Source organism: Tenacibaculum aiptasiae (assembly GCF_008806755.1).
GTDB lineage: Bacteria > Bacteroidota > Bacteroidia > Flavobacteriales > Flavobacteriaceae > Polaribacter > Polaribacter aiptasiae.
On the sequence record NZ_WAAU01000003.1, the window covers coordinates 380,339 to 495,681 of the forward strand.

Consider the following 115,343-nt stretch of genomic DNA (forward strand, 5'->3'; position numbering starts at 1 on the left):
TTTTAAAGGATAAGAATAGAAAGAAAAATTTTTCTATTTGTTATAATGATTTTGAAGTAGATTTTTCAAAAAACCATATAACAGAAGAAACAATTACTTTATTGGTTTCTCTAGCAAAAGAAGTAGGCTTAGAAGAAGCAATAGAAAAATGTTTTTCAGGAGAAAAAATAAATGAAACAGAAAATAGAGCAGTATTACATACAGCTTTAAGAAGTAATTCTGAAGAACCTGTCCTTGTAGACGGTAAGGATATAAAACCTAAAGTACAAACAGCTTTAAGAAAAATAAAAAGCTTTAGTAATAAAGTTATCTCAGGAAAGTGGAAAGGATATACAGGAAAGTCTATTACCGATGTAGTTAATATAGGTATTGGAGGTTCAGATCTTGGTCCAGATATGGTAGTGGAAGCATTACAATATTATAAGAACAAACTAAATACACATTTTGTTTCTAATATAGATGGAGATCATGTTTCAGAAGTATTAAAAGATCTTGATCCTGAAACTACATTATTTGTAATAGTATCAAAAACATTTACAACTCAAGAAACATTAACCAATGCAAATACTATTAGAGATTGGTTTTTGAAATCAGCTACAGTTTTTGATATCACAAAACATTTCGTTGCGGTATCTACCAATTTAGAAGCAGTAAATAGCTTTGGTATAGATAAGAAAAATGTTTTTCCAATGTGGGATTGGGTTGGTGGAAGGTTTTCATTATGGTCAGCCGTTGGTTTATCAATAAGTTTATCGGTAGGTTATGATAACTTTAAAGAGCTGTTGAATGGAGCTGAAGAAATGGATATCCATTTCAAAACAGCTGATTTCGATAAAAACATTCCTGTAATTTTAGCATTGTTAAGTATTTGGTATAATAATTTTTATGGAAGTGAAACAGAAGCAGTACTTCCGTATAGTCAATACTTATCTAAACTTCCAGCATATTTACAACAAGCTATTATGGAAAGTAATGGTAAAGGAGTAGATAGAAATGGAGAAGAAGTAAATTACCAGACAGGAACAATCGTTTGGGGAAGTACAGGAACGAATATGCAACATGCATTTATGCAATTAGTTCATCAAGGAACAAAATTAATTCCTACTGACTTTATTGGGTATGAAGAATCATTATATGGTTTAACAGATCACCATAAAAAGTTAATGGCTAATTATTATGCACAAATGGATGCTTTAGCTTATGGAAAGACAAAAGAAGAAGTTCATCTAGAATTAAAGACTGAAAATAAACTAGACCAAATAAACAAATTACTTCCTTATAAAGTATTTAAAGGTAATAGACCAAGTAACTCACTTTTGTTTAAAAAATTGACTCCAAAGACATTAGGGATGTTAATTTCAACTTATGAACATAAAATATTTACACAAGGAATTGTATGGAATATTTACTCTTTTGATCAGTTTGGTGTTGAATTAGGGAAAGAACTTGCTAAAAAAATGCTAAAAAGTTAAAAAAAACATTAAAATTTAACTTCTTGTTTATCAGGTACTGTTAAGCCAATGTTAAAAAACTTAACATTAAGTTAATATTAACAAGGTATAAAAGCAAGACCTTTGCCTCCGCATTTAATAACAATTAGATTAAACAATGAGAAAATTTAAAAATGTTTTACTTGTAGCTTTATTTTTTGCAACGGCTACAATTTTAGGACAAACTAAACTTACTGGTACGGTGGTTGACGAAATGGGTGAGCCATTACCAGGAGCTAGCGTTGTAGTTAAAGGGACTACAAATGGAGCAGCGACAGATTTTGATGGAAAGTTTATATTAAACGTAAAATCAAATTCTGGAGCAGTAGTTGTATCTTTCGTAGGATACAATAATAAAGAAGTAGCTTATTCTTCAGCAAGCACTAATTTAGGAACAATCGAGTTAGAGCCTTCTAATATTTTAGGAGAAGTAATCGTAACAGGAGTAATTGATGTTGCTAAAGATAGAGAAACTCCAGTGGCTGTATCTACTATTAAAGCAGAAGAAATTCAAGAAAAATTAGGTTCGAAAGAATTTCCTGAAATATTAAACGCTACACCATCAGTTTATGCAACTAAACAAGGAGGTGGTTTTGGAGATTCTAGAATTAACATCCGTGGATTTGATCAATCTAATACTGCCGTTATGATTAATGGTATGCCAGTGAATGATATGGAAAATGGATGGGTATACTGGTCTAACTGGGCAGGTTTATCAGATGTTACTTCTGCAATTCAAGTTCAAAGAGGTTTAGGATCTTCTAAATTAGCTATTTCATCAGTAGGAGGAACTATTAATGTATTAACAAGATCTTCTGATAAGAAAGAAGGTGGTAGAGTTTATGTAGGAGTAGGAAATGATAATCGTTTAAAAACTACAGTTTCATACAATACAGGAGTGTTAGAAAATGGAATGTCTGTTTCTGCTTTATTTGGAAGAACAAATGGAGATGGTTATGTAGATGGAACTAGCTTTGAAGGGTATAGTTACTATGTAGCTTTAGGATATAAAAATGATAATCATGATTTCCAGTTTACTATTACTGGAGCACCACAGAGACATAATGGTCGTGGTTTTGCACCATCTTTAGCTGATTATATTAGATATGGAAATGGAACTGATCCTAATAGAAAATATAATTCAGACTGGGGATATAGAAACGGTAAAGAAGAAACTTTTGGAGGTAATTTTTACCATAAGCCAGTTGCTTCTTTAAACTGGGATTGGAGTATAAATGACAATTCTAAATTATCATCTGTATTATATGCTTCTTTAGGTAGAGGTGGTTCTGTAGGAGCTATAGGTAGAATTGATGGGAAGCAATTTTTCCAATTAAGAGATCAAAATGGTTTATATCGTTTCGATGATATAATAGCATATAATTCAGGACAAAATGTTCCTGATTTAGGAACTAGAGATGTGTATTCTGGAGGAGCTGGAGGACCAGCATCTATAAATGGTCAATACATCAACGGTAACAATAATAGAGGGCAATATTTTCCAGCAGATAATGCTTGGACAAGAGGATCTGAAAATGGTATTTCTCAAAGATCATCTGTAAATTCACATAACTGGTTTGGATTAATTTCTAATTTTAACACTCAGTTGTCAGATGAATTAACTTTTGATGTAGGTGTTGATTTAAGAACTTATAAAGGAATTCACTATAGAAGATTAGTAGACTTATTAGGAGCTGATGCATATATTGATAATGATAACATTAATGCGCCTGGTACAGTTATTACTCAAACAAATGAGGCGTCTATTGGAAATATTTGGAATGTTTTTAAGAGCGTTGATGATGAGCAAAAAATTGATTATTATAACGAAGGTAAAGTTAATTGGGTAGGAGTATTTACTCAATTAGAATATAAGAAAGATGATATTTCTGCTTTTATTCAAGGAGCTATTTCAAATCAAGGATTCCAAAGAGTTGATTACTTTAACTATTTAGATTCTGATCCAAACCAAACTTCTGATTGGGAGAATTTATTAGGAGGAAATATTAAAGGAGGTTTAAACTGGAATATTAATGAAAAACATAATGTTTTTGTTAATGGAGGTTATTATTTAAAACAACCTACTTTCGATGCTGTTTTCCCTAACTTCACTAATAATGATGTTAATACAGGTTTAACTAACGAAAAAATCTTAGGATTAGAATTAGGTTATGGTTTCAGACATGAAAACTATAATGTAAATGTTAACTTATATAGAACTTCTTGGAAAGATAGATTCTTAAGATCTTCTACAACATTTAACTTTGGAACACCACAAGAAGTTAGAGGTACAGCGAATTTACAAGGAATTGAACAAATTCACACAGGAATTGAAATTGATGCGACAGCTAAATTTGGAGCTTTAAAAGTTAATTTAATGGGATCTATTGGTAACTACGAATATGGATCTGATGTAACAGCTACTTTCTTTGATCAAAATAACGATCCAATTATAGTTGGTGGAGTACAAGAAACAAAAACATTATATTTAAAAGATAAAAAAGTAGGAGATGCACCTCAAACTACTTTCAGAATAGGATTTGATTATAATGTAACTGAAGACCTTAAATTTGATATAAGCCAATTTTATGTAGGTAATTTATATGCTAATGTTGATGCTGCAGGTTTTTCTACACCAGATACAAAAACATTAGAGTTACCAGGGTATTCTTTAATTGATGCTGGAGTATCTTATAAGTATATGTTTAAAAACAATAGTTCAGTAGGTTTACGTTTTAATGTTAGTAACTTAACTGATGAGCTTTATATTTCTGAATCTGAAACAAACAGAGCTGCTAATCCTGGTGATACTACTTGGAGAGGTATCAACACAAGAAATAGAGTATACTTTGGTTTAGGTAGAACTTGGAATTTAGGAATCAACTATAAATTCTAATTCTTAACAAAGAATAAAATTTAAAACCACCTCAATTGAGGTGGTTTTTTTATGCATAAAAAACAGTAACTTTGCAAGCAACAAAAACTAACAAATTTTGATGTAATTATTAGTTGCATCACTCTATAAATTAAGTGAAGACATGATGAAAACAATACATTCTTATTGGGCATATATAGTATTAGCTGTATTAATTTACACAGTTATAAATGCAATAATCGGTTTAGTGCAAAAAAAAGAATTTACTCATAAAGAATTCCGTTTAGGTTTATTTACTTTAATAACGGCTCACATTCAATTATTAATAGGTTTAGGGTGGTATTTTATGTCTCCTTGGTATAAGGCCTTAAAAAGTAACGGAGGAGAGGTTATGAAAGATTCTGGAGCACGTTTGTTGGCTTTAGAGCATCCAATAATGATGCTTATTGCAATTGTATTGATAACAATTGGTTGGTCAAAACATAAAAAGCAAGTTAAGAGTGAAGCAAAATTTAAAACTTTTGCAATTTTTTATGGATTAGCATTAGTAATAGTGCTATCGAGAATTCCATGGAATAATTGGTTTTAACACAGATATATAGTCCCGCTTTCGCGGGATTTTTTATTTTTGCAGATTATTAAAAATAAAATAATGAAATTCTTAAGCTATATATTATCATCAATATTTGCATTGGTGTTTTTTTCTTTACTATTAATATTCCACCCTTTACAGTGGATTGGGTTAAAATTGTTTGGTCAAAAGGGACATCAAAATGTAGTAGATATAATGAATTGGTTTTTAATTAAATCACTTCTAATCTTAGGAATTAGAGTAAAAGTTGAAAACAAACATGATTTGCCAGAGAACACAACACTAATTTTTGTTGCAAATCATCAAAGTACATTTGATATTCCGCCAATTATTTGGTATTTTAGAAAACACTATCCAAAATTCGTATCCAAAAAAGAACTAGGAAAAGGAATTCCAAGTATCTCTTTCAATTTAAAACATGGAGGAGCAGCTTTAATTGATCGAAAAGATTCTAGACAAGCTTTAACAGAATTAGCAGGGTTTTCAAAAAGAATTAATAAAAATAAATGGTCTGCAGCTATATTTCCAGAAGGAACAAGAAGTAGAACAGGAAAGCCTAAATCATTTTCAGTTAATGGACTTAAAATGATTACAAAATATAATCCTGAAGCGTATATTGTACCACTAACAATTAACAATTCATGGAAAGTGTTTAAGTATGGTAAATTTCCATTAGGATTAGGAAGTCCCATAAAAATTAAAACACACCAACCAATAAAAATTGATAGTTTACCGTTTGATGAGTTGATAACAAATGTAGAAACCACCATCAAAGAGTCAATTGAATAATCCCCTTATAAAAATTAAAATTAAATATAATTATGTCATTACAAAACATTCGAAAGGAAGTAATGCAAACGCTGGAAAAAAATATTGACAGTTTTGTAGACAAATTCTTAATCCCAATTGAAAAAATCTGGCAACCAACAGATTTTTTACCAAATTCTCAAAAAGATTCTTTTATTGAAGAAGTAAAAGAAATTCAAGAGCTTTCAAAAGAGCTTGATGATGATTTTTGGGTAGTTTTGGTTGGAGACACAATCACAGAAGAAGCTTTACCAACATATGAATCTTGGTTATTAGATTTAGATGGAGTAACACAGCAACCAGATAATGGTTGGGCAAAATGGGTTCGTGCTTGGACAGCAGAAGAAAATCGTCATGGAGATGTATTAAACAAGTATTTATATCTTTCTGGGAGAGTAAATATGCGTGAAGTAGAGATTTCTACACAGCATTTAATTGCTGATGGTTTTGATATTGGAACTGCTACTGATCCATATAAAAACTTTGTGTATACAAGTTTCCAAGAATTAGCAACATATATTTCGCATAATAATGTGGCTAAGATAGCTAAGAAAAAAGGACATAAAGCTTTAGCGAAAATGTCTAAAATTATAGCAGGAGATGAAATGCGTCATCACATTGCTTATACAGATTTTGTGAAGGAAATATTTAAAATAGATCCGAGTGAAATGATGTTAGCTTTTCAACACATGATGAAACACAAAATAGTAATGCCTGCAATGCATTTAAGAGAGTCTTTTGGAGAAAAAGGAAGTTTATTTGATGATTTCTCTACAGTAGCTCAAAGAATAGGTGTATACACAGGTTTTGATTATGTTGACATTTTAAGGAAGTTAAACAAAGCTTGGGAGATTGATAAAATCACTGGTTTAACTCCAGAGGCTGAAAAAGCAAGAGATTACTTAATGAAGTTGCCAGATAGAATGTATCGAATTACAGAACGTATAGTAGTTCCAGATACCAAATTTAATTTTAAGTGGATGATACCAGCTTAAAACAAAAAAGCAACCTTTTAAAGGTTGCTTTTTTTATTGAAATATAAAATTGTCTTGATCTTCTAAAAAGCGAAATCTATTTCTAACTTTAAGTTGAGATTCTTTATCTAGTTCAATTATTATAGAAACTTCTTCGTTATTATTCTTTTTATCCATACAGTTTCCTAGCATATCATAAGCAACAGAGTTACCATTATATTCATAGTTGTTAGCATCAACCCCTACTCTATTTACACCAATAGTATAACTCATATTTTCAATAGCACGAGCTTTTAGTAAAGAATCCCATGCCTCAATACGAGGTTTAGGCCAGCTGGCTACATATAATAATAAATCATAGTTTTCAGTATTCCTAGCCCATACAGGAAAGCGTAAATCATAACAAATTAAAGGACATATTTTCCATCCTTTATAATCAATAATATTTTTAGTTTTTCCAGCAGTATATACTTCATGTTCACCAGCTAATGTAAACGTATGCTTTTTATCGTAAGACTCTATTTTTCCCGAAGGATGAACAAAAAGTAATCTATTATAATAATTATTGTTTTCAGTAATAATAATACTTCCAGTAATAGCACAGTTTTTCTCTTTAGCTAATTTAAGCATCCAATTCACTGTATTTCCTTCCATAGTTTCAGCAATATTTTCTGGCGTCATAGAAAAACCAGTAGTAAACATTTCAGGAAGAATAATTAAATCGATAGCATCAGAAATAGCTATAATTTTCTTTTGAAAGTGATTTCTGTTTTCAGTTGGATTTTCCCATACAAGATCAGCTTGTATAAGAGCAATTTTAAGTTTATTGGATGAATTCATTGCTAAAAATTGAAAGTATTATCATCTCAAAAATAAGATAAAAATTGTACTTTGCTTATACTAAAATTAGCTTATGCAATCGTTTATTTCAGAAACTTTAGATGCTATTTCGCAAACAACAAAAACATTTGAAAATGTTGTGTTTATATTACCATCTCAAAGGGCAGGTGTATTTGTTAAACAAGATTTTAAGAATAAAATTTTAGCGGGTTTTTTACCTCGTATAGTTAATATTGGTGATTTTGTTGAAGAAATTTCTGAAATAAAAAAAGCAGATAGTGTTCAGTTATTATTTCACTTTTATACAATTTATAAAGAAATAGTAAAAGATTCAGATCCATTTGACAAATTCTCTTCTTGGGCATTTACAGTATTACAAGATTTTAATGAGATAGATCAACATCTAATTAATCCTCGTGACATTTTTGTGTACTTGAGAGATATACACCGTTTAAAAAAATGGTCAGTGAGGGGAGAGTTTAAGGAAACCGAACTAATGAAAGATCACTTTTCTTTTATGGAAGAGTTGGAAAAACTATACGAATCTTTATATCAGTTTTTAATAAGCAATAAGATAGGTTATCAAGGGGTGCTGTACAGAGAAGCAACTAAAAAAGTAGCGGATTATGTTCAAAGAAATAAAGATAAGAAGTATGTTTTTATAGGGTTCAATGCATTGAATAGTGCTGAAGAATATTTATTTCAAGAGTTTTTAACTAGTGAAACTACAGAAGTATACTGGGATATTGAAAAAACGTTTTATGAAGGAACTCATCAAGCAGGAAGCTTTCTAAGAAAATATAAAACTACTTGGAAACATTATCAAAATAATCCAATTCAAACGATTAAAGATTATTTTTCTGAACCAAAAAACATCCAAGTAATTGGAGCGTCAAAAAACATTACTCAAATAAAATATACAGGTGAGATTTTATCAAAATTACCGAGTTATAATAATACAGCATTAGTGTTGGCTGATGAAACTTTATTACCAATTACTCTAAATTCCTTACCAAAAAATGTAGATGCAATAAATATAACAATGGGATATCCGTTAAAAGATATTCCAACAACAAGTTTAATTTTTGCTGTTTTTCAATTGTTTATCAATCAAGAAAAACTACAAAAACAAGAAGAAGGGTTATTCTATCATAAAGATGTTGTTCGGTTGGTAAAAGACGCAACCATATATAGACTTTTACAAATAGAAGAGAAAAAAAATATTGCAGATGTAATTTCAGAAGCTATCGTAAAAGAGAACAACACGTTTGTAGATAAAGAAAAAATTAATGAATTTCTTCTTCCTTTAGAAGATAAAATAAAGGAGGTAATCAATAATGTTTTTAAACCATTTACATCAATAAGCGATTTTTTATCAAGAATATTAGAGCTCATCAATGTTTTAAAAGATACAGCAAACGATTTAGAGAAAGAATACTTGTTTAGGTTTTATACAGCATTTACGCAATTACAAAACTTACATAACGAGTTTAATTATGTACAAGATTTAAAAACATTACATCAGTTTTTTAAACAGTTAATTCAATCAGAAAGTTTGTCTTTTCAGGGAGAACCTTTACAAGGTTTGCAACTTATGGGAGTGCTAGAAACACGTATGTTAGATTTTGAAAACGTAATAATCACTTCAGTAAATGAGGGAGTGTTGCCAGCTAGTAGTCAACAAAATACATTCATTCCTTTTGATGTGAAAATAGCATTTGGACTTCCAACATATAAAGAAAAAGATGCTCTTTTTTCGTATCACTTTTTTAGATTATTACAAAGAGCAAAGAACATTTATATACTGTATAATACAGAACATGATGTATTTGGAAGTGGAGAAAAAAGTCGTTTTGTAACACAGTTAGAAATGATAAGAGATGATATTACTGAGGAAACAATAAGTCCAAAAGTAGTAACATCACCAGTAAAATTGAAAGAAATACAAAAAGATGAAAAAGCTTTAGAACGATTGCAAGAACTGGCAAGGAAAGGAATTTCACCGTCGGCATTAACAAATTACTTATACAATCCGATAGCTTTTTATAAACAAAAAGTTTTAAAAATAAATGAGTTTGAAAATGTAGAAGAAACTGTGGCAGCGAATACAATGGGAACAGTAGTTCATGATACTCTGGAAGAATTATATAAGCCGTATTTAAATAAGTTTTTACAGTTAGAAGACCTACAACAAATGCATAAGAAAAGAGAAGAACTTGTTGTCTTTTTCTTTTCAAAACATTTTAGAAACGGAGATATAAAAACGGGTAAAAATAGATTGGTTTTTGAAGTTGCAAATCGTTTTGTGAAAAATTTTTTAGCAAAAGAGGAACAATTACTAAAAGATAAAAACAACCAATTAAAAATTATAGCAACAGAGCAAAACTTAGCTGCTGAAATAGCTGTTGAAGGAATAGAGTTTCCAATAAAAATACATGGACAGGTTGATAGAATTGATGAACTAAACGGAGTAATCCGAATTATTGATTATAAAACAGGTATGGTTAGTTCAACCAATTTAAAAGTTATAGATTTTGATAGCATTCGAGAGTTAAAATATCATAAAGCAATACAAGTTATGTTATATGCTTTTTTATATACTCAAAATACTAAGTTTGATTTTTCTAAAGAAATAGAAGCAGGAATAATTTCTTTCAAGAATTTAAAAAGTGGTTTTTTGAAAATGAATTTTTCATCAAATTATAGAAAGCCTGATAATTTAGTAACAGAAGAGAAATTGAGCGAGTTTATGGGAGAGATAAAAGAGGTTTTAAAAGAAATGTACAATCCAGAAGTTAGTTTTATGGAGCCAGCAGATTTACCGTATTAAATATCCATATATACAATAATCCAATTTTGGTTGTTAGATTTATAAATAGATAATTCTTTAAAACCAATTGCTTTATGTGCATTTAAAGACCGAGTATTGTTAGCGTCAATTTCAGTAATAATAGCATCATAAGTGTTAGAAAATGAATTTTTCATTTCTTCATATAAGCTTCTAAAAATTCCTTTGCCTCTGTAATTTTTATCAATACAAACTTGTCCCATCAAAATATAGTTGTCCTCTTTTTTAGAAGATTTATCAATTTCATTAAACATAGGAACTAAAACAGGAATTTCATTCCTAAATATTTTAGACATGGATAAAGCATAGCCAATAACTTGTTCTCCATGTTTAGCAATAATATGAGGATGTATATGGTGCATTTTTGTTAAAACCTCAATAGAATGTTGTACAGTTACAAAGCCTTGCTCCTTTTTCTCAATGTCAGTTAAGTTTTGAGGTAAGTTACTAATCTGTAAAGCTATAATTTGCTTTAGTTCTTCAATACTTGATGTTGTTTTGTACTGTATCATAAAAAAGAATTATGGATGAGCATTTACCCAAACTTCACCATCTTCAAAGTATTCTTTTTTCCATATAGGTACAGTTTCTTTTAAAGTATCGATAGCATACTGGCAAGCATCAAAAGCAGCTTTTCTATGAGGAGAAGAAACGGTAATAATAACAGGAATATCTTCTATTTGTAATAAACCTTCGGCATGATGAATGGCAATTTTCTTAATAGGAAATTTATCCAAAGCTATGTTAGCAATTTTTTGCATTTCTTTAATAGCCATGGGTTTATATGTTGAAAAATCTAGCTGAGTAACACTTTTGTTTTGAGTGGCATTTCTTACGGTTCCAACAAAAACAGCAATACCACCACAAGAAGGATCGGAAACAAAATTGTAACATTCTTGTAGATTTAATTTTTCTGATTTTATTAGTACAGAAGTGTTTTCCATATTGATTAAAATAAGGTTAAATGTATTGCTAAAATATAGTATTTTCGACAACTAAATTTATCAAAACATAATTGCAATGAAAAAAACACTTTTTTTAGTATTATTTATTCTTATTGCCTTAAAAATAAAGGCACAAGAAAGCCCAATAGATGTTACTTTGTTTAAAAGTGACGTTCAAAAAGAAAAACAATCAAATGTTTTAAGAACTATTTTTAAAGACGAGTCTAATAAGTTATATGTACTTAAAACTTCAGAAAATGAAAAGTACTTTTATATAGATGTTTTTGATAATGATTTTAAAAAGATAAAATCATTTGAACATAAAATAGAAAAAAGACGAGGAGTATCAGCAAGTTTTTTAAATGGAGATATTCTAGGCTTTATTGAGTATTATAGAAATAAGAAAGAAAAAAAGATAGAAGCTTTTTTATATACCTCAGTAAAAGAAGAACTTAATTTTACCAAAAGAAAAATTTTCGAAGTTACTACAGATAGGTATCCATCATTTTTTGCATCTATTTTTTCAGGATCTAAAATAGATAGGGATTTTGAAGGTAATTTATCTTTTTCAAAATCAGGGAAATATAATGTGTTTAATATAGATTCTTCAGATAAAAAAAATGAACATCATAGTATCTTAGTTTTTGATGAAGATTTTAATCAACTTTGGGAGAAGGAGTTTGAGTTACCATACAAAGACAAGCAATTTAAACTTCAAGATGTAAAAGTATCGGATGAAGGAGAAGTATCTGTTTTAGGGAAAGTGTATCCTAAAAAGAAGAAAAAGAAAAAAGGGGGGAATTATCATTATGAGTTATTTAAAATCACAGAAAACAATGTAATTTCAACAAAATTGTCTGTAGAAGATCATTTTGTGGCAACTTTGGAATTAGATTTTACACCAGAAAATAAACTAAGTTGTATAGGTTTTTATTCAGATAGAAATGAGTTTAGGTTTAAGGGAGTATGTTCTTTTATTATCAATCCAGAAAACCTGAATATAGAAAACTCTAAATTTTCTCCATTTACTGAGCAGTTTTTAATGGATAAATATGGGAAATCGAAAGATAAAGAGTTGAGTAATATTAGATTTAAAAGTGTTTCATATCCAGATGAAGGAGGAATGATTATTACAGCAGAAGAATTTTTTATAACAACAACGTATGTTTACAACCGGTTTGGTGGATATACAAGAATATCATACAATTTTGACGATATAATTACATTGAAATTAAGTGATGAGGGAGATCTTTTATGGGCTAGAAATATCAATAAAGCACAAACGTCAGGATATTTTTCAAATCCATTAATGTCTTTTGGTACAGCGCAATGTAATAATAATGAGTATCTTATTTTAAACGCTCATAAGAAAATGGGAGAGTTGTCAGGAGGTAGAATAAAATTTAGAGAAAGCTTTTTATGGAAGGCAACAAGAAATAATACCAATTTATATATTGTTAAATTTGACGCCGATGGAAACTTTATTTATAAAACTTTATTAGCTAATAAAGAAGAAGTAGCTCCTTTTAATTGCCGATATATAGAACAAGTTTCAAATAATGAGTTAATTTTATACGGTGAAAGAAGAAAGAAAAGACAATTTTTAAAAATAACAATCAACTAAATTTAAGTAATGAAAACACTTAACGATTTTAATTTCGAAAATAAAAAAGCATTAATACGAGTAGATTTTAATGTTCCTTTAAATGATAGTTTTAAAGTAACTGATGATACCAGAATACAAGCAGCTAAGAAAACGATTATAAAGATTTTAGAAGATGGAGGAAGCTGTGTGTTAATGTCACATTTAGGAAGACCAAAAGGAAAGGAAGATAAATTTTCATTACGTCATATTGTAGATAAAGTAACCGAAGTAATAGGAGTACAAGTTAAGTTTGTTGATGATTGTGTTGGTGATAAAGTATCAGCTGCTGTTGCTAATTTAAAAAACGGGGAGATTTTATTATTAGAAAATTTACGTTTTTATTCAGAAGAAAAAGCAGGAGATATTGCTTTTGCTGAGCAATTATCTAAATTAGGAGATGTATATGTAAACGATGCTTTTGGAACTGCACACAGAGCACATGCATCTACAGCAGTAATAGCACAGTTTTTTCCAGAGAATAAATGTTTTGGAAATTTATTAGCTACCGAAATTGAAAGTATTGATAAGGTTTTAAACAATTCAGAAAAACCAGTAACAGCAATTTTAGGGGGAGCTAAAGTATCGTCTAAAATAGGTGTGATTGAAAATATTATTGAAAAAGTAGATCACATTATTGTAGGTGGAGGAATGACATTCACTTTTATTAAAGCTTTAGGAGGAACTATTGGAAATTCGTTAGTAGAAGATGATAAGTTAGATTTAGCTTTAGAAATATTAGAAAAAGCGAAAGCCAATAATACAGAAATACATTTACCAGTAGATGCAGTAATTGCAGATGCATTCTCAAATGATGCCAATACTCAAGAAGTAGATACAACTAAAATTCCTGAAGGATGGATGGGATTAGATTGTGGACCTAAAACATCAGAAAAATTTGCAGAAGTAATAGCAAAATCAAAAACTATTTTATGGAATGGACCATTAGGAGTTTTTGAAATGGAAAAATTTGCTACAGGTACAGTAGCACTTGGAAATGCAATTGCTGAGGCAACAGCAAATGGAGCATTCTCTTTAGTGGGAGGAGGAGACTCAGTAGCAGCAGTTAAGCAATTCGGTTTTGGAGATAAGGTAAGTTATGTGTCTACAGGAGGAGGAGCTATGTTAGAAATGTTAGAAGGACAAACTTTACCAGGAATCGAAGCTGTTTTGAAATAATAAATAGCTAAAGAAAAAGAAAATTAGATGAAATATTGGTTTGGTAATGATAACAATTTTATAGTTGTTACAAATGAATCTATTTATATAGGTAAAACAAATAAATATATAAAATCTGAGTTAGTTACAGGTTTTGAAAAATCGATAATACCAGAAGATATTTTTAATATCCCTTTTTCATATATAAAAAGTATTGAAAACCCAGAAGAAGACAATAAAATGAAAGTTTTTTATGGAGGTAGTTCTGAAGAAGAAATAATTATAAATGATGAAAAAATAAAAAGAGAAGTTTTTCTTTATTTGAAAGAGAGTTTGTTTAGGTTTAATTATTTCAAAGAAAAACCTTCTTTTATGAAGTATATAAAACCACAAGCTTTTGCTATATTGTTTTCAACAGCGATATTTTTATGGATATTTTTTTTAGCAGGAGAAATAGAAAAAGGCTACGAATATGAAGTAAGAGGAAGACAAGGTTTGGGAGGTCTTATTTTAGGATTAGCTCAATTTGGTACTGTTAAAGTAATTTTAGGATATTTAATAATTCTTTCAATAGCAGTGTTTGCATTGATTAAAAAACTTAAAAAAAGAACATTAACTGAATATTTAGTTAGATAATTAAATATGAATCCCGCAATTAGCGGGATTTTTTTGTGTTAATTTTAAGAAGAAAAGATTATAAAAAACCTTGTATTTTTACAAGGATAATATTTGAGAATTAACTTATGAAGTACACTACATTACCAAATACAGATATAAAAGTTTCTAAAATATGTTTAGGAACAATGACTTGGGGAAATCAAAATACAGAGGCTGATGGACACGAACAAATGGATTATGCCTTAGAACAAGGAGTAAACTTTTTTGATACTGCTGAATTATATTCAGTTCCAGCAACTCCTGAAACTTATGGAGCTACTGAAAAAATTATTGGGTCTTGGTTTAAAAAAACAGGAAACAGAGACAAAGTAGTATTGGCTTCAAAAATAGCAGGAAGTGGTGCTTATACGGCTCATATTCGTGAAGGAAGATTTGGAAGGGAAAATATAAAAGAAGCTGTAGAAGGGAGCTTAAAAAGGCTACAAACGGATTATATAGACTTATATCAATTACACTGGCCAGATAGAGGTGTAAATTGTTTTGGTGTTCGCGATTATCCTTATGAAACTTCAACCAAAGAAGCAGAAAACCATTTAGAGATTTTAGAAACCTTAAATGACCTAGTAAAAGAAGGTAAAATTAAGCAAGTTGGATTGTCAAATGAGACACCTTGGGGAACTATGAAGTATTTGCAAACTGCAGAAGAAAAAGGGTTGCCAAGAATGGTTACAATTCAAAATTCATATTCATTAATCCACAGAGGTTATGAGTATGGAATGTCTGAAGTATCTATGAGAGAGAATATAGGATTGTTAGCGTATTCACCATTAGCACAAGGAGTGTTGTCTGGTAAATATTTAAACGGACAAACACCAGAAGGAGCAAGAGGAACTTTGTTTCCAAGATTTATAGCAAGATATATGTCTGAAGGTTCTTTAAAAGCAGTGGAAGAATATCAGAAAATAGCTGTAAAACATGGATTAACACTTTCTGAATTATCATTGGCATATATCAATCAGTTACCATTTGTAACAAGTAATATTATTGGTGCAACAAAAATGAGCCAATTAAAAGAAAACATTAATTCTATTAATATTGATTTAAGCAAAGAGATTTTAGGAGAAATTGAAGCAGTACACGCGGTTATTCCGAATCCAGCACCTTAATGAATATTAAGAATAAAATACTAGCCTCTTACACTGTAGTATTTCTTGCTATAATTTTAATGGTATTGCTTTCTTTTGATTTTTTTGAAAGTAATTCAGAAGAAAAAAGAAACCAGTTTTTTTGCGGTACTGTGGATTTTGATGAGGAGTATAAAGAAGGAAAGAAACTTTTTAAAATGTTATGTGCTAGTTGCCATAAGTTAGATAAACTTGTTTTTGGACCTTCACTTAAGAAAGTTGAAATTGATTCAATTAGTTTATTTAAATATTTGAAATCAAATCAACATAGACCTAGTTTTCCTCAATTGTCTCAGGAAAATGTTAATGAAGTCTTGAAATATATAGAAAGTAAAAAACCGAAGTAATTAACTTCGGTTTTTTGTTTTTATGATATTATATAAAGTTATTCTACTATTTTAAAATTACTAACTTTAAATTTTTCGTTTTCTAATTTACCTGTAACTTCTACTTTTCTAATTGCATTACAAAAACCAATATTTTCATCGTGTGCATCGCCATAATCGTCAATATGAGCCCCTTCAACAAAATAAGCTTTGCCATCAATTTTTATGGCTAAATCACATCCACGTTGGGTTTTTAGCTCAAACTGACATTGTCCGCAAGAAGCTTCTGTAACAAAAGTTTTTTCCTTTGGTTGCGCACATGAAAGTAATAAAAGTATACTACTAAAAGTAAAAAGAGATTTCATAAATAATTTTTTAGTAACCTACTTTATCACGTACTCTCTTTAAAACATCTTTTGCAATTGCACGAGCTTTTTCAGCGCCAATAGCTAAAGCTTCATCAATTTCGTTACGATTTTCCATGTAGTGGTAATATTTCGCACGAACATCTGAGAACTTTTCAAGAATTAACTCATACAAAGCCTGTTTTGCATGACCATATCCGTAGTTTCCTCCTTCGTAGTTAGCACGCATTTCAGCAATTTGCTCATCAGAAGCTAATAATTTATATAAAGCAAAAACATTATCAGTATCAGGATCTTTAGGATCTTCAAGAGCTAAACTATCTGTTTTAATACCCATAATTTGTTTACGTAACTTCTTTTCAGGTAAAAAGATATCGATAAAGTTATCTCTAGATTTACTCATTTTTTCACCATCGGTACCAGGGACTAGTTTAGTGTTTTCATTAATTTTAGCTTGAGGTAAAACCAAAGTGTCACCAATAATATTATTTAGTCTACTAGCTACATCACGTGTCATTTCTAAATGCTGTAATTGGTCTTTACCAACAGGAACAACTTCAGCATCGTATAATAAAATGTCGGCAGCCATTAACATTGGGTAAGTAAATAATCCAGCGTTTACATCCGATAATCTGTCAGCTTTATCTTTAAAACTGTGTGCTAAGGTTAAACGTTGGTATGGAAAATAACAACTTAAATACCAAGTTAATTCGGTAACCTCAGGAATATCACTTTGACGATAAAAAACAGTTTTAGAAATATCAATTCCACAAGCAAGCCAAGTAGCAGCAGTACTATAGGTGTTTTCACGTAATTGCTCACCATCTTTAATTTGTGTTAAAGAATGCATATCGGCAATAAATAAAAACGATTCATTTTTAGGATCGTTAGCCATTTCAATGGCAGGTAAAATAGCTCCTAATAAATTCCCTAAATGTGGGGTTCCTGTACTTTGTACTCCAGTTAAAACTCTTGACATATTTCTTCTTGAAATGTTTTGTGTAATTATTAAATAATGCTAGCAAAAATAAGGTTAAAAATCATCAAACAAAAGAAATTACTACATTCGCAGTTATGATTAAATATTTACTATTTCCTTTTCGATTGATTTGGCGCTTATGGTTTTATGTGTTGATTTTAGTTTCAGTAGTAGTAATGTCGCCTTTTTTACTCATATTAACTTCTAGTGAAAAATATTACCCAGTATTTTGGAAACTAATTAGAGCGTGGTCTTTTCTTCTGATTTATGGAATGGGTTTCCGATTAAAAATTGATAGAAAAGAAGAAATAAAAAGAGACCAAAGCTATATGTTTTGTGCAAATCATGCGTCGTTATTAGATGGATGGGTAATGTGTGCAATGAGTAAAAATCCAATTGTATTTGTAGGAAAGAAAGAATTGGTGAAAATTCCAATCTTTGGGTTTTTCTACAAAAAAGTGGTAATTATGGTTGATAGAAGTGATGCAGAGAGTAGAAAGCGAGTATATGAACAAGCAAAAAGAAGACTTAAAAACGGAACAAGTATTGCAATTTTTCCAGAAGGAATGGTGCCTACTGAGAATATAATTTTAGCACCATTTAAAAATGGAGCATTTAGTTTAGCTATCGAACATCAAATACCTATAGTACCTCAATTATATTTAGATTGTAAGCGATTGTTTTCGTGGGACTTTTTCAAAGGAGCTCCCGGAACTTTTAGAATTAAACAATGTGAGTTTATAAATACAAAAGGACTTACAATGGATGATAAGGATACTCTTAAAAAAAGTACTTTTGATATTATGTACAATGAATTGACTAATGATGAGTTGTATATGAAAGACACAAATAGACCAAATAATGAGCGAGAATTTAAATCACCGTTATAGCGAAAAAGAAGAGAGACTAAATGTATTAACTCATGGATTTGGGTTACTATTAAGTTTTCTAGTTTTTCCGTTTTTAATTTCAAAGTCTATTACATACACCAATTTTTGGGAAGTGTCAAGCTTTATTATTTATGGTGTAAGTTTAGTAATTTTATATGGGGCTTCTACTTTTTATCATGCTACAAAAGAACCTAGGTTAAGGAGAAGGTTGAATATTTTTGACCATGCTGCTATTTATGTTTTAATAGCAGGTAGTTACACCCCTTTTTGTTTAGTTGTTTTGCCAGAAGAAACAGGATGGTATTTATTTGTTTTTGTTTGGTTATTTGCATTAACAGGAGTTATTTTAAAATTGTTTTTTACAGGTAAGTTTGATAAGCTATCTACAGCGTTATATTTAATAATGGGTTGGCAAGTTGTTTTCTTAATTAAACCTTTAATGGAAAATTTATCCTCAGAAGGATTATTTTATTTAATGGCAGGAGGTGTCTTTTACACAGTAGGAGCACTATTTTATTCGATAGGGAAAATAAAATATAACCACGCAATTTTTCATGTATTTGTGCTTTTAGGAAGCTTTAGTCATTTTTTGACCATATTTTTTTACGTGTAAAAATTAAAGGCTAGAATAATTGATTTATTTCCAGTTGCAAAATGGATTCTTGCTGAGATTAGAATTATAGTATTCAACTATTCCAGTAACTTCCTTGCCTAACCATTCAGGTTTGGTAAAGTTTTCGTTTTCATTATTAAGTTCAACTTCAGCAACTAATAAGCCTTCATTAGTTCCTAAAAACTCATCAACTTCAAAAGTATGTTGGTTTACCTTTACTAAGTATCGGTATTTTTCAATGATACCTTCTTCACATAATTCTAATAAATTTTCAGCTTCAGTTCTGGTAATTTCTTTTTCCCATTCAAATCGAGTAGTTCCATTTTTATTAGAAGGCCCTTTAATAGTTAAAAAACCAGAGTCGTTTTTAATTCGAACTCTTACAACACGCTCTTTTTTCGAATTTAAGAATCCTTGTTTTATATAGCTCTTTTTGTATGCTAATTGTTTATAAATGTTAGAGTTTACAAGAAACTTTCTTTCTATTTCAAAAGTCATAAGAAATTGAATCAAATTTATACGAAAGTATCATTTTTATAATTAATATTAAATACCTTTGATGACGGTTTTAAAAATCAATTATAAAAATTGTTAATTAATGGCAATGATTACTACAAAAGCCATTGTTTTGAGTACTCTTAAATATGGTGATACAAGCTTAATTGTAAAATGCTTTACTTTAGAAGAAGGAGTAAGTTCTTACATTATTAGAGGAGTTTTAAGTTCTAAAAGAGGGAAGTTAAAACCAGCTTATTTTCAACCATTAACACAGTTAGAGCTAACAGCAAACCATAGCAATAAAAATTCATTAAACTCTATAAGAGAAGCTCGAGTTATTTATTCTTATGAAAATATTTATACATCGGTTGTTAAACAAACTATTGTAATGTTTTTATCAGAAGTATTATCTAGTATTATTCAAGAAGAAGAAAAAAATGAAGTTTTGTATAAGTATATAGAAACTGGACTTGTTTGGTTAGATACTCATGATAATATTGCGAATTTTCATTTACTTTTTATACTGAATTTATCAAGATTTCTTGGGTTTTATCCAGACCTAGCTGATATCGAAAAATTAGGTTTTAGTTTACTAGAAGGAAGGTTTACAGATACGACTTATGAAAAGCTAGTAATAACAGGGAAAGAATTAATTCTTTTTAAAAGCCTTTTAGGCATAAATTTTGATGCAATAGATTCAATTTCGTACAATAAAAACGAAAGACAAATAATACTGAGAATAATAATTCAATATTTTGAATTACATTTGGAAGGGTTTAAAAAACCTAAATCTTTAGACGTTTTAGAAACGGTGTTTAGTTGATATATGAAGCAAATTATAACTGTATATTTTTTATTGATAATAGGGTCAGTTTTTTCGCAAAACCTTACTGTAATTGATGCCGAAACAGGTAAGCCAATTGAAGGAGTGGCTGTGTTTAATAAAAGTAAAACTAAGTCGGGAGTAAGTGATGAAAAAGGAAAAGTAAATATTTCAGAATTTCAGAAAAATGAAATATTAATTTTATCGCATGTGGTTTACGCTAAATTTCAGGAAAAGAAGTCTAATTTAGAAAAGAACAGATATCAAGTTTTCTTATCAAAACAATCAGAACAATTAGATGAAGTAGTTGTTTCTGTATTTAAGAAACAAGAAAAAGCTAATAGAATAGCAGAACAAATAGCTTTAATATCTTCCAAAGAAATTAAAAAAGTATCTCCTCAAACTTCAGCAGATTTATTAGCTAATGTGCCGGGAATTAAAGTTCAAAAATCACAATTTGGAGGAGGAAGTCCCGTTTTGAGGGGAATGGAAAGTAATCGTGTATTACTTGTAGTGGATGGGGTTCGAATGAATAATGCTATTTATCGTAAAGGTCACCTGCAAAACTCTATTACAGTAAGTCCTAATTTGTTAGATAAAACAGAAGTAGTGTTTGGACCATCATCTGTAATATACGGATCTGATGCACTAGGAGGAGTAATTCATTATTATACCAAAACACCAAGAATTTCTGATAAAAGCCAAATTAAAGGAGATGCTTTTTTAAGATATAGTTCAGTAAATAATGAGGTAACTAATGCCGTTTCTGTAGAATTACAATTTAAAAAGTGGGCTTCTTTAACAAGTGTAACGCATAGTACATTTGGCGACTTGAGAATGGGAAAAAATCGTTCTCATGGATTTGATGACTGGGGAAAAGTATTTTTTTATTCAGATAATATGAATGGGAATTATAATGAGAATCCAACTGCTAACTCAAATCCAAATATTCAAAGAAATACAGGGTTTAGTCAAACAGATATATTACAAAAGTTTTACGTACCGTTATCTAGAAATACCGATTTAAAATTCAATATTCAATATTCAACATCTACAAATGTTCCTCGTTTTGATAGATTAACAGAATTAAAAAATGGAACACTTAAGTTTGCAGAGTGGAATTATGGACCACAAAACAGATTTTTAGCGTCTTCACAATTAGAAATTAATCCAAAGAAAAAGTGGATTGAGAATGGTGTTATTACTCTAGCTTACCAAAATATTCAAGAAAGTCGTATTCAAAGAAAGTTTGGAACATTAGAAAGAACATACAGAAAAGAAGATGTAGATGTTTTTAGTTTAAATGGAGACTTTTCTGTTTCGTTAGCTAAAAAAAGAAATTTGGGCTATGGATTTGAAGTAACATACAATGATGTACAATCTAATTCTTTTGGAAGAGTTTTAAGAGTTGATAATAATAAAGTTGTAGGTTTTAACGGAAGTTTTCCAGTGCAGTCTAGATATCCAGATGGAGGAAGCAGTTATTTTAGTTCTGCTATATATGTAGACTACCGACAAGATATTTCAAGTAATTCTACATTAAATACAGGAGTTAGATTAACAAATACAAACCTGCAAGCTAAATGGGATAGTGAAACGTTTATAGTGTTACCAAATAATGATATTGGTTTAAATAATACAGCTTTAACAGCAACCATTGGTTATGTTTATAAACCAACTAATACATGGCAATTAAATACTGTACTTTCATCAGGTTTTAGATCGCCAAATATTGATGATGTAGGTAAGGTTGGAGAAAAAAACGGAAACGTAACCGTACCAAATGTAAATTTAAGACCAGAGCATGCTTATAATATAGAAGTAGGAGCACAAAAATATTTTAATGATAAAAAATTTAGAATTGGTGCAAACGTATATTATACTTTACTGAATAATTACATATATAGAGAAGCTTTCGAATTAATTCCTGGAAATCAAACAATAACTTACGATGGTGACGATGGTAATATTGTAGCCAATGTAAATAAAGGTCAAGCCTATGTTACAGGAGCTACATTAAGTTATCAAGGTAAGTTATTTAAAAATTGGAAAACCTCAGGTTCTTTAACCTATACCAAAGGAGAAACATATGATACAAATATGCCTTTGTCATCTATTCCACCGTTGTTTGGTAGATTTGAGATAAATTATTCAAAAGCTAATTTTGAAGGAGGAGCAAATCTTATTTTTAATGCTAAAAAAGGTATTGAAACATATAATATAGAAGAAGGTATCGATAATCATGTACAAACACCAATTGTTGATGAAAATGCTTCTTTAGCTACAGATAAATATTATGGAACTCCAGCTTGGATGACCGTTGGGGTTTTTGGAAAATATCAATTGAATACTAATATTTCAATACAAACACAAATCACTAATCTATTTGATGTTCATTATAAGGAATTTGCTTCTGGTGTTTCTGCACCAGGCCGTAATTTTTCTTTATCATTAACAACAAGTTTTTAAAAAAATAAATATGATAAACATATTTAAAATTGTAAGTTTATTAGAAGGAGTATCTTATATTTTATTACTTTTTATTGCTACTCCAATTAAATATTTACAAGATAATCCTGCATATGTAAAAATGTTAGGAATGCCTCATGGGCTACTATTTGTAGCATACATAATAATGGCAATAATGCTAAAGTATGAGTTAGATTGGAAAGGTAAAACTTTTGGTATAGTATGCTTATTATCAATTTTACCTTTTGGAACTTTCTTCGTAGGAAAATACCTTAAAAAAGAGTAGCTCTTAAAAACTATCCTCCACTAACAGGTGGGATAATAGCAACTATATCAGATTCTTTTATAATTGTTTCGTTAGAAGCATAGCTTTCATTAATAGCTACAGCATAAGTGCTCATTTCTTTTAATGATTCATTTTTGCTAACAAGAATCTCTTTAAAAGTGGCTACTGAACAATTAATAGGAAGTTCTATCTGTAAAGAAGAACTTCCTATTAAGTCAGTTGCGATACCAAAAAGTAGTACATTAATATTCATATTACGAAATTACAATTTAATTCCGAATACTACTCTATTTTCATTGCGTCCATTAAAGTTAGATCTAGCAAAGTCTACACGTAAAAAACGCCATTTTCCAAATCCAATATTATCTAAACCTACTGAATATTCAGAATATGGTTTGTTGCCTCCAGTAAATAGTCCTTTGGCTCCAGTAACTAAATGGAAATTAAGTTTGTTAAGAAGAGGAACTTTACTTAATAAAGCACCTTTAAAATTGTATTCTCCATGCAATTCACCATATTTATCGTTTGTGCTTAATTGATAGTAAGGTAACATATAAAAGTTATTTAAATAATTACTATTTGGAGCTACTAACAAACGATTTCCGTTAAAATGAGCATAATCTATAAAAGGAATGTCTTTCTTCCCTAAAAAGATGCCTCCTTTGGCTTTATATTTAAACTCTCCCCAGTTTCCTAGAGAAATTCTTTGGTTTAATTGTGAATAGATAACATCTGAATTCCATTCAGAATTATCTGCCCCGAAATTCTTTTTGTAACCAATAAATAGCGAAGGGTATTTTCTACTACTTACATTATACTTTCCATTAGGATACGATAAGTATTTTTGACCAAATTGAATATTTGCACCAAGAGTAAACGACCATATTTTATGTGGCGTAAATGAAGATGTAAAATTAGTTGGGTCTTGTGGGTTGTTAGACGTGTATTCTACATTACTTTTTGGAAACATTACATAATCTGTAGTGTTAAATAATGGCTTTCTGTTTGCATATTCTAATGAAGTAGACATGCGTAAACCATTAACAACTTCTTGTGAAAAAGAAACCCTAGCAAAATCTTTTTCATAAATTTTCATGTAATTTCTTTCAAAAAGTACTGAACTAATAGTGTTCCAAAATCTAGAAATAGGTCTTTTTGCATTAAACTGGGCTGTTGTTCTACCTCCAGAAATATTTAATATTGGTCGAGTAGTATTGTTCCATTTGTAATAAAAATAACCAGTAGGTCTTATTTTTTTATCAGAGATACCATAATTGATGTTTGCACTAGCACCAAAGTTTTTACCTTTTTTATTTAGCGTTTTATAATAGTTAATACCGATAGACGAATTCCATCCTTGAACAGTATTAAAACTTATGTTTTCTATAGGAGAAGAAAAGCTAAGTCCCCATTTTTCATAAGTGTTATTGTATGAATAACCAGAAAGAACATTTAAAATTTTAAACTTATTCTGTTTAGTGTCTACGGAATCTAAATACTTTTTTGATTTTCGTTTAGTTTTAATACTATCTTTTAATTTATAATCAGCAATCTCTTCATTGGTTAAGGTTACAGGGCGTATTTTATTCCAATAAACTGTATCTTTTTCTGTAGCGTTTTCAGCAAAAGATAAAATTTCACTTCCAAAATACTTGTTAGAAAAATCAGGTTCAAAATTATAATTAGAATACGCAGCAGAAAAACGCCCATTAAAATTAAAACCAAACATTCCTGCTTTAAAATCTATAGTTTGAGTTACTGGAACCCAAGCTTTATTTTTATTAGAGTAATTATAGTTTTGTTTAATTTTTAAAGTGTCAATCATTGGCATACTTACTTGTGCACCAGTAACAACAACATCGGCTCCATAAATAGCCCAATCATCTTCAACAATATAGATGTGACCACTAAAAACTCGATCGTTTTTTCTTTTGGGTAATAATTGAATTTTACTAATCAAATTACCATTTTTATCATAAAAAGTTCCAGCTAATTTGTAGTTGTAATAACCAAAAGCACCATTAGCAATTGGAGAAACCATTTGAGCATCGGCTAGGTTAAATGAGTTCTCATAAAAGTTAAAATCAACTTCCTCTGCTTGATTAAAGCTAATTCCATTATCACTACCAGAAACTTTAGAAGCTATAATATGCTCTTTGAAGTTTTTAGGTTTTTTTTGAAATGAAATTTTAGAAATGGTTTCAGACAAATAAACTATACCGCTTCTGGTAGAATCTAAGCCACCACCCATATCACCAATTTCTTGACCTAAGAATTTTTTAGGAAGGTTTTTTACTTTAAATAATCCACGAGAATAAAAATCGGCTTTGTATCGCCCAAATTTATCTGTGTTCTTGCTTTTGCTAGCAATGGCGTTTCTAATAATTCTATTAGCAGGATTTTCTTTAGACGAAATCAATACTTCATCTAAAGCAACTTCTTCTTCTGAAAGTTGAACATCTAAACTATAAGGAAAAGAGCTAATGTTAACTTTCTTTTTAATTGTTTTGTATCCTAAGATTTGATAAACAATAGTATGTTCTCCTTTTTTACTAATGGCTAATTCATAATCACCATTATCATTTGTGGTTGTTCCGGTAATAGAATTTTCTAGATAGACACTAACAAAAGATAAAGGTTTGTTAGTATTACTGGTTACTTTTCCTCTAATTTGAGAAAAAGTAATATTAGTAAGTGTTAAAAACAGTAGCGTAATTGTTTTTTTCATAGTTGGGTTTAATTGAATTTGAAACAAACATATATGTTGCAAATTCTTAATTATGTTTATAAGCTGTTAAATAATTGACAAAGAATTATTAAAGTTATAGACGCCAATATTTTTAAAACAGTTGCCTGAGTTTTTAATTACCTCCTTTTTTCTTTTTTTTCTTTCCAAATAAACCACCTAAAACATCAGTTACTTTCTTAACGGTTTTGTCAGTTTTACTAGTTGAGTCTTTCTTTTTATTGCCTAATAAATTACCTAAAGTATTTTTAACAAGATTTTCCTTTTGGCGTTGTACTAACTCTTGAGTTAATTTAGTAACAGAAGAAGATAAATCTGTTTTTATCGTAGGACTAGTCATACTACCTGTTAGGTTTGCTGTAACTGGAACTGTAATATTTTGATCTTTTGCACTTAGTTTTGATAATATTCCTTGAACATCACTTCCTAAATATTTTGCAGGAACATCAAACGTTATATTATAATTCATCGTTTGATCAAAACCATGAGTACCGCCAACATTAATGCCAATATCTTTGTATTTTAACTTAAAAGGAGATACTTCTACTTGCCCCTTTTTAAATGATAAATGAGTTTTAATATCAGTTAAGTCTAATTTAGTTAAATCGATAAAAGATAATTTATCGTTTAATAAACTTAAAGCTTTTGTTTTTTCCGGATTAATCTTAGTAGTTAACAATTCAGCCAAGGCTTTACCAGAAATTGAAGTTAAATTTGGAGTAAAATCAGTATTTAAATCTCCAGATAAATTAATGTCTGAATTTAATTTACCATTCATAGCACCAGCAATTGGACTTAGCGATTGTAGTAAATCTAAACTATTAAATGATTGAGCAATATCAAACGATTTGATTCCTAGTTTTACATCAAAAGTTGGTTGTTTTTTCTGTGTGTTCACTTCACCATTTAAGGCTATTTTACCGTTAAAAATGCCTGCATTTACATTTTGTAAAGTAGCTTTTTCATCTTTCAATAATAAAGTACCTTTTACATTTCGTAGTTTTAAATTATCGTAATAAACAGTTTTAGCATCAGCAAATATTTTGCAATCTAAAAAAGCAGGAATCATTAAAGATTCTGTTGGCTTTTCTTCTTTCGGAGTGTCTTCTTTCTTTTCTGTTGGATTAGTATTTTCTTGCATAAAGTCACTAACATAAAAAGAGTTTGAATTCACTTTAAAATCACCTTGTAATTTTTTATTTGAAAGTAAAAAGCCTAATAGATTTTGAATTTTACCAGTCGCATTAATATCACTCTTACCTGTATTTGCGTCAAATTTTGTTAAAGAAATAGTCGTTGGAGTAAAATCTACTTTGGTGTTTTTTATATTAATAGGGTTAACAATATCTTTAGAAGAAAAAACAAAATCACTTACTTCAATATGCCCATTGTTCTTAATTCTATTCAAGTTACTTTTTTGAATTGCATCTAAATCGAATTTGGTATGTAAGTTTGCTTTTAAAATACCTCTTAGCTCATTTTTTAAATCAACAGGGTAAGCCTTGTTTATGTTAGCTAAGTTTAATGTTCCGTTTAGTGTTGCATTTATAAGTGGATTTGTAGTTAAATTATGTACACTACCTTTTCCTGAAAAAGTGTCTTCATCAATTTTAAATGATAACCCTGCGATGTTTACATACGTATTTTGCGTTTTACCTGTAGTGTTTTTTATTTGTGCGTCAATATTGATGTTTCTTACAGTTTTAGGTAAATCTGGATACTTGAATGATGCATTTTTTGATGAAAGAGTAATGTCTAATTTAGGAATATTCGAGTTATCAATAATACCATTAACTTTACCGTTAACGCTAAAGTTACCAGAAGTGGTAACATTGGCAATGTTTTTAGTATATGCTTCAGGAATTAAACCTAAAAAGTTTTTAAAATCAGATGAAGGAGTTTTAAAGTTAATATCAACTTCTTGATTGTTCTTATTTATTTGAACATATCCATCAAAAATTAAAGGTAAGTTATTCAGTTTTGCTTCATTCTTTAAAAATGAAAATTTCTGATTTACCAAATCCATTCCCAAAATAGCATCTAATTGAATTTTCTGATTTTTAGCATACGAAGTACCATCCATGCCAAAAGAAATTAGAGTAGATGTTTTGGTGTCTAGCTCCATATTAGACTGAGAAAAATCACCGCTTCCAGAATGATTAAAATCATTTAAGCTAAGATGCATTTTTCCTTTCTTATCAGTATACTTAATGGCTGTATTTGAAATATTATAAGAATCAATAGAAAGTCCAAAATTAGAAGAACTAGTATTTTCTGTAGTTGTTTCTTGTGTTACTTCTTTAGGTTTAGAGATGTCATAATTTGCATTTCCATTTTTATCAACCAAAACATTCACTTTTGCATTATCAATAGAAAAAGATTTTATATTCAGTTGATCTGTACTACTTTTAAAAAGTTCAGTTAATCTTAAGTTTAAACGAATATCGTTTGCATATAATAAAGTATCACCCTCAAAAGGTTTGTTATTTATAACGGTTGTATTTGAAAGTTGAACCGAAATATTAGGGAAATTTCTAATTAAACTTAGGTTAGCATCACTAAAATCAACTTTAGCATTAACATTATTGTTTACAGTCTGTTTAACCAAACCAATTATCTTGTCTTGGAACAATAAAGGAATACTTACAAGAATAACAAAGATTGCTATTACAACTCCTAAAACTATTTTATAAATCTTTTTCATGATTAAAAAGGTTGATTTTATATACTAACGAACAAAGGTCTGCATTTATTTGTTAAACAAAAGTGAATAAAATAATAAAATAAAACTTTTGTTAATTTTGCGCCATAAAATAAGTGTTTTGAACCATAAAGAGCAATATTCCAAATTTATAAAAGAACAGGCAAAAAGATTAGGTTTTTTGGCTTGTGGTATTGCTAAAGCTGATTTTTTAGAAGAGGAAGCTCCACGCTTAGAAGAATGGTTGAATAATAATAACCATGGTGAAATGCGCTATATGGAAAACCATTTTGATAAACGTTTAGACCCTAGGTTGTTAGTTGAAGGAGCTAAATCTGTTATATCATTGTCATACAATTATTTTCCAGAAAAGGTTCAGAGTGATGATAGTTATAAGATTTCTAAATATGCTTATGGTCAGGATTATCATCATGTAATAAAAGAAAAACTTAGAGAGTTGTTATCGCTAATTAATGATGAAATTGGAGAAGTTTCAGGTCGTTGTTTTGTTGATTCAGCTCCAGTGTTAGAAAGAGCTTGGGCAGAAAAGGCTGGTTTGGGTTGGAATGGAAAGCATACATTATTAATTCAAAAACAACAAGGCTCATTTTTCTTCTTGGCAGAATTAATAATTGATTTAGAGCTTGAATATGATTATGCTTTTCAAACAGATCATTGTGGAAAGTGTACTCGTTGTATAGATGCTTGTCCAACTCAAGCAATTTTACCAAATAACACTGTAGATGGAAGTAAATGTATATCCTATTTTACAATTGAATTAAAAGATGCTATTCCTACTGAGTTTAAAGGAATGAATGAAGATTGGATGTTTGGTTGTGATGTTTGTCAGGATGTGTGTCCGTGGAATCGTTTTTCAAAACCACATTCAGAACCTTTGTTCGCACCTCAGGGGGACTTGTTAGAAATGACACAACGTGATTGGAAAGAATTAACACAAGAAACGTTTAGTAAAGTGTTTAAAAAGTCGGCGGTGAAAAGGACTAAATTTTCTGGTTTAACAAGAAATATCTCTTTTTTGAGTGAATAAATAAAAGCTACCTGAATATGAAATTCAGATAGCTCTCATTTCTCTTAGAGAAAATCACCAAAGAAAAACCAGTTTAAACTTTTTTTAATTTTACTTGGTTGTTCTTCTGTTTCGTTTTGTGTTTGTGATTGATTGCTTTTCTTTTCTTTTAAAGACTCTTGCTCAAATAAGTCTACAACAAATTCATCATAGGTTTTACCTTCTTCTTTCAAATAAGCATCAAAATATAATTCACTTGCTTTTTCACCTTTTATTTTTTCAATATCTAAAAGAGTTTTGTAAAGAGGTTCAATCTTTTTAATAACACTTTCTGGTACGGCTTTTCTACGGCCTGTGTAACCAGTCATTTTGCCATTATCATCTTTGTCAATAGTAAAGTCGGTAATTACCCAGTAATACCTTCCAGTTCTAGTTAGGTTTTTTACAATAGCATGAAAGTTTTCACCTTTCTTTAAAGAATCCCATAAAACTTTGAATGCAACTTTAGGCATGTCGGGATGTCTAATGATATTGTGTGGTTCACCTATCAGTTCAATTTTATTGTATTCAGAAACTTCTTCAAAAGTATCGTTCATGTATAAAATTGTTCCGTGAAGGTCGGTTTTACTAATAATAATTTCGCTTTTGTTCCATTTGACTTCTTCATCAATAATGGTTGTTGGCCTGAGGGATATTTTTGTCATTTAACACTAATTTAGTCTAAACAAAAATAATAAAACTAACAGAACAGTAACCTTAAATTTTAGATAAAAAGTTACTGTTTTTTACTATTGTGAAAAGTTTAAAGATTAAAGGAAATCACCGAAGAAAAACCAATTTAACCCTTTTTTTAGTTTGCTTGTTTCTTCTTCCTCTTCTACTTTTTGACTATCTGCGATTGCTTTTTGTTCTTTAGATTTCTCTTGTTCAAATAAATCTACAACAAACTCATCATAGCTTTTACCAACCTCTTCTTTTAGGTAAGCTTCAAAATATAATTCACTTGCTTTTTCACCTTTCATATTTTCTATGTCTAATAGTGTTTTGTATAAAGGTTCAATTTTCTTTACAACACTATCAGGAACAGCTTTTCTTCTTGCGGTGTATCCAGTAACTTCTCCATCATCATTTTTGTCAATAACAAAATCAGTAATAACCCAATAATATCTTCCTGTTCTGGTTAGGTTTTTTACTATGGCGTGGTAGTTTTCTTCTCTTTTTAAGGCATCCCATAATGCTTTAAATGCAACTTTAGGCATATCGGGGTGTCTAATAATATTGTGTGGTTCGCCAATTAATTCAATAGGACTGTATTCACATGTGTTAGCAAAAACATCGTTAGCATATAAAATGGTGCCATATGTATCGGTTTTACTTACAATGGTTTTGGTTTTGTCCCATTTTACTTCTTCGTCGATTATTTGTCGTGGGGGAGTATTCATAGTTTTGAAAATTTAGATTGAATAATACTGCAAAATTAAATTGAAAATTAAACGACAAACATGATTTTTATCATGTTAGAAATTATTTTTACTAAATAACAAAAACGTATATTTGTAGGTTCAAACAAACAATATCAAACCTATGAGTGATTCTAGAAAAAGGCGCGAAGCTTTACTATATCATGCAAAACCAAAACCGGGGAAAATAGCAGTTGTACCTACTAAAAAGTATGCTACACAGCACGATTTGTCTTTAGCTTATTCGCCAGGAGTAGCAGAACCTTGTTTAGAAATAGCAAAAGATAAAAACAACGTTTACAAATACACAGCAAAAAGTAATCTTGTAGCTGTTATTTCTAACGGAACAGCGGTTTTAGGTTTAGGAGATATAGGCCCAGAGGCGTCTAAACCTGTAATGGAGGGAAAAGGTTTACTATTTAAGATTTTTGCCGATATCGATGTTTTTGATATCGAAGTTGATGCAACAGACGTAGATAAATTTGTAGAAACAGTTAAAGCTATTGCTCCAACTTTTGGAGGAATTAACTTAGAAGATATCAAAGCTCCTGAAGCTTTTGAAATAGAAAGAAGATTAAAAGAGGAATTAGACATTCCTGTAATGCACGATGATCAGCATGGAACTGCGATTATATCTGCAGCAGCATTGAAAAACGCTTTAGAAATTATCAAGAAAGATATTTCAGATATTCAGATAGTTGTAAATGGAGCAGGAGCAGCCGCAATTTCATGTACACGTTTATATTTAGCATTAGGAGCTAAAAGAGAAAACGTTGTAATGTGCGATAGTAAAGGAGTTATTAGAAAAGATAGAGATAATTTAACTCCACAAAAAGAAGAGTTTGCAACTGATAAAGATGTAAATACTTTAGAGGAAGCAATGCATAATGCAGATGTTTTTATAGGGTTGTCAAAAGGAAATGTAGTATCTCCAGAGATGTTATTATCAATGGCAAAAGACCCTATTGTATTTGCTATGGCGAATCCGGAACCAGAAATAGCTTACGACTTAGCAGTTGAAACTAGAGACGATATAATAATGGCTACTGGTAGATCAGACCATCCTAATCAAGTTAATAACGTACTTGGATTTCCATTTATTTTTAGAGGGGCTTTAGATGTTAGAGCAACTAAAATTAATGAAGAAATGAAGATGGCTGCCGTACATGCTTTAGCAGATTTAGCTAAAAAGTCAGTGCCAGAACAAGTTAATATTGTATACGATGAAGTAAGTTTATCGTTTGGTAGAGATTATATTATTCCAAAACCATTTGATCCAAGATTAATCTATGAAATTCCACCAGCAATTGCTAAAGCAGCAATAGAATCTGGAGTAGCTCAAGAACCAATAACAGATTGGGATAAATATCGTGATGAGTTAATGGATCGTTCAGGAACAGGAAGTAAAGAAATCCGTTTATTACATAATAGAGCTAAGAAAGACCCTAAGAAAGTTGTTTTTGCTGAGGCAGATCATTTAGATGTATTAAAAGCAGCACAAAGAGTTCATGATGAAAAAATAGGTATCCCTATTTTATTAGGAAGAAAGGAAGTTATTTTAGAATTGAAAAAAGAATTAGGATTTGATGCCGACGTTCTTATCATCGATCCTAAAACAGATGTAGAAAAAGAAAGAAGAGATCGTTATGCTGAAGCTTTCTGGAAAACTAGACAACGTAAAGGGGTTACATTGTTAGAAGCAAAAAAATGGATGCGTGAGCGTAATTATTTTGCAGCAATGATGGTGAATACTGGAGAAGCAGATGCTTTAATTACTGGATACTCAAGATCATATTCTTCAGTAGTAAAACCAATGTTGACTTTAATAGAAAAAGATAAAGGGGTTACTCGTGTAGCAGCAACTAATATGATGCTAACAAAGCAAGGTCCAATGTTCTTAGCAGATACAACGATAAACATTAATCCGACAGCAAAAGATTTATCAAAAATTAGTCAATTAACATCTGTGTTAGCAAAAATGTTTGGTATGAAACCGCATATAGCAATGCTAGGTTTTTCTAATTTTGGTTCATCAATATCTGAAACTTCTGTAAAAATTAGAGAAGCTGTTTCGTATATCCACCGTCATAATCCAAATGTAATTGTAGATGGAGAATTACAAGCAGATTTTGCATTAAATCCAGAGTTGTTAGCAAAAGAGTTTCCGTTTTCAAAACTAAATGGTAAAAGAGCAAATATTTTAATTTTCCCTAATTTAGAATCAGCAAACATTACTTATAAGTTAATGAAGCAAGTTGATGGAGTGGAGTCGATAGGACCTATTTTATTAGGGATGAGTAAACCAGTTCATATTTTACAGTTAGGAGCAAGTGTAGATGAAATGGTTAATATGGCAGCTGTAGCTGTTGTTGATGCTCAAAATAAGGCAAGAAAACAAAATAAATAATTAATAAAAGTTTAAAGTCTTGATAAATAAGGTTTTCAAAAAGAAATATTTTTATTTATTTTAGGCAACTAGAAAATCAGCTGAATGATTACACAAATTAAGGGGAAACTTGTTGAGAAAAATCCAACATATGCAGTAGTAGACTGTAATGGAGTTGGGTACCTAATGCATATTTCTTTAAATACATACTCGTCTTTACCAGATGATGAAAACGTATTGTTGTATACTCATTTATCGGTGAGAGAAGATGCTCATACTTTATATGGGTTCTCTAATAAAATTGAACGTGAAGTTTTTAGGTTGTTAACATCTGTATCAGGAGTAGGTCCTAGTATAGCAAGAACAATGTTGTCTTCAATGACATCAGAAGAAATACAGCAAGCTATAGCATCAGAAAACGTAAAACTGATTCAATCAGTAAAAGGTATTGGTGCAAAAACAGCTCAACGTGTTATTGTAGATTTGAAAGACAAAATATCAAAAACGTTCGATTTAGATGAAGTTTCTGTTGTGCAAAACAATACAAATAAAGAAGAAGCGTTATCTGCATTAGAGGTTCTTGGCTTTGCCCGTAAACAAGCTGATAAAGTAGTTGGAAATATATTAAAAGAAACGCCTGATGCTAGTGTTGAAAAGCTTATAAAACAGGCGTTGAAAAACTTATAAACAAGGTTGGAAAAAAAGGTTATGAATAGATTACTGGCAACACTTACTCTTTTGGTAAGTGTTGTTTCGTTTTCGCAAAATACTCCGGGGAATAGTACAAATAATGTAAAAAAAGATACAGTAGTACCGTTAAAGTATAATTTTGGATATACTAAAAACGGAGCATTGTATTTAAATAATCCAGTAGAGAAAATTGTAACCTACGATAAAGCAATAAACAAGTTTGTGTTAGTAGAGAAAATTGGAGATTACTATGTTGGAACTCCAATTTTCATGACTCCAGAAGAGTATGATAAGTACCTTTTAAAGAATGATATAAAAGATTATTTTAAAGAAAAAGTAGACGCTACTAATCCAAAGAAAAAAGGAAATAAAAACGCTAGAAAAAACTTATTACCTAAGTATTATGTAAATTCTAAATTTTTTGAATCTGTTTTTGGAGGAAATACTGTTGAGGTTATCCCTTCAGGTCAGGTAAATATAAAATTAGGAGGAGTTTATCAGAAAAATGAAAACCCACAAATATCTATAGAGAATCAAAGTAGTTTTACTTTTGATTTTGATCAACAAATTAGCGCAAGCTTACAAGCAAAAGTTGGGAAACGTTTAAAAGTGACTGCCAACTACGATACACAATCCACTTTCGATTTTCAAAATATTATAAAATTAGAATATACTCCTACTGAGGATGATATTATAAGGAATATTGAAGCGGGTAATATTAGTATGCCAATTAAAAACTCATTAATAAATGGAGCACAGTCTTTATTTGGTGTAAAAACAGAGTTGCAATTTGGAAAAACATATATAACAGCAGCATTTTCGCAACAGAATTCACAATCAAAAACAGTAGTAGCAGAAGGAGGAGCAACGATTGAACCTTTTGAATTAAGAGCATCAGATTATGATAATGATCGACACTTTTTCTTATCTCAATATTTTAGAGAAAATTATAAGGAGGCATTAAATAATTATCCATTAGTAAGTAGCCCAATAAATATTACAAGAGTTGAGGTTTGGATAACCAATAGAACTCAAAATGTAAATGATTATCGTAGTATAGTGGCTCTTGCCGATTTAGGAGAGTCTAGTGATGCAAATGAGGTAAATCCAACAGAAATTAATGCAATTCCAGGAGCAGTATCAGTTAATTCTAAAATATTACCATATAATGGTGTTAATAATTTAAATCCATTATTAGCAACAACGGTAGGAGGTATTAGAGATGTAGCAACAGTAGATAATGCAATTACAGGTATAGGAATAACTCCGCAACAAGGATTTAACTATTCATATTTACAAAATGCACGTAAGTTACAAGCTAACGAGTTTAGATTACACCCTCAATTAGGATTCATTTCTTTAAATAGAAGATTAAATGATGGAGAGGTTTTAGCTGTAGCGTTTGAGTATACTGTTGTTGGAGCATCTAATGGTGAAACTGTTTTTAAAGTAGGAGAATTTTCAAACGATGGAGTTGTAGCTCCTTCAAACTTAGTAGTAAAATTATTACGTAGTGAAATCCTAAATACGGTTCGACCTGGTACAGGAGGAACTTCAGGAGTACCAGCAGAGGCATTCCCTACTTGGCGTTTAATGATGAAAAACGTGTATGCTTTAGGAGCATTCCCATTACAAAGAGATGGTTTCCGTTTTGAATTATTATATCGAGATGATGAAACGGGTACTTTACAAAATACACTGCAAAATGCTCAGACACCAGGTATTACAGATAAACCTCTATTGCGAATCTTAAATTTAGATAAACTAGACCAAAGTCAATATGCAGTTCCTAATGGAGATGGTTTCTTCGATTATGTGGAAGGAATTACTGTAAACTCAGAAAGAGGATATGTATTATTCCCAGAACCAGAACCGTTTGGTATTGATTTGAGGGATGAGTTAACGAATACAACAGATCAAGACAAATACTTATTTGAAGAGTTATATTTAACAACAAAGATTCAAGCAAAAAACGAATATCAAAATAAAGATAAATTCTTTTTAAAAGGATATTTTAAATCAGAAACAAGCAGAGGGATATCATTAGGAGCCTTCAATGTTCCTAGAGGTTCGGTACGTGTTACAGCAGGAGGACGACAGTTAGTTGAAGGAATTGATTATGTAGTAGATTATCAGTTAGGGCGTGTTCAGATTTTAGATCCAGGATTAGAAGCTTCAGGAACACCAATTAATGCTACAGTAGAAAATAATACATTCTTTAATCAGCAAAGAAAAACGTTCATAGGAATTGATGTAGAGCACCGTTTTTCAGAAAAATTTATATTAGGAGGTACTTTCTTAAATGTAAGTGAAAGGCCAATTACACCAAAAGTAAATTTTGGAGGAGAGCCTATTGATAATGTAATGTTAGGTTTAAACTTAGATTATTCAGCAGAGGTTCCTTATTTAACAAAATTAGCAAACAAACTACCATTTGTAGAAACTGATGCACCATCTAATGTATCGGTAAGAGCAGATATGGCTTATTTATTGCCTGGGTCTCCTAGTGGAATTAATGTAGATGGAACAGCAACGTCTTATTTAGATGACTTTGAAGCATCACAAATACCAATTAATTTAAGTTCTCCACAACAGTGGTTTTTAGCAAGTACACCAGAATCGCAAGGTTTTGATGGTGGAGTAAATGATATATCTTATAACTATAAAAGAGGTAAGTTAGCATGGTATAATATTGATCAGCTTTTTTACGGAAGTGGTAATAGACCAGGAAATATTGATGAGAATGAATTATCAAGAAATGAGGTACGTCAAATACGTTACAATGAATTATTTCCAAATACAGATTTAGATATTACGCAACAAAACTTAGTTCGTACTTTAGATTTAGCTTATTATCCATCTGAAAGAGGTCCTTATAACTATAATCAAAATGCAAATTCTGTAACTCCAGAAGAGCGTTGGGGTGGAATTATGCGAGCTTTAACCACCAATAATTTTGAACAAGCAAATGTTGAGTATATTCAGTTTTGGGTAATGGATCCATATGAGAATTACTCAATTAATCAAGAAGAAGGATTACCAGCAGGAATAAATCCACAAGACCCAATTAATCAAGTGGGTAAGTTATTTATCAATTTAGGAAGTGTATCTGAAGATATCTTAAAAGATGGTAGAAAGCAATATGAAAATGGTTTACCAGCTGATGGTAATAAAGTCCCTGGAAATAATGTAAATACTACAGTTTGGGGTAATACACCAATAAATCCATCTATATTATATGCTTTTGATTCTAGTAATGAAGCAAGAGTAAATCAAGATATAGGATTAGATGGATTAACAGATGCAGAAGAAAAAGCATTATATCCAGCATTTGCATCGTTAGATGACCCGGCGGGTGATAACTTCCAGTTTTTTAGAGGTGGAGCAATAGAGGCAACAAACCCTTCAGTTTTATCACGTTATAAAAACTACAATGGAACACAAGGGAATTCACCAACAGCAAGTCAATCTACAGAAGCATTTCCTACATCATCTACAACATACCCTGATGTAGAAGATATTAACAAGGATCAAACGATGAACCCTGTAAATAGTTACTTTGAATATGAAGTATCATTTAATAAAAGTGATTTGCAAGTAGGAAAAAATCATATTATCGATTCAAAGAGTGAGCCAGTAACATTAGCAAATGGAGCTACAAGAACTACAACTTGGTATCAATTTAGAATTCCAATTAGAAATGTAACAGATGCTCAGAAAATAAACGGTATTACAGATTTTAATAGTATTCGTTTCATTAGAATGTTCCTTACTCAGTTTAAAATGCCAATAGTTTTACGTTTTGGAGAATTAGAATTGGTAAGAGGAGATTGGCGTAGATATACAAAAGTTTTACCTAGTACTACTACTCCAGTAGAATTAGATGCTACAGAATTAAATAAGTTCGAAGTTGGGGTAGTGAGTATAGAGCAAAATCAAGAAAAATATGCGCTACCTCCTGGTATTCTTAGAGAGCAGTTACAAGGAACAAATAGAATTCAACGTCAAAATGAACAATCAGTAACGTTAAAAGTTACCGATTTACCAGCTGATCAAATAAGAACTATTTATAAAAATATTAGTATAGATATGCGTAGATATAAAAAACTACGTATGTTTTTACATGCTGAAGACCCCGAGGGAGTAGCGGTTCAAGATGAACCGGCAAATGCTGTAGCAGTTATTCGTTTAGGTACTGACTTAAATGATAATTATTATGAAGTTCATAAGCCTTTAGTGTATAGTAAACAAACACCTGGTACGACACCAGTCCCAGATAAAGTTTGGCCAGAAGTAAATGATTTAGAAATACCATTACAGGAATTAGCCAATTTAAAAATACAAAGACCTTTAGGACAAAGTATAACAGATGTGTTTTCCTCAACTAGTTCAAATGGATTGAGAATTTTTGTAAGAGGTAATCCAACATTAGCTCAAATAAGAACTGTAATGTTAGGAGTTAAAAACACAGAAATTACAGATAATAAATCTATAGAGGTATGGTTTAACGAATTACGTGCTGTAGGTTTTGATAACAAAGGAGGATGGGCTGCAGTTGTAAATGCAGATGCTAATCTTGCTGATGTAATGAATCTTTCCTTAGCAGGAAGAATGTCTACAATTGGCTTTGGTAATGTAGAAGACCGAGTTCAGCAAAGAAGTATTGAAGAAACGAAACAATATAGTGTAGCAACAAATATTCAATTAGGTAAAATGATGCCTAAAAAATGGAATATGCAAATACCTATGAGTTATAGTTATGGGGAAGAGTTTAGAGATCCAAAATACGACCCACAATTTCAAGATGTTGAATTAAAAGACGCATTAGATAAAAACCCTAATAGTAAGAATGCCCAGGACTACACACGTAGGCAAAGTATTAGTTTTATAAACGTAAAAAAGAATAAAAACCCAGAGAGTAAGAAGAAACCAAAATTTTATGATGTAGAAAATTTTTCTGTATCATATTCTCATAGTGAAGAGTTTCATAAAGATTATAATATTGAAAAATATATAAATAGAAACGTTATGGCTGGAGCTAGCTATAATTTTACTTTCAAACCTTTTGTTATTGAGCCATTTAAAAGTTCTAAACTTTTTAAAAGTAAATATTTACGATTTATTAAGGATTTAAACATCAACCCTGTACCAAAAAACATTGCGGTTAATTCTAGAATCAATAGAAATTATAATTCACAACAATCAAGAAACTTAGTGCAAAATATTGGTTTATCTGCTCAGCCAGAATTAATACAACGTAGATTTTTATTTAACTGGGATTATACTATAGGGTTTGATTTAACAAAATCTTTACAGTTAAATTTCAATGCAACCAATAACTATATATATGATAGTTTTGGAGAAGATGAGAATTTAGAAATTTATGATAAGTTTTTTAATGTAGGTAGACCAGACAATTATCATCAAAAATTAAATGCTACCTATAAACTACCAATTAATAAACTACCTTATTTAAGTTTTGTTACTGCAGATTATGGTTATACTGCAGATTTTGATTGGAAAGCTAGTGCGCAAAGTAATTTAGATTTACCAAATGGTCAAAGTGTAAGTTATGTAGATGTGGTGGGGAATATGATTCAAAATGCCAATACACATAATTTAAATACGAATATAGATTTTGGACGCTTTTATAAAACTTTGAGATTAGATAAGTTGTTGTTAAAAGGAACAAAGAAAAGACCAACTAAAAAAGGAAGTGTAGCATTGGGAGCAAAAACCACAGCTCCAAAAGCGAAGTTGAAAAAGAATGCTTCTTTTGGCCAGAAAGCAATGAAAGGACTATATGATGTTTTAACTTCGGTAAAAAGGGCTAAAATTAGTTACTCACAAAACAATGGAACCTTATTACAAGGTTATAAACCATCTGTAGGTTTCTTAGGAAGAAATTCTTATGGTGGTGGTTTGGCGCCAACTTTAGGGTTTGTGTTTGGAAGTCAAACAGACATTTTAAATACAGCCATAGAAAATGGTTGGTTAGTAACAAGAACAAGTCAAAATGATCCAAATCAGCCTTACTATAATAAGAATTATGGGAAAAACAGTTATAAAAAATTAGATTATAATATTTCAGTAAAACCAGTTAAAAACCTAACTATAGATTTAATAGGTAGAAGAATTCAAACAACTAGATTAAACCAACAATTAGATATAATTTCTGATGGAAATGGAGGATTTCATCAAGACCCTAATATAAAAGCATTCGAAACAGGTGATTATAGTATTAGTCATTTTATGTTAGGAACTATTTTTACAGACAATGAAACTTTATATCAAAACTTTTTAGATCATAGAAGTATAATAGCAGATAGGTTATCTAACGAAACTGGATTGCCAAATACGCCTGGTGCTGGATACAAAGTTAATGGGCAGCAAGCAATGTTGCCAGCTTTCCTTGCGGCATATTCAGGTACCAGTCCAAATTCGGTAAGTACAGGAATATTTAAAAACATACCAATACCAAATTGGAGGTTACGTTTTAATGGATTTATGAAGTATAAATGGTTTAAGAAAACATTTTCATCATTTACATTATCACATGGATACAAGTCATCTTATACTGTAGGGAATTATACTAATAACTTACAATATGATGCTTCTTCTCCAACTAATACAAATACTTCTGGTAATTATCAACCAGAACTATTACTTTCGTCGGCAACTTTAATAGATGAATTCTCTCCACTTGTAAAGGTAGATTTTAGAATGAAGAATTCATTTTCATTTAAAGGAGAAGTAAGAAAAGATAGAAGTTTAACATTAAATTTTAACAATAATACATTAACTGATATAAAAGGAACAGAATATGTTGTTGGATTTGGATATAAGATTAGAGATGTTAAATTTGTAACTCGATTTACAGGGAAAAAAGAAACATTAAAAGGAGATATTAATTTAAGAGCAGACATTTCGTTAAGAGATAATTTAACCTTAATACGAAGTGTTGATGAAGAAAATAGTCAGATAACAGGAGGAGAAAAATTATTCGGATTAAAGTTTATGGCTGATTATAATTTAAGTAGCAATTTAACAGCTTCATTTTATTATAACCATCAAACATTCCAATATGCTGTTTCAACTACTTTTCCAAGACAATCAATCAATGCTGGAATTAATATAATTTATAATTTAGGAAAGTAAAACAAACACAATAAAAATAAAATAATGAACATTCCAACAGAATTAAAATACACAAAAGACCACGAGTGGGTAAAAATAGAAGACGGTGTAGCTACAATTGGGATTACTGATTTTGCTCAAGGTGAATTAGGTGATATAGTATACGTTGACGTTGATACTTTAGACGATACTTTAGAAGTAGAAGAAGTTTTCGGATCAGTAGAAGCTGTAAAAACAGTATCTGACCTTTTTATGCCATTATCAGGTGAAGTAATTGAGTTTAACGAAGCATTAGAAGACGAGCCTGAAATGGTAAATTCTGATCCTTATGGTAACGGTTGGATGATAAAAGTTAAATTATCAGACGATTCTCAAATAGCAAGTTTATTAAGTGCTGAAGATTATCAAGAACTTATTAAAGGATAATTTTATAACAATAGCAATATTTGTAACTGCAAGTATTGCTATTCTTAGTTTAATAAAGATAGGTCCTCAGCCAATCAAAATAAATAATTTAGATAAATACGAGCATATTATAGCTTATTTTGTTTTAAGTTTTTTTTGGTTGTTAGCATTCAGAAAGACAAAAATTAATGATTTAATTATTGTTTTTGCATGTGTGTTTTACGGCATAATTATTGAGGCTCTTCAAGTTACAATGACATCATACCGTTCAGGAGATGTTTTAGATATTATTGCAAATACGACGGGTATTTTAATAGCTTACATTATTTACTTTCTTTTTTTTAAGAAAAATGAGGCTATTTAAAGATTTAGCTTGTAAAAGTTGAAATAAATTAATTAAATTAGCGAACTGTTAAAAACATTTAGGATGGAAATTAAGAAAAATCCAAAATCAAACTTAGAAAATTATAGCAAGCTGTTTATGCAGTTAGGTTTGGTTTTAGCTTTATTTGTAACATATGTTGCGATTGAAAATAAAACATATGACAAAACATATGGAGATTTAGGTTCAGCAAATATGGCTTCTGATATTGAAGAAGAAACTATAGAACTTCAAATTGAACCACCAAAACCAAAACCAAATACTCCACCACCACCAGCTCCTGAGAAGATTGAGGTTGTAGAAGACGAAAAAGAAGTTGAGGAAACTATTATTGAGTCTACTGAAACTGATGAATCTGAAGCTGTAGAGGTTGAAGAGATTGTTGAAGTTGAGGAAGAAGAAGAAGTGGTAGAAGATGTACCTTTTTCTATTATTGAAGAAGTACCAGTTTTTCCAGGTTGTAAAGGAACAAAAGCTCAAAAGAAAGCTTGTTTAAATAAAAAGTTAACTAAGCACGTTCAACGTTATTTTGATGCTGAATTAGCAAACGAGCTAGGATTAGCACCTGGTAAGAAGAGAATTTATGTTCAATTTAAAATTGACAAAGATGGTTCTATTACTAGTATTAATGCTAGAGCACCACACCCTAGATTAAAGAAAGAAGCTATTCGTATAGCTAAAAAAATTCCAAAAATGAAGCCTGGTAAACAAAGAGGTAGACCAGTAAGAGTTGGTTATACTTTACCTATTACATTTAATGTAGAATAGTTTTAGTATTATAAAAAAATAAAAAAAGAGCAATCCAATTTTGGATTGCTCTTTTTTTATTGGCATGTTTCTTGTTTTATATAATAATAATTTAAAAATTTTATTACTATGGAAACACAAAAGAAAAAACCAAGAAAGCAATTAGAAAAATTTTCTGCAATATTTATGCAGTTAGGGTTAGTATTAACTTTATTTGTGGTTTTTGTCACTTTAGAATATGAAACGGAAAAAGATATGGCTGTAGTAAGCGAACCATATTATGAGTTTACAGATCCAATTTTTACTTTTCAAAAAGAAATAATTGTAAAAAAACAACAAAAGCAAGTTGTAAAACCACAACAAAAGCAAATTGTAAAAAGAGTTATAAGTAAGCCAGTAGTTGTAAAGAATATATCAGATACTCCAGAAACTGTTATTGATTTGCCAGTAGAAAATACTCCAGTAGTAGTTTCTAAGCCTACAAATGTTATTTCAAAAGTAGATGAGCCAGTTGAAAAAACAATGTCTATAAATAGTGTCCAAAATACACCTGTTTTTAAAGGTTGTGAAGGCTTATCAGAAGAAGAGAATAGAATATGTTTTGAAAGAAAAATACAGAGGCATATACAAAGATATTTTAATGCAGAGATTGCACAAGATGTTGGTTTGAGTTCGGGGAAGTATAAAATATTTACACAATTTGTAATTGATAAAAGTGGTAAAATATCAGATGTAAAAATTAGAGCCCCTCATAAAAAGTTAGAAAAAGAAACAAATAAGGTGGTAAATAAAATACCACAATTCACTCCAGGTAAGCAAAATAATAAGCCTGTAAAAGTAAAGTATACTTTACCTATTACATTTAAGGTAGAATAAGAACAAAAGCTCAACCATTTAGGTTGAGTTTTATATTTTTGTTAATATGGATACAACAAACTCATTTTTTGCACACGAAACAGCAGTAATAGATGCTGGGAGTACTATTGGTATAGGAACTAAAATTTGGCACTTCAGTCATATAATGCCCGACTGTATCATTGGAAAGAATTGTAATATTGGACAAAATGTTGTGGTTTCTCCAAAGGTGAAATTAGGAAGTAACGTTAAAGTTCAAAATAATGTCTCTATTTATACAGGAGTAATTTGTGAAGATGATGTTTTTTTAGGTCCCTCAATGGTCTTTACGAATGTAATAAATCCAAGAAGTGCTATAAAAAGACAAGATCAGTATTTAGAAACAGTTGTTAAGAAAGGAGCGAGTATAGGAGCAAATGCAACAATTGTTTGTGGAAACAATATTGGAGAGTATGCTTTTATTGGAGCTGGTGCAGTTGTGACTAAAGAAGTGTTACCTTATGCATTGGTAGTAGGAAATCCATCAAAACAAATAGGTTGGATAAGTGAATATGGCCATCGATTAGAGTTTGATGAAAAAGGTGAAGCCATTTGTATAGAAAGCAAAGAAAAATATAAGCTAGAAAACAATAAAGTTTTTAAAATTTGATATAGATCAAATTTTTTTAAAAAGTTTTTGTTGTAAAGAAAATGTTATTTATATTTGAGCAGTGGTTATAAAACCACTTTCTTTTTCTTTTTCATAGCAATTTTTCCCACTCAATTTTATGAGTGGGTTTTTTTATGAATAATTCCCATAACAAATAGCCATATACTATCACGTATTCTAAACCAACAAACCATAGGTTTTCTTTCCAAGGTGTGTTTGAGTAAGCTTGGTAACTTAAGATAATTGCCATAGACCAAATGATAGGAAAACGATATTTGGTAAAAATAGACAGAATTATTAAGGTTGCTACATACCAAGGATGCAAAGTTGTTGTTGTAAAATAATAGAAGGATAAACCAAATAACATTGCAGTTATAAGTTCTAAGATAGATTTATTTTTTCTGAAGAAAGTAACTCCAATTAAAAATATAATAGTTAAAATAGGTATTATTTTACCTATTATGGCTATTTCATTATAGCCTCTAAACAAATACCCAATTTCTCTCGCTATATAATATAAACTAGCGTTAAATTCAAAATTACGAAACCAAAGTCCTACAGAGTTAGAATAATTTGAAATTAATTCTGATGAATAAAAAGGTAGAAAGAGTAATAAAATACTTGTAATAACAATTGTATAAAAAGCAAGTAATCTTAAGAAACCTTTAATTTTTAAATCTTTTGTAACAAATGTTTGATAGAATAAAGGTAAGAATAACAAAGGAATCAGTTTTACCGAAACCGAACATGCTAATAAAATTGCAGCCCAACCCCACTTTTTTTGATGTAATAAATATAAGCTCCAAATCATAAAAAATAGCATAACAGGTTCGAAATGTAAATTACCTGTCATTTCAATTATGATAAATGGGTTTAATGCGTATAAAAAGATGTTTTGAACTGGAATTTTTAAATTTTCCAATAATTTTTTTCCAAAGTAAATGATACCAATATCAGCTAAAATGATAATTACTCGCATTACAGCTGCACTACCTATAATGCTTTTATTGGCTAAAATTGCAGCAATAAAGAAGCATAATTGATTTATTGGAGGATAGTTTGTATAATGACTTCCATTCATACTTCCCATTCCTTGGTATAAATCTAACGCTTGATTAATTGGATATTTATGCTGTTCGATAAAGGTTTCAGGTAATGATAAATATGGATTAAAACCTTCTAAAATCATTCTTCCATCCCAAATAAAACGATAAAAATCTTGAGATAAATTAGGAATAGCAAAAAGAAAGACAAATCTAAATAGAATGGATACTCCCGCTAAGAAAAGAAAATTGTTTTTACTGTTTTTCCATAAAAAATATGAAGTAGTAAATAATGAAAACCACAAAAAAAGTAATTTAGAAAATTCAGTTCTTTCTAAAAAGTATGCAAAGAAAAAATAAAGTAAAAGACTAACAAAAGTTAGACTTATAGCACTATATTTTCTTTCAAGAAGCATTAGGCTTTTGAAAAAATAGATTTAAAAAACACATAACCAAAACCAAAAAACAGCATAAAGTGAAATGGAAATAAACCAAAATCTCCTCCTTGGTCACCAACAATAAAGGCACTGTACATTCCAAACGCAAAATAAATAGCTAATAACCCTTCTATAACAACATTGATTGAAGGTCTTTTACGAATGTATTTGTTGTTTTTCCAACTATCTTTTAACGATTTTATATTGAATTTTGGAGTTCTAATAAATTCACTTTTCTTACCTATATGCCCTTCTAAAACAGCAATTGTATTGTGCAATGAGAAGCCCATAGCAATAGAGAAAAAAGAAAAGAAAGCTCCAATGTATTTGATAAAATTTAAAAATCCACCACCATAGGTTCGTTTATACATAAACCAATAGCAAACAAAGAAAATTAAGGTGCTTACAATAAAGAAACTCATTACAATAAAGTAAACCTTTAAATGTGCATATTCATTTTTTATATATAGCATAGGAATACTTAAAATAGCTACTAAGAAAATACAAGTAAACATAGAACTATTTAATAAGTGTAGCATTCCGTGAACTTTTGTTTTAAGAGAAATATTTTTATTGGTAATTATTCTCCTTAACATTTTCTGGAAGTTTTCAGCACCACCCTTATTCCATCTAAATTGTTGAGATCTAGCAGCACTAATTATAACAGGTAATTCTGCAGGAGTTTCAACATTTTCTAGATATTTAAATTTCCATTTTTTTAATTGAGCTCTATAACTTAAATCTAGATCTTCAGTTAAAGTATCTCCTTCCCAATTACCAGCATCGTAAATACACTCTTTACGCCAAATACCAGCAGTACCATTAAAATTAATAAAATGTCCTTGACTATTTCTACCTACTTGCTCTAAAGTAAAATGAGCATCTAAAGCAAAAGCTTGAATTTTAGTAAGCGTAGAGTAATTTCTATTAATATGTCCCCATCTTGTTTGTACAACACCAATTTCTGGGTTTTTAAAATAAGGGACAGTTTGTAATAACCAATTTTCTTGAGGTAAAAAGTCAGCATCAAAAATAGCGATGAATTCTCCTTTAGCTATTTTTAAACCTTCCTTTAAAGCACCAGCCTTAAAACCTTGACGGTTTTCTCTTCTAATATGCTGAATGTCTAAACCTTTTTTTTGTAATTCTTCAATGTGTTTTCCTGTACTAATAACAGATTCATCAGTAGAATCATCTAAAACTTGAATTTCTAATTTATCACTAGGATATTTTAGTTTAGCTATGTTATCTAACAAACGTTCCATAACATACAGTTCGTTGTATACAGGGAGTTGTATTGTTACATAAGGGATTTCTTCCTCATTAGAAAAGTCAAATTTAGGAGAATTATCTTCTCTTCTTTGAGCTTTTAAATAATTAAAAAGTAAATTTAATTGAGCTAAAGCATATAGTAATATTAGTACTAATGAAATAGTATATATTGCAATTATAACGTATTCTAAAATCATTATTTAAAGCTATATTTAAATATCCAACCTAAAATTTTTATGCCGGCTAAGATACTACCTTTTACGGTTCCTGAAACTTTTGAAACGCCGATTCTATTTCTATATTTCATAGGGACTTCAACATAAGTCATTTTTTGTTTTAATGCTTTTAATTGCATTTCAACAGTCCACCCATATGTTTTGTCTTCCATATTTAGAGCTAGTAATTTATTATATTTTATGGCTCTAAATGGTCCTAGGTCTGTAAACTTAGCGTTAAAAAATAGTTTCATTAAAAAGGTAGCTAACCAATTGCCAAAAACTTGTTGAGGAGTCATAGAACCTTGTTCTCGTAGTCGTTTTACACGTGCACCAATTACAAAATCTATGTTATCATTTATTATAGGGCTAATTAGTTCTGTTAATTGTTGAGGATAATCGGAATAATCACCATCTAAAAAAACAATTATGTCTGGTTTTATATCTTGATTGGCAACATAATCCATACCTTTTAAGCAAGCATAGCCATAACCTCTTCTACTTTCCTTTAATACAGTAGCTCCAGAATTTTTTGCGTTTATTTCAGTGTTATCAGTAGAATTATTACTAATAACTATTATTTCATTTACAAAAGGGGGGATATCGTTAATTACATTTGCAATAGAATCTTGCTCATTGTAAGCAGGAATAATAACCTTAATATTTTGATTCATTGATTATTTTAAATCATTTAAACTATTTTCTTCTTTAAAGGAAGAAAAGTCAGACCATTCTTTAATTTTTTTGCCGTTTTTAAATTTAACAGCTTTTACTAATTTTTGTTTTTTATAGAGTAAGCAATATCCGTTTTTTTGATTGTTTTTTAATTGACATTTATGATTTACCTGCCCATTTTTATCATAAAACAACCACCATTTATTGCGTTTTCCATTAACAAAATGACCTTCCTTTTCTTTAGAAGAATTTTTTCGGTAAAAGTACCAATATTTTACTTTTATATTATTCTTGAAACGTCCTTCTTTTTTAAGTACGCCATTTTTATAATAAAATTTCCAATACTTTGTTTTCTGATCGTTCTCTATCCAACCTTCTTCTTTCAAAGTACCATTATCGTAATACGCTTTATGATACTTGCTTTGCGAAAACATGGTTGCATAGCAAAGTAAGAAAAATAAAAGTACTTTACTTTTCATTCACTAATTTCATTAAATCAACATCGTTACCTAACAATACATCTGTAGGGTTTATTCTTCCTTTTTCCGGACCATTTTCTAATTTTAATACTCCACGTGGACAAACAGCAGAACAAACACCACATCCAACACAACTAGACCTAACTATATTTTCTCCTTTTTGTGCGTATGCTCTTACATCAATTCCTTGTTCACAATAAGTAGAACAGTTTCCACAAGAAATACATTGCCCTCCATTGGTAGTAATTCTAAAACGTGATTTAAAACGTTGAACTAAACCTAAATATGCTGCTAATGGACAACCAAAACGACACCATACTCTGTTTCCGAATATAGGATAGAAACCAGTACCAATTACACCTGCAAACCAAGATCCAATTAAGAAGCTATAGGTGTCTTTTATCCATTCTGATTTGATACCTAAAAAAGATTGTGTTCCAGAAAAATAACAGTATAACGTAACAATAGTCATAACTAAAGAGAAAACTAAAACTGAATGAATTAACCAGCGCTCTAACTTCCATGCGTTTAAACTTTTGTCAGAGTGTTGTCTATAAGGGTCACCTAAAGTTTCAGCTAAACCACCACAACCACAAACCCATGAACAGTACCATCTTTTTCCAAAGAAATATACCATTACAGGCACAATAATTAATGTTAAAACAATTCCCCAAACTAAGATAAATAAACCTATAGCACCACTGTTTTTTAAACTATTTAAATTCCAATCAAAAAAGAAATCATAGTCTAAAGGAAAAGCATTTTTAAAATCATATCCAGGCATGTTTAAGCTCGTCATAATCTCAGGGATTAGGAAGGCAAAAACAATTTGAAAGAATAAAACTGAAGTAGTTCTTATTATTTGATATTTATTATGTCTGTATTTAATATACATTCTAGCAGCCATAACTATCATAATAACACAGTATAGGAAACCATAAACAAACCACTGTGAAGCAGCACCGCCATTTAAAGCCTTACTAATAGGATCTAAAATATATGTCCAATTTACAACATAGTCAGGCATAAAGTATAACAGTAAATAAAAAGCAACTAGATATACTAATACCAACCATGCAATTGCACCTCTGTTAGTACTTGATTCTAAGTAAATACCGTTATTTTTAATTCCAGGTCTTCCTAGTAAAATATAATTTGGTAAGATGAATAATAAAGCACCAATAATTCCTAACCCAAAAGTAAGCCACCAAATTAAGCCAGCATTTTCTTTGATGTAACCTTTTCCTGCAATTTTAGCTAAGTTATAACTTAAAGTATGTGGTTTTCCAGAGATTCTATATTGATATTGTTCTCCTTTTTTGTCCCAATTTTTTTCAGCATCATATTTAGCAATCAATGCATCATAATGATCGTTAGAAGCTTTATAAGCATTACGAACACGACTAGAAAAATCAAAAATATTTAATTCTTCAGAAGTCACTACAGCTTTGCTAAGTTCTTCTTTAATTACTTCACTTTTATAATTTTGGTTCTTAATAAAACTATCTAATTCGCTAGAAGTTAAATTGAATCCTCCAGTAAAAATAGTTCCCGTGAAAATAGATAACCCAATTAAAAAAAGGACTAATCCAATATATTTTATTGCTTTCATATTTTATTACGCGCTAAAAATTCGTTTCCAGCTTTTCTTTTTTAGTTGGATGTTTGTATTGTTTTCTTTGTTAAATTTTGCTACAATCTCTGGTTCGTGAAGTTTGTAGAATTCTGGATCGAAATTGGCATCTGCTAAATGTTCTAATACGTATTCTATCGAACGTTTTTCTGATAGAACTTTATCGAAAAACTCATGACGCATTCTAATGCCAAAATTGTTTATTCCTATAAATTCATGAGTGTTTTTATCATAGTTAATATGGATACATTTTTTTCCATCTTTATGTTCCCAATAAAAACGAGCTTCATTTTCTTTAGGTTGTGCCCAAACCCATCCATAAGTTTGATATTCAATATCAATAAATTTTGCTGAGTTAAACCAATGTCCAGGTTTATATTGAATCCTGTTATCACATATCGTTTGTGCTACTGTTTCCCCCATCATTCTTCCAGTATACCAAACAGCTTCAATTGGACGTCTTTGTCCTATAGCTTCGTTTTGTTCAGCACAATCACCAATAGCGTAAATATCTTTAATGTTGGTTTCTAAATAACGATTTACTTTTACACCTCTACCAGTTTCAATATCAGAATCTTTAATAAAATCGATATTAGGAGAAACTCCAGCAGTTAAACCAACTACATTACAAGTTATTTCTTCCCCAGTTTCAGCTATTATAACCGATTTTACTTTTCCGTTTTCATCAGATTTAATTTCTTTTAGATTCACACCTAAACGAAGGTCAATATGATTATCTAAAATTTCTTGGTTAATCATTGCCGATTCTTGTGCAGGTAAAACTCCGTTCCAAAAACTTTCTTCGCGGACTAAAAACGTAACAGGAATATTTCTACTATGTAGCATTTCAGCTAATTCAATACCTATTAATCCTCCACCAACAATTACAGCTCTTTTACATGTTTTATTATCAGGTGCATATTTTTCCAGATTTTCTAAATCTTGTTTATGGTACATTCCCATAACACCATCTAAATCTTGTCCTGGCCAACCAAACTTATTTGGTTTAGAGCCAGTAGCTATAATTAGTTTATCGTATGCAAGTGTATCGCCTTCAGCAAAAAAAAGCTCTTTTTTATCAGTATTGATTTCAGAGACATAACCTTTTTTCAAGTTAATTCTATTCTTTTTCCAAAACCAAGGCTCATAAGGTTGAGTATGTTCAAACTTCATGTGTCCCATATATATGTACATTAGGGCTGTACGAGAAAAAAAATAATCGGTCTCTGCAGATACAATAGTAATTTTTTTATCAGATAGTTTTCGAATGTGCCTAGCGGCAGTTACACCAGATATTCCATTACCAATAATAACAACGTGTTCCATAAAAAGTTGATTTGCGAGTTATGTCGTTGTTAAAGTTAATAACTTAATGAGCGAAATAAATTTAGAATGAATTTAAATAAAGAAGGTATGTAAGACATTTTACTTTTTATCGACATAGGTGATAATTGAAAAATAATCACCATGAAAAATAATTTTAAAAGTATTCTTCTAGTATTTCTATTTATTGGGTTTAGTTCTTATGCTCAAGAAGAAGAAAAAGAAAATGATAAATCAAATATTCAAACTTATACTCCTTCAAAGTTATTGAATAAAGGTCAATGGGATATTAAGTGGTTTAATAATCTTTATACTGAAACTAAGTTTGCTGATGCTAATGGAAATAGTGTAAATAAAGCAAGAGATAATTTTTTCACTTCAACAATCGAAGCCTTTACAGGTATTTCAGATAATAACAGAATTAATATTGGAGCAATTGTAGAGTTTCGTTCTAATACTATTGGAGGTAGGCAAGCTCTGTCTGTTTTTAGTTTAGAAGATACAAATACTGATAGAAAAGGTATTACTTCGATAGCACCATCTGTTAAATTTCAACCTTTGAAAAATGTTGCAAATTTTTCTATTCAATCGGCTATTCATATTCCATTAGTTAGTAATGAAACTGAGAACGGTGTCTTTTTAGATCAAACAGCATGGTCTTTTCAAAACAGGTTTTTTTATGATTATACTTTTGCTAGTGGTAACTGGCAGTTATTTACTGAGTTAAATACTGAGTATAATTTTGGAGATGATCAAAGTTTTGCGAATAATACATTTTTATTAGTTCCTGGAGTATTTTTAAGTTATTTCCCAAGTGGTAAGTCAACAGTTTTAGGATTTGTTCAACATGCTGAGCGTTTTGGTGATTTTACTCAAGATTATACAGCTTTAGGTTTTGGAGGAAAATATCAGTTATCTAAAGTGTTAAACTTAGAAGTGTTGTATAGTAACTTCGTTAGAGGAAATAATAACGGTTTAGGGCAAAGTTTTAATTTAGGTTTACGTGCATTATTTTAAAAAAGAGTAATTTAGGAGTTATGAAAATTTATAAGCTCCTTTTAATATACCTCATATGTTTGTCTTGTAAGAGCCAAACAAAGAAAATAAATGGAATTAGTTTTGTGGCATCCCCAGAAAAAATTAGTCACGAACATGTATCCCCTTTGATAAAGGCATCAGCGAATTATGTAGCGCTGATGCCTTTTGGTTTTATAAAAGATTTGTCTTCTCCTGAAGTAATTCATAATACTAAAAGACAGTGGTTCGGTGAAACAGAAGAAGGTATAATTCAATATGCAAAAGAATTTCAGAAAAAAGGAATTAGTTTAATGATAAAACCTCAAATTTGGGTTTGGAGAGGTGAGTTTACAGGTTATATAAAAATGAATTCTGAAGAAAATTGGAAAACTTTGGAAGCTTCATATTTAGAGTTTATTTTAACATATGCAAAAACAGCAGAACTATTAAAAGCTGATGTTTTTTGTATTGGTACTGAGTTGGAACAATTTGTAATTAATAGACCAGAATTCTGGGATAAGTTAATTAAAGAAGTAAGGAAAGTATATAAAGGAAAGTTAACCTATGCTGCCAACTGGGATGAGTTTAAAAGAGTGCCATTTTGGGAAGAAATAGATTATATAGGTATTGATGCATATTTTCCCTTAAGCGAAAAGAAATCACCAACTTTAGAAGAATTTGAAAAAGGATGGGGGCCGCATAAGAAAGAGATTTTGAGAGTTAGGGAGAAGGTAAATAAACCTGTTTTATTTACAGAGTATGGTTATAGAAGTATAAATTATGCAGGAAAGAAACCATGGGAGGCTCATAGGGTTGAAGGTGAAATAAATTTAGAAAACCAAAAGAATGCAACACAAGCATTATACAATCAATTTTGGAAAGAAGATTGGTTTGCAGGAGGTTTTATTTGGAAATGGTTTCATAAACATAAAGAAGTTGGAGGTAAAAATAATAACCGATTTACGCCTCAGAATAAACCTACAGAAGAATTAATTAGAAAATTATATGAGCAATAAGTTTTTATTCTTACTATTTTCCTCATTTGTTTTTTTCTCTTGCTCAGAGAATAATGAGAAAGTGATGCCTGTAACGCTACAAGATTATCTTAATCTAAATTCTAGTTTATTAGTGGATGAAGTAATTGCTTGTGCAGCTAGTAAAGAATCAGAAAATAATACATCATATATATTTTATTATCCAGAAGTAGGAGCTACAGAGATTAAATATTTTGAAACAGCTAATGTTGAAGATGATAAAAATAATTTTTCACTTTATAAAGAAAAAGAGTTGCCTAAGGAAGATGTTTTTAATGGGTATTTAGGTAGGTTTTTGAAAACTTCATCTACAGAAACATGGTGTATAGTAACTTACAAAACTGAAGGGAAATTTCATAAGTCCAACCCAATCCGATTAAAAAACACAACAAAACCTACTGAATGGACTGACATGGTTACTTTGAATACTAAACAAAATTTAATGCCTAAGTTTTCATGGATGGATGGAATGGTAAAAGAAAATGCTATTTACTTTCAAGTAATCACTGATGCTGAAAATAATCTATTGTCAGGTACTTATACGTATGAAAAATGTTTTCAATATTATAACCTATCTAATGTAGTTTTAAATGTGACAAGAAATACACCACCTAGTTTAATTAAAGGAAAAGATTATGGATTTACAATGATGGGAGTTAGTGAAGATAATTGGGTGAATTTAGTGATTCAAAAAAAAATTAAAGCAGAATAATGAAAAAGAAACTATTTTTTTTAATCGTAATATTTTATAGTCTTGTCACTTTTTCACAAGAAAAAATTATTGTGGATATAAAAGTTAAAGGAGCCAAAAAAACCAAAATATCAGAGATTAAAAAAATAATAGAAACAAAGGTAAATACTAAGGTCGATTCGGTTTTATTAGTTAACGATATGATTCGATTAAAAAGATTACCTGCAATATCACATGCTTATTTTCAAGTTTTTTATTCTCACGATAATAAATACAATGTTTTTATTAATGTAGAAGAGAATTTTACAATAATACCAGAGTTTAATCTTTGGACAACAACCAATAAAACTGCCTATAAAATAGGATTGTATGAGTATAATTTTTTAGGTAGAAATATAGCTTTTGGAGGTTTTTATCAGAATAATGGATTCAATTCTTATGGAATTAACTTTCGAGCACCTACATTATTCTCTAATAAATGGGGACTTGCTCTAAATCATCAAAACTGGATAAGTGAAGAGCCTTTGTATTTTGATGATAAAACAGCTAATTATAAGTATCAAAATACGTCTTATGAAGTTTTAGGTTTGTACCAGATGGATTTCAAAAATAATTTACAATTAGGTGTAAACTATTTTAAAGAGAAATATGATTATTTATCTGGTGATACAGCGCCAAGTGTTCCTTTACAATTGAATGTGAATAAATGGTTGTTTAAAACAATCTATACATATGATGTTTTAGATTATTATTATCAATACATAAGTGGTTTTAAAAATCAATTATACGGTCAGTATGTAATTTCTGAAAATGAGTATCAAGAAGATTTTTTAATTTTTTGGAACGACTTATTCTACTACAAGAGAATTGGAAAAAAAGGAAATTGGGCAAATAGATTACGTATAGGATTATCGTCAAATGTAAAAAGCCCGTTTGCTCCGTTTGCCTTAGATAATAATGTAAATTTACGTGGAGTGGGAATTTTAGTTGATAGAGGAACGGGAAGCATTGTATGGAATACAGAGTATAGACATACCTTATATGAAAATAATTGGCTTGTGTTACAAGGTAATGTTTTTAATGATTTTGGTACTTGGAGAACCCCTGGAGGTAGTTTAAATGACTTTTTAAAATCGGAAAATGTTAGAGTTTATTCTGGTGTTGGATTAAGATTTATAAATAAAAAAGTATTTAATGCTGTGTTTAGAATAGATTATGGTGTTGGACTTACCAAAAATGCTTCTAAAGGTTTTGTTTTTGGGATAGGACAATATTTCTAACAAACAAAAAAAGTGAAATTCAATTAAGAACTTCACTTTTATATATTTGTTTTATTAAAAACTACTTCTTAGGATGAACTAATTTCATTTCGTCAATTAGATGTTTCGCTCCTGCATATTTATCAACTATGAATAATACATAACGAAGATCAACCATGATATTTCTACAAATTTCAGGGTCGTAATTAATGTCACTCATAGTTCCTTCCCATACACGATCAAAATTTAAACCAACTAAGTTTCCTTCAGCATCAATTGCTGGACTTCCAGAATTCCCTCCAGTTGTATGGTTGGTTCCTAAGAAACATACTGGAACTTTTCCGTTTTTATCGGCATATTGTCCATAGTCTTTAGCGTCATATAAGTCACGTAGCTTTTTAGGAACATCAAATTCATAATCACCAGGAACATATTTCTCTATTACACCATCTAAATAGCTTACTGGGTTATAATACACAGCATCTCTTGGCGAGTACCCTCTTACTTGTCCGTAAGTTACTCTCAAAGTGCTATTAGCATCTGGAAAATAACGTGCATTAGGTAGAGCTTCCATTAAGGCTTTCATATATTGTTTTTGTAAAGCAGTAATTGGTTGGTTTTTATACTGGTATTCAGGGTTTATTTTAGTGTAAAATTCCTGAACCATTGGTTTAGCATATATATATGCTGCATCTTTATTTAAATTCTCAACTACTTGTTTTGCATCACCTTCCAATAACTTTAAGGCTTTGTCTAAATCGGTAAAACTAGTTTTATTGTATATCGTAGCATCAACGTTTTTAGAATATAATGGCATTACATTTTTAAAAACACCTTTATCTACGTTTACATCGTAATTTTTATGGATTCTTTTCAAACGAGCAATATATCTTTTTTTAGCTTTTTCAAAATTTTCAGGTTTATTTAAAGCAACTTGCTCTAATTGATAAGCTCTAAAAGCCATTTGCATTAGTTCATTGGTAACTAAAAATACTTCAATAAAATTTCTTCTTTTAATATTAATAGCAGCAAAATCCTTATATAATTTTTCAAATTCAGGTAAAATTTTACCATACTTATCTTCTAGTCCTTTTTCTTTTAAAGCCTTTTTAAAGGTTTCTTCAAAAGCTTTACGTTGTGCAATAGCATTACTTTTTTTGATACCTAAGTTTTCACCAATCCATTTTTTCCAAGCATTTGCAATACGTGCTTGTTTAGATGCATATTTAATTCTAACAGCATCACTGGCTTTCATTTGTGCATCTATTTCTTTTAAAGCCGCTTCTCTAATAGCAATGTTACTAGGGTTAAATTCTTGTGTAATATGTTGAATTGCTACAGCTGGTAAATATTCATTAGTACGACCAGGAAAACCAAATACCATTGTAAAATCACCTTCTTCAACACCGTCTAAAGAAACAGGTAAATAGTGTTTTGGTTTGTAAGGAACGTTGTCTTTACTGTATTTAGCAGGACGGTTATTTTTATCAGCATAAATTCTGAATAAAGAAAAATCTCCAGTGTGACGTGGGAAAACCCAGTTATCAGTATCGCTTCCAAATTTACCAATACTACTTGGTGGAGCCCCAACTAAACGAACATCTTCAAATTTTTCAGTAACAAATAGAAAGTATTGATTTCCTTTATAAAAAGGACGAACTTTTACATTTTGCCAATCTTTCTTTTTAGCAGTTTTTTTAAGGTTATTGATGTTTTTATCAATAGTAGATTGTTTTTCACGTTCAGTCATTGCATCTGTAACCCCAACCAAAGCTTTTTTAGTTACATCATCGATACGTACAATAAATTCAACATATAAACCTTCGTTAGGCAATTCTTCTTTTTCATTCATTGCCCAAAAACCATCTTTTAAATAATCGTTTTCTAATGATGAATGTGATTGAATTTGTCCAAAACCACAGTGATGGTTTGTAAGAATTAACCCTTTAGGAGAAATTACTTCACTAGTACAGCCACCGTTAAAGTGCCCTATAGCATCTTTTAAACTAGATTTGTTTACGTTATAAATATCTTTGGCAGATAATTTACCACCTAAAGACTTCATTTCTTGTTCGTTCATTCCCTTTAAGAGAGAAGGAATCCACATTCCACCTTGTTGAGCAGAAACCTGAACAACAATAAAAAGGAATAGAATTTTTATATATTTCATCGAATGTTAATTTTAATTCGATAAAGATACAAAGACGCAAATTATTTTTTGTTAAGAGGGTATATTTCTTGACCAATAAAGTCTTTAGGAAATTCTTCTTCACCTTCAAAACCTATTTCAATATCACGTCCATCATGAGGTATATAATTGGTTTTGAAAATATAATCCCAAATACTTAAGGTAATCCCAAAGTTTACTCCTGTTCTTCTGTTTTCTGGTAGTTCTTTCGCATGGTGCCAAATATGCATTCTTGGGTTATTTAAAATATATTTCAACCAACCATAATCCCAATTAATATTCGCATGATTTAAATGTCCAATCATAATATTAAAGAAATGAATTATGGCTACATCTTGAGCTGTAAATCCACCCATAATAGCTAAGGGGATATATTTCATAGAATTGTATACAACAGGTTCCATCCAATGATAACGTAAATGAGCCGCAAATCCCATTTGTTTTACAGAATGATGTACTTTATGAAAGTTCCATAAAAATTCGTACTTGTGCAAGAGTGTATGTGTAAACCATTGTACAAAATCAATTACTATAAAAAACACAAATAATCTAGCCCAGTAAGGAAATGTATTGATATCGAATAATTGGAAGTTGTTAATAGAAAGTCCTACCAAGCCAAGAATATCATTAAATAATTCAGCAGCAGTATTAGACAACGCAATTAAAACAATAAGATTTAATAAAAAGAAATTAAAGAACATGTAAAATGTATCTAGCCAAAAATCTTTTCTAAAAAGAGGTTGGTTTTTACGCCAAGGAAAGATAATTTCTAAAGTCCAAACAATTAATGAAATTAGAATTAAGCCATAGAAATAATTCTCCCAATTTAGTTCCATTAAAACAGATTGTTTAATATAGTTCCAGTAATTGGAATAAGAGCTTTTTATGATGTCTAAATATTTATCCATATTCTGTTTTAAAAGAAACGTTTATTTCAAAGTTACTGAAATAAACGTTTTTAAATTGTTACAAGAGTTACAAATACTAGAATTGATATTTCAATCCTAATTGGGCTTTCCAACGTGAGTTAATAGCATCGGTAACCCAAGGTTTTGCATTTTCATCAATAGTAAATTGATATACTGGTTGATTGTTTTGTACACCTTTAAATTCTAATAAGTTAAAACTAGAGTTTACTACGTTTGGTACATAAACCAATCGCCCCCAATCTTTATTTAGTAAGTTTAATACATTAAAAATATCTAAACTCACTTGTAAGTTGTTGTTGTTTTTAAATGGTATGTTGTATAAAAATTTGGCGTCTAATTGATGATTCCATGGTGTTCTTGCTCCATTTCGTTCCGCATAAGAACCGCGATTATTTCGTAAATATTCGTTGTTGTTTATAAAATTATTTAATCGATTCCATTGCTCTTGAGAAGAAACAATTACATTTCCTGTTCCATCAGTAATGTCTTGTAAATTAATTTCACTTTGGTTTGCAGGTATATATACTAAGTCGTTTCGAGACGAACCATCTCTATTTACATCTCCTTGATATACGATCGAATATGGACTACCAGAAGTTCCTGTATATAGTAAGGAAGCTTGTAGTTGATGTTTGTTTTTAAAATTGAAATTATAACCTTGAGAGGATACTAATTTATGACGTAAGTCGAAGTTAGAAAATGATAAATTAGGATTATGAGAATTAATAGCTTGATTCCATTCAAAATTCGCTGCAGAGGAATTTCTTACAGTACTAGAAATATCTTTACTTTTCCCATAAGTATACCCAATAAAACCATTGTAGTTTTTGTCTTCTTTGTGTAATCCAAAAGTTAAATTATATCGATAACCTCTGTTGGTATTACTAAGTAAAAAAACATTAGTGAAGTTATTGTTTACTCTAGTTCCGTTATAAAACTGACGTGTATCTGCTCCAGAATAATTACTAAAATCTAAACGACGATTGATAGATTGAAAGTAAATGCCTTTTAAAACTTCTGTATAAGTTGCTTGCGTTGTAAATCGGAAATTATTAGGAAGTTTAGCTTCAAAACTTAAACGTGTTTTCCATTCTCTAGGTAATTCGAAATCATTATCAATTAAATTAATTTCTGTTAATCCAGGTTGTTGAGCAGCTAATGAACCTAAATTTTCTACTAATTGAACTGTGTTTCCACCAGGTCTAATATCTACATTAAAATAATCGGTTCCAGAAATGTATTCAGCATATGCAAACCATAAATATGGAATACGTCCTGTAAATAATCCACTTCCCCCTTCTATAGTATATTTTCTATCTTGATCTAAAACATATTTAAAATTAAATCTAGGATTTACATGTGGTTTAGCACTAATTTTATTGGTAAACTGACTAAACTCAGGAGTGTTTTTTACTAAAGGACTTAAGGGAAGTTCGTCTAATAATAATTGATTGTCTAAACGTAAACCAAAGTTAACAGTTAATTTATCGTTTAAACGAATTTTATCCTGTACGTAAATAGCTGAGGTTAATACATCAATTGTTGCTGAAGGACGATTGTTTACAAAATCGAAAGAATTATTTGTTACATGGTATACACCACGAATTCTTGAAGGTTTATCATTTAAAAAATCATCAACAGACTTATAAGCCCAACGTCCATTCCAAGCGGTTAGGAAACCGTAATCGATATCGTTGTATTGTAATAACAATCCACCAGTAATAGTGTGATTGTTTTTATAATAAGTAAACTTATCAGTTAGCTGAAAGGTATTCAAGTTTGTATTGTAAATAGATGCTTCTCTATAGGTTCCAGCAAAGATTCTGTTAGAAGTATCCGTAATTTCTATATGAGGAAACACTCTTCCATCATAACTTCTGTCTTCTTTTACTTTGGTATAACCAATGGTTAGTATGTTAGAAGTATTTTCAGATAAAGTTGAATTTAATTCAAAAGTAGTACTGTTTAAAATACTATTGTGTCGATATCCTTGATTACCAAAGTTGAAAACAGCTTGATTCCATTCTAAATTATCAGCAAAACTTTTTACAAAATTGTTTCTAAAAGTAAGTTTATGTTTCTTAGAAATATTATAATCTAAACGAGCAAAAATTTTAGTAGAAGCAGTTTTTATATCGCTGCTTTCAAAAGCACCAGGATTGTAGTTGTAATCATTTTGAAGTTTGTTGGCAATATCAGTTACAGTTTGTTTACTAATATTAGAACCATTAGTTCCTGGAGCTCCAATTAAAGGGGTTTTACTTAATGCTTGTTCTACATTTACATAATAAAATAGTTTGTCTTTTTTTAAAGCACCTCCAATACCGGCACCTAATTGAACATCGTAAAAACTATTTACATCTTGTTTAATTCCGTCAGCATAAGACCCTACCAAAAGTTGATTGTTCCCATAACCATAAACTTCTGTTTTAGTAGTGTTTGTACCGTTTTTGGTAACAACATTAATATTGGCTCCTGTAAAATTTCCAACACTAACATCAAAAGGAGAAGTTTTTACAGACAACTCTTTAATAGCCCCAAAGCTAATAGGTTGGCTGCGAGATAAACTTCCAGGAGTTCCATTTGCAGAAGAGCCAGCAGCACCACTAGCAGGTTCTTGAAATCCAACTACATCATTACTTGCAATACCATCAATATTAAAGTTATTGAAACGATTACTAGCTCCTCCAAAAGAGTTTAAGTTTGCTTCTGGTAAGTTTCTAGTTAAATCTTGTACACTTCTACTAATAGTTGGTGTTTTTAGTAATTTTTGAGCATTTATAACAGTACCATTTTTTCTTGAAGAAGTACCAGTAATTACTACTTCTTCTAATGCAGTACTTTCTTCTTTTAGTTCAATGTCTAATAGAGTGGTTTTCCCTAAGTTAATAGTTACATTGTTTAATTTGTAAGTGTGAAACCCAACAAAGCTAATCTCCACAATATATTGATTTCCTGGAGGGATGTTAGCAATTACATAATGACCTGTTTCTTGAGAGGTGGTTCCGTATATAAAATTGGTTTCAGTATCTTTTATTATTACTGTGGCAAAAGGAATTGCTTCATTGGTAATGTCAACTATTTTTCCTTCTAAATTACCAGTTGTTTCTTGTGCATAAATGCTTACTGTTAAAAGCAACAGTATAATTACATTAATTTTAGTTTTCACGTGAATTAAGTATTGACTTTAATTATTGAATTGATGTAGAGAAGAGTTTCTATTAAGAAAAACTTCAATGTAAGTATGATAATTAAAGAGTAATTGGTGAACCTTTATTAAAAAAAGAATAAGAATAACTTTTAGATGTATAAAGATTCTCAAGAAATGAGATGACTTTGTTAGTGTTTAACTCAATAAGTTCTCTTAGAAGAGAAAAAGAGTTTTTAAATTGATCTATAAAAAAGTAGATGTCTTTTTTTGAATCAATATCTGCTAAGTAAGCAAGTTGTGTAATATTGATGTTTCGCTTAACAAAATAATTTTTTAACTCAGAAAATACTTTATGGGTATTCCAAGTTATTTTTTTGAATGCTTCTAAAGAAAACTGTTCTTTGTTTAAGGAAATTAAATAAGTGCCTCCGTCATAAGAAGGGCCTAAAGTCGCATTTCCGTTTTCTAAATTGTGTAAAGCTTTTAAAAGGTGTGAAGTCTTTAAATTTGGACTATCATTACCTATGGTAATTATTTGCAAGTAACCTTTATTAAAAACTGTTTGAATAGCATTTGCAAATCGTTCACCGAAACTTGAACCTATTTGTTGCTTTTCGGTAATTACTAAAACATCAGTTCCTGTTTTTTGTGCTTTTTCAAATGTTTTTTGATTTAACTGCTGAAAGAGTTTCTTACTTTTTTCAAAAACCTTATGATTCGCTTCTTTCTCGGGAGAATAAGCAAATAATAAAATTGCAGTTTGTTTTTGATAATGAATCATTTAAAGAAACTCTGTTTTTACAAGGCTTTAATAGTCGAGTAAAAGGTAGGTTCTTTACAGTAATTCATAAAAAAAACCATCAAATTTTTTTGATGGTTTTTTATACTTGTCAAAGTAGTTTTACTTTTTGTTAACTTCTTTAATATATTTATCTAAAGCCATAGTCATAGAAGGAGTTTCTGGAGTTGGTGCAGCAATATCTACACGCAATCCTCTATCCTTAACAGCTTTAATAGTTGTATTACCAAAAACAGCTATTCTTGTATCATTCTGTTTGAAGTTAGGGAAGTTTTTAAATAAACTATCTATACCAGAAGGACTAAAGAATACTAAGATGTCATAAAAAACATTTTCTAAATCAGATAAATCACTTACAACAGTTTTATATAAATCAGCACGTTTCCAATCAACACCTAATTTGTCTAATTCAGTAGGAATTAATGGCTTCAATTTATCAGAAGAAGGCAATAAGAATTTCTCATCTTTATGTTTCTTAATTAACTTAGTTAATTCAGGAAATGTTCTATTACCTACATAAATTTTACGCTTTCTGTATACTACATATTTCTGTAAATAATATGCAACAGCTTCTGATTGACAGAAATACTTCATATCATCAGGAACAGTAAAACGCATTTCTTCAGCTATTCTAAAGTAATGATCTACAGCATTTCTACTTGTCAAAATAATAGCTGTATAATTGTTTAAATCAATTTTTTGAGCTCTTACTTCTTTTACAGAAATTCCTTCTACATGAATAAACGAGCGGAAATCAATTTTTACTTTTTGTTTTTCAGCTAAGTCAAAATAAGGAGAGGTTTCTGTCTTAGGAGCAGGTTGAGACACTAAAATAGTTTTAACTTTCATATAACTTTCTCTTTACGTAGTTGTTGTTGTTTTATAAAGAATTAATAGCGGTGCTATTTCAAGGACGCAAAAATACAAAATAAAATAGAACAACTTACTTATAACTAATCTTTTGTTATTAAGTAAAATTAAAAAGCCTCTGAAAGCAAATAAAATAAGGAAAAAACTGAGTAAATATAAGTTTTCCTTAAAGGCATATTGATAGAGAATTATAGCAGGAAATAGCCATAAACTTAGTGTATAAAGGTAACCAGATTTCGTGTATAAGAAATATTTTGTGACTAATGATAAGCCTAAAATGTTAGAAAAAGTAAAGTCTAATACTCTTCTAATAAAAAAATAAAGACTAATAATAGCGAGTAATATTAGGTAATTTAAAAAGCTTTGATCATAAATTTTTGGAGTAAACACAAAAAAAAGAAACAATGATATTACGATAGAAGAAAAAGAAAATAATAACAAATGAAAAGGTGAATAAATAGAAACGTTATTTTGAACTTTTTTTTGAAAAAAACCAGGGGTAAAAAAAGCCAAAGCATATCCTAATAGCTTATTGGGCTTAATTAATTTCATTATAGCTAATAAGATAATAACAAAAAGAATTACTAGAGTAATCCAGTTATCATTGGTTATTGTACGTTCAATAGCTTGCAATAGTATTTGTTTTTTATCGTATTTAATTAACACAAAATTAGTGATTATTTAGTGTATATTTGCCCAGATTTAGATGAAAATTACATGAAGTCAGACGCTTTAGTTATAATTCCTACATACAACGAAAAAGAAAATATAGAAGCAATAATTCGAGAAACTTTTAGTCAAGAGAAAGAATTCGATATTTTAATTGTTGATGATAACTCACCCGATGGAACTTCTGATATAGTTGAGGGTTTGCAAGAAGAGTTTACAGAGAGACTTTATATTGAAAAAAGAACAGGAAAAAATGGTTTAGGTACTGCTTATATTCATGGGTTTAAATGGGCTATAAAAAAAGGCTACGATTATATTATAGAAATGGACGCCGATTTTTCTCATAATCCGAAAGATTTGAATAGGTTGTATAAAGCTTGTTCTGTTGATGGGGCTGATGTTTCTATTGGTTCACGTTATTCTATTGGGGTAAATGTGGTTAACTGGCCAATGAGTAGAGTATTATTATCGTATTTTGCATCTAAATATGTTCGTTTTATTACTCGAATTCCAGTTCATGATACTACTGCAGGTTTTGTATGTTGGAAAAGAAAAGTATTAGAAACAATTCAGTTAGATAAAATTAAGTTTGTTGGATATGCTTTTCAAATAGAAATGAAGTTTAAAGCATGGAAACATAAATTTAAAATAAAAGAAGTATCAGTTATCTTTACTGATAGAACTTTAGGAGAATCAAAAATGAGTGGAGGGATTATATCAGAAGCTCTATTTGGTGTTATAAAAATGAGGTTAAAGGGATTACCAAAATAATTATGCAATCATATCTAATTAAAAACGCAAACATAGTTAACGAAAACAAGGTTTTCAAAGGAGATGTTTTAATAGAAGGAAATTATATAAAACAAGTTTCTGAGGAAATTATTAATACGTCCGGTGCTGAGGTAATCAACGCTGAAGGAAAATATTTAATTCCGGGTATGATAGATGATCAAGTGCATTTCCGTGAGCCTGGTTTAACGCATAAAGCAAATATTGCAACAGAAAGTAAAGCTGCAATTGCTGGAGGAATCACTTCTTTTATAGAAATGCCGAATACAGTACCACAAGCAACTACTCAAGAATTATTAGAAGAAAAGTTTCAGATAGCTTCAAAAACTTCATATGCTAATTACTCTTTTATGTTTGGAGGAACAAACGATAATTTAGAAGAGTTGTTAAAAACAGATTCTCAAAATGTAGCAGGAATTAAATTATTTTTGGGTTCATCAACAGGAAATATGTTAGTAGATAATGAAGAAGTCTTAGAAAAGATTTTTTCTTCAACTGATATGCTAATATCTGTACACTGTGAAGATGAAGCAACGATTAGAAAAAATACTGCAGAATATAAAGGAAAATATGGTGATGATATTCCTGTAAAATACCATCCAATCATTAGAAGTGAAGAAGCTTGTTACCTTTCATCTTCAAAAGCTATAGAACTAGCAAAGAAAACAGGAGCACGTTTACATATTTTTCATTTATCAACTGAAAAAGAGACTCATTTATTTAGAAATGATATTCCTTTAGAAGAAAAACAAATTACAGCAGAAGTTTGTGTGCACCATTTATGGTTTACAGATGTTGATTATGATAAAAAAGGAACGCATATAAAATGGAATCCAGCGGTAAAAACTCAAAAAGATAAAGATGGGTTATGGAAAGCCTTATTGGATGATAGAATTGATGTAATAGCTACAGATCATGCCCCACATACTTTAGAAGAAAAAGATAATGTGTATACGAAAGCACCAAGTGGAGGACCTCTAGTTCAGCATGCGGTTTTGGCAATTTTAGAGAAAGTAAAAGAAGGAGTACTACCTATAGAAAAAGCTGTTGAGAAAATGTGTCATAATCCGGCAAAACTTTTTAAAGTTTATAAAAGAGGTTTTATAAAGGAAGGATTCTATGCAGATTTAGTACTAGTTGATAACGAAAAATGGACGGTTTCTAAAGATAATATACTATACAAATGTGGATGGTCTCCATTTGAAGGAACTGAGTTTTCAAATAAAATAACTCATACCTTTGTCAATGGGAATTTAATGTACGATAACGGTGTTTTTGATGAGCAGATAAAAGGAGCTCGATTAGAATTCAATAAATAAATGAAAAAATTTTTATACATAACAGTTCTTTTATTTTTAGCTTCTTGTACTAGTAATACTATATACAAAAAGCCTAAAGATTTAATACCTAAGGATTCTATGATTTCCTTGTTAACCGATATGTATATTGCTTCATCAGCTAAAAACGTTAAGAATAAGTTTTTAAAAAAGGAAAAAAATTATGTTTTCTTGGTATATGAGAAGTATAAGATAGATAGTACTCGTTTTGATAAAAGTAATGATTACTATACTTCTAAAATCGAAGAGTATACAGCCATTCTTGGAAAAGTTAAGTTCAGAATAGATTCTATTCATAAATCAATTTTAAAGCAGCGACGAATTCAAGACTCATTGAATAATAAAACAAAGCCTCAAAAAAAGATGTCATTAAAATTAGAGGAGAAAAACGAAAAACTATCTAAGAACAAAAAAATAAGTAAAGAAATTAAAGAATAAAGTCTTTACAAATTTTTAAAATACTTGCATCAATTTTAGCAAATTTAAAATTAAATGCATCTTCTATTTTTTGAGAAGTATAATAAGATTTATTAAGTGACGATTTAGCTGAATTCTTAGTTAATAAAGGTTTTTTTCCAGTTAATTTGGTTAATAGCAAATCAAATCTCCAAATAATAGCCATCAATAATTTACTACTTTTAATTGATGGTCTTTTTTTATTAAAACCATCAGCAATAGAAAATAAAATATCTTTAAACGATTTGTTTTCTGAAACTAAAATAAAACGTTCGTTTTTAATATTAGATTCCATTAATAGTATCATAGTTTTTACAACGTCTTGTACGTGTACGAAACCAGTAATACCTTCAGTGTAAAACTTAAAACCATTATAAACTTGCGAGAATAATTTGCTAGAACCTTCACTCCAAAATCCACTTCCTAAAATAACACCAGGGTTTACAATTACCACATCTAATCCTTCTTGACTTCCTCTCCAAACCTCCATTTCAGCACCATATTTTGTAATAGAGTAATCATTATTGTCATTATTATCCGACCACTCATTTTCTTCATTAATAGGTTTACCATTTATAGAATCCCCTACAGCAGCAATAGAGCTTACAAAACAGAACTTTTCAATATTATTCTCAATAGAAAAATTAATCATATTGGCAGTACCATCAATATTAACTTGACGCATTTTTCTATAGTCTTTTGGGTCAAAAGAAACCAATGCAGCACAATGATATACTTCAGTTATACCTTTGAAAACGGATTCAAGTGAAAAAACATCAGTAATATCTGAAATTACCCATTCTATTTTAGAAAAGAATTGATCGACATCTTCGGTATAATAAGAGAATATTTTTTTTACATATTCTCTTTTTTCATCAGTCCTGTATATAGCTCTTATAGCTTTTTCTTTTTGAACTAAATTGAATAATAAATGTGAGCCAACAAGCCCAGTTCCCCCAGTAACTAAAATCATAAAGCGAATTTAGCTTTTTTTGGTTGATAAAGTTATCTTTGCTGACTGATAAATTTATGACGATGAAAAATTTTATTGAAGAGTTAAAATGGAGAGGAATGTTACATGATAGCATGCCTGGAACAGAAGAGCATTTACTAGAAGAAATGCGTAGTGCTTATGTTGGTTTTGATCCAACAGCAGATTCACTTCACATAGGTAACCTAGTTCCTATTATGTTATTGGCACATTATCAGAGATGTGGACATAGACCAATTGCTTTAGTTGGTGGAGCAACAGGTATGATTGGTGATCCTTCAGGAAAATCATCGGAGCGTAATTTATTAGATGAAAAAACATTACGTCATAATCAAGAATGTGTAAAAGCACAATTACAACATTTCTTAGATTTCGAATCTGATGCCGATAATGCTGCTATTTTAGTAAACAATTATGATTGGATGAAAGAGATTTCATTCTTAGAGTTTATTCGTGATGTTGGTAAGCACATTACAGTAAATTATATGATGGCTAAGGATTCTGTAAAAAACCGAATTGGTTCAGAATCTAAAGAAGGAATGTCTTTTACAGAGTTTACTTACCAAATGGTACAAGGATATGATTTCTTACACCTTTACAGAGAAAATTCAGCAACTTTACAAATGGGAGGTTCTGATCAGTGGGGTAATATTACTACAGGAACCGAATTAATTAGAAGAATTGGTGGAGGAAAAGGATATGCAATTACATGTCCATTAATTACAAAGTCTGATGGCTCTAAATTTGGAAAGTCTGAAGGAGGAAATGTATGGTTAGATGCTAAAAGAACTTCAGCTTACAAATTCTACCAATACTGGTTAAATACATCAGATGAAGATGCTGAAAAGTATATTAAGATATTTACATTCTTAGATAAAGAAACAATAGATGCTTTAGTTGAAGAACATAAAGAAGCACCACACGTACGTATTTTACAAAAACGATTAGGAGAAGAAGTTACTGTATTAGTTCATGGGCGAGAAGAATATGATAAGGCGATAGCGGCTTCTAATATTTTATTTGGAAAGTCTACTGCAGAAGATTTAAAATCATTAGATGAACAAACATTCTTAGATGTTTTTGATGGAGTACCACAAGCAGAAGTATCTAAGTTAGATATTTCAGAAGGATTATCTATGATTGATGCTTTAGCGGGAAAAACAAGCTTTTTAAAATCTAATGGAGATGCACGTAGAGCTTTAAAAGAAAATGCGGTTTCTGTTAATAAAGAAAAAGTAAAAGACGATTATGTAATTACAGCAAATGATTTAATTGCTGATAAGTATATATTATTACAACGTGGAAAAAAGAGTTATTTCTTATTAAAAGTAGCTTAATTAAGAAGCTATTTTTACATTAAAAGTTAAAGGGCATCGCTTACAGTTGATGCCTTTTTTTTGGTACTTATTGCAACACTTACTTTTAGGTTTTATACAGTTAGACGCACAAGCCGTAGAGCATGCTGTTTCTTTTTGAATAGGAACAATTGGTGTAACCTTTTTATTTTCAGTATAAAAGACAATCATATTTCTAAAATCTGGTGCAAATATAGCAATTTATTTAGAACAAATTAAAATAATATTTCTACCTCTTTTTATTGAGAAAAAAAACAACTTAAAGTATCTTTGCACTTCCAAGATTTTAAAATCATTTTGTTACAAAAACTAAGTATATATTTATTTGTTTTGTTGTACACAATTGCGATGTTACGACCAATAACACCGTTTGTTGAGTATGCAATAAACTACGATTATATATCGAAGGTTTTGTGTATTAATAAAGACAAACCAAACCTAGGATGTAATGGTAAATGTCAATTAATGAAAAAACTAGAAAAGCAACAAGATGATGATTTTAAATCGTTACGAATAAATATAGAAGAATACCCAATAGGTTTTGTTGAATTACTTTCAGTAAAAGAAGAAAAGGTTCTTTTTAATAATGCAAAACAATTGTTTTCTTACAACAATAAGTATTCTTATTTATTTTCAAATACAATCTTCCATCCACCTACTATATAAATTTTGCATAAACGCCTTTAATAAAAGCTATTTGTCCTAATAGATAAATAGCCTAAAATACTATTGTAAAATTTAAAAACATAACTGATGAAATTATCAAAAATCATCTTTACAGGGATTCTTATATCCTTATCACAAATAATAAACGCACAAGAAGCAACTGAAGATAAAAACGAATGGAAATCTAATAGGCCAGATGGTCATGCGCCAATAAGTATAATGGGAGATCATTACCACCATAAAGGAGAGGTAATGTTTTCGTATAGATTTATGTATATGAATATGGAGGGATTACAAAAAGGAAGTGACGCTATTTCAAATACAGAAGCACATAATGCTGGTTATATGGTTACACCACTTTCAATGCCAATGAAAATGCATATGCTAGGAGCTATGTATGCACCATCTGATAAAGTTACTTTAATGACAATGGTAAATTATATAGAAAACGATATGGATTTACAAATGCGCAACATGATGACTGGAATGATCATGCCTTTTTCAACTTCTTCGTCTGGTTTAGGAGATATAAAGCTTGGGATGTTATATAAGTTTATTAACGAAAATAGAGGTTCGTTACACGCTAATGTTGGTATTTCTATTCCTACAGGAGAATTAAATGCAAAAGATGTAACACCTATGTCAAATCCAAATAAAATTCAATTGCCATATCCAATGCAAATAGGAAGTGGAACTTATGATGCAGATTTAGGATTAACATACTTAGGGCAAGCAGAAACTGTTTCTTGGGGAAGTCAGTTAAAAGCAACATATCGTTTTGGGAAAAATAAGTATGATTATTCTTTAGGAAATCGTTACAGTTTAAATTCTTGGTTTGCAGTTAAAACTCACCAATGGTTAAGTTTTTCAGCTCGTTTAGAAGGGTTAATTGTAAGTTCAATTAATGGAAGAAATCCTAATTTAAATCCTATGATGGTTACTACTGCAGATACAATGAATTCTGGAGGGAAATTTATCAATGGAGGTTTAGGTTTTAATGTATATGCTTTTAAAGGTTCATTAAAAAACCTTCGATTTGGATTTGAATTTAGTACTCCATTATATCAAAACTTAAACGGAATTCAGTTAAAAAATAAAGAAACAATTACAGCGGGACTACAGTATTCTTTATAGATTTTAATTAAACATATCAAGTTATTTTTCATTATGAAAAAGCAAGCATTATTTATATGCCTAGGGTTACTATTGCCTATACTTAACGGTTTTTCACAAACAATATTCAAAGGTAAAGTAGTAAACAATCAAAATAATCCAATTGTAGGAGCTACAGTTGTATCATTAACAAACAAAAACAAAGGAACCATAACAGATATTGAAGGGAATTTCTCTATAAAATTAGAAGAAGGAACTGTTCAAATATCAAGTATAGGTTATGAAACAAAAAAAATGCAGTTAAGCAATAATAACCTTATTGTTTTAAAGCAAGTAATAGAAAGTTTAGAAGAGGTTATCGTTTCAGCAAGTAGAGAAACACAAAAGAGGCAAGAAGTTTCGGCATCTATAGGTTTACTAACTGAAAAACAAATTCAAGAAACCAAAGCTTTCGGAATAGAACAATTAGTAAATCAAGTGCCGGGGGTATTTATGAGCACCTCAAAAGCTTCTAGTAACGAACAGCATTTTATGGCAACACGTTCGCCAATATCAACAAAATCGTTGTTTTTATATGTAGAAGATGGTTTACCAATACGTCCAGTAGCAGTATTTAATCACAATGCATTATTGGAAATGAATAATACAACTTTTGGTAGAGTTGAGGTGTTAAAAGGACCAGCATCGAGTATTTATGGAAGTGAAGCTATTGGAGGAAGCTTCAATTTTATTACTAAAAATCCTAGAAAAGACTTCGGAGGTTCTGTTGGGTTTCAAATAAATGATTTGGGACTAACAAAATACGAACTAGAAGCCTCTACAACAGTAAATGAAAAGTATGGTTTTTATGTGGGAGGACATCATATACGTAGAGATAATGGAGTGGTTGGACATTCAGATTATGAAAAAACAGCTGTTTCATTTAAAAATGTAAATGATTTTTCTGAAAGTTTGAAATGGACTAATAGCTTAACTTATATCGATTATAGATCTGATATGTCTGGTTCTATTTCTGAGAAAAATTATACAGATGGAAATTATGAAAGTAATCAAACATTTACAGAAAGAGAAGCTAAAGCATTTAGATTTCGTTCTACATTAGATAAGTATTGGAATGAATCTAATAAAACATCGTTCAATTTCATTTACAGAAATAATGAAATGAATCAAATACCATCATACAGAATTAGACAAAATAGAGTTAGTGGTGTGTTAGATGGAACTGGAAGAGGAGAAATCAATTCTAATAAATTTAAAAGTTATGTAGGTTTAATTCAGCATAAAATCGATTTTAATTTTGCAAAATCTAGTTTAATAGTTGGAGCAACTACCGATTTTTCACCTCAAACTTATCAGGCAGAAAATATCGATGTTGTTGTAGATGTTGCTACTGCTCAAAATATTGATTACTCGGTTAAAAATGGAGATTATATCTTAAAATATCAGGCAGATATATTTAATTATGCAGGATATGCACAATTTGAAATTTCACCCATAGAAAAAGTAAAACTAACAGGAGCTTTACGTTACGATGGTTTTACATACGATTATGATAATTTAGATGAACCTAATTCTGGAGTTCAAGATACTAAGGTAACCTATACAAACTTTTCACCTAAGCTAGGAGTGAATCTAAATTTAACAAAGAGGGCGGGGATTTATTCTAATTACTCAAAAGGATTTACACCACCACAAGTGGGAACTTTATTCAGAAATGGGAAGAATACTACAGGAAATGCATTTACTTTAAAACCAGCAGAATTTCATAATTACGAACTAGGAGCATATTATTCAATACCATCGAAATTAAAGGTAGATATAGCGATATACCAATTAGATGGTATCAATAGATTAGTTTCTATTAGAGATACTTCAGGAAATTTTATTCAAAAAAATGCAGGAAAAACACGTTCTATGGGAGTTGAATTAGGGCTACGATATAATGTGCTGCCTAATTTATTTGTTAATTATAGTGGAAGTTATGCTACACATGAATACTTGTCATTTTTTGAAAACAATGTAGATTATTCTAATACAGATATGCAAACAGCTCCTAATTATATAAGTACAGCTTCTTTAAATTATAAGCCAATATCTGATTTGCTTTTAACGTTAGAACACGAGCAAATTGGAGAATATAATACAAGTTTTGAAGGGCAAGCTGTAATAGGGAAAGATACTTCTGGAGGAGACATTTTAGGAACTTCTACATATGGAGGGCATAACATTTTCAACTTTAGAGCAAATTATACTTACAAGCATTTTGAAATTTGGGGACAAGCATTGAATATTTTTGATAAACTTTATGCAGTTAGAGCTTCATACAGTAGATGGAGTAAGCAAAATACGTATAGTATTGGTAATCCAAGAGCATTTCATTTTGGAGTGAAATATAACTTTTAATACTAAGTAATAGCTAAAAATTAACCTCATAGTAGTAAAGCTATGAGGTTAAAAAATATTCAAGATGAAAAATAGAAAATTAAATCAATGGTTGTGGAAATGGCATTTTATTGCTGGAATTATATCACTTCCTTTTGTGTTGATTTTGTCAATAACAGGAGCGGTTTATTTGTTTAATCCTAAAATAGAAAAAGTAGCAAAAGAGAAGTTTGAAAATGTAGAAGTTACATCTCAAAAACCTATTTCTTTTCAACAACAATGGGAAATAGCAAAGAATCAAATGAAGAAGAAACCCAATAGTATGGTATTGTCTTTAAATTCAGAAAAAGCTACTGAGTTTGTTTCGGGTAGATTTAGTCATAAAAAATCATTGTTTGTTAATCCTTATACAGCTGAGGTTTCTGGGAAATTCTCTCCAAAAGATACTTGGATGTATTCAATTAGAAAGTTGCACGGAGAATTATTAGGAGGTAAAATAGGAACAAAACTAGTTGAGTTGATAGCTAGTTGGATGATAGTATTAATTATAACAGGATTGTATGTTTGGTGGCCATTTCAAAGAGGTGTAAAAGGAGTTTTTATAATTAGACTCAAAGAAGGAAGAAGAATTTTGTTTAGAGATTTACATGCAGTAATTGGATTCTGGATTTCGGGATTATTGCTTATTACTTTAGCAGGAGGCTTACCATGGACAGATGTTTTTGGTGCTAATTTTAAGAAAATACAGAAGTTTACAAATACAGGTTATCCGAAAACATGGAGTGGAAGAGGATTAACATCAGTTGTTTCAGGAAAAGCTTTAACTTTAGATGAAATGGTTGCAATTGCAAAACAACAAAACTTGAAAGGTGTTGTAAGTATAGGGCTTCCTAAAAATGCTCAAAGTACGTTTAGTGTTTCTAACAAAACATTTGATTTAGGAGCTCAAAAAATGTTACATTTTGATCAATATTCAAGTAAGTTGATAAAAAAACATAATTGGAGTGATGTTGGTTTTTTAATGAGGGGAAGAATGTGGGTAATGGCATTTCACCAAGGTCAGTTTGGAGTTTGGAATTGGTGGCTAATGTTTGGAGTTGCAATTTTATTAACTATTATGAGTGTTGGGGCAATAGTTTCATACATTATAAGAAAACCTGAAGGGAAACTAGGAACTCCTAAAGTTTCTAAAAAGTTTACAATAGGTCCAGTTGTTATAGTTTTGTTGCTATTATTAGGATTATTGTTACCTCTTTTTGGAATTAGTTTAGGGCTAATTGTGGCTTTTGAATTCATATCCAAAAAGTCTGGTATACTTTTAGATGAATAAATTTTACATAATTTTAGTGAATTTTTACGTTAGCTTATATAATTTTGATAATTAGAATTCACCTTAAATAAGTACCTCATGAAAAAAACTATTTTAACAGTTTTAGTTTTTGTAATTACTTTAGTTTTCTCAAATGAAGTAAATGCACAAAATTTTCCAAAATTAGACAAGAGTCCAATGGACGCTGCTATGTATCCTAGCAAATCTAGAATATTAGATAAGTTAGTTAAAGTGATTTATAGTCGTCCACATTTAAAAAAAAGATCATTGTCAAAATTAGCTCCTAATGGAAAAATATGGAGAACAGGAGCTAATGAAGCAGCCGAAATTACTTTTTATAAAGATGTGGATTTTGGAGGAAAAACAGTTGAGGCAGGAACCTATTCAATGTTTACAATTCCAGGAGATAAAGAATGGACAATAATTTTAAATACTGCTTTAAATGTTTGGGGAGCGTTTTTTTACAATGAAAGTGATGATGTTGTAAGAGTAAAGGCTAAAGTTTCTAAAACTAAAAAAACGATTAAAAACTTCTCAATTGTTTTTGAAGGAAAAGAAAACGATTTGATAATGTATTTAGGTTGGGATAAAACAATTGTATCGCTACCAATAAATGGAAAAATGAATAAATAACTTAAAAAATAATAGTCCGGTAAAATTATAATTATTAGGACTATTATTTTTCTGACCAAAAACATTATAATCTTTTCAAAATTAATTTAATTTGACCTTGATGACTAATCTCATCATCAATAATGTGTCTTAGTAAGTAATAATAATTTCCTAATTCTTTACCATTATGATCCTTAATTGTTTTGAAAAGCCAATCATCTGTTAATAGTTTTAAATTTTTTAGAGATTCATTTCTAAACATGTTTAAATAATTTAAATAATAATCAAAGTTGTTGCCGTAAATAAGTTTTTTATCCATATTTAGAGGTACAGCTTTACCAAGTTCTAAAAATAAATCTTCGGATGTGTTGGAATATGAAAAATGATTTAATAAGAACATAAATTCTAAAGTTGCGATATGTAATAATAAGGTACCTATACTATTACTTTTATCATCAAAATTATAATCTAATTCTTTTATAGATAGTTTTTTTGTTAGTTTAATAGTGTCATTTCTTACATGAATCATTTGACAAACTAAAATCCCTATCAATTTAGAGTACCCTTCTTCAGGAACAATTTCGTTCTTAAGCATAGAAATATAAAGTAATATAAATTAAAAAACATCACTTATTAAACAGTAAGTGATGTTATATTAAGTGAAGTTTTTTATTCACTATTATTGTTATAAATGTCTTTTATGACTTATCTGTTACCTAAGTCGTCAGTTCCTTCAGACCAAGTACATACTCCTTCAAATGACATACGACACATAGAACCATAAGTTCTATCAATTGGTTTAAGGACTGTAGGCCCTCCTCCATTTATTTTACTTGCTTGTAAATCTGATATTATTTCTTTGTTCAAGTCTAATTTAAATTTTTTTTTACTCATAATAATTGTTTTTTTTAATATTGCCCAATATAGAAAAATATTTCAGTTTTGAAAAAAGAAAGATTAGAAAAAAAGTTAGATGAAATAAGTCAAATACTAGTAGCTAATAAAAGAAATGAAATAGAAATAGGAGTTCTATCCGGATTGTCGGGTATTTCACTTTTTCACTTTTATTATTCAAAATATATAGGTGATGAAGATGCTTTTGATGAAGGAATGAAACTGCTAGAGATGTGTGAGGAAAAAATAAATAAAAATGATTTTAGACTTACTCATTGTGTAGGGATTTCAGGTTTTGGTTGGGTGTTAGAGCATTTGTATAAGGAGGGTTTTTTAGAAGGAGAAGAAGGTTTACCTATTGAAATTGATAATTATTTATATGGAATTATGATTTTAGAAATGGAAAAAGGAAATTATGATTTTTTACATGGAAGTTTGGGGTATGCTTATTATTTTTTAATGAAATTTAAAAGAACTAAAAATAGAGAGCTAAAGAATAGATATAGACAAATTCTTTTAGATTTTCTTTCTTCTTTAAACAAAATTGCAATAGAGATTGATGAAACTAAATTAGCATGGGAATCGATAATTAGAATTAATGATAAAGATGAGAAAGTTTATAACCTAGGTTTGTCGCATGGAATACCTAGTATAATAGGGATTCTTTCAAAACTTTATGAGTTTGACGATTTTAAGGAAGCTTCATATCAAATGTTAAAAGGAGCTATAGAGTATGTAAAGGGAACTAAAAATTTAGAAAGAAATAGTTTGTCACTATTTCCTCTGTGGATAAAAACAAATTCAGAGAAAATAACTCGTGGAAGATTAGCTTGGTGTTATGGAGATTTAGGAATAGGGATAAAATTATGGTATGCATCGAAAGCATTAAGTGATAATGAATTGATGAATGAATCTCTAGAAATAATGGAACATTCAGCAAGAAGAACAGATTTTAAGAACACCTTGGTTAAAGACGTGGGGATATGCCATGGTTCTTTTGGAAATGCTTTAATTTTTCAAAGAATTTATAAAGAAACTAGGAAAGCAATATTTAAAGAAGCTGCTTATTTCTGGATTGAAGACGGGTTAGAAAAAGGTAACTATAAAGATGGATATGCAGGGTTTAAACAAATGAAAATTAATGGAGAAACTTATAATGATACTTCTTTATTAGAAGGTGTTGCAGGGATAGGTTTAACCATTATTAATTATTTGACAAATGATAGTAAGAATTGGGATGAGTGTTTATTAATAAGTTAAGAGATGAATAAAAAGAATCCATATAAGAATTTCAAGAATTATGTATTGAGAAACCCTATGTTTTCAATAAATATTTTTAAAGAGTTTACCTCAAAAGAGGATATATACATTGATGATTATAAAAGGTTGTGGACTAATCCCATTATTAAAGAAGCATTTTTTCTAGCTTCTCCAATGTTAACAAATGAAATTACTAAATGGTTAAATGAGGGAGTTAATGATAATAAAAAAGAAGAAAAATTAAAGTATACTTTTCTTAAATATATTTCAAGAATGTCTTCTAGGTGTACACCTTTTGGTTTATTTGCTGGATGTTCGGTAGGAGTATTTGATGATAAAACAGAAATAAAAATTACAAAAGCTTTTGAAAATAGTAGACATACTAGATTAGATATGAATTATCTAGTGGCACTTTCACAAGATTTAATTAAGAACGAAACAATAAAAAAACAACTGCTTTTTTTTCCTAACTCTAGTATATATGAAATAGGAGATAGGTTAAGATATACTGAATATAAATATGTAAAAGGAAAGAGGTTTCATCAAGTTGCTGAAGTTGATAATACAGAATATTTAAGAAAAATACTCTTGAAATCAAGAGAAGGAATATTACTTTCAAATATAGCTGAAGATCTTTTAATATATGATATAACAATTGAAGAAGCCATAGTTTTTGTAAATCAGTTAGTTGATAGTCAAATACTGATAAGTGAGTTGGAACCATCTGTTTCTGGACCAGAATTTTTTGACCAAATTTATAACACATTACGAAAGTTAAAAGATATAGATGAAATTGTGAGTGTTTTAAAAGAGGTAGACAAACATATTCAAGAAATAGATAACAAAGTAGGTAATAAAATAGATAAGTATATTGAAATAAGCGAAAAATTAAAAGAGTTAAAAACGGATTTTGATATTAAATATTTATTTCAAACAGATTTGGTTATAAATACAACAGTAAATAAAATTGATGAAAAAGTTATTAGAGATATAAAAAAAGGAATGCTTTTTTTAAGCAAATTAAATATAAAAAAAACTGAGGACGAATTATCTAAGTTTAAGGATGCGTTTTATGAAAGGTATGAGGATGAAGAAGTAAAATTATCAACAGCATTAGATGTAGAAATAGGAGTTGGCTATATTCAAAATAATAGAATAGGAGATATAAGTCCTTTGATTGATGATCTAATAATTCCATCAAAATTTTCTAAGAAAATAGATAGAGAAATTAAATGGAATACAGTCTATGAAAAATTTCAAAAAAAAATACTGCAAGCATTAAAAGAAGATAAATATATAATAAAGTTAACAGATGATGATTTCAAGGAATTTGAGACTAATCTAGATAATCTACCAGATACTTTATCCACAATGATAGAGATTGTTGGAGATGGAAAAATTAGAATGTATGGAAGTGGAGGGTCAAGTTCAGCTAATATTTTAGGACGCTTTTGCCATAGTGATAACCAAATAAAAACTTACACAGAGGAGATTGTACATGTTGAAGAGATTATTAATAAAGATAAGATTTTGGCTGAGATAGTTCATTTACCAGAATCTAGAATCGGAAATATTTTATGTCGACCAGACTTTCGTTCGTATGAAATTCCTTATTTAGCTAAGTCCGTGAAAAATAGTGATAAAAAAATTTTATTGGAAGACTTAGTAATTTCTTCAAAAAGCAGAGGTAAAATTAAGTTGAAATCAAAAAAGCACAATAAAGAAGTGTTACCACGTTTAACAACTGCTCATAATTATAGGAGTAATTCGTTACCAATTTATCATTTTTTATCAGATATGCAAACACAAGGAATGATGAATGGGTTAGGAATTGATTTAGGGCCAATTATTAATGAGTATGAGTTTATACCTAGAATAGAATATGAGAATCTTATCTTAAAAGAAGCTACATGGAACTTAAAAAATAGCCATATAGAGCAGTTATTAGAAGAAATAGATAATAAAGAAATACTCATTAATAAAGTAAAACATTTTACTAAAAAATTAAAATTGCCAAAGTTTGTAAAGCTTGCAGATGGAGATAATCAGTTGCTTATTAATCTAGAGAATATAACATCTATTAGAATGTTTTTAAATACAGTTAAAAATAGAAGTAATATAAAGTTGATAGAGTTTTTATTTGATAATGAAAAATCAATAGTTGATTTAGAAAATAAAGCGTTTACAAATGAAATTATTGTTTCTTTTTTTAATGAAAGTAAATTAAAAGAAAGTGAAAGAAAATAAAGAGTTACAAAGAAATTTTATCTTAGGTGATAATTGGCTTTATTATAAAATATATACAGGATATAAAACATCTGATAAAATATTAGTCGATGTTATACATCCTATAGCCAATCGATTAATTGATGAAAAAATTATAAATAAATGGTTCTTTATACGTTATGGAGACCCGAAACATCATTTAAGGGTACGTTTTCACTTTACTGAAAGAGAAAATATTTTTAAAATTATAAATAGTTTTTTACCGTACTTAAAGAGTTATATAGATAAAAAACTTATTTGGAAAATTCAAACTGATACATACAAAAGAGAAATAGAACGCTACGGAGTTAACTCGATGTGTTTGTCTGAAGATATTTTTTATTATGATAGTGAGTCAATAGTTGGTTTTTTAAAAGTAATAAAAGGAAGAGAAGATGAGGATGTGAGATGGTTATTTTCGTTAAGATTAATAGATTCGTTGCTTAATGATTTTGAATATAATTTAGAAAGAAAGAATAAATTATTATTCGAGCTAAGTACTTCGTTTAAAAATGAATTTAACTCTTCAAAATATTTAACAAAACAGTTAAGTAAAAAATATAGAGATAAGCAAGATAAAATAGAAAAGTTTATGTCGGATAGAATATCCGAAGTTTATTCTTTAGGGTTGTTAGAAATTATAGAAGAAAAAGAAAAAGTAATTAAACCTATAATTTGTGACTTACAAGAAATTAAGAAAAAGGGGGAGTTAGAAATAAACCTAGATCAATTGATGAGTAGCTATATTCATATGTTAATGAATCGTCTTTTTAAATCAAGGAATAGACTTCATGAAATGGTTTGCTATGACTTTTTATACAGATTTTATAAATCTAAATTGGCTAGGGTTAAAATAAAACATAAAAAAACCTCATAAATTTATGAGGTTTTTTTATGTTTTATTTTTTAGGAGTTTTGCTAATTAAGTAAACACCTATAACTACTAGAAAACAGCTTATTATTTTAACAGGATTAATATCTTGGGCATATTGTGTATAACCTAATACATAAGCATAAATACTAACCATAATAAAACTAACGGCAGGCTGTAAATATATATAGCTACCATTAACAGAAGGAGAAACATAGTTTAAAGCATAAATGTTAAACAAGTAAGCTAAAAAGGTAGTTCCAATAATAACAAAAGAAATTGCTAAGTATGTTTGAGTAGTAAATGCAGAAAAATCAACAGTAACAATATCAGTTGCTCCAAATGGAAACATAAATAAGAATCCAAATAAGAACACCCAACTAATAATGGTAATAGAGTTGTATTTCTGCATCAAAGGTTTAACAAGTACTAAATACAAGCCATAAGAAATAGCATTGATAAAAATAAAAAGATTACCAAGTAAAGAACTAGTTCCTTTCGACTGATTTCCATACCAAATTAATAATACAGCACCAATACCACCTATGGTAATTCCTAAAAGTTTAAAAAGAGTTATTTTTTCTTTTAAAAGAATAGCGCTAAAAACTACAGCAACAATAGGGACAGCTGTAATAATTATAGAAGCATCAATAGGAGATGTTAAATTTAAACCGTGAAAAAACAATAATTGATTTGCAGCAACACCTAGCAATCCACAAAGAATTAATTTAGGAAAGTCTTTTTTTTCAATTTTTTCTTTTATAAACGATTTAATAACCCAAAAAAGAATTCCAGCACCTAAAATTCTTAAAAAAACAAAAGCAGAAGGCCCTATTTTATTAGGCATTACTCCTTTAGCAATTAAATAATTAGCACCATAAATAACATTGGCGCTGAGTAAAGCAAGGTGAGCTTTTAAAATATTGTTCTTCAAAATAATGAATTTAATCTACTGCAAAGAACATTCATTTTTTTAAAATAAACTATTTCCCAACAAAGATTAACAAGTGTGAAGTTTTTGTTCATTTTATATAACATGATAATAATAGTTTAAGCCATTTTTTTACTTTAAACTTCCAAACAATAACCGTAAATTTGCAGCTTCTTAAAAGAGAGACAATGCAATATAATCACCAAGAAATAGAAAAGAGGTGGCAACAGTTTTGGGCAGATAACCTAACATTTAAAGCCAGTAATACATCAGATAAACCTAAATATTATGTTTTAGACATGTTTCCTTATCCATCAGGAGCCGGACTGCATGTAGGACATCCATTAGGATATATTGCTAGTGATATATATGCACGTTATAAACGTCATAAAGGGTTTAATGTATTGCACCCACAAGGATATGATTCTTTTGGGTTACCTGCAGAACAATATGCTATTCAAACAGGACAGCATCCAGCGATTACAACCGAAACAAATATTAAAACGTACCGTCGTCAGTTAGACAATATCGGTTTTTCTTTCGATTGGTCACGTGAGGTTCGTACTTCTAATCCAGAATATTACAAGTGGACACAATGGATTTTTATCCAGTTGTTCAACTCTTGGTACAATAAAGATACAGACAAAGCAGAAGATGTTTCAACTTTAGTTTCAAAATTTGAAACAGAAGGAAATGCAAATATCAATGCAGTTTCAGATGAAGATATTACTGTTTTTTCAGCTGAAGAATGGAAAGGTTTTTCAGTAGAAAAACAACAAGAAATATTATTACAATATCGTTTAACATTTTTATCAGATACAGAAGTAAACTGGTGTCCAGCTTTAGGAACAGTACTTGCAAATGATGAAATAGTAAACGGAGTTTCAGAAAGAGGAGGACATCCAGTAGTTCGTAAAAAAATGACCCAATGGTCTATGCGTATTTCTGCTTATGCACAACGTTTGTTAGACGGATTACAAAATATAGATTGGCCACAACCATTAAAAGATTCTCAAACAAATTGGATAGGAAGAAGTCAAGGAGCCATGGTTTCTTTTGATGTGGAAAATTATGATGCTAAAATAGATGTGTTTACAACACGTCCTGATACAATTTTTGGAGTAAGCTTTATGACATTAGCTCCAGAGCATGAATTAGTAGCTAAAATAACAACAGATGAACAACGTGAAGCTGTTGAAGCTTATGTTGAAGCAACGTCAAAGCGTTCGGAAAGAGATCGTATGGCAGATGTAAAAACCATCTCGGGAGTATTTACAGGAGCTTATGCTTTACATCCATTTACAGGAAAACAAGTGCCGATTTGGATTGGAGATTATGTATTAGCAAGCTATGGTACAGGTGCAGTTATGGCGGTTCCTTGTGGAGACCAACGTGATTATGATTTTGCTAAACACTTTGGATTAGATATACCAAATATTTTTGCAGATGTTGATATTTCAGAAAAAGCTAATGATGTTAAAGATGGAATTAAATTAGCAAATTCAGATTTCTTAGATGGTTTAAATTATAAGAAAGGAATGAAAACCGTAATCTATGAATTAGAAAAACGCGGTTTTGGTTATGGAAAAATAAACTATCGTTTACGTGATGCGGTATTTAGCCGTCAGCGTTATTGGGGAGAGCCATTTCCAGTTTATTATAAGAATGGAATGCCCCAAATGATTGAAGCAAAACATTTACCAATAGTATTACCAGAAGTAGAAAAATATTTACCAACAGAAGATGGAAAACCACCATTAGGAAATGCTGAGGTTTGGGCTTGGAATACAGAAACTGCTGAGGTAGTTAGCAATGATTTAATAGATAATGAAACTGTTTTCCCACTAGAACTAAATACAATGCCAGGATGGGCTGGAAGTTCATGGTATTTTAACCGTTATATGGATTCAACAAACGAAGGAGAGTTTGTAAGTAAAGAAGCGGTTGATTATTGGAAAGAAGTAGATTTATATATTGGTGGGTCTGAGCATGCAACAGGACATTTATTATATGCACGTTTTTGGCAAAAATTCTTATTCGATAGAGGATTGTTACCAGTTGATGAGTTTGCAAAAAAGCTAATCAACCAAGGAATGATTTTAGGAACATCAGCTATTGTCTACAGAATTACAGGAACAGATAAATATGTTTCTAAAAATCTTAAAGGAGAATATGAAACAGATGAAATTAGAGTAGATGTTAAGTTGATTAATACTTCTGATGAATTAGATATTGAAGCTCTAAAAAAATGGCAACCTCAATTTGAAAATGCAGAGTTTGTTTTAGAAGAAGGGAAATATATTGTAGGTCGTGAGGTAGAAAAAATGTCAAAGCGTTGGTTTAATGTTGTAAACCCTGATGATATTTGTGAAGAATATGGTGCAGATGCATTACGTTTATTCGAAATGTTCTTAGGACCATTAGAACAAACTAAACCTTGGAAAACATCTGGAATTTCAGGAGTGTATTCTTTCTTAAAGAAATTATGGAAATTATACGTGGGAGAGAGCGGTATTAACGTTTCTGATGCCGAACCAACAAAGGATGAATTAAAAACTTTACACAAAACAATTAAGAAAGTAGAGGAAGATATTGAGAATTTCTCTTTCAATACATCAGTATCTACGTTTATGATTGCGGTAAATGAATTAACGGCGCAAAAATGTAACAAGCGTGCTATTTTAGAACCGCTATTAGTATTAGTTTCTCCATACGCTCCGCATATTTCAGAAGAGTTATGGAGTCAATTAGGACATACAGAGTCTATTTCTACAGTAGCGTTTCCAAAATTTGAAGCATCTCATTTAGTAGAGAGTACTAAGAATTACCCAATTTCATTTAATGGTAAAATGCGTTTTACATTAGAGTTACCATTAGATATGAGTAAAGATGAAATAGAAAAAACGGTAATGGCACATGAAAAAACACAAGCACAATTACAAGGAAGAACACCTAAAAAAGTAATTGTAGTGCCAGGTAAAATAATTAATATAGTAGGTTAATAAAGCCTTTATAACAATAAGAAAACCACAAGCATTTTTTGTTTGTGGTTTTTTATTTTTTAAGTACTTTCACGGAAATATTCAAAAAATTAAAATGAAAAACGTAATTAAACTTGCTGCTATTATATTAGCTGTTGTTTTTGTAGGATGTTCAGATAGTGATTCTGATAATTTAGGAGGAATTGCAAATACTCCTTTAAAAGGAAAAGTACATGGTACTTCATTTGTAGCTCAAGGAGGAAAAGCATTTGTTAGTGGAAATAACTTAAGTATTAACATAACCAATGTTACAGCAGATTGTAACTCTTCTATTTTAGACTATACTTTGTATGTTTCAACAGATGTAGAAAATAAAGTAGGTAGTACAACTAAAGCGAATGTTGTATTTAATAAAAAAGGCGAAACACCTTTAAATAAATTAAATAGTACAGTTACTGTAGAAAAGTTAACTTCAACAGAAGTTACAGTTAAAATTAAAGCAGATTCTACGGGAGATAATACAGTAGAAGGAACATATACAGTTCCATTTTGTAAATAAAAAACAATCAAATTTAATAAAAGTCATTACTCTTAGTAATGGCTTTTTTATTCTTTATAAATAATTATGAAAAAGTTTACTTTCAATAGCTCTTGGCTTTTTGTATTAATCCCAATAGGAATTGTATTTTTTGTAGTAATGCCTGAAATACAAAAAAAGTATCAAGCATATAATAAACAGCAAACAGAATTACATCAAGAAGTTATACAATTAGACTCTTTAAGACAGTTAGAAAACCCAACTAGAAGAGATTTAAATACAATAAGTCGTTTAGAAACTACAGTTCGTATTAAAACGTTAACCTATGGTAAACAACGATTCTTATATTATAAACTTGGCGGAATGCTAGTTGTTTTTCTCTTCATGTTTGGTGGAATGTTTATCTCAAGTTTTTTGGTTAGAAGAAAAAAGAGTTCGCCCAATAACAAAGAAATAATTTTCAATTTTAGCGATTTTACTCAAGATGCAATAGGGCAACAAATATCATGGGAAGCTACAGAAGGTTCAGGTAGTAATTTTTTAAGTGAGCACTTAAAGAAAACGAATAAAGGTTATAAAATCAGTTCAAGTTCGTACATGAAGTTTGTGGCTTGGGGATTCTTTTTAGTTGGAGCAAACTTTACTTTATGGTCTTTTGTTGAGTTTTTTGAATTTTCAAAAGAAGCAATGAGTTTTATGCAAGCGGGTAAAATATTTTTTACAACAGGAGGAGTATTTTTATTAGTTGGTGTTTTTCTATTAATTAGTACAGGCGCAAAAGCTTATTTTCATACACGAAAAAGAAAAATGGTTGTTGGAAGCGAGATTATTCCTTTCCAACATGCTTATGCAATTCAAGTACTTGAAAAATTTATACCAGGAAAATCATCAGGAGGATACTTCTGTTATGAAGCAAACTTGGTAACTAATGATGGTAAACGATTCAATTTATTAAATCATGGAGATAAGCAGTATCTTTTAAGTGATACAGTTAAAATAAGTAAGATTTTCAATGTGCCAGTTTGGAATATGAATGTGCAATAGAATTTATTAAATAAAGTTTTAGTATTTTACACTAAAATTAAAGGGGCGTACGTGAATATTTTATCTTGTAGTAAAAATCAAAATTCGAATACTAAATACTTTTCTTCAATTAAAGAAGTACCTAATGAAGTATGGGAAGAATTAGGTTGCACGGATAATATCTATTTTACCCCTAAATACTTAGAGGCATTAGAGCAAAACAATAAAACAATACATTTTGCATACATTATATTGTTTGATACTAATAAAAAAGCAATTGCTTTAGCTAATATTCAAATAGTCGACTTTTATTTAGATAGTGTTCAAAACGATATGCAATCTATTGTAGAATGGGTAAAATGTATGGGGAGAAAGCTCAGAATTATTTCTCCAGAAAAACCATTTAAAGTACTTACTTGCGGTAATACATTTGTAAGTGGAGAGCATGGAGTTTTTATTAAGAACAATCAAAATAAAAAAGAAGTACTTAAAAAAATTGCTAAAGGGGTAGTAAATTATTCCAATATTAGTGCTAAGAATACAGCTGATGCTTTTATGCTAAAAGATTTTGAAAAAGAATCACTTTATATAACACATGAACTACATGAAGAAGGATATAATTCGTTTAAAGTAGATCCTAATATGGTTCTAGAATTAGATGAAGGTTGGAGTTCTATTGAAGATTATTTAGCTGCTTTAAAAACAAAATTTAGAGTAAAAGCAAAAAGAGCATTAAAGTTGAGTAGTCTTTTAAAAATTGAAGATGTAACAGAAGACAGATTAAAAGACTTGAAGCCAGAAATGACTGTGTTGTATAAAACTGTGTCTACAAAGTCAAGTTTCAATTTAGGAGATTTTAATATAGAAACCTATAGAACTTTAAAAGAAAATTTAGGAGACAACTATTTTTTAAAAGCCTATTGGTTAGAAGATAAACTGGTAGGTTTCTTATCAGGGATTTTTAATAAGAAATCATTGGATGCACATTTTGTTGGGATTGATTACGGTTATAATAAAGAATATGCTGTATATCAAAGAATGTTGTATGATTATATAAGTTTAGGAATAGATAAAAAAGTAAAGACAATTAATTTTGGAAGAACAGCTAGTGAGATAAAAAGTTCTGTTGGAGCTAAGCCTCAAGATTTAACAATCTATTTACGACATAAGAATACGATACCAAATCGTATTTTGAGTTTGTTTTTAAAAAGAATTCAACCATCAGAGTTTAAACAAAAGTATCCATTCAAAAAGAAAGAATTAAGAGAGCAAGTTAATTTGTAAAAATGAAAAACACACAAGAGTTATTAGATATACTTACTTTAAAAGATATTGGAGACAATAATTTTAATGGAATAAGCAAAGATATTGGAAGTCCAAATGTATTTGGAGGACAAGTATTGGCACAGTCATTAAACGCTGCTTATAGAACCGTTTCAGAAGAACGTATATTACATTCGTTACATTCATATTTTTTAGAGGCAGGTAATTTAGAAAAACCTATTACCTATAATGTACAAGTAATACGAGATGGAGGTAGTTTTTCAACTCGTAGGGTAACAGCACATCAAGAAGATAAGACGATTTTTATATTGGCTTGTTCCTTCCATAAAAAAGAAAAAGGATATGAACATCAAATGCCAATAAAGAAAGATATAAAACAGCCAGAAGAGTTATATAGCTGGACAGATATGTTAGATCAATTTGGAGATTTTTTACCTAAAAAGCTAAAAGCATTTTTAAGTATAGAAAGACCCATAGATTTTAAACCTGTACAAATTGCTAATCCTCTCGATATGCAAGATTTACCTCCAGTTGTAGATGTTTGGTTTAAGTTGAAAGGAGATCAAGTAGATTTATCTTTGGCTTTAAAACAACAAATTTTAACCTATATATCCGATTATAACATTTTAACAGCTTGTTTAAATCCAAATGCGAGTGTAGCTAATTTTGGAAATACACAAATGGCAAGCTTAGACCATTCCATGTGGTTTTATAGAGATTTTACTTTTGACGATTGGATGCTGTTTTCTATAGAGAGTCCTAATAGCTTTGGAGCTCGTGGTTTTGCTTGTGGTAATATATATACCAGAAAAGGTGAGTTAATCGCTTCAGTGGCTCAAGAAGGCCTAATGAGACCAATGAAGAAGAAGTAAAAAGAAGTATAAAAAAATCCCGAGTAAATTTACTCGGGATTTTTTTGTTTTATAAAATATCAACTAGATGTTTTTAGTGCTTATATGAAATTCTTCATAAGTTTCTAATAAGCTCATTAAACCAGAAACTAAATCTTGTGTTTCTATCAAAATACTAAAGTATAATGTAGTGTTTTTAGGACTTGTTTCATCAGTTCTAATACGTGCAACTTGCTTTTCAATAGAAGCAGAAACATCTACCAATAATTCTTTCTTTTCGTTAATAATTTGTTCTAAATTATCAAAACTTCTTTTTTCGAAAGTAGAGCTAATTTCTTCTAATAATTTAGACAATACATTGTCTATATGTTTAAGGTCTTTTAATTGTCCTTTCTTTAAATTTTTGTGGTTGTTATTAACGTGTTTAAAACTTGCTCTAGAAATATAACTAATAGACTGAGCAACGTCTTGTAAATAGCCTAAAACTAAAATGTAAAATCTACTTGCTTGTACAGAAGAATCATCTAACGACTTAATAAAGTAGAATACTCCATCTTTTAAGCCATCAATTTCATCGTTTAATTTTCCTACGTGCTTATCAGTTTTACGTAGCTTATTTAAATCGTGATTAGCTAAATCGTTAACTACATTTGTATATAATTTATTAACACGTGTTGCAACTTCAGCAATATGATCAGCGCTTTCTTCAATTACCCCATTAATGGTAATTAATTCAGCTCTTTCAATATGCATTTGCTTTTTTTCTTCTTTAGATTTCTTTCTGTGAATTAAAGTATTTCTTCCTATTAATAGTGCAACTACTAATAATAAAACAGGAATCATTACCATATCCCAGCTAATTAAGTAAGCAACTAAAGCTGCGGCAACAAAGGCAGTTAAAGCGGTTAAGAACCAACCTCCAACAACGTTAATTACACCAGCAACTCTATATACAGCACTTTCACGTCCCCAAGCTCTATCAGCTAAAGAAGTACCCATGGCAACCATAAAAGTTACATAAGTAGTAGATAAAGGTAACTTCATAGAAGTAGCTATAGAAATTAAAATACCAGCTACAATTAAGTTTACAGATGCTCTTACTAAATCAAAAGCAGGCATTTCGTATGTTTTATCTTTAGGTAATTCTATAACAGGTTTCTGAAATTTAGAATCAACAAAAGCTAATGTTTTTTTAGGTACAACAGAAGTTATAACTGTATTTAATCCCATTGCTATTCTAACAACTATTCTAGATAAAGGATTTGGTTGGAATTTTTCATGCCCATCTCCTTGACGTGATAAGTTAATACCTGTTTCAATTACTTTTTTCGCTTTACTTGAAGTCCATAAAGTAACTACCATAATAGCTCCTGCAAATAATAATAACCATACATTAGAAGGTACTTTTTTTGCTAAGATTCCCATTTTGAAAGCTTCAGGACCTAAATTAGCAGTATTAATTAATGGGTCATTTAATGCTTGATATGAGTTCCATGCTGCAACTGGTACTCCAACAAAGTTTACCAAGTCGTTTCCAGAAAAAGCCATTGCTAATGAAAACGTTCCAACTCCAATAATAAGTTTTAAAACATTAAGCTTAAATACACTAATTAAAGCTTGAGATATTAAACTCCAAACTACAAAACTTCCAATAATTATTTCTAAAGTATTTCCTTCAATTAAGTGTTTTACATCTTTGTAAAATGGAGTTCCTTTCAATCCTTTTATTATTATAAAATAAGTAATAGCAGTAATAGCAAAACCTCCAAAAATAGCGTTTACATAACTAGGCTTTTTCTCAAAATTGAAAGAATAAATTAAACGAGAAATAAACTGCACAATAGCACCTACAGAAAAGGCTACCACAACGGAGAGTAGTATTCCGTTTATAATTTCTACTGCTTTCTTATGATTAATGTAGTTCCAAATATCAGTAATAGATTGAGCATCGTTTGTAGAAATTTTGATTAAAGAAATACATACTGCAGCTCCTAATAATTCAAATACAATAGATACGGTAGTTGAAGTAGGCATTCCTAGAGAATTAAAGATATCTAGTAATAAAATATCGGTAATCATAACAGCCATAAATATGAACATGATGTCTTGAAACATGAACATATTTGGGTTGAAAATACCTTTACGTGCAACTTCCATCATTCCACTTGAGGTAACAGCTCCCATGAATACACCGATACTAGCTATTATCATTATATTTCTAACCTTAATGGCTTTAGAACCAATAGCAGAATTTAAGAAATTAACAGCATCGTTACTTACTCCAACAACTAAATCGACAATGGCTAAAGCAGCTAAAGCGATAAGCATTAAAATATATGGATCTCCCATTTTTTAGTTTTTAATTAAGATTTGCAAATCTACAAACACTGAGCAGTGTTTGTGTTAGGTTTACGTTATTTTTTTTTAAAAATGAACATCTATTTGTAATCGGTACATTAGCTGATTTGTACTAGTTATTATATCTAAGTAACTTACATCGGTTTGTACCTTTAATTTATGACCTGAAAAATATTTTGAAAGTCCTATAGTGTATTGATTTTGAGTGGTATTGCTCGTTATTTCTTTGCCGAAAGAAACATTGGTATAACGACCAGATAACTCCCAGTTTTTAGGAAATAGATAACCGGTTTGTAAATTTAAGGAGTTTCCAACCTGTACAATATCACCAGTTAAAGAGCCATCTGAGTTTTTTGCAATAGGATCTTTGGCATTTCTATGAGCAAATTCCCCCATAAAAGAGAAGTTTTTATACTTAAATATTGCATCTAAAAAGTAGGTAGTAATATCTGTTTCGTAAAAGCCAGTATCGTTTTTCAAATATGCTCCTAAATTACTTCTATCTTTTACAGCGTTGTCATTAAAATCATAGCTCATACCTATAGCAAGTTTAGGTTTATTTTCTCTAAAAAGACTACCACCTATGAAATGACCATTATTAGTGAATTTTCCAAAAGGAAACAATTCTAAATGAGCTGTATATTGGTAACCACCAATGTTACCGGTTGTAACATTACGTCCTTCTCCTTGTGAAAAAGCAAAGGTTTCTTTAATAATAAATTTTTCAGAAATATGAAATTGATGTCTTAATTGAAACCCTAAATCACGATCAATATTAAATATAGCATTTAACAAAGAACGATCTACAAATTGCATATTCCCAGAAGAAATTATGCGTTCTCTATTTCCTGGTAATTTTGCTTGACCAACCCATAATTCGAAATTTTGATAAAAGTTCCATTTAACAACAGCATCTAAAATATATCTTGGAGCGTTGTTTGTAAACTCTGAGGCTCCACCAATATCTGAATTAGAAAAGCCTAATTCTAATTTATACTTTAACTTTGGAGAAAATGCAAACCCTTTTAAATTTAAACGAGCTCTTCTTATTTGAAATGCAGATGAATTATTAGAAAGACCATCAGAGTTTGAATCCCATTTAGCAGTGGTTAAAAATTGCATTCTGGCTGAAGCATTCATAGACCAAGTACTGTCTTTTCCAATTAGGTTAAATAAACCATTTCCAAATTTTGGTGCGTTTGATTTTTGAGAGTGCATACTTAATGTTATAAGCATACCAATGATGATAAATAGTTTCTCTAATTTCATTAATTTAGTATAATTCGACTCCATTGGTCGTAAAAAGCTGGCAATACTAATATAAATATAGGATATATTAAAATTTTAAATATAATGAGACAAGTTTTCAGGGCCTTCCAAAATTGTTCTTGAAATTTGCATAGTACCATCTTCATTGGTAACTACATGCCATTTAATAAGAGTTATTTGCTGGTTTTCTATTTCAAGTCCAGTAATACATCTTGGGTGCACGCAACTTCCATCATTAAAATGAGGCAATTCATTTGGTGAAGGAAATCTAGGACGATGTGTATGACCAGTTACAATCATTTGATTGTTATTCTTTTGAATCCACTCTTCTAAACGACTTTCAACTTTTATAAGTTCTTTGAAGTTTTTTGCAGGACTTGTCGGATCATCTATTCCTATTAACTGTAATGGACGCCAGAGTATTTTAACTAAGAAACGACTGAGTTTCCAAAAGTTATAATTAAACCAATCCGCTTGATGTCCATGTAATAAGAAAATAGATTTACCATCTTCTTGCTCTAGTCTTATTGCTTCAGAAAAAGAAGCGTTTTTTAGAAGTTCTTTATTTTTTCCATCAACGGTATCGTAGTAATAGTCTAAATTCTTAGCAACTTTTTTTGGATTTCTATAATCCATATCGTGATTTCCCCAAATAAAATGCAAATGATTTTTTTTATGAAACTCTCTTAAAAGTAAGTATACATCTTTATTAGCATTAAAAATGTTAGCAAATTTATTTTCCCAAAGTTCATCTCCATCACCTAACTCAATATACGTAAAGTCTTTTTGTAAATACTGTGACAAAGCATAATGAAATATTTTTCTATTGTGCGAAAAGTCGTCTGCAAAACTATTATCACCTCTATGACAATCTGAAAATAATACATATTTCGATTGCTCAGTTAATTCTAATTTCTTGGCATTTTTAAAAGCTCTTGTTATTCTGCTATTAGAAGACATTACTTACTTATAAATATTATAAAATATGAATATGCTAAAATAAATGTTTTATGGAATATTAATCGATTCGATGTTTTTAAATAATTGAATATTAGTGTTCTGGAATAATATTTTTCATTTTAAAATATTTTTTAATGCTGATTTTAAGTAACTTAGATATTAATGTAAGTATAAACTTATTATTAAGTAGTATTAATTTAATCCCCCGTAAAAATGAAAAAAACGTACTTATTAATTCCGTTATTATTGTTATGTATTCGAGTTTCTAACATTTACAGTCAAGAAAAAATGTTTTATGGAACTATTGAAACCTCCAATGCCTTAGAACTAAAAAAAGTTGCCCCAAAGGATATTAAAATTATTTCTTCTTTAAATGGTTTTAGTGCTGTTAAGTTAGGAAACGATGCCGCAGAAAAATTGCATCATATGATTTTAACTCATGGACCAGGGTTTATTTATGAATCTTCAGAAGCTGATGCAATTAAAACTATTAGAAAATTAGCTCAAAGAAGTAAAACTCTAAAAAAAGCTAGTTATAGTATTTCAGAAAATCAAAAAGTAAACCAAGCAATTGGATTAGTAAATAATACCAATATAGCCAATCAAATTGTTGAGTTAGAAAATTATGGTACCAGATATCATACGACTCAGAAAGCTAATCAATCTGTTTTAGATTTAAAACAAAAATGGGAAACAATGGCAAATGGAAGAGCTGATGTTTCAGTAAAATTAGTGAACCATAACAGTACTACAATGCCTTCCCTTATTATGACAATTGAAGGAAAAGATATTCCTAATGAGTTTGTTATTTTAGGCGGACATATAGATTCTGTAAGCCCTGAGAGAGAAACCAATGCTCCAGGAGCTGATGATAATGCTTCAGGAATAGCAACAATTACAGAAGTGGCAAGAGTACTTTTAGAAATGAATTTTAAACCTCAAAGGACTATTGAGTTTATGGCATATGCTGCAGAAGAAGTTGGTTTGAGAGGTTCTAAAGAAATTGCACAAGATTACAAAAGTAGAAACATCAATGTAATTTCATACGTTCAGTTTGATATGACAAACTATAAAGGGTCACCAAAAGATGTTTACATTTCAGATGATAGTTATAATAGTAGTGCTTTAAATTCTTTTTTAGCTCAATTAATGGATACATATAACTCTTCTGGAAATCATCAATTTACTTATGATTATACACGTTGTAATTATGGGTGCTCAGATCATTACAGTTGGGCACAACAAGGTTATGATGCAGCATTTCCTTTTGAAGCATCTTTTAATGGTTCTAACCCATATATTCATACTGTAAATGATACGTTTAATAGATCTGTTACTCCAAATGCAACACATGCAGCAAAATTTGCTAAGCTGGGATTGGAATATTTAATTGAGGTAGCTAAAAGTGAAGGAAGTGTTGTGGTACCAACTTATTGTAGTTTAAAAGGAGATAATGTAAATGATGAGTATATACAAAATGTTACTCTAGGAGATATTAATAATAATTCTGGCGGAGGAAATGGATATCAGGATTTTACAAGTTTATCTACAGAACTAAATAAGAATAATCAATATACAATTACAATTACGCCTAAATGGACCGGTACAGTTTATAATGAAGGGTATGCAGTTTGGATAGATTACAATCAAGATGCAGATTTTGAAGATCCCGGAGAACAAGTTTGGACTAAAAATGTATCAAAAGATACTCCAGTTACTGGTTCTTTTACAATTCCAGCTAATGCTAAATTAGGGAAAACTCGAATGAGAGTTGCTATGCGTTACAATGCAATTCCTAACCCATGCGGTTCTTTTAATTATGGAGAAGTAGAAGATTATTCAGTAGTAATATCAGAAGCTACAACAGTTAATATTTGTGATGGTATTGCTAATTACGATGCGTCGGTAAATTATCAAACTGGTGACAAGGTTGTTTATTCTAATACATTATATGAAAGAACAGCTACTGGATGGAAAAATATAGGAAATTGTAATAGTAATAAGAGAGAAACAAAAACAGAGAAGAAGTTTTTGGTAAATGATAAAGAAGTTATTTTGCTTTCTCCTAACCCTGTAGAAGGTAACTCTTTTAAAATTAAAGTTTATAATGAACTATGGAAATATAGAAGGGTGAAACTTTATGATTCAAAAGGAAGATTACTAAAAGAAGTTTCAATGAGTTTAGAGGAAGAAATTATTAATATTTCAGATTTATCAACCGGATTTTATTTTATAACGTTAGATAATACAGGGAAAAAGTATGCACAACAGTTTGTAAAAAAATAAAAACAATCTTATTTAAAAATAAAAAACCCAAGTTTAAAACTTGGGTTTTTTAGATTGTATAATAATCAAATATTATCTAACTCCTAATGAAGAAAAGTCATCTTGAGCTTTTACTTCCCATTCTGAGTTAGCAGCATCAGTTCCAGCACTAGCAGACCAGCTAGTGTTACCTTTCATAACTGAAGATTTTCTAACTAATGTGTGGTCTTTAGTAGCGTTTGCAACTCCAGCAACTTCCCATCCAGAACCTGGATCTCCGTTGAAGTCACCTAACCAATCTAAAACAGTATAACTAGATTCCGATCCGTATACTAATGCATAACCATCATCACCATTACTTAAGTATGTGTGAGTTTGATTTGCTTTAGCTAAGATTGCAGCATTAGCAGAAGGGTGAGCTATAATGTATACACCACCTGGAGCAATTGTAGCACCTGGAGAAAACTCATTCCAAAATTCGTGTTGTCCTACAGTTGAAGGAGCGTTAGAAACACTTGGGAATGCATATTTAGTTAAGTCTACAGTTTCAGTAGAAGGATTGTAGATTTCTAAGTATTTGTTGTTACTAGAACCTTCAGCATATTCAGAGAAGAATAAATCAACAGGTCCAGTTCCACCACCAGTACTTCCACAAGCATAAGCTTCAGTAAAGTTAACATCAGAAGCGTCTCTTATATAAATTTGTGGTCCATTAAAATCAGACATGATACCAGTAATAGCACCTTTTTTATCGCTAACATTAGTTGTAGCAAAAGTAGCGTCACTTCTAACATAAGTAGTTAATTCATTAGTACAGTCAGAAGTTAAAAGGTTAGAACCAGAATAAGTTTTAGTAATATCTTTAAATTGAACTCCTTCAATTGTTACTAATTTACTCTCGTAATCTCCAGTTAAAGCCTGAGCAAAAGTAATTACTTCTGGAGTAGGTAAAGTCCCAGCTGTTTTGCTGATAATATCTGAGTTTGATAAGTTTAATTGTAATAAACCATTGTATTCACTTAATTTTAATCCACCAACAGCAATTTCTACTTCATCACCAATATTTAAGTTGTAAGCTTCACTAAAACGTAAAGCAATTGCAGCAGATGCGTCTTGAGCAAAAGCATTTCTGTTAGAAATATTACTCTTAGCAAGATCAGAAGTAATAACTACTTTGATTTTATAGCTTTCAGTAATAGTAGTCTCACTACCTGTAAATAAAGCTTTAACGTCAGCTAAAGTTTTTAAAGTAGGATTATTGAAACAACCGTATTCTTGAGTAAAATCAACATCTTTAGTGTCTCTAATGAATAATTGATAATCACTACTAAATTTATTTAAAACAGCAGTTACACTACCTTTTTTATCTGGAATTGGTAAAGATTTAAAGTCAGAGAAACCACTTGTTCTCATGATGATTGATTCGAAAGTAGCACAACTTTTGAAAGTTCTGTTTACAGAAAAAGTACTGTTTGGATCAGCATATGTTAATCCTTTTTGTTCAGATTGTAAATCATCAATTTTAACTAAAGTGTTGATGTGGTTGTCAGTAATTTCTCCAATTTTTAAATTAGTAGGTATTAATTCAGCAATTTCAGAAGATCTATCTATATGGTTGATATAGTCAGTATCTTTAATTCTATCAGTACCAGTTCCAGCTGCGTTTTTAACACCAATTTGGAAAGTAGTAAAATATTTACTTAAAGATAAACCGTTAAGTTTAATGTAAACTTTTCTACCAACATTATACATAGCGTTTAAGTTTGTAGCATCAATTCTAACTTCTAAACCAACAGTTGGATTTACAATCTCATCTTGAATAATTAATGTCTTGTAAAAGTTACCTGCTCTATCGTTAGAAATAACATATCCGTAAGTATTAATTTCTGTATCTCCAGAAGTTTTGATGTACTCATCAAAATCTAAAACACCTCCAGTATATAAGTCAGTAATTTCTTTTAACGACTTTAAGTTTGTGTATTGTTTATCTTCACCTGCACTAGGGATAACGAAATCACCATCTTTAACACATGATGAAAAAGAAATTGCAACAAATAAAATTGCAAATATTCTATATAAGGTTAAATTTTTCATTTTGTTATGTTGTTTTTATTAAAATCTATAATTTACATTTAAGAAGTAAGTTGTACCTCTACCAAACCAGTATTTGTTTCCAAAAGAAGGAGCACCATTAGCATTATCGTCTCTTAATTCACGATAGTTAGCATTTCTTCCTTGTTCGAAACCACCAGTTTTATATTCTTCACCTAATATATTGCTTATGCTAGCAAAAACACTAATGAATTTATTATTTCCTACTTTCCATGATTTACCTCCAATAGCATTTAAAGTGAAGTAGTCATCGAATTTTTCTTGAGCTAATAATTTTCTAGCTAAAACAGGATCGTAATCAGCAAATACTTGCCCGTCAATATCATTTGAGAAGTTATCAGTTCTTCTAATTGGAGATACATCAACGTATGCATTGTCAAAGTAGTTAGCTGTAACACCTACGAACCAATAATCAGGGTCTCTATAATCGAATCCAAAAGAGTAAGCCGTTTGTGGACCAGCAGCAACTCTATAATCTTTTAATAAGGCTTTTCTTTTATCAAATGAGAAACTTGGATCATCAGATTTAGCTACGATATCTGGGTTGTTATTGTATGTATATTGACCATAGTTAGCAGCACCTCTTAACTTAATAGTTGGAGTTACTTGAGCTTCAATACCGAATTCAACTCCCATATGACGTTTATCAATTCCAGTTAAAATTTCTTGAATGAAAGCAGAAGAGTTACCATTTAAACCATCAGCAAAGAAGAAAGAAATCTCAGTTGCATCTTTAATGTCAGTATAGTAACCAGTTAATTTAGAAGTAATGAATGGAGTTCTTAAAATATAAGAAGCATCGAAAGACATTATTTTTTCACTATCTAAAGAGCTAACATCAGCTACAGTTAAGTTGTTAATTCTTGAATTAGCAAAAGAATTTCTGATTGTTGGAGCCTTTGTAAGGTATCCTCCATTAAAATCTAATAAGTGACGTCCAGAAATCTTATAAGTAGCTCCTGCTTTAGCTCCAAAGTTAAAGAAGTTTAATTTTTCAGATTTACCTAAAGAATTTGTTGGGAAATATCCATTTTGATATAAACCTTCTCTTTGGTGAGATGTGTTATGAGCAGAACCTGCAACATAAAAATCTACTTTGTTATACTTAAATTGTAATTGAGCAAAACCACCATAAACTTGAGACTCTAAGTTATAGTTGTATTTAAAACGATCTCCTTTAGTAACAAATCTTTCTGGAGTTAAAATATTACTTTGTTGTTGGTCAAAGTTAGCTCCAAAGTTATTTACATCTTTATAAAAGTTAGCGCCTAACATATCAATGATAGTTGCAAAGTTTTCAGATTTTAATCTACGGTATTCTAAACTAGCGTTTAAAGTAATGTTATCAGTTAACTCTGAATTAAGAATTGTATTAGCAGTAAATTGCTTATCATCATTTCTATCTTCATATAAAACAAAACGAGCATCATCTTTATCACCTTCATTACCAAAGTATAAATCATCCCAATTGATTTGCCCATCGTTTTGGAAGTTTGTTAAAGCCTTGTAAGCACCTTCGTAGTCTGGTCCATTTGGATTAGATAAATAATAACTTGGTAATTTTCTATAATATGTAGGATCTGGATTGTTTCCTCCATTGAAATCTAAACGACTATTACCTATTTCTCCAAATTGATAAGCAACACCAGTGTTTAATGTAGTAGATTCACCAATGTTCCAATAGTGGTTTAACATAATAATAGGCTCGTTAACTCTTCTAATGCGTGAGTTACGAATTTCACCAGCTTGATATCCCCAATATGAGTTATATTTAATACCTCTTATATCGTATACTTCTTGAGTATGAGGAGCTGCTTTACCTCTTCTATTTTCAGCTTGAATAACAGTTAAGTTTAAACTATGGTCGTTATTGATTTGCTTTTCAAGAGAAACAAAAATAGAATGTGCATTGTATAAACTTCCGTCAACAAAACCTTCTTCAGCATATCTTTTACTACCAGAAGCAGCAATTGCCCATCCGTTTTCTAATAAACCAGATGCATACGTAGCCATTAAACGGTGTGTATAACTTCTGTTTGAAGAAGCATAAGAAACTCTACCTCCTTTTCTGTATTCAGAAGCTCTTGTATTAATGTTAGTAGAACCTAAAACCCCACCAAATGTATAATTAGAAGGCGTTAAACCTGTACTGAATTCTTGATTACGTAAAACGTCGTTTAAACCACCCCAGTTACTCCATTGTGGACGACCGTTATACAATTTGTTCATTTCAATACCATTGATAAGAACTTTACCATTTTCAGAATCTAAACCGCGAATTCTGTAAAAAGAAGAACTCCACTCAAAAGCAGCAGTACGTAAATACACATCTCTAGATGATTGTAATAATCCAGAAATGTTGTCAGCAGCACTAGTGTCATCATTTAATTCATCATCAGTAATAGTGATGGTGCTTAAATCTTGATCTTCTGATATATCTTCATACATCATTATAGTACCTAAATCGATTGTCTTACCAGCTAATTGAACAGGGAAGTTTTGGGTTTCAAACCCGCTAAGGGATACAACTACAATTTGTCTTCCGTCTGGTAAACCATTTAATGTAAAAGAACCATTGGCATCAGTAGTACCACTAATATTGGCTTCTCTTACACTTACAGAAACACCTTGTAGAGGTTTTTCAGAATCGCTGTTAATTACGATTCCTTTTACAACGTTCTGCGCATTCATGGCAAATAGGCCAGAGAATACCAACAACATTGTTAGCGTAAAATTTCTCATAAATGTTTGTTTATAAAATATTTAAATATGTTAATTCCAACTTGCCAAAAATATGACAAAAGGGATGCAAAATTAGTAAAATAATAATTAGGTTAATGTTAAGTTAACATTATGAATAAGTGGTTTTATGTGTTAAAAAATTAATTGGCTTAAAATTTGTTTTATTTTTGCCGCGTAAATTTTATAAAATGAAGAAAATAATATCCCTTTTTATTGTTGCATTAGTAGTTTCAACTTCTTTTGCTCAAAAAGCCCCTAAGAAGTTTAAGATAAGAACAGTAGGTTTTTATAACTTAGAGAATCTTTTTGATACAGTTAATGATCCTGATAAGAATGATGAGGCAAGCCCTATTATGGAAATGGAAGGAGACAGAGATGAAGTATATAAGGATAAGTTAGAGAAACTTTCCGATGTAATTATACAAATAGGTGCTGAAAAGGCAAAAACGAGCCCAACTCTTTTAGGAGTAGTGGAAGTTGAGAATAAAAAAGTGTTAGAAGATTTAGTTAATACTGAAAAACTAAAGAAGAAACGTTATGGTATCATTCATTTTGATTCACCTGATAAGAGAGGAATCGATGTAGCTTTATTATATCAAAAGCGTTATTTTAAACCAATTCATTTTGAAGCTTTCAACCCTAAGATTTATTCAAATAACAGAAAAGTATATACAAGAGATATTCTTTTAGTGTCTGGATATTTAGATGATGAATTAGTGCATGTAATTGTAAATCACTGGCCATCTCGTAGAGGAGGAGAAGCAAGAAGTAGACCTTTACGTGAAAAAGCCGCTTATAAGGTTACTCAAATAATTGAAAACATTAAAAAGACAGATCCAAACCCTAAAGTGATTATTATGGGTGACTTCAATGACGACCCTATTAATTCTAGTTTTAAAACAGTTTTAAAAACGAAAGCGAAAAAGAAGAACGTAAATGAAGGTGATATTTATAATCCTTATGAAAATATGTTCCGTCGTGGATTTAATACATTAGGATATAGAGATAACATCAATCTTTTTGATCAAGTTCTTATTTCCTCTCCATTATTAGATAAAGGAGAAAAAGATTTTTCATCATTTAAAATGTTTAAGTCAGGAATTTTCAATAAAAGATTCTTAACTCAAAAGAAAGGACGTTATAAAGGATACCCATTTAGAAGTTTCTCTTTTGGTAGATATACAGGAGGATATAGTGATCACTACCCAGTATACATGTACTTAATTAAAGAAAAATAAAACTAAAAGAGCTTGCAATTGCAAGCTCTTTTAGTTTTTACATATATCAGCTAAATAACTATTTAAACGAAGTTGAAAAAGTGTTCCTTTTAACAAGTCGTCAATTTGACCAAGTTCAACTTGTGAAACAGCCATACTTACTTTTTCTGAAGGTGTTTGTAATAAAATAGATTTACAATTTTCGCCTTTAATGCAAGTAGAACAATTCCTTTGTAGCTTTGAATCTACTACTTTTTCTAAAAACTCTTCTATTTCATTTTCTGTTAAATGAAAACCAGTATCGTTAAATATTATTTGTGTTAGGTTAGAGTCCATGCCTTTCCAACGAAAAGAGATTCCAATATTATTATCGTATATTTTTATAACATTTTCCATATTCAAAATTATTATGGAAACAAATATACATTTTATTTAGATTTGGTCTAAATAAAATTATCTTAAATCTTTTAAAACTAATTGGAGTGAAGTATAGTTGTTCCAAGTGTTTTGATCTAATGTGTAAACAATATCAAAATCATTTTGGATGAAATTAATTTTTTTACCAAGGTTAAAACCAATAGCATTATAAGTTTTGTTATCTGAACCGTAAATAATATTCAGTTTTAAATGGGTTTTGTCTGCTCCAACTTGTTTTCCGTATCCATTATCTCTAACTGACGATGTAGAAAAAACAGGTTTCATATTTAGAGGCCCAAAAGGAGCCATTTGTTGGATAATTCTATAAAATTTTGGGGTAATTTCAGATAAATCAATTTCAGCATCAATACTAACTTCAGGTGTCAATAAGTCTTTATCTATTGTTTTAGAAACTACCTCTTCAAATTTAGTTTTGAAGTTTTCATATTGTTCAGGAAGAAGTGTTAAACCTGCTGCATATTTATGCCCTCCAAATTGTTCTATAAACTCAGAACATTGTTCTAAAGCATTATATACATCAAAACCTTTGACTGAACGTGCCGAAGCAGCTAGTTTTTCTCCGCTTTTGGTAAATACTAAAGTAGGACGATAGTAAGTTTCAATTAATCGAGAAGCTACAATACCTATTACCCCTTTATGCCAAGATTCATCAAAAACAACAGAAGTGAAATTTTCTTCTTCGTTGTTATTCTCAATTTGTATTAAAGCTTCTTGAGTAATTTTTTTGTCTAAATCTTTTCGGTCTGAATTGAATTTTTCTATTGCGCCAGCAAATTCTATCGCTGCATCAAGATTCATTTCTGTAAGTAATTCAACAGCATAATTACCGTGCTTCATTCTACCAGCAGCATTAATTCTTGGAGCAATAATAAATACAACATCAGTAATGGTAAGTTCTTTTTTTTGCGTCTGCTGTATAATTGCTTTAATACCATTTCTTGGTTGGGAGTTAATAACTTGTAAACCGAAATAAGTTAAAGTTCTGTTTTCTCCAGTCATAGGAACAATATCGGCAGCAATAGCGGTAGCTACTAAATCTAAATAAGGAATTAGATCATTAATTGTTTCTCCTCTTCTAGAAGCCAATGCTTGTATTAGTTTAAAACCAACTCCGCAACCACATAATTCATCATAAGGATAATTGCAATCTATTTGTTTAGGGTTTAAAACAGCAACAGCTTTTGGAACTTCATTTCCAGGCTTGTGATGATCACAAATAATGAAGTCAATATTTTTAGAACTCGCGTATGCTACTTTATCTATTGCCTTGATACCACAGTCTAAAGCTATAATAAGAGAGAAGTCATTGTCGTCAGCAAAATCAATTCCGTCATATGATACACCATATCCTTCTTTATATCTGTCTGGAATATAAGTAGAGATGTTAGGGTGAATAGTTTTTAGATAAGAAGACATTAAGGAAACAGCTGTAGTTCCATCAACATCATAATCGCCGTATACTAAAATGTTTTCACCATTTTTAATCGCTTCTTCTATTCGTTGGACAGCTATATTCATGTCCTTCATTGAAAAAGGATCGTGTAAATCGTTTAAATTAGGACGAAAAAATAATTTAGCTTTATCAAAAGTGTCAATGTTTCTTTGAACCAAAATTTTAGCAAGAACTTTACTTATACCAAGTTCTTTAGCTAATTGATTTACGTTACTAGAGTTTGGCTCTGGTTTTGATTTCCAACGCATAGCAATTTTTTTAATAATTTAATTATTGTGAAAGTGAGTGGTAGTTTTTACTTCAGCAAATTTTCTAAACATTTCCATTACACCACAATACTTATCTATAGATAATTTAACAGCTTTATTTATTTTATCTTCATCTAAATTATCTCCATAAAAATGATAATCGACGGTAACTTTATCGTAATATTTAGGGTGCTCTTCGGTTAATTCTCCAGTAACTTCCATTTTAAAATCGTTTACAGAAGTTCTCATTTTTTTTAATAAAGATACAACATCTAAACCAGAACATCCTGCTAGCGATGATAACATCATAGCTTTTGGACCTAAACCAGAATTGTTTCCTCCATTTTCTTCTGAAGTATCAATTAAAACTTTATGTCCGCTTGGATTGTCGGTTTCAAATTGCATGTTTTCTTTCCAAACTGTTGTGACTGTGTGTGATGCCATAATTTGATTATTTTTTTGTTTCTTGCGTAAGTTGTTTTGTGTGTCTGTCGACTTAGAAAGCCGAATTATTACACAAACGTAGTGCAAAAAGTTATTAATAAAAACAAAAATAAAAATATATGCCACTAGTAACACCGTTATCAGCAGATCATGACTTAGAAACAAAAGAATTAGCTGAGTTTTTTAATGAAACATTAGGGTTTTGTCCTAACTCAGTTTTAACAATGCAGCGTAGACCAGCCATTTCTAAAGCTTTTATCAATTTGAATAAAGCTGTTATGGCTAATGAGGGTAGAGTAACATCTGCTTTAAAAAGAATGATTGCTTGGGTTTCAAGTAATGCTACAGGTTGTAGATATTGTCAGGCTCATGCTATTAGAGCGGCTGAACGTTATGGAGCTGAACAAGAGCAATTAGATAATATTTGGGAGTATAAAACTCACCCTGCATTTTCTGATGCTGAAAGAGCGGCGTTAGATTTTTCTTTAGCAGCATCTATGGTGCCTAACATGGTTGATGAAAAAATAAAGACAGAACTATACAAACATTGGGATGAAGGAGAAATAGTAGAAATGTTAGGTGTAATTTCTTTATTTGGATACCTAAATCGTTGGAATGACTCTATGGGGACTTCTATTGAAGATGGAGCTGTAGAGAGTGGAGAACAATATTTAGGAAAGCATGGTTGGGAAAAAGGAAAACATATTTAACTGATACTTGACTTAATTTTAAAAATTACGTACTTTAGAGCAAAACAAAAGTCTTCTCTCTGGAAAGAGAAGACTTTCTTTTTACTTAAATAGATGTTCCCCCCTGATCACCTAGCATAAGCTTGTTAAACAAATTAATAAGTTTTTATGTTAAGCGTGGTTGTGAATAATGCAAAAGAAAAAATTTCTTTTTGCGGTTTTTAAGAAAAATCTATTGAGTAAAAAGTATGAGTGTAGAAAAAGATAAGCTTTTCAATTTTATAAAAGAAAAGTTGCCAAACAATGTTTTGTTTACTGAAGAGATAGCTGATGTACTTGATATAAGTTATGATGCTGCTTATAGACGAATAAATGGTAAAACATCATTGTCGTTTAAGGAGGCGTTAGAGTTAGCAAGATATTATAAAATTTCATTAAATAAACTATATAATATAAGTAGTACTTTATCTAAAAGTATTATTAAAAATGATTATGTAAACACTTATGAAGGTGTAAATGATTTTTATAAAGATATAGCTTTTTATGTAGCTACTTATGCATCTGATAAGAATTCAAAAGTATATTATACAGCTAAAAATATTCCAATTTATCATATTCCAGTAAATACATTATACAGTAAATTTAGGGTTTATGTGTATCTGAATTTTTTATCAAAAAAAGAAGAAAGTAAAATAGAGCCTTTTAGTAAATTTATTGAAAAGCAATTTTTTACAAATGAATCCAAACGTTTCAGGGAAAAATTTAAAGAAGTTTCTATAACTGATGTTTGGAGTGATACTACAATTAATAGTTGCTTACATACAATATATTACTTTTATAAAACTAAGTTGATAACTCGAACTGAGGCTTTACAATTATGTGATGAAATATTATTGCTTATAGAAAGGATTGAAGATAAAGCCAAGAACAAAACCTGGAATTCTAAAAAAGGTTTAAAATATGAGTTGTACTACAATAAATTGGTAAATATTAATCATGTTTTATTTTTAAAGTCTGAGACTAAAAAAGGCTTGTTAGTGCCTTATACATCTCTTTCTTATATGAGAATTGAGGATAAAATAATTTGTAATGAAGTTGATGAGTATTTTCAAAAACAATTACAATTTTCTCAAAATATATCAGGTAGTGCAGAGGTAGAGAGAAGAATGTTTTTTACATTAATGTATGAGAAGATAGAGCAGTTAAAGCATCAAATAAATTCAAAGGCTATTATGTCATTTATATAAAAAAGCACTTGTAATTTATTACAAGTGCTTTTTTTAGTATTTATTCATTTTTAGTGACTTATTTATTTTTTAATAAGTCTCTAATTTGTGCTAATAATTCTTCTTGAGTTGGGCCTTTAGGAGCAGCAGGAGCTGGTTCTTCTTTTTTCTTTAACTTATTAACGGCTTTAACAATCATAAACATTACAAAGGCAACAATGATAAAGTCAATTAAATTAGTTAGAAATTCACCATAAAGTACAGCTACTTCACCTGTTACTTTTCCAGATTCGTCAGCAACACCATCTTTTATAATGTACTTTAAATCTTTAAAGTCGGCATTAAATAATAGTCCAATAAGAGGAGAAACGATTCCTCCAGTAAAAGAAGCTACTACTTTATTAAAAGCAGCACCCATTACAAAACCTACTGCAATGTCGACTAGGTTCCCTTTCATTGCAAAGTCTTTAAACTCTTTGAGCATTCCCATATTTTTGGTTTTTATAGTTAATTGAGTTGTAAATTAAAAAAAAATTAACTTTTAACCAATCTTTTTACACGCTGAGAAATAGCGGTTAGAATTTCATAAGGGATTGTTTCACAGTTGTGTGCAATATATTCGATGTGTTTTTGATGATTGAAAAGAATAACTTCATCACCTTCCTTACAATCTACGTCAGTAACATCAACCATAATCATATCCATGCAAACATTACCTATAATTGGAACAGGTTGACCATTAATAAAAACATAACCTTTTTTATTACCTAACTTCCTAGATATACCATCGGCATGACCAACAGGAATAGTTGCACTTTGAGTAGGTCTACTAGCAACAAAAGCTCTATTATATCCTACAGTTTCTCCTGGTTGGATTAAGTGTATTTGAGAGATAATTGATTTTAAGGTATGTGTGTTTCTTAATTGACTTGTTTCTTGCTCGTTGTTTCCAAAGCCATATAAACCAATTCCAACACGAACCATATCAAATTGTGCTTGAGGATAATTGATAACACCAGATGTGTTTAGAATATGAATCATAGGTTCGTATCCTAAATGATCATAAAATTGTTTTACGATGTAGGCAAAGTTGTTAATTTGTCCAATAGTGAAATTTTGTTCATTAGGATCTTCACTGGCAGCAAGATGAGAAAAGATAGATTGAACCTTTATATTGTTTGAACTTTTTATCTGTGTAATGATTGTTGGAACATCTGTATGCCAAAAACCTAACCTATTTAAACCAGTATTGAATTTAATATGAATAGGATAGTTCATTAAAGGAGCTTCATCAGATAGTTTAAGAAAAGCATCAAGTATTTTGAAATTATATAAATTAGGCTCTAGTCTATGTTTAACAATTTCTTCTAAGTTTTGAATTTGTGGATGTAAAACTAAAATAGGAGTTTTAATACCAGCTTCACGTAAAATGATACCTTCATTAGAATAAGCAACAGCAAAATAATCTACCTTATCTTGAAGTAATTTAGCTATTTCTGTAGATTCACTTCCGTAACCAAAAGCTTTTACAACGGCTAAAACCTTCGTGTTAGGATTTAGTTTTTGTTTAAAATAAGCGAGGTTATGTTGTAGAGATACAGCGTCTATTTCTAAAACGGTAACATGATTATTCATCAGATAAATTTTCTTTCTTATTATTTTGCTCTCTTATTGCTTTGTAGTAAGCAGCTCTGCTAAGAGGTTCGTATTCTTGAGTTTCTCCTAAGAGAACAAGATCTTCGCTCATAGCTTTTCTGTAGCTATAATGAGCTAAGTTTCCTGTATGAGTACAAACAGCATGCACTTTGGTTACATATTCTGCAGTAGCCATAAGAGCTGGCATAGGTCCAAAAGGTTGTCCTTTAAAATCCATATCTAATCCAGCTACAATAACTCTAATCCCCCTATTTGCTAAATCGTTACAAACTGTAACAATTTCATCGTCAAAAAACTGAGCTTCATCAATCCCAACAACATCTACATCATTTGCTAATAAACGAATGTTAGAAGAAGCAGGAACTGGAGTAGAACGTATTCTATTATAGTTATGAGAAACCACTTCTTCGTCGTCATAGCGAGTGTCAACTGCTGGTTTAAATATCTCTACACGTTGTTTTGCAAACTGTGCACGTTTTAAACGACGAATTAATTCTTCGGTTTTACCTGAAAACATTGAGCCACAAATTACCTCAATCCACCCAAATTGTTCTGTATGATTTACTGTATTTTCAAGAAACATTTTGTAATTTTAAGCTCTAATTATTGATATTTGCATTTCTTTCGAAATAGGGAACAAATTTATTAAAATTTAAGAGTAAATATTAATTTCAAACAACAACTTATGCACAAAAAACTTGCATCCGATTTAACTAGTTTAGCACACAGCATTTTAAAAATGAAAAATAAAGAAGATGTGTTTGCTTTGAAGGAAAAAGCACATGAAGTTTATGAAAAACTTTCTGTTTTAGCTTATGTAGAAGAGTATATAAATAATACTCCAAATCCTACTAAGACAAAAGAAGAGTTGTTGGATGATGTTGTGCAAGCAGAAATAAGAAAAGTTGAAAAACACAATAAAATAGAAGAGCCTTTGGTTGAAGAAGATAGAATTGTGCATCAACTAGAAGAAGATATTGAAGAAGAAGTAGAAAAAGAAGCTGAGGAAATTGCAGATAAAGTAATTGAAGAGATAGCTGATGAGAAAATGAATCTAGAGGTTGTAGAAGAAATCATGGAACAGCCTTTTGATGAATTGGAAGAATTGCTTTTTAATGGTAATGAAGACACAAAGAATGATGTAAAAGATGTTGGTGAGAAAAAGACAACTACGTTAGAGGAAGAGCTAGAAGATACACTCCCAGTTGACGTAATGGCAAACTTATTTGAAAAAGTAGATGTAAAGAAAACACTTAACGATCGTTTGCAAAGTTCAATTCAAATAGGACTTAATGATAGAATAGCTTTTGTGAAACACTTGTTTAATGGAGATCAAGCAGATTTTAATAGAGTGGTTTCTCAGTTGAATACAATGAAAACTGAAAAAGAGGCCAAAAAGTTTGTTGTTAAAATGGTAAAACCTGATTATGATTGGTCTGATAAAGAAGAATACGAAACAAGATTGTTAGAGATTATAGAAAGAAGATTTGCTTAGATGAATTCTGATTTAATAGTTGTACATACGCACTTCCATAAAAGGAGAACTGGAATTACAAGAAGTATAGAAAATGTAATGCCCTACTTAAAGAAAATGAGCGAAACATATCTTTATGGTTATGGTATTGAGGGAAATAAAATAAACACAAAAGAGTTAAAAAAAATATTGTTTTCTGAAAAGACAACAGTTGTTCATTGCCATAGAAATAATGAAGTGTTAAAAATGCTATGGTATCGATTCTTAGGAGCAAAATTTAAATTAGTTTTAACTCGACATGCCGAAACTGACCCTTCAGGTTTAACAAGGTTTTTGCTTAAAAAATCAGACAGTGTTGTTACATTGACAACTTCTATGCATGGTAAGTTAGGAATAAAAAACACTAAAGTGCCTCATGGAGTTGATACAGATAGTTTTGTTCCAAATGAAGAAAAAAAATTAAAAGATGTTTCGCAAAAAAATATAATTCTTTGTGCAGGAAGAGTTAGAAAGGCTAAAGGACAAAAAGTTTTATTAGAAGCCATAGCCCAAGAGTTGAAAACTCACAAAGATTGGGCCGTAGTTATTGTTGGTAAGGTAGATAAGCCTGAGTTCTTAGAGGAGTTGAAAGAAGTAGTTGCAAATGTAGAGGGACAAGTTTATTTTGTAAATGAAACCAAAGAGATAATAACATATTATCAAGCTTCTAAAATAGCTGTAGTTCCTTCGTTTACTGAAGGTTTTTCATTAGTGTGTGCAGAGGCTATGTCTTGTGCCAACACAACAATTGCTACCAAAAATGTAGGTGTGCATTCCGAGTTAATAGAGCATGGGAAATCTGGATATTTATTTGAGTCTGGAAATATAGAAGAGTTAAGAGTTGTGCTAAAAGGTTTAATTAAAAATGAATTAGCATACGTGGGTGAGCAGGCAAGGAAGGAAATTGAAAAGAACTGGAGTGCTAAAAAAGAAGCAAACGGATTGCTAGCAGTATATAACCAATTGTATAGATAAAAGCACAATAGGGGATGTGCTTTTAGCTAAACTTTAAAAGTTAGCATTGGTTTAATGGAACTCTTAGATAAATTTTTAGTAATACTACCATTGAAAATATGTGATAAACCACTTCTTCCATGAGTTGCTAGTGCTATGATATCAGCATTTTTTTCGTTTGAGAAATTTAAAATTCCGTTCTCAACAGAAGAGTCGTTGTATATGTTTATAGAGTAATCTGAAAAATTGTGTCTATCGGCAAATTCTTTTATTTTTTGTCTTGAAAGTTGAGAGTTTTCAAATTTATGTGGTGTGTTGATTTTTAATAAATGAATTTTACTCTTAAAATTACTTGCGAAATCTAAAAACTTCTCAAAAGCATTGTTTTTCTGAGGTTTAAAGCTAGAAGCAAAAACCAAGTTTTTAGGTTTAAATTCTTCTTCGTTTGTTTTAGTAACTAAAACAGGTATTTCAGAGTTTCTTACAACTTTTTCAGTATTAGATCCAATTAACATCTCTTCTAATTCTGTATGCCCTTTGGTTCCCATGGTAATCAAATCAGCATTTATTTTTTTAGAATAATCGCGTATACCTTCGTATGGGTTTTGAAAACGAATAGCATGTTTAATATTTTGAATTTTTGGAAAAAATTGATTTTTATACTTAATCAGTTTGTCGCGTACTTTTCGTATGTATAGCATGCTTTCAGGTATGCTAAAGTTGCTACCACTTCCCATGTCTATTATACCAGTAGGTAATTCAACCATGTGAAGTAAATGGACCTCGCTTTTAGACTTTTTTGCCAAACTGGAAGCTAGCTTTAAAGCATGTTCTGAGGGTATGGAAAAATCAGTGGGTACTAATATTTTTTTCATAATAAAAAATTTAAGGTGGATGTTTTCAATTTACGAAAAACATTTTAAATTAGAAAGTGAAAGACACTTGTGTGTTAATGAATAACTTACTATCTTTGCAGCGAATTTATTAATTAGATGGATGAAGGGGACGAAAGTCCCCTCTTTTTATACCTTAGGATGAATCAAGAAAAAGTAAGAGAGTTATTAGATGAAGCTTTACAGGAAAACGAGTCATTGTACTTGATAGACTTACAGTTTTTAGCTAATAGTAAGATTAAAGTGATAGTAGATGGAGATTCAGGAGTTCAATTAAGTGAATGTGTTCGTATTAGTAGAAAAATAGAACATAATTTAGATAGAGAAGAAGAAGATTTTTCTTTGGAAGTAACTACTCCAGACATTTCTCATCCACTTATGGTAAAACGCCAGTATAGAAAGAATGTTAATAGAATTCTTAAGGTTAAAACAGCAACCGAAGAGTTTGAAGGAACATTAACTGAAGTAACGGATGAAAATATTACGTTACATTGGAAAGCAAGAGAGCCTAAACCAATAGGTAAAGGAAAGCATACGGTAGAGAAAACAGTAACTTTACAGTATGAAGATATTAAAGAAGCAAAAGTGAAGATCATATTTTAATAAGAGGATGAAATGGAAAATATTGCACTAATAGAGTCATTTTCAGAGTTTAAAGACAATAAGAGTATAGACAGGGTAACACTTATGTCTATCTTAGAAGAAGTATTTCGTGCTGCATTAAAACGTAGGTTTGGTTCAGATGAAAACTTTGATATTATTATCAATCCAGATAAAGGAGATTTAGAGATTTGGAGAAACCGTGTGGTTGTAGCAGATGGATTTTCTGAAGATGATAATGAAGAAATTGAACTTAGTGAAGCAAGAAAAATAGAACCAGATTTTGAAATAGGTGAAGATGTATCTGAGGAAGTGAAGTTAATAGATTTAGGTAGACGAGCAATTTTAGCATTACGTCAAAACTTAATTTCTAAAATTCACGAACATGATAGTACTAATATTTTCAAACAGTTCAAGGAGCTAGAAGGAGAAATTTATAGTGCAGAAGTACACCATATTCGTCATAACGCAGTAATCTTATTAGATGATGAAGGAAATGAAATCGTTTTACCAAAAAGCGAGCAAATTCGTTCAGATTTCTTTAGAAAAGGAGATGCAGTTCGTGGAGTAATAAAATCGGTTGAATTAAGAGGTAATAAGCCAGCAATCATATTATCAAGAACTTCTCCAGCTTTCTTAGTAAAATTATTTGAACAAGAAATTCCAGAGGTATTTGATGGGTTAATCACTATTGAAGGAGTAGCAAGAATTCCTGGAGATAAAGCAAAAATTGCAGTAGATTCTTATGATGATAGAATTGATCCAGTTGGAGCTTGTGTTGGAGTTAAAGGATCTCGTATTCACGGTATTGTTCGTGAGTTAGGAAACGAAAATATTGATGTAATAAACTATACAAAAAACGAGCAGTTATTTGTAGCTAGAGCATTAAGTCCAGCAAAAGTAACATCTGTTGATATCAAACCTTTTGAAGAGGAGAAAAATGGTAAGAAAGGACGTGTAAATGTTTTATTAAAACCAGAAGAAGTTTCAAAAGCAATTGGACGTTCAGGAGTTAATATTCGTTTAGCAAGTGAATTGACAGGTTATGAAATTGATGTTCAACGTGAAGGAATAGAAGAAGAAGATGTTGAGTTAACAGAATTTTCAGATGAAATAGAAGCTTGGGTAATAGCTGAGTTTAAGAAAATTGGTTTAGAAACAGCAAAGAGTGTACTTGAAAAAGACGTATCTATGTTAGTGCAAAGAACCGATTTAGAAGAAGAAACAATTGTAGAAGTACAACGAATTTTAAAAGAAGAATTCGAAGACTAAATTAATAATGGAAGTCAGTCTCCAACGAAATTGATAGAAATCAATATAAAATCTGACAAACAGAGAAAAAGAGCATAACTATACCATGTATAAAGTGTGTTTTTTGAATATAAAGTATAAAATAATTTATGGCTGAAGGCAACAAATTAAGACTTAATAAAGTATTAAGAGAATTAAATATTTCTTTAGATAGAGCTGTAGAACACTTGGCTAAAAATGGTCATGAAATAGAAGCACGTCCTACTACTAAAATTTCTGATAAGGAGTATCAAATATTATTTGATGGATTCAAAACAGATAAATCAAAGAAAGTAGCCTCTAAAGAAGTGAGCGAAGAAAAGCGTAAAGAAAAAGAAGCTATTCGTCAGCAGTTAGAAGTAGAGCAAGAGAAGAAAAGATTAGAGGACGAAGCTAAAAAACAAGAAGTTTTAAAAGCCAAAGCTGAAAAATTAGAGCTTAAGACTGTAGGTAAGATTGATGTAAAGACTGGTAAAGCGGTTGAAGCTAAAAAAGAAGAACCTAAGAAGGTTGAAGAACCTAAAGAGGCAAAAGAGGTAAAAAAAGAACCTAAAAAGGAAACTCCTATTCAAGAAGCCCCAAAAGTTGAAAAGCCAGCTGTAAAGGTTGAGGAAAAGAAAGAGGAACCTATAAAGGTTGAAAAACCTAAGATAGTGAAACCTGAAGTAGTAAAAACTGAAGCACCTAAAAAAGTCGAAATAAAAGAGACTCCTAAAAAGGTTGTGGAAACAAAAAAAGAGGAAGTAAAAGCAGAAAAGCCTGTTGAAATTACTCCTGAAAATGCTGAGAAAATTAAAACTCAGTATAAAAAGCTTGATGGTCCTAAAATTACTGGTCAAAAAATTGATTTAAAACAATTTGAAAGACCTAAGAAAAAGAAGCCAGAAGCGAAAACTGACGGAGATAAAAAGAAACGTAAAAGAATTAGCAAGCCAGGTGCACCAGGAGCTGGAAATTCAGCTAAACCAGGACAAAATAAAGGAGGTCAAAACCGAGGTGGAAATCGAGGTGGAAACCGTCAAGGATTTAGAGGTAGAGGTGGACAAAGACCTGTTGTTAAAAAAGAAGAGCCTACAGAAGCAGAAGTACAAAAACAAGTACGTGAAACTTTAGAAAGACTTCAAGGTAAATCTAAAAAAGGTAAGGCTGCTAAATATCGTAGAAATAAAAGAGATGCTCACCGTGAACAATCGGAAGCAGATTTACAAGCAGCACAAGCAGAAAGCAAAATCTTAAAAGTAACAGAATTTGTTACTGTTAGTGAGGTTGCTACAATGATGGATGTTCCGGTTACTAACATTATTTCTTCATGTATGATGTTAGGAATGATGGTAACAATGAATCAGCGTTTAGATGCTGAAACATTATCAATAGTTGCAGAGGAGTTTAATTATACAGTAGAGTTTGTTGGAGCTGAGGTAGAGGAATCTATTGAAGAAGTAGAAGACAAACCGGAAGATTTAGAAACTCGTGCACCTATTATTACGGTAATGGGACACGTAGATCACGGTAAAACTTCATTATTAGATTACATTCGTAAAGCAAATGTAATTGAAGGAGAATCTGGAGGAATTACACAACATATTGGTGCTTACGCAGTAAATGTAGGAGATCAAAAAATAGCATTTTTAGATACACCAGGTCACGAGGCCTTTACAGCAATGCGTGCTCGTGGAGCTCAAGTAACCGATTTAGTAATTATCGTAGTAGCTGCCGATGATGATGTAATGCCGCAAACAAAAGAGGCAATATCTCACGCACAAGCTGCAGGGGTTCCAATCATTTTTGCAATCAATAAGATTGATAAGCCAAATGCAAATCCTGATAATATTAAAACACAACTTTCTTCTATGAACTTATTAGTAGAAGATTGGGGAGGTAATATTCAATCTCAAGAAATATCTGCTAAAACAGGTCAAGGAGTTGATGAATTACTAGAAAAAGTATTATTAGAAGCAGAGGTGTTAGAATTAAAAGCTAACCCTAACAAGAATGCATCTGGAGCTGTAGTAGAAGCATTATTAGATAAAGGAAGAGGATATGTATCAACAATATTAGTACAAGCAGGTACCTTAAAAATTGGTGATTATATCTTAGCAGGTAAACATAGTGGTAAAGTAAGAGCTATGTTTGATGATAAAGGAAATAAAGTTAAAGAGGCAGGTCCATCTACACCAGTATCAATCTTAGGATTAGATGGAGCACCACAAGCAGGTGATAAGTTCAAGGTATTTGAAGATGAGCGTGAAGCTAAACAAATAGCAGCAAAACGTTCTCAATTACAAAGAGAGCAATCTGTAAGAACTCAGAAAACTTTAACGTTAGCAGAAATTGGTCGTCGTATAGCATTAGGAGACTTTAAAGAATTAAATATTATCTTAAAAGGAGATGTAGATGGATCGGTAGAAGCCTTAACAGATTCATTCCAAAAATTATCTACAGAAGAAATTCAAGTTAATATCTTACATAAAGGAGTTGGAGCAATTACTGAGTCTGACGTATTATTAGCAACAGCGTCTGATGCAATCATTGTAGGATTTAACGTTCGTCCACAAGGTAATGCACGTTTAGTAGCAGATAGAGAAGAAGTTGATATTAGAACTTACTCAATTATCTATGATGCAATTAACGATCTGAAAGACGCAATGGAAGGAATGTTGTCGCCAGAAATGAAAGAAGAAGTTCTTGGTAATGTTGAGATTAGAGAAGTTTATAAGATTTCTAAAGTTGGTAACATTGCAGGATGTATGGTAATGAATGGTAAGATAACAAGAGACTCTAAGGTTCGTATTATTAGAGAAGGAATTGTAGTTCATGATGGTGTGTTAACTTCATTAAAACGTTTTAAAGATGACGTAAAAGAAGTTAAGAAAGGATATGATTGTGGTCTTCAAATTAAAGGATACAACGATATTAAAGAAGGCGATACTATAGAAGCTTATACTGAAATTGCAGTAAGAAAAAAGCTTAAATAATATTTACTTATTTAATTGAATA

Annotated in this window: 94 protein-coding genes (1 of these 94 cut by a window edge); 55 read left to right on the forward strand and 39 right to left on the reverse strand. The window is 30.2% G+C overall.

The features are described from left to right. The 5 genes from pgi to F7018_RS01840 form a co-directional block, all read left to right on the forward strand. On the forward strand, positions 1–1,472 hold the 3' portion of the coding sequence (gene pgi / locus F7018_RS01820) for a glucose-6-phosphate isomerase (RefSeq protein WP_150898265.1). The gene continues 97 nt to the left of window position 1, outside the view; only the last 1,472 of its 1,569 coding nucleotides appear in the window; the start codon falls outside the window, past its left edge; the stop codon is at positions 1,470–1,472. A 136-nt stretch (positions 1,473–1,608) separates the two neighbouring features. Beyond that, complete coding sequence (locus F7018_RS01825) at positions 1,609–4,386, forward strand: TonB-dependent receptor (protein ID WP_150898266.1); 2,778 nt, start codon at positions 1,609–1,611, stop codon at positions 4,384–4,386. A gap of 145 nt (positions 4,387–4,531) precedes the next feature. Continuing rightward, a complete protein-coding gene (locus tag F7018_RS01830) occupies positions 4,532–4,954 on the forward strand; it encodes a hypothetical protein (RefSeq protein ID WP_150898471.1) in 423 nt (140 codons plus the stop codon). Positions 4,955–5,017: 63 nt separating this feature from the next. After that, positions 5,018–5,746 (forward strand): lysophospholipid acyltransferase family protein, encoded by a 729-nt coding sequence (locus F7018_RS01835; RefSeq protein WP_150898267.1) that lies wholly within the window; start codon positions 5,018–5,020, stop codon positions 5,744–5,746. A gap of 32 nt (positions 5,747–5,778) precedes the next feature. Further along, positions 5,779–6,759: an acyl-ACP desaturase gene (locus tag F7018_RS01840; protein WP_150898268.1), complete on the forward strand. Its 981-nt coding sequence runs from the start codon at positions 5,779–5,781 to the stop codon at positions 6,757–6,759. A 33-nt stretch (positions 6,760–6,792) separates the two neighbouring features. Here F7018_RS01840 and F7018_RS01845 read toward each other — a convergent pair whose 3' ends face one another. Then, positions 6,793–7,578: an amidohydrolase gene (locus F7018_RS01845; RefSeq protein ID WP_150898269.1), complete on the reverse strand. Its 786-nt coding sequence runs from the start codon at positions 7,576–7,578 to the stop codon at positions 6,793–6,795. A gap of 73 nt (positions 7,579–7,651) precedes the next feature. On the opposite strand from F7018_RS01845, the gene F7018_RS01850 reads away from it, so the two are divergent. Continuing rightward, positions 7,652–10,408, forward strand: coding sequence for a PD-(D/E)XK nuclease family protein (locus F7018_RS01850; protein WP_150898270.1), 2,757 nt, complete (start codon positions 7,652–7,654; stop codon positions 10,406–10,408). Here the strand turns inward: F7018_RS01850 and F7018_RS01855 are convergent. Further along, positions 10,405–10,938: a GNAT family N-acetyltransferase gene (locus tag F7018_RS01855; protein WP_150898271.1), complete on the reverse strand. Its 534-nt coding sequence runs from the start codon at positions 10,936–10,938 to the stop codon at positions 10,405–10,407. The two genes, F7018_RS01850 and F7018_RS01855, sit on opposite strands and share 4 nt — an antisense overlap. A gap of 9 nt (positions 10,939–10,947) precedes the next feature. Continuing rightward, positions 10,948–11,370 carry a molybdenum cofactor biosynthesis protein MoaE gene (locus F7018_RS01860; RefSeq protein WP_150898272.1) on the reverse strand — a complete coding sequence of 141 codons (423 nt, stop codon included), beginning with the start codon at positions 11,368–11,370 and terminating at the stop codon, positions 10,948–10,950. A 76-nt stretch (positions 11,371–11,446) separates the two neighbouring features. Here F7018_RS01860 and F7018_RS01865 point away from each other — a divergent pair, with 76 nt between their 5' ends. From F7018_RS01865 to F7018_RS01885, 5 genes are all read left to right on the forward strand, one after another. Further along, positions 11,447–12,994: a hypothetical protein gene (locus tag F7018_RS01865; protein WP_150898273.1), complete on the forward strand. Its 1,548-nt coding sequence runs from the start codon at positions 11,447–11,449 to the stop codon at positions 12,992–12,994. A gap of 9 nt (positions 12,995–13,003) precedes the next feature. After that, entirely contained in the window at positions 13,004–14,191 is a 1,188-nt protein-coding gene (locus F7018_RS01870; RefSeq protein ID WP_150898274.1) for a phosphoglycerate kinase, read from the forward strand. A gap of 27 nt (positions 14,192–14,218) precedes the next feature. Then, on the forward strand, positions 14,219–14,806 hold the full coding sequence (locus F7018_RS01875; RefSeq protein WP_150898275.1) for a hypothetical protein: 588 nt from the start codon (positions 14,219–14,221) through the stop codon (positions 14,804–14,806). Between the two features lie 107 nt (positions 14,807–14,913). After that, positions 14,914–15,954 carry an NADP(H)-dependent aldo-keto reductase gene (locus F7018_RS01880; protein WP_150898276.1) on the forward strand — a complete coding sequence of 347 codons (1,041 nt, stop codon included), beginning with the start codon at positions 14,914–14,916 and terminating at the stop codon, positions 15,952–15,954. Next, positions 15,954–16,319: a c-type cytochrome gene (locus F7018_RS01885; RefSeq protein WP_150898277.1), complete on the forward strand. Its 366-nt coding sequence runs from the start codon at positions 15,954–15,956 to the stop codon at positions 16,317–16,319. Before F7018_RS01880 ends, F7018_RS01885 begins: the two co-directional genes overlap by 1 nt. Before the next feature lie 38 nt (positions 16,320–16,357). Here the strand turns inward: F7018_RS01885 and F7018_RS01890 are convergent, their stop codons facing one another. Continuing rightward, entirely contained in the window at positions 16,358–16,663 is a 306-nt protein-coding gene (locus tag F7018_RS01890; protein ID WP_150898278.1) for a DUF6370 family protein, read from the reverse strand. 10 nt (positions 16,664–16,673) lie between these two features. After that, positions 16,674–17,642, reverse strand: a complete 969-nt coding sequence (trpS, locus tag F7018_RS01895) for a tryptophan--tRNA ligase (RefSeq protein ID WP_150898279.1) — start codon at positions 17,640–17,642, stop codon at positions 16,674–16,676. 95 nt (positions 17,643–17,737) lie between these two features. Between trpS and F7018_RS01900 the strand changes: the two genes are divergently transcribed. After that, positions 17,738–18,532 (forward strand): lysophospholipid acyltransferase family protein, encoded by a 795-nt coding sequence (locus tag F7018_RS01900; RefSeq protein WP_246175024.1) that lies wholly within the window; start codon positions 17,738–17,740, stop codon positions 18,530–18,532. Then, positions 18,504–19,145, forward strand: a complete 642-nt coding sequence (gene trhA / locus F7018_RS01905; RefSeq protein WP_150898280.1) for a PAQR family membrane homeostasis protein TrhA — start codon at positions 18,504–18,506, stop codon at positions 19,143–19,145. The genes F7018_RS01900 and trhA overlap by 29 nt, the downstream gene beginning before the upstream one ends. Before the next feature lie 24 nt (positions 19,146–19,169). Here trhA and F7018_RS01910 read toward each other — a convergent pair whose 3' ends face one another. Next, complete coding sequence (locus F7018_RS01910; RefSeq protein WP_150898281.1) at positions 19,170–19,643, reverse strand: CYTH domain-containing protein; 474 nt, start codon at positions 19,641–19,643, stop codon at positions 19,170–19,172. 100 nt (positions 19,644–19,743) lie between these two features. Between F7018_RS01910 and recO the strand changes: the two genes are divergently transcribed. From recO to F7018_RS01925, 3 genes are read left to right on the forward strand one after another with little or no spacing between them, the layout of a single operon-like run. After that, positions 19,744–20,466 carry a DNA repair protein RecO gene (gene recO / locus F7018_RS01915; protein WP_150898282.1) on the forward strand — a complete coding sequence of 241 codons (723 nt, stop codon included), beginning with the start codon at positions 19,744–19,746 and terminating at the stop codon, positions 20,464–20,466. 3 nt (positions 20,467–20,469) lie between these two features. Continuing rightward, positions 20,470–22,935, forward strand: a complete 2,466-nt coding sequence (locus tag F7018_RS01920; protein ID WP_150898283.1) for a TonB-dependent receptor — start codon at positions 20,470–20,472, stop codon at positions 22,933–22,935. 10 nt (positions 22,936–22,945) lie between these two features. Next, positions 22,946–23,221 (forward strand): DUF3817 domain-containing protein, encoded by a 276-nt coding sequence (locus F7018_RS01925; protein WP_150898284.1) that lies wholly within the window; start codon positions 22,946–22,948, stop codon positions 23,219–23,221. A gap of 10 nt (positions 23,222–23,231) precedes the next feature. On the opposite strand, the gene F7018_RS01930 is transcribed toward F7018_RS01925, so the two are convergent. The 3 genes from F7018_RS01930 to F7018_RS01940 all read right to left on the reverse strand — a co-directional run bounded on the left by F7018_RS01930 (position 23,232) and on the right by F7018_RS01940 (position 28,671). Beyond that, a complete protein-coding gene (locus F7018_RS01930) occupies positions 23,232–23,474 on the reverse strand; it encodes a MoaD/ThiS family protein (protein WP_150898285.1) in 243 nt (80 codons plus the stop codon). 9 nt (positions 23,475–23,483) lie between these two features. Next, positions 23,484–25,949, reverse strand: a complete 2,466-nt coding sequence (locus F7018_RS01935) for a DUF5686 and carboxypeptidase regulatory-like domain-containing protein (RefSeq protein ID WP_150898286.1) — start codon at positions 25,947–25,949, stop codon at positions 23,484–23,486. Positions 25,950–26,082: 133 nt separating this feature from the next. Beyond that, on the reverse strand, positions 26,083–28,671 hold the full coding sequence (locus F7018_RS01940; RefSeq protein ID WP_150898287.1) for an AsmA-like C-terminal region-containing protein: 2,589 nt from the start codon (positions 28,669–28,671) through the stop codon (positions 26,083–26,085). A 118-nt stretch (positions 28,672–28,789) separates the two neighbouring features. On the opposite strand from F7018_RS01940, the gene queG reads away from it, so the two are divergent. Beyond that, a complete protein-coding gene (gene queG, locus F7018_RS01945; RefSeq protein ID WP_150898288.1) occupies positions 28,790–29,716 on the forward strand; it encodes a tRNA epoxyqueuosine(34) reductase QueG in 927 nt (308 codons plus the stop codon). A gap of 44 nt (positions 29,717–29,760) precedes the next feature. On the opposite strand, the gene F7018_RS01950 is transcribed toward queG, so the two are convergent. Beyond that, the gene (locus tag F7018_RS01950; protein ID WP_150898289.1) at positions 29,761–30,399 is read right to left on the reverse strand and encodes a PAS domain-containing protein; all 639 of its coding nucleotides are present in this window, start codon (positions 30,397–30,399) and stop codon (positions 29,761–29,763) included. Positions 30,400–30,504: 105 nt separating this feature from the next. Continuing rightward, on the reverse strand, positions 30,505–31,137 hold the full coding sequence (locus tag F7018_RS01955) for a PAS domain-containing protein (protein ID WP_150898290.1): 633 nt from the start codon (positions 31,135–31,137) through the stop codon (positions 30,505–30,507). Positions 31,138–31,279: 142 nt separating this feature from the next. On the opposite strand from F7018_RS01955, the gene F7018_RS01960 reads away from it, so the two are divergent. The 8 genes from F7018_RS01960 to F7018_RS01995 all read left to right on the forward strand — a co-directional run bounded on the left by F7018_RS01960 (position 31,280) and on the right by F7018_RS01995 (position 44,406). Further along, a complete protein-coding gene (locus F7018_RS01960) occupies positions 31,280–33,562 on the forward strand; it encodes an NADP-dependent malic enzyme (RefSeq protein ID WP_150898291.1) in 2,283 nt (760 codons plus the stop codon). Positions 33,563–33,646: 84 nt separating this feature from the next. After that, the gene (ruvA, locus tag F7018_RS01965; RefSeq protein WP_150898292.1) at positions 33,647–34,228 is read left to right on the forward strand and encodes a Holliday junction branch migration protein RuvA; all 582 of its coding nucleotides are present in this window, start codon (positions 33,647–33,649) and stop codon (positions 34,226–34,228) included. Between the two features lie 21 nt (positions 34,229–34,249). Then, positions 34,250–41,389 (forward strand): T9SS outer membrane translocon Sov/SprA, encoded by a 7,140-nt coding sequence (sov, locus tag F7018_RS01970; RefSeq protein WP_175578612.1) that lies wholly within the window; start codon positions 34,250–34,252, stop codon positions 41,387–41,389. Between the two features lie 24 nt (positions 41,390–41,413). After that, positions 41,414–41,794, forward strand: a complete 381-nt coding sequence (gene gcvH, locus F7018_RS01975; RefSeq protein ID WP_150898294.1) for a glycine cleavage system protein GcvH — start codon at positions 41,414–41,416, stop codon at positions 41,792–41,794. Then, positions 41,760–42,137 carry a VanZ family protein gene (locus F7018_RS01980; RefSeq protein ID WP_150898295.1) on the forward strand — a complete coding sequence of 126 codons (378 nt, stop codon included), beginning with the start codon at positions 41,760–41,762 and terminating at the stop codon, positions 42,135–42,137. Before gcvH ends, F7018_RS01980 begins: the two co-directional genes overlap by 35 nt. Positions 42,138–42,200: 63 nt before the next feature. Further along, on the forward strand, positions 42,201–42,923 hold the full coding sequence (locus F7018_RS01985; RefSeq protein WP_150898296.1) for an energy transducer TonB: 723 nt from the start codon (positions 42,201–42,203) through the stop codon (positions 42,921–42,923). A 108-nt stretch (positions 42,924–43,031) separates the two neighbouring features. After that, complete coding sequence (locus F7018_RS01990) at positions 43,032–43,778, forward strand: energy transducer TonB (RefSeq protein WP_150898297.1); 747 nt, start codon at positions 43,032–43,034, stop codon at positions 43,776–43,778. Positions 43,779–43,824: 46 nt separating this feature from the next. Beyond that, complete coding sequence (locus F7018_RS01995; protein ID WP_150898298.1) at positions 43,825–44,406, forward strand: acyltransferase; 582 nt, start codon at positions 43,825–43,827, stop codon at positions 44,404–44,406. Between the two features lie 91 nt (positions 44,407–44,497). Here F7018_RS01995 and F7018_RS02000 read toward each other — a convergent pair whose 3' ends face one another. The 6 genes from F7018_RS02000 to F7018_RS02025 are packed head-to-tail and all read right to left on the reverse strand — an operon-like array spanning position 44,498 to position 51,486. Further along, positions 44,498–45,865: a mannosyltransferase gene (locus tag F7018_RS02000; RefSeq protein WP_150898299.1), complete on the reverse strand. Its 1,368-nt coding sequence runs from the start codon at positions 45,863–45,865 to the stop codon at positions 44,498–44,500. Further along, a complete protein-coding gene (locus F7018_RS02005; RefSeq protein ID WP_150898300.1) occupies positions 45,865–47,355 on the reverse strand; it encodes a cellulose synthase family protein in 1,491 nt (496 codons plus the stop codon). The genes F7018_RS02000 and F7018_RS02005 overlap by 1 nt, the downstream gene beginning before the upstream one ends. Then, the gene (locus tag F7018_RS02010; protein ID WP_150898301.1) at positions 47,355–48,047 is read right to left on the reverse strand and encodes a glycosyltransferase family 2 protein; all 693 of its coding nucleotides are present in this window, start codon (positions 48,045–48,047) and stop codon (positions 47,355–47,357) included. Before F7018_RS02010 ends, F7018_RS02005 begins: the two co-directional genes overlap by 1 nt. 3 nt (positions 48,048–48,050) lie before the next feature. After that, the gene (locus tag F7018_RS02015; protein WP_150898302.1) at positions 48,051–48,527 is read right to left on the reverse strand and encodes a toxin-antitoxin system YwqK family antitoxin; all 477 of its coding nucleotides are present in this window, start codon (positions 48,525–48,527) and stop codon (positions 48,051–48,053) included. After that, the gene (locus tag F7018_RS02020; RefSeq protein WP_150898303.1) at positions 48,517–50,139 is read right to left on the reverse strand and encodes a 4Fe-4S binding protein; all 1,623 of its coding nucleotides are present in this window, start codon (positions 50,137–50,139) and stop codon (positions 48,517–48,519) included. Before F7018_RS02020 ends, F7018_RS02015 begins: the two co-directional genes overlap by 11 nt. Positions 50,140–50,145: 6 nt before the next feature. Then, the gene (locus tag F7018_RS02025; protein WP_150898304.1) at positions 50,146–51,486 is read right to left on the reverse strand and encodes an NAD(P)/FAD-dependent oxidoreductase; all 1,341 of its coding nucleotides are present in this window, start codon (positions 51,484–51,486) and stop codon (positions 50,146–50,148) included. A gap of 141 nt (positions 51,487–51,627) precedes the next feature. On the opposite strand from F7018_RS02025, the gene F7018_RS02030 reads away from it, so the two are divergent. The 4 genes from F7018_RS02030 to F7018_RS02045 all read left to right on the forward strand — a co-directional run bounded on the left by F7018_RS02030 (position 51,628) and on the right by F7018_RS02045 (position 55,505). Beyond that, positions 51,628–52,500, forward strand: coding sequence for a transporter family protein (locus tag F7018_RS02030; protein ID WP_150898305.1), 873 nt, complete (start codon positions 51,628–51,630; stop codon positions 52,498–52,500). Between the two features lie 59 nt (positions 52,501–52,559). Continuing rightward, positions 52,560–53,516, forward strand: coding sequence for a glycoside hydrolase family 113 (locus tag F7018_RS02035; RefSeq protein WP_394350025.1), 957 nt, complete (start codon positions 52,560–52,562; stop codon positions 53,514–53,516). A gap of 64 nt (positions 53,517–53,580) precedes the next feature. After that, positions 53,581–54,246, forward strand: coding sequence for a hypothetical protein (locus F7018_RS02040; protein ID WP_150898307.1), 666 nt, complete (start codon positions 53,581–53,583; stop codon positions 54,244–54,246). Beyond that, the gene (locus F7018_RS02045) at positions 54,246–55,505 is read left to right on the forward strand and encodes a BamA/TamA family outer membrane protein (protein WP_150898308.1); all 1,260 of its coding nucleotides are present in this window, start codon (positions 54,246–54,248) and stop codon (positions 55,503–55,505) included. The genes F7018_RS02040 and F7018_RS02045 overlap by 1 nt, the downstream gene beginning before the upstream one ends. A gap of 61 nt (positions 55,506–55,566) precedes the next feature. Here the strand turns inward: F7018_RS02045 and F7018_RS02050 are convergent, their stop codons facing one another. From F7018_RS02050 to F7018_RS18835, 6 genes are all read right to left on the reverse strand, one after another. Then, positions 55,567–57,654 (reverse strand): S46 family peptidase, encoded by a 2,088-nt coding sequence (locus F7018_RS02050; protein WP_150898309.1) that lies wholly within the window; start codon positions 57,652–57,654, stop codon positions 55,567–55,569. Positions 57,655–57,695: 41 nt separating this feature from the next. Further along, complete coding sequence (locus tag F7018_RS02055) at positions 57,696–58,580, reverse strand: sterol desaturase family protein (RefSeq protein WP_150898310.1); 885 nt, start codon at positions 58,578–58,580, stop codon at positions 57,696–57,698. Between the two features lie 76 nt (positions 58,581–58,656). Next, positions 58,657–61,770 (reverse strand): TonB-dependent receptor, encoded by a 3,114-nt coding sequence (locus F7018_RS02060; RefSeq protein WP_175578614.1) that lies wholly within the window; start codon positions 61,768–61,770, stop codon positions 58,657–58,659. Positions 61,771–61,852: 82 nt separating this feature from the next. Next, on the reverse strand, positions 61,853–62,533 hold the full coding sequence (locus tag F7018_RS02065; RefSeq protein WP_150898312.1) for a DUF2064 domain-containing protein: 681 nt from the start codon (positions 62,531–62,533) through the stop codon (positions 61,853–61,855). Between the two features lie 120 nt (positions 62,534–62,653). Then, positions 62,654–63,400: a uroporphyrinogen-III synthase gene (locus F7018_RS02070; protein WP_150898313.1), complete on the reverse strand. Its 747-nt coding sequence runs from the start codon at positions 63,398–63,400 to the stop codon at positions 62,654–62,656. Between the two features lie 12 nt (positions 63,401–63,412). After that, a complete protein-coding gene (locus tag F7018_RS18835) occupies positions 63,413–64,087 on the reverse strand; it encodes a DUF4271 domain-containing protein (protein ID WP_150898314.1) in 675 nt (224 codons plus the stop codon). Positions 64,088–64,138: 51 nt separating this feature from the next. Here F7018_RS18835 and F7018_RS02080 point away from each other — a divergent pair, with 51 nt between their 5' ends. From F7018_RS02080 to F7018_RS02090, 3 genes are read left to right on the forward strand one after another with little or no spacing between them, the layout of a single operon-like run. Next, positions 64,139–64,861, forward strand: coding sequence for a polyprenol monophosphomannose synthase (locus tag F7018_RS02080; RefSeq protein ID WP_150898315.1), 723 nt, complete (start codon positions 64,139–64,141; stop codon positions 64,859–64,861). A gap of 2 nt (positions 64,862–64,863) precedes the next feature. Continuing rightward, a complete protein-coding gene (locus tag F7018_RS02085; protein WP_175578615.1) occupies positions 64,864–66,198 on the forward strand; it encodes a dihydroorotase in 1,335 nt (444 codons plus the stop codon). Further along, the gene (locus F7018_RS02090; RefSeq protein ID WP_150898317.1) at positions 66,199–66,654 is read left to right on the forward strand and encodes a DUF4296 domain-containing protein; all 456 of its coding nucleotides are present in this window, start codon (positions 66,199–66,201) and stop codon (positions 66,652–66,654) included. On the opposite strand, the gene F7018_RS02095 is transcribed toward F7018_RS02090, so the two are convergent. Next, the gene (locus tag F7018_RS02095) at positions 66,644–67,645 is read right to left on the reverse strand and encodes an NAD-dependent epimerase/dehydratase family protein (RefSeq protein ID WP_150898318.1); all 1,002 of its coding nucleotides are present in this window, start codon (positions 67,643–67,645) and stop codon (positions 66,644–66,646) included. The genes F7018_RS02090 and F7018_RS02095 overlap by 11 nt on opposite strands. Before the next feature lie 62 nt (positions 67,646–67,707). Between F7018_RS02095 and tyrS the strand changes: the two genes are divergently transcribed. The 6 genes from tyrS to F7018_RS02125 all read left to right on the forward strand — a co-directional run bounded on the left by tyrS (position 67,708) and on the right by F7018_RS02125 (position 75,142). After that, the gene (tyrS, locus tag F7018_RS02100) at positions 67,708–69,000 is read left to right on the forward strand and encodes a tyrosine--tRNA ligase (RefSeq protein ID WP_150898319.1); all 1,293 of its coding nucleotides are present in this window, start codon (positions 67,708–67,710) and stop codon (positions 68,998–69,000) included. A gap of 366 nt (positions 69,001–69,366) precedes the next feature. Further along, positions 69,367–69,684 (forward strand): hypothetical protein, encoded by a 318-nt coding sequence (locus F7018_RS02105; protein ID WP_150898320.1) that lies wholly within the window; start codon positions 69,367–69,369, stop codon positions 69,682–69,684. A gap of 87 nt (positions 69,685–69,771) precedes the next feature. After that, the gene (locus F7018_RS02110) at positions 69,772–70,818 is read left to right on the forward strand and encodes a transporter family protein (RefSeq protein ID WP_150898321.1); all 1,047 of its coding nucleotides are present in this window, start codon (positions 69,772–69,774) and stop codon (positions 70,816–70,818) included. A gap of 33 nt (positions 70,819–70,851) precedes the next feature. Beyond that, positions 70,852–73,200, forward strand: coding sequence for a TonB-dependent receptor (locus F7018_RS02115; protein WP_150898322.1), 2,349 nt, complete (start codon positions 70,852–70,854; stop codon positions 73,198–73,200). A gap of 64 nt (positions 73,201–73,264) precedes the next feature. Next, positions 73,265–74,509 (forward strand): PepSY-associated TM helix domain-containing protein, encoded by a 1,245-nt coding sequence (locus tag F7018_RS02120; protein WP_150898323.1) that lies wholly within the window; start codon positions 73,265–73,267, stop codon positions 74,507–74,509. 78 nt (positions 74,510–74,587) lie between these two features. Next, positions 74,588–75,142 carry a DUF2911 domain-containing protein gene (locus tag F7018_RS02125; protein ID WP_150898324.1) on the forward strand — a complete coding sequence of 185 codons (555 nt, stop codon included), beginning with the start codon at positions 74,588–74,590 and terminating at the stop codon, positions 75,140–75,142. Between the two features lie 64 nt (positions 75,143–75,206). Here F7018_RS02125 and F7018_RS02130 read toward each other — a convergent pair whose 3' ends face one another. Further along, a complete protein-coding gene (locus F7018_RS02130; protein WP_150898325.1) occupies positions 75,207–75,716 on the reverse strand; it encodes a DinB family protein in 510 nt (169 codons plus the stop codon). 110 nt (positions 75,717–75,826) lie between these two features. Continuing rightward, positions 75,827–76,015, reverse strand: a complete 189-nt coding sequence (locus F7018_RS02135) for a hypothetical protein (protein ID WP_150898326.1) — start codon at positions 76,013–76,015, stop codon at positions 75,827–75,829. A gap of 48 nt (positions 76,016–76,063) precedes the next feature. Here F7018_RS02135 and F7018_RS02140 point away from each other — a divergent pair, with 48 nt between their 5' ends. From F7018_RS02140 to F7018_RS02150, 3 genes are read left to right on the forward strand one after another with little or no spacing between them, the layout of a single operon-like run. Further along, on the forward strand, positions 76,064–77,275 hold the full coding sequence (locus F7018_RS02140; RefSeq protein WP_175578616.1) for a lanthionine synthetase C family protein: 1,212 nt from the start codon (positions 76,064–76,066) through the stop codon (positions 77,273–77,275). A 3-nt stretch (positions 77,276–77,278) separates the two neighbouring features. Continuing rightward, positions 77,279–79,522, forward strand: a complete 2,244-nt coding sequence (locus F7018_RS02145; protein ID WP_150898328.1) for a lantibiotic dehydratase family protein — start codon at positions 77,279–77,281, stop codon at positions 79,520–79,522. Continuing rightward, a complete protein-coding gene (locus tag F7018_RS02150; RefSeq protein ID WP_150898329.1) occupies positions 79,509–80,417 on the forward strand; it encodes a thiopeptide-type bacteriocin biosynthesis protein in 909 nt (302 codons plus the stop codon). Before F7018_RS02145 ends, F7018_RS02150 begins: the two co-directional genes overlap by 14 nt. Positions 80,418–80,439: 22 nt before the next feature. Here F7018_RS02150 and F7018_RS02155 read toward each other — a convergent pair whose 3' ends face one another. Next, positions 80,440–81,345, reverse strand: a complete 906-nt coding sequence (locus F7018_RS02155) for a DMT family transporter (protein WP_150898330.1) — start codon at positions 81,343–81,345, stop codon at positions 80,440–80,442. A gap of 185 nt (positions 81,346–81,530) precedes the next feature. On the opposite strand from F7018_RS02155, the gene leuS reads away from it, so the two are divergent. The 5 genes from leuS (at position 81,531) to F7018_RS02180 (ending at position 88,040) form a co-directional block, all read left to right on the forward strand. Continuing rightward, on the forward strand, positions 81,531–84,344 hold the full coding sequence (gene leuS, locus F7018_RS02160; RefSeq protein ID WP_150898331.1) for a leucine--tRNA ligase: 2,814 nt from the start codon (positions 81,531–81,533) through the stop codon (positions 84,342–84,344). 94 nt (positions 84,345–84,438) lie between these two features. Beyond that, positions 84,439–84,882 carry a hypothetical protein gene (locus tag F7018_RS02165; RefSeq protein WP_150898332.1) on the forward strand — a complete coding sequence of 148 codons (444 nt, stop codon included), beginning with the start codon at positions 84,439–84,441 and terminating at the stop codon, positions 84,880–84,882. A gap of 66 nt (positions 84,883–84,948) precedes the next feature. Further along, positions 84,949–85,905 carry a hypothetical protein gene (locus F7018_RS02170; protein ID WP_150898333.1) on the forward strand — a complete coding sequence of 319 codons (957 nt, stop codon included), beginning with the start codon at positions 84,949–84,951 and terminating at the stop codon, positions 85,903–85,905. 51 nt (positions 85,906–85,956) lie between these two features. After that, positions 85,957–87,168, forward strand: coding sequence for a GNAT family N-acetyltransferase (locus F7018_RS02175; RefSeq protein WP_246175025.1), 1,212 nt, complete (start codon positions 85,957–85,959; stop codon positions 87,166–87,168). A gap of 2 nt (positions 87,169–87,170) precedes the next feature. Next, positions 87,171–88,040: an acyl-CoA thioesterase gene (locus F7018_RS02180; protein ID WP_150898334.1), complete on the forward strand. Its 870-nt coding sequence runs from the start codon at positions 87,171–87,173 to the stop codon at positions 88,038–88,040. Positions 88,041–88,103: 63 nt separating this feature from the next. Here F7018_RS02180 and F7018_RS02185 read toward each other — a convergent pair whose 3' ends face one another. The 3 genes from F7018_RS02185 to F7018_RS02195 all read right to left on the reverse strand — a co-directional run bounded on the left by F7018_RS02185 (position 88,104) and on the right by F7018_RS02195 (position 92,606). Continuing rightward, on the reverse strand, positions 88,104–90,368 hold the full coding sequence (locus F7018_RS02185; protein ID WP_150898335.1) for an inorganic phosphate transporter: 2,265 nt from the start codon (positions 90,366–90,368) through the stop codon (positions 88,104–88,106). Between the two features lie 75 nt (positions 90,369–90,443). After that, positions 90,444–91,646 (reverse strand): porin, encoded by a 1,203-nt coding sequence (locus F7018_RS02190; RefSeq protein ID WP_150898336.1) that lies wholly within the window; start codon positions 91,644–91,646, stop codon positions 90,444–90,446. A 75-nt stretch (positions 91,647–91,721) separates the two neighbouring features. Further along, the gene (locus F7018_RS02195; RefSeq protein WP_150898337.1) at positions 91,722–92,606 is read right to left on the reverse strand and encodes a metallophosphoesterase; all 885 of its coding nucleotides are present in this window, start codon (positions 92,604–92,606) and stop codon (positions 91,722–91,724) included. Positions 92,607–92,819: 213 nt separating this feature from the next. Between F7018_RS02195 and F7018_RS02200 the strand changes: the two genes are divergently transcribed. Further along, positions 92,820–94,892 carry a M20/M25/M40 family metallo-hydrolase gene (locus F7018_RS02200; protein ID WP_150898338.1) on the forward strand — a complete coding sequence of 691 codons (2,073 nt, stop codon included), beginning with the start codon at positions 92,820–92,822 and terminating at the stop codon, positions 94,890–94,892. Between the two features lie 72 nt (positions 94,893–94,964). On the opposite strand, the gene F7018_RS02205 is transcribed toward F7018_RS02200, so the two are convergent. Together F7018_RS02205 and F7018_RS02210 are read right to left on the reverse strand one after the other, a co-directional pair. Then, positions 94,965–96,965 carry a DUF5689 domain-containing protein gene (locus F7018_RS02205; protein WP_150898339.1) on the reverse strand — a complete coding sequence of 667 codons (2,001 nt, stop codon included), beginning with the start codon at positions 96,963–96,965 and terminating at the stop codon, positions 94,965–94,967. Positions 96,966–96,983: 18 nt separating this feature from the next. Continuing rightward, positions 96,984–99,725, reverse strand: a complete 2,742-nt coding sequence (locus F7018_RS02210) for a TonB-dependent receptor (RefSeq protein ID WP_150898340.1) — start codon at positions 99,723–99,725, stop codon at positions 96,984–96,986. A gap of 188 nt (positions 99,726–99,913) precedes the next feature. On the opposite strand from F7018_RS02210, the gene F7018_RS02215 reads away from it, so the two are divergent. Continuing rightward, positions 99,914–100,963: an endonuclease/exonuclease/phosphatase family protein gene (locus F7018_RS02215; RefSeq protein WP_150898341.1), complete on the forward strand. Its 1,050-nt coding sequence runs from the start codon at positions 99,914–99,916 to the stop codon at positions 100,961–100,963. 30 nt (positions 100,964–100,993) lie between these two features. Here the strand turns inward: F7018_RS02215 and F7018_RS02220 are convergent, their stop codons facing one another. The 3 genes from F7018_RS02220 to F7018_RS02230 are packed head-to-tail and all read right to left on the reverse strand — an operon-like array spanning position 100,994 to position 103,525. Continuing rightward, positions 100,994–101,338, reverse strand: a complete 345-nt coding sequence (locus F7018_RS02220) for a hypothetical protein (protein WP_150898342.1) — start codon at positions 101,336–101,338, stop codon at positions 100,994–100,996. A 57-nt stretch (positions 101,339–101,395) separates the two neighbouring features. Further along, positions 101,396–103,081 carry a single-stranded-DNA-specific exonuclease RecJ gene (gene recJ / locus F7018_RS02225; protein WP_150898343.1) on the reverse strand — a complete coding sequence of 562 codons (1,686 nt, stop codon included), beginning with the start codon at positions 103,079–103,081 and terminating at the stop codon, positions 101,396–101,398. A gap of 18 nt (positions 103,082–103,099) precedes the next feature. Beyond that, positions 103,100–103,525 (reverse strand): OsmC family protein, encoded by a 426-nt coding sequence (locus tag F7018_RS02230; protein WP_150898344.1) that lies wholly within the window; start codon positions 103,523–103,525, stop codon positions 103,100–103,102. A 119-nt stretch (positions 103,526–103,644) separates the two neighbouring features. Here F7018_RS02230 and F7018_RS02235 point away from each other — a divergent pair, with 119 nt between their 5' ends. Together F7018_RS02235 and F7018_RS02240 are read left to right on the forward strand one after the other, a co-directional pair. Then, positions 103,645–104,235, forward strand: coding sequence for a carboxymuconolactone decarboxylase family protein (locus F7018_RS02235; RefSeq protein WP_150898345.1), 591 nt, complete (start codon positions 103,645–103,647; stop codon positions 104,233–104,235). Between the two features lie 227 nt (positions 104,236–104,462). Continuing rightward, on the forward strand, positions 104,463–105,461 hold the full coding sequence (locus tag F7018_RS02240) for a helix-turn-helix domain-containing protein (RefSeq protein WP_150898346.1): 999 nt from the start codon (positions 104,463–104,465) through the stop codon (positions 105,459–105,461). Between the two features lie 58 nt (positions 105,462–105,519). Here F7018_RS02240 and mscL read toward each other — a convergent pair whose 3' ends face one another. From mscL to F7018_RS02255, 3 genes are read right to left on the reverse strand one after another with little or no spacing between them, the layout of a single operon-like run. Continuing rightward, positions 105,520–105,930, reverse strand: coding sequence for a large-conductance mechanosensitive channel protein MscL (mscL, locus tag F7018_RS02245; RefSeq protein WP_150898347.1), 411 nt, complete (start codon positions 105,928–105,930; stop codon positions 105,520–105,522). 44 nt (positions 105,931–105,974) lie between these two features. After that, positions 105,975–107,075: an alanine racemase gene (gene alr / locus F7018_RS02250; RefSeq protein ID WP_150898348.1), complete on the reverse strand. Its 1,101-nt coding sequence runs from the start codon at positions 107,073–107,075 to the stop codon at positions 105,975–105,977. Then, positions 107,068–107,679 (reverse strand): thymidine kinase, encoded by a 612-nt coding sequence (locus tag F7018_RS02255; RefSeq protein ID WP_150898349.1) that lies wholly within the window; start codon positions 107,677–107,679, stop codon positions 107,068–107,070. The genes alr and F7018_RS02255 overlap by 8 nt, the downstream gene beginning before the upstream one ends. A 102-nt stretch (positions 107,680–107,781) precedes the next feature. Between F7018_RS02255 and F7018_RS02260 the strand changes: the two genes are divergently transcribed. Both F7018_RS02260 and F7018_RS02265 read left to right on the forward strand, forming a co-directional pair. Beyond that, positions 107,782–108,591: a hypothetical protein gene (locus F7018_RS02260; RefSeq protein ID WP_150898350.1), complete on the forward strand. Its 810-nt coding sequence runs from the start codon at positions 107,782–107,784 to the stop codon at positions 108,589–108,591. Further along, a complete protein-coding gene (locus F7018_RS02265; RefSeq protein ID WP_150898351.1) occupies positions 108,592–109,584 on the forward strand; it encodes a glycosyltransferase family 4 protein in 993 nt (330 codons plus the stop codon). It begins immediately after the preceding gene. A gap of 26 nt (positions 109,585–109,610) precedes the next feature. On the opposite strand, the gene F7018_RS02270 is transcribed toward F7018_RS02265, so the two are convergent. Next, entirely contained in the window at positions 109,611–110,438 is an 828-nt protein-coding gene (locus F7018_RS02270) for a universal stress protein (protein WP_150898352.1), read from the reverse strand. 159 nt (positions 110,439–110,597) lie between these two features. Here F7018_RS02270 and rimP point away from each other — a divergent pair, with 159 nt between their 5' ends. From rimP to infB, 3 genes are all read left to right on the forward strand, one after another. Next, a complete protein-coding gene (rimP, locus tag F7018_RS02275; RefSeq protein ID WP_150898353.1) occupies positions 110,598–111,059 on the forward strand; it encodes a ribosome assembly cofactor RimP in 462 nt (153 codons plus the stop codon). Between the two features lie 12 nt (positions 111,060–111,071). Continuing rightward, complete coding sequence (gene nusA / locus F7018_RS02280; protein ID WP_150898354.1) at positions 111,072–112,328, forward strand: transcription termination factor NusA; 1,257 nt, start codon at positions 111,072–111,074, stop codon at positions 112,326–112,328. A 128-nt stretch (positions 112,329–112,456) separates the two neighbouring features. Next, on the forward strand, positions 112,457–115,321 hold the full coding sequence (gene infB, locus F7018_RS02285) for a translation initiation factor IF-2 (RefSeq protein WP_150898355.1): 2,865 nt from the start codon (positions 112,457–112,459) through the stop codon (positions 115,319–115,321). Positions 115,322–115,343: the final 22 nt, after the last annotated feature.

Coding starts and splice junctions, on each gene's coding strand:
- F7018_RS01825 (WP_150898266.1), top strand. CDS start 1,609: ATGAGAAAATTTAAAAATGTTTTACTTGTAGCTTTATTTTTTGCAACG.
- F7018_RS01830 (WP_150898471.1), top strand. CDS start 4,532: ATGAAAACAATACATTCTTATTGGGCATATATAGTATTAGCTGTATTA.
- F7018_RS01835 (WP_150898267.1), top strand. CDS start 5,018: ATGAAATTCTTAAGCTATATATTATCATCAATATTTGCATTGGTGTTT.
- F7018_RS01840 (WP_150898268.1), top strand. CDS start 5,779: ATGTCATTACAAAACATTCGAAAGGAAGTAATGCAAACGCTGGAAAAA.
- F7018_RS01845 (WP_150898269.1), bottom strand. CDS start 7,578: ATGAATTCATCCAATAAACTTAAAATTGCTCTTATACAAGCTGATCTT.
- F7018_RS01850 (WP_150898270.1), top strand. CDS start 7,652: ATGCAATCGTTTATTTCAGAAACTTTAGATGCTATTTCGCAAACAACA.
- F7018_RS01855 (WP_150898271.1), bottom strand. CDS start 10,938: ATGATACAGTACAAAACAACATCAAGTATTGAAGAACTAAAGCAAATT.
- F7018_RS01860 (WP_150898272.1), bottom strand. CDS start 11,370: ATGGAAAACACTTCTGTACTAATAAAATCAGAAAAATTAAATCTACAA.
- F7018_RS01865 (WP_150898273.1), top strand. CDS start 11,447: ATGAAAAAAACACTTTTTTTAGTATTATTTATTCTTATTGCCTTAAAA.
- F7018_RS01870 (WP_150898274.1), top strand. CDS start 13,004: ATGAAAACACTTAACGATTTTAATTTCGAAAATAAAAAAGCATTAATA.
- F7018_RS01875 (WP_150898275.1), top strand. CDS start 14,219: ATGAAATATTGGTTTGGTAATGATAACAATTTTATAGTTGTTACAAAT.
- F7018_RS01880 (WP_150898276.1), top strand. CDS start 14,914: ATGAAGTACACTACATTACCAAATACAGATATAAAAGTTTCTAAAATA.
- F7018_RS01885 (WP_150898277.1), top strand. CDS start 15,954: ATGAATATTAAGAATAAAATACTAGCCTCTTACACTGTAGTATTTCTT.
- F7018_RS01890 (WP_150898278.1), bottom strand. CDS start 16,663: ATGAAATCTCTTTTTACTTTTAGTAGTATACTTTTATTACTTTCATGT.
- trpS (WP_150898279.1), bottom strand. CDS start 17,642: ATGTCAAGAGTTTTAACTGGAGTACAAAGTACAGGAACCCCACATTTA.
- F7018_RS01900 (WP_246175024.1), top strand. CDS start 17,738: ATGATTAAATATTTACTATTTCCTTTTCGATTGATTTGGCGCTTATGG.
- trhA (WP_150898280.1), top strand. CDS start 18,504: ATGAGCGAGAATTTAAATCACCGTTATAGCGAAAAAGAAGAGAGACTA.
- F7018_RS01910 (WP_150898281.1), bottom strand. CDS start 19,643: ATGACTTTTGAAATAGAAAGAAAGTTTCTTGTAAACTCTAACATTTAT.
- recO (WP_150898282.1), top strand. CDS start 19,744: ATGGCAATGATTACTACAAAAGCCATTGTTTTGAGTACTCTTAAATAT.
- F7018_RS01920 (WP_150898283.1), top strand. CDS start 20,470: ATGAAGCAAATTATAACTGTATATTTTTTATTGATAATAGGGTCAGTT.
- F7018_RS01925 (WP_150898284.1), top strand. CDS start 22,946: ATGATAAACATATTTAAAATTGTAAGTTTATTAGAAGGAGTATCTTAT.
- F7018_RS01930 (WP_150898285.1), bottom strand. CDS start 23,474: ATGAATATTAATGTACTACTTTTTGGTATCGCAACTGACTTAATAGGA.
- F7018_RS01935 (WP_150898286.1), bottom strand. CDS start 25,949: ATGAAAAAAACAATTACGCTACTGTTTTTAACACTTACTAATATTACT.
- F7018_RS01940 (WP_150898287.1), bottom strand. CDS start 28,671: ATGAAAAAGATTTATAAAATAGTTTTAGGAGTTGTAATAGCAATCTTT.
- F7018_RS01950 (WP_150898289.1), bottom strand. CDS start 30,399: ATGACAAAAATATCCCTCAGGCCAACAACCATTATTGATGAAGAAGTC.
- F7018_RS01955 (WP_150898290.1), bottom strand. CDS start 31,137: ATGAATACTCCCCCACGACAAATAATCGACGAAGAAGTAAAATGGGAC.
- F7018_RS01960 (WP_150898291.1), top strand. CDS start 31,280: ATGAGTGATTCTAGAAAAAGGCGCGAAGCTTTACTATATCATGCAAAA.
- ruvA (WP_150898292.1), top strand. CDS start 33,647: ATGATTACACAAATTAAGGGGAAACTTGTTGAGAAAAATCCAACATAT.
- sov (WP_175578612.1), top strand. CDS start 34,250: ATGAATAGATTACTGGCAACACTTACTCTTTTGGTAAGTGTTGTTTCG.
- gcvH (WP_150898294.1), top strand. CDS start 41,414: ATGAACATTCCAACAGAATTAAAATACACAAAAGACCACGAGTGGGTA.
- F7018_RS01985 (WP_150898296.1), top strand. CDS start 42,201: ATGGAAATTAAGAAAAATCCAAAATCAAACTTAGAAAATTATAGCAAG.
- F7018_RS01990 (WP_150898297.1), top strand. CDS start 43,032: ATGGAAACACAAAAGAAAAAACCAAGAAAGCAATTAGAAAAATTTTCT.
- F7018_RS01995 (WP_150898298.1), top strand. CDS start 43,825: ATGGATACAACAAACTCATTTTTTGCACACGAAACAGCAGTAATAGAT.
- F7018_RS02000 (WP_150898299.1), bottom strand. CDS start 45,865: ATGCTTCTTGAAAGAAAATATAGTGCTATAAGTCTAACTTTTGTTAGT.
- F7018_RS02005 (WP_150898300.1), bottom strand. CDS start 47,355: ATGATTTTAGAATACGTTATAATTGCAATATATACTATTTCATTAGTA.
- F7018_RS02010 (WP_150898301.1), bottom strand. CDS start 48,047: ATGAATCAAAATATTAAGGTTATTATTCCTGCTTACAATGAGCAAGAT.
- F7018_RS02015 (WP_150898302.1), bottom strand. CDS start 48,527: ATGAAAAGTAAAGTACTTTTATTTTTCTTACTTTGCTATGCAACCATG.
- F7018_RS02020 (WP_150898303.1), bottom strand. CDS start 50,139: ATGAAAGCAATAAAATATATTGGATTAGTCCTTTTTTTAATTGGGTTA.
- F7018_RS02025 (WP_150898304.1), bottom strand. CDS start 51,486: ATGGAACACGTTGTTATTATTGGTAATGGAATATCTGGTGTAACTGCC.
- F7018_RS02030 (WP_150898305.1), top strand. CDS start 51,628: ATGAAAAATAATTTTAAAAGTATTCTTCTAGTATTTCTATTTATTGGG.
- F7018_RS02040 (WP_150898307.1), top strand. CDS start 53,581: ATGCCTGTAACGCTACAAGATTATCTTAATCTAAATTCTAGTTTATTA.
- F7018_RS02045 (WP_150898308.1), top strand. CDS start 54,246: ATGAAAAAGAAACTATTTTTTTTAATCGTAATATTTTATAGTCTTGTC.
- F7018_RS02050 (WP_150898309.1), bottom strand. CDS start 57,654: ATGAAATATATAAAAATTCTATTCCTTTTTATTGTTGTTCAGGTTTCT.
- F7018_RS02055 (WP_150898310.1), bottom strand. CDS start 58,580: ATGGATAAATATTTAGACATCATAAAAAGCTCTTATTCCAATTACTGG.
- F7018_RS02065 (WP_150898312.1), bottom strand. CDS start 62,533: ATGATTCATTATCAAAAACAAACTGCAATTTTATTATTTGCTTATTCT.
- F7018_RS02070 (WP_150898313.1), bottom strand. CDS start 63,400: ATGAAAGTTAAAACTATTTTAGTGTCTCAACCTGCTCCTAAGACAGAA.
- F7018_RS02080 (WP_150898315.1), top strand. CDS start 64,139: ATGAAGTCAGACGCTTTAGTTATAATTCCTACATACAACGAAAAAGAA.
- F7018_RS02085 (WP_175578615.1), top strand. CDS start 64,864: ATGCAATCATATCTAATTAAAAACGCAAACATAGTTAACGAAAACAAG.
- F7018_RS02090 (WP_150898317.1), top strand. CDS start 66,199: ATGAAAAAATTTTTATACATAACAGTTCTTTTATTTTTAGCTTCTTGT.
- F7018_RS02095 (WP_150898318.1), bottom strand. CDS start 67,645: ATGATTTTAGTTACTGGGGGAACTGGGCTTGTTGGCTCACATTTATTA.
- tyrS (WP_150898319.1), top strand. CDS start 67,708: ATGAAAAATTTTATTGAAGAGTTAAAATGGAGAGGAATGTTACATGAT.
- F7018_RS02105 (WP_150898320.1), top strand. CDS start 69,367: ATGTTACGACCAATAACACCGTTTGTTGAGTATGCAATAAACTACGAT.
- F7018_RS02110 (WP_150898321.1), top strand. CDS start 69,772: ATGAAATTATCAAAAATCATCTTTACAGGGATTCTTATATCCTTATCA.
- F7018_RS02115 (WP_150898322.1), top strand. CDS start 70,852: ATGAAAAAGCAAGCATTATTTATATGCCTAGGGTTACTATTGCCTATA.
- F7018_RS02120 (WP_150898323.1), top strand. CDS start 73,265: ATGAAAAATAGAAAATTAAATCAATGGTTGTGGAAATGGCATTTTATT.
- F7018_RS02125 (WP_150898324.1), top strand. CDS start 74,588: ATGAAAAAAACTATTTTAACAGTTTTAGTTTTTGTAATTACTTTAGTT.
- F7018_RS02130 (WP_150898325.1), bottom strand. CDS start 75,716: ATGCTTAAGAACGAAATTGTTCCTGAAGAAGGGTACTCTAAATTGATA.
- F7018_RS02135 (WP_150898326.1), bottom strand. CDS start 76,015: ATGAGTAAAAAAAAATTTAAATTAGACTTGAACAAAGAAATAATATCA.
- F7018_RS02145 (WP_150898328.1), top strand. CDS start 77,279: ATGAATAAAAAGAATCCATATAAGAATTTCAAGAATTATGTATTGAGA.
- leuS (WP_150898331.1), top strand. CDS start 81,531: ATGCAATATAATCACCAAGAAATAGAAAAGAGGTGGCAACAGTTTTGG.
- F7018_RS02165 (WP_150898332.1), top strand. CDS start 84,439: ATGAAAAACGTAATTAAACTTGCTGCTATTATATTAGCTGTTGTTTTT.
- F7018_RS02170 (WP_150898333.1), top strand. CDS start 84,949: ATGAAAAAGTTTACTTTCAATAGCTCTTGGCTTTTTGTATTAATCCCA.
- F7018_RS02180 (WP_150898334.1), top strand. CDS start 87,171: ATGAAAAACACACAAGAGTTATTAGATATACTTACTTTAAAAGATATT.
- F7018_RS02185 (WP_150898335.1), bottom strand. CDS start 90,368: ATGGGAGATCCATATATTTTAATGCTTATCGCTTTAGCTGCTTTAGCC.
- F7018_RS02190 (WP_150898336.1), bottom strand. CDS start 91,646: ATGAAATTAGAGAAACTATTTATCATCATTGGTATGCTTATAACATTA.
- F7018_RS02195 (WP_150898337.1), bottom strand. CDS start 92,606: ATGTCTTCTAATAGCAGAATAACAAGAGCTTTTAAAAATGCCAAGAAA.
- F7018_RS02200 (WP_150898338.1), top strand. CDS start 92,820: ATGAAAAAAACGTACTTATTAATTCCGTTATTATTGTTATGTATTCGA.
- F7018_RS02205 (WP_150898339.1), bottom strand. CDS start 96,965: ATGAAAAATTTAACCTTATATAGAATATTTGCAATTTTATTTGTTGCA.
- F7018_RS02210 (WP_150898340.1), bottom strand. CDS start 99,725: ATGAGAAATTTTACGCTAACAATGTTGTTGGTATTCTCTGGCCTATTT.
- F7018_RS02215 (WP_150898341.1), top strand. CDS start 99,914: ATGAAGAAAATAATATCCCTTTTTATTGTTGCATTAGTAGTTTCAACT.
- F7018_RS02220 (WP_150898342.1), bottom strand. CDS start 101,338: ATGGAAAATGTTATAAAAATATACGATAATAATATTGGAATCTCTTTT.
- recJ (WP_150898343.1), bottom strand. CDS start 103,081: ATGCGTTGGAAATCAAAACCAGAGCCAAACTCTAGTAACGTAAATCAA.
- F7018_RS02230 (WP_150898344.1), bottom strand. CDS start 103,525: ATGGCATCACACACAGTCACAACAGTTTGGAAAGAAAACATGCAATTT.
- F7018_RS02235 (WP_150898345.1), top strand. CDS start 103,645: ATGCCACTAGTAACACCGTTATCAGCAGATCATGACTTAGAAACAAAA.
- F7018_RS02240 (WP_150898346.1), top strand. CDS start 104,463: ATGAGTGTAGAAAAAGATAAGCTTTTCAATTTTATAAAAGAAAAGTTG.
- mscL (WP_150898347.1), bottom strand. CDS start 105,930: ATGGGAATGCTCAAAGAGTTTAAAGACTTTGCAATGAAAGGGAACCTA.
- alr (WP_150898348.1), bottom strand. CDS start 107,075: ATGAATAATCATGTTACCGTTTTAGAAATAGACGCTGTATCTCTACAA.
- F7018_RS02255 (WP_150898349.1), bottom strand. CDS start 107,679: ATGTTTCTTGAAAATACAGTAAATCATACAGAACAATTTGGGTGGATT.
- F7018_RS02260 (WP_150898350.1), top strand. CDS start 107,782: ATGCACAAAAAACTTGCATCCGATTTAACTAGTTTAGCACACAGCATT.
- F7018_RS02265 (WP_150898351.1), top strand. CDS start 108,592: ATGAATTCTGATTTAATAGTTGTACATACGCACTTCCATAAAAGGAGA.
- F7018_RS02270 (WP_150898352.1), bottom strand. CDS start 110,438: ATGAAAAAAATATTAGTACCCACTGATTTTTCCATACCCTCAGAACAT.
- rimP (WP_150898353.1), top strand. CDS start 110,598: ATGAATCAAGAAAAAGTAAGAGAGTTATTAGATGAAGCTTTACAGGAA.
- nusA (WP_150898354.1), top strand. CDS start 111,072: ATGGAAAATATTGCACTAATAGAGTCATTTTCAGAGTTTAAAGACAAT.
- infB (WP_150898355.1), top strand. CDS start 112,457: ATGGCTGAAGGCAACAAATTAAGACTTAATAAAGTATTAAGAGAATTA.